This is a genomic window from Bacillus luti (genome assembly GCF_001884105.1).
Taxonomy (GTDB): domain Bacteria; phylum Bacillota; class Bacilli; order Bacillales; family Bacillaceae_G; genus Bacillus_A; species Bacillus_A luti.
In genome coordinates this window covers 1-87843 of sequence record NZ_MACI01000043.1, presented here as the reverse complement: position 1 = coordinate 87843, position 87843 = coordinate 1, and the positions used below count along the sequence as shown (strand labels likewise).

Below are 87843 nucleotides of genomic sequence, written 5' to 3'. Positions count from 1 at the left end.
CCCCCACCTAACTTCTTTGCTTTCGCTGAATTTTGAGGTGGGGGTCTTACTGCCCATTAAAGCGGGATAAATCAATTTCAAAACAAAAAACTCCCTTCAAAAGACGAAGGGAGTTTTTTACACAATTATAAAATTTCGTTTGCTAAATGATACACAAGGTGAAACATCTATTTATTTCTATATTCATTATATCAAAAAGATACATAACTAAACAGACTTGTAATAAAAACCCATAAAAATTAAAATATGGTTGTACAGTATTTTTATTGTATGATGATTTTAAGAAATTCCCCTTAAAATCAACTTACTCACATACCTTTATACAGTAATTGTTCCCCAATTTCTGTATATCAAAAAACCTTTCATTCATTTGAAAGGTTTTTTTGAACCTGCGCATATTCTTCTTTCGTATTCACATTTATAAACCAATCTGCATTCGCTTGTACATCTTCACCAGCAATATATTTCACATTGCATTGTGATAAAAGCTGGCCCATACTTCTTTTCTCTTCCTGAAGTAAAGTGTAAATCTTCTCTTTCACACGGTTATGATACGCTGCAAGTAACGGCTGTTTTCTTCCATTAATAATAGGTACAACCGCATCATACTCATCACTCGTTTGCTCTAGTAAAATGGGAAACCATTCTTGTGAAACATTTGGCGCATCGCAAGGCATAATCGCGTACCAATCTGCTTCTATATATTCCATTCCTGATACAATTCCAGCAAGTGGTCCATTCCCTTTATAATGCGGAATATCTTCTATAACAGGAACTTGTATAAGTTGCTCTACTCGCTCTTTTATATCGGAGTGACTAATGACTACAACTTCTTGCAAAGTACTTGTCATCACTTTCGCAATATGCTCAACGAAAGTAGTCCCCTTCCAAATTGCTAGTGCTTTCGGCTCACCGAATCTACTCGACATACCGCCGGCTAATACAATTCCAGCCCACTTACTCATTGGCGATGCAGCTCAAATGTAATATGACCTAATTCCGGTAAAATTAATTTATTCATCGCAAGGCGAACGGCTCCGCTAGATCCCGGCATTGAAAAGACTACTTTACGCCCAATTGTACCGCCAATTGCTCTACTTAACATTGCGCTGCTTCCGATATCTTCTAAATAACTAATCATGCGGAACAACTCACCAAATCCGACAATTTCTTTATCTAATAGAACTGATACCGCTTCAATTGTGACATCACGCTTCGTAATACCAGTACCGCCATTCGTTAATACAACATCTACATCTTCCTTATGATAGCCAGCTAACACTGCTTGCTGAATGCTTTCTTTATCATCTTTTACAATTTCATAAGAAGTCACTGTATGTCCTGCTTCTTTTAACAATTCATGTAATAGTTGTCCGCTCTTATCTGTCTCTTCTGTACGTGTATCGGAAATCGTTATGATCTTGCAGCGCACTTCTTTTGGTGCTTGTTTTTTATGCTCGTTTACACTCATTTTTCATCTTTCCTTTCTTAAAGACTTTTCTTCATTTTATCATACATATCTTTACACAATTATGTATGAAGCCAATAATGCGCCATGATACAATATAAGTATACTAACCCACAAAAAGGAAAGTGCACTTTCTTATACTCCTAGACTACACATCTTTAGCTACTCTTTATATTTTCTACATAATAGAATTCAATTTTAAAACTTGTACTAAAAAATAAATTGGAGGTCTACATAGTATGGAACTATATAAAAAATTAACAACAACATTCATCCTCTTATTTATCGCTTCCATCACCGTCGGTTTTTCTCTAAAAGGGGCAATCCCATCCGCTACATTAGTGAGCATTATATTCGCAACGCTATTTTTACTATGCAGTGCTTTTTGCGCCGGAAAAGCACGCCAACTGAAAGGTTGATTTTCTATGTTCCGTAAGAAACCAATCCTTTGTAAATCATGTCAAAAAGAAATACAAACGTATGAAAAAGCATGGATTCATATGCCCTTTCCGGCAAGCGGAATGACAAATATGAAAAAGTATATTGAACTAGAAGGAGAAGTACATTGTCATTCATGTATTCAAATAATAAGTAAAACAAAATAAAAAAAGCTTTGCGCTCACCGCGCAAAGCTTTTTTTCATATATTATAGACCAGCTTGCTCTTTTAAAGCTGCAGCTTTGTCTGTACGTTCCCATGTTAGATCTACATCAGTACGTCCGAAGTGGCCGTAAGCTGCTGTTTGTTTGTAAATTGGGCGACGTAAGTCTAGCATTTTAATAATACCAGCTGGGCGAAGATCGAAGTTGTTACGAACTAGTTCTACTAATACGTCTTCAGATACTTTACCAGTGCCGAATGTATCAACTGAAATTGATACTGGTTGTGCTACACCGATTGCGTATGCAAGTTGTACTTCTGCTTTGTCAGCAAGACCAGCTGCTACGATGTTTTTCGCAACATAACGAGCTGCATATGCTGCTGAACGGTCAACTTTCGTTGCATCTTTACCAGAGAATGCACCGCCACCGTGGCGAGCGTATCCACCGTAAGTATCAACGATGATTTTACGTCCTGTTAAACCAGCATCACCTTGTGGTCCACCAATTACGAAGCGGCCAGTTGGGTTAATGAAGAATTTCGTTTCTCCATCCATTAATTCTGCTGGAACTACAGCTTTAATTACATGCTCTTTTAAATCGCGATCGATTTCTTCCCATGTAACATCTGGATGATGCTGTGTAGAAATTACGATTGTATCTACACGTACAGGTTTACCATTTTCATCATACTCAACTGTAACTTGCGTTTTTCCATCCGGACGTAGGTATGATAATGTATCATCTTTACGTACTTCAGTTAAACGGCGAGCTAATTTGTGAGCAAGCGAGATTGGAAGTGGCATTAACTCTTGTGTCTCATTACATGCGAAACCAAACATTAAACCTTGGTCTCCTGCACCAATTGCCTCAATCTCAGCGTCAGTCATTTGACCTTCGCGTGCTTCTAGCGCTTGGTCAACACCCATAGCGATGTCAGCAGATTGCTCATCGATAGATGTTAAAACTGCACAAGTTTCTGCATCGAATCCGTATTTTGCGCGTGTGTAACCAATGCCTTGAATTGTTTCACGAACGATTTTCGGAATGTCTACGTAAGTAGAAGTCGTAATTTCCCCCGCTACCAATACTAAACCAGTTGTTACAGTTGTTTCACAAGCTACACGTGCATTTGCGTCTTTTGATAAGATCGCATCTAAAATTGAATCAGAAATTTGGTCACAAATTTTATCTGGATGTCCTTCAGTTACAGACTCAGATGTGAACAGATGACGTTTTTTTGTCATGTGGTAAACCTCCCTACAGTAATTGTATATATTGTACGGAACTCATCCTTAATTTGCCACAAACTGCGACATACATTTATTCTCCCACACAAGCATACAGAAAAACCTTTCCCACTTTACATAGAGGAAAGGTTTAATTTGCTACTTGCATACTGCTTTTTGCCCTTCGCTCTTATCGTTCGAGACCTGTAGCCTCGCACAGGTTTTAGCACCTATTCACCTGTATTTACCAATACAGATGAGGTTGCTGGGCTTCATCGGGCCTGTCCCTCCGCCAGCTCGGGATAAGAGAGTATCCGTCCCAACCTATACTAAAGAAATGATATTCATTTGTCAATTAATATTCACATTTTCCTGAAAGTTTTTCTCAATAGAGAGAGAACGGAATATTAATAAGGAATTAATACATTCACACAAACAAAAATAAAGAAATAGTATACATTATTTATATAATTGTGTTATACTCTTGATGGGGATTACGAGAAATATTTCATTAAATGAAAAGGATGGTATATAAATATGAGTACTGTGAATGTCCAAATTGGTTTACATGAATTATTGAACGGAAGCAATGCACAGATTCAACTAAGTGTTCCGCAATTAGTGGAAAAAGTATTAATGCGAAATGAAGGGAAATTAACTTCGACTGGTGCCGTTTCTGCTTCAACTGGAAAATATACAGGACGTTCTCCTAAAGATAAATTTATTGTGAAAGAAGCATCGGTTGCTGACAAAATTGCTTGGGGAGCTGTGAACCAACCGATTTCTGAAGAACATTTTAATAAATTATATACAAAAGTATTAGAATACTTAAAAGAAAAAGAAGAGTTATTCATCTTCAAAGGATTTGCAGGCGCTGATCGCAACTATCGCCTACCAATTCAAGTTGTTAACGAATACGCATGGCATAATTTGTTCGTACACCAATTATTTATTCGTCCAACTGAAGAAGAATTAACAACTCATGAATCAGAATTTACAATTGTTTCTGCGCCGAACTTCAAAGCAGACCCAGCAATTGACGGCACAAATTCTGAAGCATTCATTATGGTTTCATTCGAAAAACGTATCGTACTGATCGGTGGTACAGAATACGCTGGAGAAATGAAAAAATCAATTTTCTCTATTATGAACTTCTTACTACCTGAACAAGATATCCTTTCTATGCATTGCTCTGCAAACGTAGGTGAAGAAGGCGACGTGGCACTATTCTTCGGATTATCTGGAACAGGTAAAACAACATTGTCTGCTGATCCAAACCGTAAATTAATCGGTGACGACGAGCATGGATGGTCTGATAACGGTGTATTCAATATTGAAGGCGGTTGCTATGCGAAATGCGTAAACCTTTCTCACGAGAAAGAGCCACAAATTTTCGATGCAATCAAATTTGGATCTGTTTTAGAAAACGTTATCATTAATGACCAAACGCGTATCGCAGACTACAACGATACTACTTTAACAGAAAATACACGTGCTGCATACCCTATGCATGCGATTGACAATATCGTACTGCCAAGTGTTGCAGGACATCCAAATACAATTATTTTCTTAACTGCTGATGCATCTGGCGTATTGCCTCCAATCAGTAAGTTATCAAAAGAACAAGCTATGTACCATTTCTTAAGTGGTTACACTAGTAAACTAGCAGGCACAGAGCGCGGCGTTACATCTCCGCAAGCTACATTCTCAACTTGCTTCGGTTCACCATTCTTACCACTTGATGCATCTCGCTATGCTGAAATGCTTGGTGAAAAAATCGAGAAACATGACGCAAAAGTATTCTTAGTAAACACTGGCTGGACTGGTGGCGAATACGGCGTTGGTAAGCGTATGAACTTAGGTTACACTCGTGCAATGATTCAAGCAGCATTAAGCGGCGAACTTGCGAAAACTGAAACAGCTAAACATGACATCTTCGGTCTTGAAGTTCCACTTCACGTACCAGGTGTACCTGACGAAGTGTTAATGCCTGAACAAACTTGGGCTGATAAAGCTGCTTACAAAGCAAAAGCAATCGAGCTTGCAAATGAATTCAAAGAGAACTTCAAAAAGTTCGAAAGCGTTTCTGAAGACATTATTAACTTAGGCGGTCCAATCGCTTAAGTACAAATTTTCTGTTGGAATAACCCTTTACTCATATGAATAAGTGTCGTGTAACCGTAAAGTTCCGCGTACTCACCGACAAAACCCAATGCGGCTTAACGGTTACACACACTTACATAAAAAAGAAGCTTACGTTTTTTACGTAAGCTTCTTTCTATATCTTAAAACTTTAATCTCTTCATCTGTAACTTAACTCATAAAATCACTTACCAACATCAAAAAATCACTTACCAACATCAAAAAATACAGAAAATTCATTTTATAATCATTCGTTTTAATTTTCTTATGATATAATTTACATATATAGGAAGGGGTGGAACCTATGAAAATTTTTTCTCGTACAGGAAAAATTTTATTCAGTTATGGAGCAATCCAAATGTTTTGGGGACTTGTGATGCTTAACGTTAATTTATTTGAGCATACAAGTGAAACGATAAAATACATTATTCTAATTACCGGAATAATTTGTTGTATTATATCCAACTTTTTTAAAGAACCTAAGGGTCATACTAATAAGTGATTTCATGTTAACTTATTGGAAGCTGAAACCTGTATTTTATGCAAAGTTTCGCTTCCTGTTGTACATCCATCGCCGGATCCTCTATTTCATCTAAAAAGAGGCTTTTTAACTCTTCGTTAATTCCTTCTCATCTTTCATACTATAGTATCCTAAATTAACAACAATTAAGAAATAACCGCCCATAATCCCTACTGCAAACGCCCACATCACCATATGGTGCTCAATTTCATACATAATAATGGCACCCAAAATAGCAGCTGCAAAACGATTAAACATACCGAGCGTCGGTGCTTTCGTCTTCTTTACAATACAATCTCCAAGTTTTTCAATCCGTCTTCCTAAAAGCCAAACACAATACATACTTACAATAAGTCCAATTCCTGCACCTAAAAAATGTGCTGAAAACGGTGTTACCATCCAGCCTAGCAACAAAATACCTAGTAGATAATACGATTGAATTTTAAACGACCTTAATGACATACTAATCATGCTGTTCTCCTCTTCTTCTGTAATGTTTATCTATCCAACAAAAATTTCTTTCAAATCTATACTGCTTACATCCATTTCACTCAAATTAAAAACAACATAAACACAATGTTTATGTTGTTTGAATGTTTTTAGGAAATAATATTATACAAGATTTCAAACATCATATTCTCATAATTTGTGACGTTTTTCCAAACATTTTTCGTCCATTTATGAAAAAATTGATATCAATCTATGAACATACGGATATGATGTAATGAGTACACAAATAAAGGGGGCGTCTAATGATTTATTTTTTAATGGCTCTCATCCACCTCATTGTCCCTGCACTTATTGGACTTTCATTGTATTGGTACACGAAAAATCATAGTATTTTCTATGCTGTCCTCGGTGTTCTTCTTCCAGGTATTATTCTTATTACACTCTTCCGCATTCCGTTTTTAAACTTAATTCCACTTATTACTGCGATCTTATTTCTCATCTTCTTACCAAAAATAAAAAAATAGGAAAGCAGATCATAGGTGATCTGTTTTCCTATTTTGATATAGGTTCCCCCGCAGTAGAATGTACTTTTACTTTCTCTGATTTCACAAACCATAGACCGAAGAAAATGACCATTCCACCAATTATTTGTTGTAATGAAATATATTCCTTTGCCCATACTGCTGCAAATAAAACAGCTACAAGTGGCGTTATATACATATATACCATCGTATGTGACGCTCCAATTTTTTGAACTCCAACATACCACATAACTAAACCGAACACTGTTACAAAGAAAATAGAATATAGTAAAGCAAATAGTGTCATTCCATGTGTAATGTGAAATGGCATTATAAATACGTATGGTCCACTTAAAAGCAAAAGCGGAATCGCGCCAACTAGTGCTGACCATGCGGTAACACGTAGTGCTGAATATTTTTTAATTAATGGACTTGCTAAAACAGGATAAAGCCCCCAGCATATTGATGTAATTAATCCAATGCCATTCCCGTAAAAAGAACTAGCAAGTGAGTTCCCTGCTACTAAAACTAAAGCTGCACCACAAAATGCAATGATAGAACCGATAAGCTTTCGAGAAGAAAACTTTTCTTGTTTCAAGAAAATCGCAAATACAGTTGTAAAAATTGGTGAAATAGAAATAAGTAAAGAGGCATTTGTAGCGGATGTATATTTGACAGTTTCCATAAATAACGTTTGATACAGTACAATACCTACAACGCTAACGATAATTAATCTAGGTATATCCTTTCGCTCCATATAAACCGACTTTTCAATAAAAAATGTAAGGAGTAACATAAGCGGTGCCGCCGATATCATCCGAAGTGCAGTAAACTCAATTGCTGTAAATTCTAAAAGTCCATATTTCGCAATCGTAAAGTTAATCCCCCAAATAATAACGACACTTAAAAGTAATAACTCCATTCCCCATTTTCTCATGCGTATCCCCTCCGCAAATACGATTATACAGAAAATTCAATCACATGTACATTTCATTGTATTAAGTAGCTCATTTTGTAAACGAAGTCATATCGGCAATTCAACAAGGGGTATTAATTTATCAACAAAAACGCCAATAATAACATCTTATATAATTAAAGAAGACCGCTTCAAAAATATTTTTGGGCGGCCTTTTCTTTGTTACACTCGAACATGTAACTTCATATTTGGATTATAAAACTGGCTCGGGCTTTTTAGCTGAAAAGTCCCTCCACCTTCATGCCAATCGACTGTTAACTTGTCATCCATAAATACAAGCTTTGTACGATCTGCGATAAAGCTAAATTGGTTTGATTCAATATCTACATCACGCTCATCTTTTTCTGCTATAGCTACTAAATCGATAATTCCGCTCATTACACAACCGCAACCTTCATTATCGTAGAATAATTTTATATATTTCGCTTCACTTGGAATCGTATCCATAATCTTTTTATATGCTGCTTCTGTTACAGTAACGTACATACTCTAATCTTCATCCTCTCTTCTCGTATCCTTCATATATTGTACCACTATTTTTCTAAATCATTGTATACAAAAAATTAAGACTAACATATGTGATAAAAGAGGCTGTATCACACTCTGTCTCTAAATATTTAGTGAAAGAAAAATTGATATATGATTGGTTTAATGCGAATTTTGATATAAATATTGCTTTGCTTCCGCAAGAAAAATGGTTCCTCTAAAAAAATTCAATTCTCCCCCCTATTTTTGAAATCTATATACACAATACAATCAACCACACAAAAACATAGAATTTCTAATATATATATAGTAGTTCTATTTTTAAAACTAGATTTCCAAAATGTAGAAAGGAGAACGTACATGTATCAACGTAATTGCTTTAGTTGCGACGGCAGACGAAACGGCAGTTCTATTGGTAGTACCGGTGCTACCGGAAGCACCGGGCCTACAGGGGCTACAGGACCGACTGGGGCTATAGGACCTTCCGGTGCCGGTTTACAAAGTACTACCACCTTTAGTCTAGCAGCCGCTCCCAACTATAAAAAAGGACAAGTTGTCACTTATACGGGCAGCGGCTATGTTGTTAAAAAAGATGCACCTCAAGGTTTTCCAAATATATCTCTAGATTATATCGTATTAGTGGAAAGTGGACCTACGGGGAGCACTGGACCTTCCGGAAACACTGGATCTACCGGGAGCACTGGACCCACTGGCATCACTGGACCTTCCGGAAACACTGGATCTACCGGGAGTACTGGGCCCACTGGCATCACCGGACCTTCCGGAAACACTGGATCTACCGGGAGTACTGGACCCACTGGCTCTGCGGGTAGTGCTTCAGCTAAAAGTATTGTTTTTCAAGGAACAAATGCTGGGTTCCAACGTATAGCGGGCTCTCCTGGAATTGACTCTAATGTTATTCCATATGTCACTGCTGGATCCGGTAGTATAGTTGGCTTTGCTGCGTCAATAAATGTAAATAACTTACCTGCTTCTGTTTATACGATTGATATTTGCAGGAATGTCCCCACAAACCTCACTGCCCCTACCTCTAGTTACATTCTATCTACTATTACCTTAACTACTACTGACAAAATTACCGGAACTATGGTATTTTCAATTAAACCGACGGATACTGGATCGGGACAAATTCAAGTATTTAATCCTACTCCAGCAGTAGGTCCAGCTACTGTAACCTGGACTAGCATTACAGCTGGAAACCCCGTTTCGAGAGGAGATGCTCTATCCCTTTATATTGCCCCTGGAATTACTGCCAGTGCTGTATATTCTGTTTTTCTAATCACTAATATTTAGTTCCCTCTTTAAAGTAATTTATTTAACAAAAAAGAGATCACTCTCAAATAGGTGATCTCCCTTTTTAAAACTCCACTACTATATCGGCAACATAATATTAACCGTCGTTCCAACCCCAACTTCACTTTCAAAACTCATCTTACCGTTGTGGTCTTTAATAATTTTTTCTGTAACTACTAATCCTAATCCTGTTCCCGTTTCTTTCGTTGTATAAAAAGCTTCATTTAACTTCGGAATTTTCTCTTTTGGAATTCCGCAACCTTCATCTTTCACTTGAACAATGATTCCATCTTCTACAATTACTTTAATCGTAATCGTTCCGCCAATTGACATTGCTTCAATTGCATTTTTAATTAAGTTAAAAAACACTTGTTTTAATCGTTTTTCATCACATGTGATTAACGGTATGTCTTTACTGTAAATACCTTGTATGTGTACCCCTTGTTCTAAAGCAGGCTTGCCCATAACTTGAATAACATAAGAGATAATTTCTTGTATATTATGAGTTTCTGATTCTATCGAATTAGATTTCTCAAGCCCGCTAAGTTCTGTAGCAATTGTATGAATTCGATCTACCTCTTGTTTCATAATATCACTATAAATCTTGTCTTCTGGATATTTGTTTGCTTGCTTATTCACAAGTTTTTTCAAATTTGCTAGAGGTCTTCTAATTTTATAGCCAATAGCTGTCGCCATTTTCCCAACTGTTGCTAATTTTTCTGTTTGTTTTATTTCTTTATCCATCATCTCAAGCGTACGAACATAAGACTGCAGTCTCAAAAATATAATCCAACATATAATAGCAAATACGCTACATAATGCCATTGGGATTAATACGAGAGAAGATTGAATAATGATTCCTATAAGAGCGTACTTTCCAACCAGTATCCCTACGACTAACCAAAAATATCTTTTACTTACAAAGATTGGTGCGAATAAAATAAAGAATCCTTCTACTATATTCCCACCATCAAACTCAGCATCGCTACCATAGTAAATCATAATATTATGAATAAAATCTAACAGATTATAGCCAATTAGAATCATATACTTTACCATAAATGGATTCTTCCATTTCATGAAGTATATTCCAGTGCAAAATAAGATTATCATCAAAACATAAAGCCATAAACCTAAACCATCTTCAAATACGCCTACCCCTTCTTGCTCTGCACCTATTAAAGGTACGATAAATTCATAGGCAAGGTCATATACAAAAAATATAATAAAAAATAAGCTTAAAAACGCTTTGAGCGCCTTTATTTCTTCATTTTCAAATATATAGTCTTTATTCATATGGTAACTCCTAGCTTTTCCTCTACCTGTATTTCATTATTTTCATACTTTTTTGGGAGAGAAATGTCTATTCTCGTTCCAATATTTCTTTCACTTAAAATATGTAATTCACCAAGATGCTCAGTAACAATTCGATCTGCTACCGTAAGTCCCAGACCAATTTTATCGTGTTTCGTTGTATAGAAAGGCTCTTTAACAAGCGTTATATATTCATCCTTAATTCCATAGCCATTATCAATTATACTGATCATTACATAATCTTGATCTTTATTTTCTATTCGTAACTCTAATATTCCACCTTGCTCCATTGCCTCCAGAGCATTTTTTATAATATATATACATACGCCCTTTATTTTTCGTTCATCACATTCAATCTCTATCTTTTTTCCTTCCACATTAGAAATAAGCTGAACATTTGACTCACACATTTTTTCACGAAGAGTTGCTGCTGCTTGTAATACAATCTCTCCTACATCATGTTGCTTATAAACAGAGGGTTTGCATGTAGCAACTTCCATCAATTCACTAATCATATTATTCATATTCTCTATTTCAAGAATCATCCGTTTATAAATTGGATCTTCCTCATGCTTCTCTCGCTGTAATTGTGTAAATCCTTTTAATGAAGCAAGTGGATTTTTAATTTCATGTCCAACTGTCGCTGCCATTTTTCCGATTACTGCTAACTGTTGTGATTCACTAGCAATCTTAATACTTTCCTTTACCGCTGAAAGATATTGCAAGAATCGATTTAAAATGATGTATGTAGCTATTAATACAAGTGTGTACATAATAAGGAACATGAATGCTTTTACTTCCTCTAATACAAATAAATAAATCAAATATTTCCCTATAATAGCCGCCAGTAAACACACAAAATATTTTTTATTTAAAAATATAGGTACAAAGAAAATGAGAATAATTTCTATTACATTCGTGCCATCAAATGCCGCCTTATTATAAAGCATATACAAAAGTATATTAGCGATTTCTATCCCTATGTATACGAGGATCCCAGCGTATTTAATAAGATTTGCTTTTTCTTTTTTTATTAAATATATATTCACGCACAATATTGCTACTCCGCATATAACTTGCCACATTCCTCTATGCAAATTTTCCATTGGTGCTTTATTTTCTAATAGGGTTGTATAAAGAACTTGGTATACAACAACAATGACAGATAGCAGCCATAAAAAGATTTTGGCATTCCTTTCTTCTTCTTTATATGATAGAAAACTTTCTTTCACTTCAACACCCCTTCAAAATAATATCTCGAAGAATACCATTTATTATAATAAATGATTTTCATAGACAAACAAAGATAAATCGAACATTTGAGGAAAATCATCCCAAAATAGCAATGTCTTCAGGCTATATGTAAGCATAAAAACTTTAAACAATAATACGTATATTATGGGAGGTGTTTTATATGGACGGCAAAGAAAATAAAAAGACAGAACAGCTCGAATCCTTTACACGTAATAATGAAGGAAAGGAAATGACAACAAATACAGGTGTTAAAATTTCAAATGATGAAAACTCTTTAACCGTCGGCGATCGTGGTCCTACCCTTCTAGAAGATTTCCTTATGCGAGAAAAGCTTTCTCATTTTGATCGTGAACGAATTCCTGAACGAGTCGTTCATGCACGAGGATACGGTGCACATGGTGTTTTCGAGCTATATGAATCTTTAGAAGAACTAACAATGGCAAACTTTCTACAAGACCCTTCAAAAAAAACGCCGCTTTTCGTTCGTTTCTCTGAAGTAGCCGGATCAAAAGGTGCAAATGAAACGAATCGAGATGTAAGAGGGTTCGCTGTTAAATTTTATACAGAAGAAGGTAATTTTGATTTAGTCGGTAACAACATCCCGATATTTTTCATTCAAGATGGTATTAAATTTCCCGATCTCATTCATGCTCTTAAACCAGAGCCTCATAATGAAATTCCACAAGGACAAACAGCGCACGATACGTTTTGGGATTTCATCGCCAATAATCAGGAGTCCGCTGCAATGATGATGTGGATTATGTCCGATCGTACGATTCCGCGAAGTTTTCGAATGATGCAAGGCTTCGGCGTTCATACATTCCGTTTAGTTAATAAAAATGGAAAATCCCGTTTTGTAAAATTTCACTGGAAACCAAAGCTTGGTGTCCATTCATTAATTTGGGATGAAGCTCAAAAGTTAGGCGGTGCTGATCCAGATTACCATCGCCGTGATTTGTGGGAAAATATTAATGCTGGAAACTATCCGGAATATGAACTTGGCATTCAAATTTTAGAAGAAGAGGATGAATTTAAATATGATTTCGACATATTAGATGCAACGAAAATTTGGCCTGAAGAAGATTTCCCGGTTAAAATCATCGGAAAAATGACGTTAAACAGGAACGTCGATAATGTATTTGCTGAAACAGAACAAGTCGCACTGCATCCCGGAAGCATCGTCCGCGGTATTGATTTTACCAATGATCCTCTCTTACAAGGCAGGCTCTTTTCTTACACTGATACACAATTAGCACGCGTCGGTACAAATTATCAAGAGTTACCGATTAATCGTCCAGTATGTCCTTTTCATAATAACCAGAGAGATGGCGCTTCTAAATATATAATCGATAAAGGAAAAGTTGCTTACCATAATAACTCCTTAGCAAATAATTCTCCTTACACTGTGCCTGGGACAAAAGGCGGCTTCGTTACATATCCTTCTACTGTATCTGGACATAAAACGAGAGAAACAGCCGCTAGTTTCAAAGACCATTTCTCTCAAGCTCGTTTATTTTGGAATAGTATGAGTAACGTCGAAAAAGTTCATATTATGCAAGCCTTCTCCTTTGAATTAGGAAAGGTTAAAAGTAAATCCGTCCGCCAACAAGTCGTAGATATGGTCGGGCATATTAGTACAGAATTAGCCACATTAGTAGCCGAAGCAGTCGGAGCAAAAGTCCCTAATGTTCAAGAGTCCAACGTTACAACGGTCTCTCCAGCACTGAGCATGGCAAATACGACATTTAGTCCAAATACATTACGGGTAGGTGTCATCGTTGCAAACGGATATGATGGACAAAATGCACAATATATAATAAATCAGTTGAAGCAAGTTGGCCTTCAACCAGTCATTATTTCTGAAAAACTAGGCACAGTGCAAGGAACACAAAATGTACAGTGGGAAGTAAATGATACTTTCCTAACTGGATCTCCGCTTCTTTACGATGGTCTCCTTCTTATTGGTGGAAATATGGATAAACATTTTCTTAATAAAGCAAATTCATTTGTCGTAGAATCATATAATCACTTTAAGCCAATTGGTTCCTACCAAAATGGTTCTACTATTATTCAATCTTTAAATATCGAAGGAAAGCCTGGTGTCTTAATAGAACAAAACCCTCCGCTCCTAGCAAATGAATTTATTCAAGCGATGACAAAACAACGTTTTTGGAATAGGGCCTACTAATACACATAAGGGGGATACTGCATGTTTATTACGGTCGAGAAAGATGTGCATATTTTTGTGCAAGACGTTAATCCCGGTCCTGGTAGTAAAACGGTTTTTTTCGTCCATGGCTGGCCTTTAAATCATCAAATGTATCAATATCAACTCAATGTTTTACCACAGCATGGTTTTCGCTGCATCGCCATGGATATACGCGGAAATGGGCAATCTGATAAACCGTGGACTGGTTACACATATGATCGATTAGCCGATGATATCGCAATTGTTCTAGAAGCACTCCAAGTAGAAAATGCTACGTTAGTCGGTTTTTCAGTCGGTGGTGCTCTTTCTATTCGCTATATGTCCCGCTATAACGGTCACCGCATTTCTAAGCTCGCATTAATTGATGCGGTCTCTCCTTCATTCGTTAAAAATCAAGAATCCCCTTACGGTGTACCAAAAGAACAAGCAGATGCGCTCATTAATCAAATGTATGTAAATTTACCAAAGTTTTTAAGTGACGTATCTTTATCATTTTTTAATAGAAACTTAGGGGCTGCTACGTTAGAATGGTTTTCTTATCTCGGTATGCAGTCCGCTTCCTATGCTCTCATCAAAATTTTGCAAGCAGCTGCAAACGAAGACGTAACGAAAGATTTAAGCAAGATTAACGTTCCGACAAAAATATTCCACGGCGTTCACGACCAACTTATCCCGTATAAAAGCGCTGAGCTTACGCAAAAGCGGATTAAAAATGCGCAACTACATGCTCTGACAAATAGTGGCCACGGTTCCCCAATCGATCAAGCAGATGAATTAAATACGGAACTTATAAAATTTTTAAATTCATAGTCCCGCTGCAATAAAAAAAGAATTTGCCCTTACAGCAAATTCTTTTTTCTTAACTACCTTTTTCTATCGATTTAGACGATACCTGAATGAACAAAGCTTTATCTATTTCTTTCTTTTCCTTTCCTTGTTCATATGGCTCATTCTTTTTCTTTTTATCCATAGAATATAAGCCTCTACCTCGCTCTTTCTTTATTCCTTTAATCATTAAATGTAAAACGAATATCGAAACCGTAAAGAATAATAGTGGTGCAATGACAATCCATGGTGCCGCTAAAAATTCATTTTTGTATAGACCAATTAACCCCGCCCATTCATTCGTAAGTGAGTATGGCTTCCTCGTATCATAATCTATACCTCGTCCCCCTATTAAAATCCCAAAAAACGCTAAATGAATTAATAACGTAAATAATTGAACAAACTGCTGTAAAAAAAGAACAACAAGAATTTCTTTTAAATACAACCATATATGCTTTCTAATAATCCGAAACCTTGAAGCACCTAATATTTTCGAAGTAGTAACAAACTCATTTTTCATAAATAAATTGATTTCTTGATTCACATAAAGAATAACAGCTGGCAGTAGCGCAAAACAAAGAACAGTAAATTGCTTTATAATAATCTCCATATTAAATCCAGTTAATTCACTGTGCAACATGATTGGAAATATCCACAAAATCGCCCATAGCACTGTCGGAATGAAGAAATACACTTTACATATTTTTTGAAATAAATTTTGTACGATAGATGGTGTATGAGCTAATATTACACCTAATACCGTACCGAGAAACACTTGTACAACACATATGCCAAATACGAATAAAATGGTAAACTTTGCCCCTACTAATAATTGAAAAAATAAATTCAAACCGTTACGATCTGTACCGAGCGGTGGTACTGTAAGTGGATTGAACGGAGCTGCCCCAACAACATTCCCACTCTCATCTCTTATCCATATCGTCTTACTCGTATATAAATCCTTACCAAACCACGTAATAAGATAACTAATTACAACAATCCCTACAAAATACAGGACACCAAACAAAAAACGTTTGGAGCGAAAGTTTCTATATATCATGAGAAGCCCCTCCTGTAATACGATTTACTCGGTAATGTATAATAGCAAATAGAATATAGAATGGAACAAATAATAAAAGAATCCACCATGCCATCGTTAAAGGATTTAAAGTACCTGCCCTTACTAAGAAAGACATATACCCTGTAATATTAAAGGCACCTTCTACCATTAAGAGGCTTGAAATCATGAACAAGAACAGTGGCTGTAAGTGATTTAACAGATGATACATTATATTACGTAATAAATGCACATACAGTATATATTTATTACTAAACCCTTTTGCACGAGCAAATTCCACATAAGGCTTATTCTTCTCTTCCATTAAAAATAAAACGATAATACGGAAAAAATGCAGAGTTGGAACGATAGTCATACAAAGAATAGGTAAGAAATAGGCACGTTCATCATTAAACGCATAAATAGTAACGAAGCGATACCCTGTCTGTTTATACAGCCATACAGCAAATAATTGTAAACTAAAAATTAATAATAAATCTGGAACTGATTCTATTAAAATTAAACAACTCTCAATCCCCTTTTTAATTTTAGAAGAAACTAATAAGTATACGGATGAAAGACCAATTGAAAGTATAATTGTTAAACAAGTAGCAATTAAAAGAATGGTCATAGAATACGTATACGGTTCCATAATTCGTTCAAAAAAAGGAATTGACTGCATAGTGTTTGTATCAATATGTGCAATATCCTTTGGCGAAGCTAACCTCTCTAAATATGTAGTAAAACTAAGGCTATTCCCTAAAAACAAAGAAAATGGCAAATAACTTACAGTCAGAATAACTGCGATACTAATAAAAAACTCTACTATTTTCCCACCCCAAAAACTTTTCAATATTCCACCTCTTTTTACATTTTTTTCAGTTCTCTCTTATTTTAATTGATTTTTCTGATAATTAAAACTATATATATAAAAGTACTTTCCTAAAATCAAACTTTTAACTAGAAATTATTTTCTTTATGGTTAAGATTATAAAGTGAAACTTTAATCAGTGGGGGTTTTCTTCATCCCCCACTGATTATTAGTTGAACCAATCGGACTTTTATGGGCAGTTGATCCCCCACCTAACTTCTTTGCTTTCGCTGAATTTTGAGGTGGGGGTCTTACTGCCCATTAAAGCGGGATAAATTGAACTCGTACACAAACTGCATTATATCGGCTTAGCAACCAATTAAAAAGAGGAGTTCGCCCTAAAGAACGAACTCCTCTTAAACATATTAAACAAACTGTCCAATGATATATAACATCCAAATGTGTGCTGGATAAAATACGTAAAACATATACTTTGCCCACGTCTTATTATAGCCTCTTTCTCCGTTATAAAGTAGCAAGAACGGCAGGGCGAAAATCATCATCCATTGATAATTTTCAAGTAGAGCATGTATTGTAAAGATCGCTCCCCCTTCTGCAATCCACCCCATAGCTATTGTAGCAACAACGCTACTTACAACATACGCTATCGACAGTTTCAACTTATCATGTCTAAAGAAATAAAAAGCATATACAGACATAGCACCAAAAATGCTCATCTCTGGCAATAAAGCAATAGCAGTTCCTAACACAACATATATGAAATGCATTATCGTTTTTTTCTTCATAAATTGTTCTAACGTAATTAATAATATAAATGCAAAAACAAAGTATAGAAAAATGTTATTTTGTATGCCCTCTCCTTTTGGAGGAACAAGTAGCATAATAAGAATACTTCCCGTCTTCATAATAACTGCCCACATAAACATTCTTGCTATGTATTTTTTCCGGCTTCGCGTATAAAAGAATCCTTCTACAACAAAATATAGAAAAATTGGTGCAACAATACGTCCTACGTATGTTAACCAAATTGGGCTATTCGGTATGTATTGATACACATGATCACAGACCATTAATATCATTGCTAACATTTTTAATTGAAATCCAGTTAATCTCATTTTCTCCCTCCAATTACGATTTTACAAATTTAGAGGGATTTATTATAACTCTTTAGTCCGTAATTTTGAAAGGGATAATAATTCACATATTTCTCACAAATCAATTAATAAAACGATTACATTTTCATATATACTAAAAGCACAGGTAATACTCCCTAAACCCAGCTTGTCTGGTTACCCCGTTAAATATTAAAAAGAACTTGTACCCATGATACAAGTTCTTTTTGTTTCCTTTATTTAAAGAGTGTTTCTTTACTATACTGCTTTCCAGCGAGTAAATCATATTGGATCATTTTATACTGCTCCAACATGTCTTTTTGTTTCTTTGTTAAATCTATCTCTTCCCCATCTTTATTAACCTTTAATTCATCTCTAAGCACTGGTATTTCTTTATGCATTTCTGATAAAAATTGGTAGTACGGTGATTTATTTAATCCTGCATAATCAAACACAAGATTAGAGAAATAAATTGGACTTACTAAACCTAAATTATCATTTGGCAAATCAAAATTTGCATACATTAACAATGGTGTTTCTGCCATAGCTAATCTTTCACTTACAGTTTCTTCATTCTCTATATATCCTGCTTCTTTATAAATAGACTTATTAGTCCCTAATAAAGGCAAATGGTCTCCGAAGAAAACTACTAAAGTAGGTCTTTCTAAATCGTCAAGCTGCTCTATTAAATACTGCAGCGCTTCATCCGAGAGTCTTACGCCTTCCGTATATGCTTCTAATTCCGCCTTCGATTCCTCTTCTGTTAATCCACTAATCTCTATTTTGTTTTCACCAAACATATTTTCCTTATATGGAAAATGATTTTGCATCGTCACCGCGTGGATAAACGTCGGTTGTTTTCTCTTATTCAATTCATCTATTATTTCTTTACTCATAGATAAATCACCGATATTGTCTCCCACTACTTCAGTGTTTTTCATCGTGTCTTCTGCATTAAAATGATCGAATCCCAACGTTTTATATACATCGTCCCTTTTATAAAACGATCTATTAAAAGCATGAATTGCACTTGCATAGTACCCTTGTTTTTTCAATTCGCTTGCAATAGACGGAATTTCTTTCTGACTTGGAATGGCTTGTTGATATGGTATAGAACCAGGCATTAAGAGACTCATCGAGTAACCTGTTAATGCTTCAAATTCTGTATTCGCTGTATTTCCGCCAAATGTAGGGGCTATCGTTTGTCCCCCAGGAAAATTCTCTATATAATGATGTAAATTCGGCACTGGATCTTCGCTAAACGAAAGATTCGTTAATTTTGTCGGATCCCAAAAAGCTTCACTCATAATAAATATAATATTCGGCTTCTCTACCTTTTTTTGTCCACCTATATTGCCACCATATGTTTTCTCTATATCCTTAGCAATACGCTGCATATTTTCCTTTGAATATCCCTCTGGTTCTTCGATGACCGTCGTATCTAAGTTACTTAAAAATCCTATAACAAAACCATTTACCTGATAATTTGTAGTTTGATTCCACGCACGAATGTCTACTCCACCTTTTTGGAATAAATTATTCATAAAGGTATTAGAAAAATTACTATATGCATACACCATAAACGCAGATCCACATACTAAAATAATCCTTATAATAATATGAGATTTTATAACTGGAATATGCTTTCGTATATACATAACTACACATATAAGCAACCCAATACAAACTATTACGAGAAACATCTTCCAAAAACTAAAGGCTTCCATAACCATCGGTATAACAGAATCCATATGAGCGATTTGTGTGAAATCAGACGGATAGAATGGATCTCCTCTAAACATGATTTTAAAATAGTTCACCAGCACAAAAACAAGTAAGACTACACTAGTTATCGTTGTACTTAAGAAAATTCTTCCAAGCAAACTATACACAAAAATATATACCATATAAATAAACAATAGACTTAACATATACTGTCCATGTTGTAAATAAACCCACGTATTTACTAAAAGAAGGTTCATATCTTCCTGTATCATGATATACATCCAGTTCATTGTATGTGCGATCAAAAATAATACGATGTACACTCGAATGGCTGGCCTAAGCTTATGACTAATGCCTTTATTTAAATGAATGACGTATAAGAGTACGCCCCACAAAATAATAATGAGTATACTGAGTTGCATTTTCCCGTCAAAAAATTCTTTAGTTTTCTCGAATTCGAAAGAACTTAGTATTACAAAAAACAATGTCTCTAAACAAATTGCCCACATTCCACTAAGAATGATTGAAATTAATAGGTTCTTTTTCGGCTGCTGAGCCGAAAAGCTAAAATGAAATTCATCTCTTCTTCGTCGCTGTGTTAAAACATTAAAACGCAATTTATTCCCTCTTTCCTTTACCCCTTCGCCTCGCATCAGCAAACATATTGTCCTATACAAAATACCATATTTATATGCAGTTAGTCTCCCGTTGTGTTTGTATTATACACATGTATCCTTAATTTCCCCTTAAAAATAACACTTTTTCTTCTCTATATTCTACCAACATAAATAAACTATACTCCATAAAAATATTACTATAAAAAAAGAACCCATCAACACTGACAGGTTCTTTTTCATTCTAACAGACATTCGTCTATTCATTATATAAAAGAATATATCCATACTTTCCATATAATACATACGATTATTAGAAATACAAAATCAAAAAAATCTAGTCTTGGCCCCTTTTTCATCGTCATATCTAACCACATACGAACCCATTTTACTTCCTTGTATTTATGAATATTTTTCTTTGCAAATTGGTAACTAAGAAATTGCATAATGAAGAATCCAACTACTAAAATGAACAATAGTATGAGAAAATCAATCACTAAGTTCCTCCCTATTTTTGTAGCGCTTTTTCAACGATATGATTCTTCAAAACCCACTCCTCAAACTGAGCACTTCCAAATTCCCAGCTTAAATCACGAGCATGTACAGAAAAAACGTAATAACCAGCATATTCGTCCATAAACCTACCTATCTCTACCTCATTTTTCTGAATACCATATACCCCAAAATTAAAATACACATCCCATACGTCTTCATGCTTTCTCTTGTAAGCAATCGATTCCATATCACATTCTGCTCCGAAATAGTCAAGATGTAAATGTACGCTATCATCGTATTCGTACTCCATTTTATCACCCCTTATATTTGTACTTCTTTATCCTCCAAAAAATTCCTGCTATCTATACTCACATATGGGCACTTACCTACATATCCTGCTTGTAGATTGACTTCTAGGAGGTGTCATTTAATGAAAAAATTAATAGCTGTTTTTTGCATCCTGTTACTGGCTGTTTTCACATTCGCTGCTTGTAGTAGCAAAAAAGAAGGTACGAAAGATCAAACTCAAAACATCCGCATCGGTGAAGTTACCCATTCTCTCTTCTATGCCCCATTATACGTTGGAATTGAAAAAGGATTTTTTAAAGATGAAGGATTAAATATTGATTTACAAACAACAGCTGGCGGAGATAAAACGATGACTGCCCTTTTATCTGGCGGAATTGATATTGCTCTCGTCGGTTCCGAAACGTCCATTTACGTTCATCAACAAGGAGCAAAAGATCCTGTCATCAACTTTGCGCAACTCACACAAACAGATGGAACATTTTTAGTATCGCGTAAAAAATTAGATTCTTTTAATTGGAATGACGTGAAAGGTGTTACGTTTTTAGGACAACGTAAAGGCGGCATGCCGCAAATGGTTGGAGAATATGTTTTAAAGAAAAATGGCATTGACCCCCACAAAGATACAAACTTAATTCAAAATATCGAGTTTGCTAACATTGCAAATGCCTTCTCATCTGGCACTGGAGAGTTCGTACAGCTCTTTGAACCGACTGCAAGTATACTCGAAAAAGAAGGAAAAGGTTATATCGTCGCTTCGTTCGGAAGTGAATCCGGTACTGTTCCTTATACATCGTTCATGGCAAAGGAAAGTTTCTTAAAAAAGGATAAAGTTGCTGCTGAAAAGTTCACACGTGCTCTCTATAAAGCACAACAATGGGTTGATACTCATAGTCCAGAAGAGATTGCTGATGCCGTTTCTCCTTTATTTAAAGACACTTCAAAAGACATTACAGTAAAAGTAATTGAACGGTATAAAAAGCAACATTCCTATGCGACAAATCCGCTATTAGATGCTGAAGAATGGAAACAACTCCAAACGATTATGAAAAATGCTGGCGAATTGCAAAAAGAAGTCCCACATGAAGCGCTCGTCAATACAAAAATTGCCGAAAGCGTTATTAAGAAATAGAGGCGAAGTGTATGAGTTTTTTACAAATACGTAACGTTTCTCACTGCTTTTTCGCAAAAGAGAATGCCAAACTGATTCTCGAAGATATGAGCTTACAAGTGGAAGAAGGCGAATTTATTTCTATACTCGGTCCAAGTGGTTGCGGCAAAACGACTCTCCTCTCCATTATCGCTGGGCTACTTGATCCAATTGAAGGTATCGTCTTTTTAGATGGTGAACCGATTACAACGAAAACTTCATCTATGGGATATATGCTTCAGCAAGACTACTTGTTTCCTTGGAAAACAATTGAAGAAAATATTATGCTCGGACTTCACACCCGAAAAATTTACGATGAACAGACGAAAAAACATACTTTACAGCTTTTAAAACAAGTCGGTCTACATGATGTAGAAGAACTATATCCCCGCGAATTATCGGGTGGTATGCGTCAACGTGCCGCTCTCGTTCGAACGTTAGCGACCGATCCGAAAATTTTATTGCTAGATGAACCATTCTCGGCGCTCGATTATCAAACGAAGCTGAAACTAGAAGAGCTCGTCTTCAACTTGCTACGCAAATATAAAAAAACGTCACTCCTTGTAACACATGATATCGAAGAAGCAATTGCGATGAGTGACCGTATTTATTTACTACAAGCGAACCCTGGAAAAATTGCAAAAACATTCATCGTCCCGGAAAGTATCCGTTCCTTATCACCGTTAGAATCACGCCACCACCATGACTTCCCATCCCTCTTCCAAAATATATGGAAGGAGCTGGAGCGCCTTGGATAATATAAAGCAACTACATGAACAGTTTCGAAAGAAAGAACGCAGGCGCGCATGGTTAGCCAGGTCGTTACAACTTTTACTACTTATTCTTTTCTTTGCACTATGGGAAATAGCTAGTAAAAAAGAGTGGATTGATCCTTTACTCTTTAGCTCTCCTTCAAGCATTTGGGATCTCTTCCTTAGTAAATGGATTGACGGTTCTCTTTTGGTTCACATATGGACGACATTGCTTGAAACGGGAATAGGTTTCATTCTTGGAACAGTACTTGGAGCAATCATCGCTACTTTCCTTTGGTGGATGCCACTTTTAGCGCGCGTACTTGATCCATATCTGGTCGTCCTAAACGCCATGCCAAAAGTCGCACTTGGTCCGATTATCATTGTAATCTTCGGTCCAAATATTTCATCGTCTATTGCAATGGGCGTAATCATTTCCATCATCATTACCATCCTCGTTATTTACAGTGCATTTCAAGAAGTCGATTCTAACTATATAAAAGTGATGGACACATTTGGCGCAAATAAATGGCAATGTTATAAGCAAGTTATACTCCCCTCATCGTTCCCAGCCATTATTTCAACGCTAAAAGTAAATGTTGGCTTGTCATGGGTCGGTGTTATTTTCGGTGAGCTTCTCGTGTCTAAACAAGGACTTGGCTATTTAATTAGCTACGGATTCCAAGTCTTTAACTTCACGCTCGTCTTACTTAGCGTACTCCTCACATGTGTCCTTGCAACTCTTATGTATGTGTTTGTTGAGGCATTCGAGAAACTTCTAATTGGAAAACAAAAAAGAAGCTGACCCTACACATTATAGTCAGCTTCTTTCTTTTACTTTTTATCACACAACTTTGTTTCATTTGTAACGTTTCCATCCGCAACCGTAACTGTATGGAAACAATCTTTCACACGTACTGTAACGACATTATCTTTTCGATCTATCACATGATAATCATTGAACTTTTTATTTAATGCACTACGAATTTGCTCCCCTTCAAAGATCGGAAAACTATGAGACATTACCCAAATGAGACCAGCAACAGCAAGAATCGTTTTCATACGTTTCATTACCTCCTCGAGAGTAAACTTATATCCCCTACAACACGCGCATTATAATTGTGTCTAAATTGTGACGTTTTTATACTAATTCTATTTTATAACGCCAGTTCCTTCTTCTTTTTGATAAAAAGACAGAATTTTCAATTTTATTAACGAAGAAAAAACGCAAAGATTTGAACGTCTTTGCGTTTTCGTTTCACCACTCCTACATATCGAGCATATAACTCACATTAGTATCTACTTTATTGTTCTATCGTTTTTGAAACATCGTATAATCCCGATAATACTTCTGCTCTCATTTTTACAAGTTCAGGGAATTGATAGAAGAAAGCAATCTTCTTATACTTTAGCGCTGTCCCTTCTTTCACTTCTTTTGAATCTTGTAAAATAAACGCTGTAAATGTATCTGCGATATCTTCCGCTACATTGGTTGTTCCGTATTCAGATACAAACTCATCTTGTCTCTCCTTGAAAAATTGCATTTGAGCTTCTTCACTTTCTTCCACTTTCTTCTCTGTCCACTCTTGCTCAATTTGTTTCCAGAAAGAATTATGGAATTGATTAATATAAGAACTCTCCTTCGCACACCCTTCTTGTAAGAAAAGCGATTTACATTTATTTTGATATGATGCAATATCTTTATCTTCTTCAAAAGCCTTTAAGTACTGTTCATTTACTGGTATTTGTTTATGACCTAGCGTTAACACGTGAGCAGTCTCATGAATTAATGTTTTCATCACTTCATCGATATTTACTGCAGAATCAAGCGTATCTAAACTAAGAACCCATTCTTTCGGATATTCCATACTTGGCATAACATGGGCCACAATTCCATCGTAACCGTCTGTCATCATATCGAATTCTTTTATGTCGCTGCGATATTTAGCTGGAATAAGAGTGCTGTACATGTCCCATAATGATTCATGGTACCCTCTATCTTGACGTTGTTGTAGCACCTCTTCTTTCGCTTCTTTATCTTCAGCGAATACTTTATTTAAACGTTTCCGTTCTATTTTTTCAAAATAAGGATCTACAATTTCATCACCATCAATATAATAGGAAGCTAAAAAGAAATAATTTTCATCATCGTCTTTTTTCTGCTCTGCTTTTTTCATCTCATTACTTGCAGTATGTTGCTCCGTTACATCCTCTTCTGGTACTTCAAGTTCTGAAAGTCCATCTATCTTTCCATATACTTTTTGGAGCGTTTTATCGCCTATTTCTGTACATTCTTCTGTCGTTTCGCACACATCTTTCTTCTCTCTTTTCAAAGTTTGCTCCGCCATATCACATCCGGCGACTAAACCAATTGAAATTATAAAACATGTTAACTTTCCATACAATTTTTTCATTTAAACCTCCGTCGTTACAGCCTACAAAAATATGATAATCATTTTCTAACGAATATGCGATAATTATTTATAAAAGCTTTGAGGAGGTTACATATGATTCACGCTGTGCTATTTGATTTAGATGGGACACTATTAGATCGACGACAATCTTTAGAGCGATTTATTCATGACCAATACAATCGCTTTTCTCTTCATTTTATGAACATTGAACAATCCGAGTATTGTTCTCGTTTTCTCGAACTCGACAACAATGGCTACACCTGGAAGGATAAAGTATATGCTACTCTCATTGGCGAATATAACATTACCACTTTAACACCAGAGCAACTGCTGCACGACTACATTACAAATTTTCAACATCATTGTATCCCTTTCCCAAACATGCATGAATTACTTCAACAATTAACACAACAAAATATTAAAATCGGCATTATTACAAACGGCTTTACTAACTTTCAAATGAGCAATCTCCGTGCTCTGAACTTACATACGTATACAAACACCATTCTCATTTCAGAAGCGGAAGGAATGAAAAAACCTCATCCTGACATTTTCAAACGAGCTTTACAAAAGTTAGGTGTTAAGGCAGAAGAATGTCTTTACGTTGGGGATCATCCTGAAAATGATGTACTTGGTTCTGAACAAATAGGGATGCTTGGCGTTTGGAAGAAAGATTCATTTTGGAGTGACTTTGAGCATTCACGTATGGTGGATGATTTACTGGAGGTCCTCTCGTTTTTAAAGGCAGAGATCAAAACAATTCAATAGTAAAAGGAGGCTTCGTTTCCCGAACGCCTCCTCTTCCTTTATTATTCATATACTGTAAACTGTGGTTTACTCGGATGATCTTTAACTAGCGCATCATCTGGAAACTTTGAAACTTTTTGATATAAGGCAATATCACCGATACAACCTGCTGTTAATAGTATTCCTAAAAATGAGAGTGGCTCCAGATTCATAGCTAATCCCAACACAATTGGCAAAATTCCAGTCGGTAAAAACGGTAACATTAATACTTTCTTCATTTGCTTTACTGTAATTTCTTTTTTAGAATGAGCGTATGCTACACCTAATTTCCAATTGACGCCCCATGTTAGTTCACTCCACGGAACACCGCCGATATAACGAAATCCAATTAAATGTATTGCCTCATGAATACAAACGAAAACAATCATTCCAATAATCAAAAGAAACATAATGGGCAATGTAAATTCAAATTGAACACCGCCTGAAAGAAATATATGCAAATAACCAATTCCAAACGCCAACGCAAATATTATAAGTAATGAATAGATATTTAACTTAACCATCGAAACAGCAACAGTCGTTTCTTTTCTCTTCTCCATCTTCCCCTCCTAAAACGTAAGTATTCCTTTACAAAATTGTATAATACATCTAAAACAATATAAAGATATATTTACATTTATTCTTAAACACAAAAAAAGAAACCGGCTACTTTACTTCGTAAAACAGCCGATTTCTTCTATATGTTTCATCGTACGCGCTAATACATCGTCGCGCATTATAAAGCTAAATTTTCTATCCGTTTTAATGTTATCAGGAATGTCTGTTAATAAAACAGATCCCTTCGTTTCTTCGTAATGCGTATGTGCTTCTACCGCACTAATTGTTGCAAAATAAATGTTTTTAATGATTATTTTGTCTTTTCCAGATACTTTATATTGTCCTAAGTAAGTTAAATCAGAAACTATGCCGCCGGTTTCTTCATGAACTTCTCGAACCGCCGCTTCTTCCGGTGTTTCCCCGAGTTCCACCTTACCACCTGGAAATTCAAGACCGCGACGTAAATGATGCGTTAATAACCATTGATCCCCGTACCGGCATACAACCCAAACATGCTTTGGCTCAGGAGAAAATGGATAACGTTCGAACGATAATTGTACAGTGTTGTGGTAATAATCTTTAAATTTGTACATGCCATTACTCCCCTATTGATGGTTACAAGTTTTTCCTACCACAAATTGTAGCATATTCTCGCTTTTCTGCATAATATTATCCAATTATAATCCATTGATTATTCCCATTTGCGCGACTAATTCTTTCGTCTCATGATTTCCTAAATCGTAAATCATTTTATATGCTTTTTGTAGTTGTTCATCATATCGGTCATTATTTGAATCGTGATGATACTCAACAAATGGAACGTGGGAGCGTACAAATGAACCTAAATCCTCTACATATGCTTGATCGAAGTACTCTCTCAACTCCGTAATCTCCTCATCACTCGCGGAAATCTCAAAATTATACGTATCCGCTGTCTTCACTTGTGAAATTTGACCATTTGCTATTGATATATAATATGTTTTTTTCTGCTCCATGTAACACCCTTCTTTCATCCTTTTTATTTCTATTGTTTTCATCAATTACAAAATTATGTAAAATAAAGAAAAGGAGGGATTCCATGTTCAAAATATTAATTATCGGTATTATAATCGTCCTAGTCATACTAGTACTCTCCGTCATGACGATTAATAAAGGGTATGCTTATAAACATTCTATTGATAAGCCAGAAGATAACCCGTATACAAAAAACAGCAAGAAGAATTCATAATACGCTTCCTATACTACTTATTTTAGCCCACATCATATCCAGTATTCGTTTACTGGCAGGTCAGCATAATTCCCTACCACTTTCACAATTTCTATTAGGTGCTTTACTATTCCTCATTGCCCTTGAACAAATAAAGAAAAAGGATTCAAGAATCGGATTTATTTAGATTTTCCTCATCATTAGCTATATAAAATAACAGGGGGGATATATATGCTAAAAGGATTACAGATTACTTTTGCACTCATTGCATTATGTATAGTAATCTATGGATATTTTACTGGTAATGGAGAAATGATGCCTTATATGTTTATTTTCTTAGGATTAATGGCTTTCACTATAGGACTAGGAGAAATAAAACAAGACAGAAAATCTAGTGGTATATTTGCTTTCATAGCTGGTGCTGGTGCTTTATTTCTTAGCTTCTCAGAACTATTCCGATAAATAGTCTATTTAAAAGGGGGATTTTCATGCAAACTGGATTACGGATTGTTTTAGGACTTCTTACTCTTCTCACCATATCGCTTTGCACTTATTCCCTTATTACTGATAATTTCATATTTACCCCATACATACAATTTGCTCTCAGCTGTTCCTTTATTCTTCTAGGGATTAACGAACTGAAATCCGGACGAAAATCAATGAGCATTCCGTTTTTTTTCATCTCTATTCTTACGCTCTTCGTTCTCATATAGAATGAAATCTTGAGCAATTTAGCATTTACAAGCACGTAGTAAAATAGAGGATCATTTTTTGCCAACTTTTGTCGGCAAGTCGATAGCCCTTGTCGAAACGTCGATATATTTAAAAAATCGTTGATATATTTCAAGTTGTATTCGATATATTTGAAAAATCGTCGATATAATTTTATTTATCATCATGCTACAAAAAAAAACTGCCCTTTTACAGGCAGTTTTTCCTTTTTATCCAAACACTTTCTCAAGTTCATCTTTATCTTGGCTTAACCAGAAGTTCATTAAGCGTTTTGCTCCTTCTAAGTCATGAAGCTTCGCTTGGCCACATTGTGTTTCATTTGCAGCTGGAATTTCTGTAATTTGAACCGCATCTTTTAATGTTAGTTCTAATAAATCAATGATTTCTCGAACTGTCGGTGTTCCGCTTACTACAAGATAGTATCCTGTTTGGCAGCCCATCGGTGAAATATCGATAATATCAAAATGCGGATAACGATCAATATATTTACGTAAATTAAATGCTAATAAATGTTCTAACGTATGAATAACATCTGGCTTCATTGCTTGTTTATTCGGTTGGCAAAAACGAATATCGAATTTATTTACAATACCGTCACTACCTACATTGTGAACTCCGCAATGTCTTACATAAGGTGCCTTTACAATCGTATGATCTAATTCAAAGCTTTCTACTGATGGCATACAACATCTCTCCCGCTTTTAATTTAATTCCGTTATATCCAATATGATATAACGGAAATGCACATTAGTAAAGTATTATGTACAGTCGTGCTATAATACTTTAAGACTATGCTGAAAAGGAGACCGTTATGAAACAGATTTTTATTGGGATTATACGCTTTTATCAAAAGTTCATTTCTCCGATGACACCACCAACGTGCCGCTTTTATCCAACTTGTTCTCATTACGGGTTAGAGGCGTTTCAAAAACACGGTGCCCTCAAAGGATTTTGGCTTACTTGCAAGCGTATATTAAAATGTCACCCTTTCCATCCAGGAGGATTTGATCCTGTCCCAGATAAAAAGGATGACAAAGTGAATTCTTAATTGTCGTAACCATTCACAACTAAATCTAATTTTCCTGTGTCAGGATCGATAACAAGACCGTGAACAGGTACTTCTTCTGGAAGTAATGGATGGTTGCGAAGTATTGATACGCTATGTTCTACACTTTCTTCTACACTAGAGAATCCTTGTAGGAATCTTTCTAAATCGATTCCAGAATAACGAAGTGTATCTAATTTCTCATTTGTTATACCGCGCTCTTTCATCTTCTCAATCGTACTGCTTGCTTGAATTTTTGCCATACCACAATCGTGGTGACCAACTACACAAACTTCATCAGCACCCAGCTCATATACAGCAACTAAAATACTACGCATAATACTTCCAAATGGATGTGAAATAACAGCGCCTGCTACTTTAATAATTTTCACATCACCGTTACGCATATTCATCGCTTTCGGTAATAATTCAACAAGGCGAGTATCCATACAAGAGATTATTACCATTTTTTTATTTGGGAATTTTCCCGTTTCGTACTCTTCGTATTTTTTTTCTTCAACGAATTTTTCATTGTATTGTAAAATCTCTTCTAATGACTTCATAGTAAAGGACCCTCTTTTCTCTCATTTACATTACTTATATAGTGTACCAAAATATGAAAAACACAAAAAGCATATTGTATTATTATAAAAGCAATATATTTTCAGATAACCGACATAATTCTTTCAAAATATACACACAGCTTTGTAACATGTATCACATACTATACTCCTATTTTCACTATAAACTAATTGTAGATAATGTAAAAAAGGAGTGAATATTTATTATGTCCGACGTTCTGTTACTGAGTCGTTTTCAATTTGCAATTACTATTTTTTATCACTTTTTATTTGTACCTTTGACAATCGGACTTGTTATTTTAGTAGCATGTATGGAAACTCAATACGCCCGCACATTGAATCCAACATACCGCAAAATGGCAAATTTCTGGGGTAAATTATTTACAATTAACTTCGTAATGGGGATTATAACCGGGATTACGATGGAATTCCAATTTGGAACAAACTGGTCTGAGTACTCCAAATATATGGGAGATATTTTCGGATCACCTCTCGCAATCGAAGCACTTGTTGCCTTCTTCTTAGAATCTACCTTCATGGGGATATGGTTATTCGGTAAAGACAAAATTTCACCAAAGTTCCGCGCCTTCTGTATGTGGATGGTTGCACTTGGAACAAATATTTCTGCCCTTTGGATTATTACAGCGAACGGTTTCATGCAAAATCCTGTTGGCTACGTAGTACGTAATGGCCGCGCTGAATTAAACGACTTCTGGGCACTTGTTACAAATCCATATGCTTGGAATATGTTCTTCCATACTGTAATTGGTTGTTATATCGTTGGTGCTTTCTTCGTTATGGCAATTAGTGCCTATCACTTACTACGTAAAAATGAAGTTGAATTCTTCAAAAAATCATTTAAGTTTGGTTTAATGTTAGGATTATTCGCTGCAACTGTTACACCATTTATGGGACATCAATCCGGTGTATCCGCAGCTAAATATCAACCAGCTAAAGGAGCTGCAATGGAAGCAGTTTGGGAAACTGGTAAAGGACAAGGCTTCTCAATTGTGCAAATTCCTGATGTGAAAAACGAAAAGAACTTTGAATTCCTTACGATTCCGAAACTAGGAAGCTTCTTCTATACAAACTCATTTGATGGCGAAATTGTTGGTTTAAAAGATATTCCGAAAGATGAACGCCCAAATGTTAACCTCGTGTATTATAGCTTCCGCTTAATGGTTGCACTTGGTATGTTCTTTATGGCATTAACTTGGTACGGCTTCTATTTAAACCGAAAAGGAAAACTAGAAAACTCAAAACGTTATTTAAAAATTACAATGTGGTCCGTCTTACTTCCATACATTGCGATTAATGCTGGTTGGGTTGTCGCTGAAGTAGGTCGCCAACCATGGACAGTATATAAACTCATGCGTACAGCAGAATCTGTGTCACCTATATCCGTTCCACAAATTTGGTTCTCTTTAATTAGTTTAATCTTGTTCTACACTTTACTTTTAATCGCAGACGTATACTTAATGCTAAAGTTCGCGAAAAAAGGACCTGCTGCATTAGAAGAACCTGCTACTGAAGGAGGTACAGCTCATGTCTCATGATATGCTTGCAGTCATCTGGTTCGGTTTATGGGGCGTAATTTGGACAGTTTACTTCATTCTTGATGGATACGCACTCGGTAACGGGATGATTTTCCCATTCGTTGCGAAAGACCGACAAGAACGAAATCAATTACAAGAAGCAATTGGCCCGTTCTGGGGCGGTAATGAAGTATGGTTAATTACAGCTGGTGGCGCAACATTTGCTGCCTTCCCAATCACATATGCCAATATGTTTAGTTATCTATATACACCGTTATTTTTAGTATTACTTGCACTATTTGCTCGAGCCGCTGGACTTGAATTCATGCATAAAGACGATTCACCAATTTGGCAAAAAACTTGTAAATGGGCATTTACAATCGGTAGTTTCCTAATCGCATTCTTATTCGGTGTTACATTCGCTAATCTATATTACGGACTACAAATCGGGAAAAACGGTTATGAAGGAAATTTACTTAGTTTATTAAACCATTATGGTATTTTAGGTGGCCTTTTCTTCACTGCTATATTCGTCGTATCTGGTGCCCTTTGGGTTATGATTAAGACGACTGGTGAAGTATCTGATCGCGCTTATAAAATCGCACGACCATTTTCAATGGCAGCTGCTATCATTTTAGCTATTTTCTACGTAGCAACTGCCAATCGTACAAACCTATTCCAAAACTTTACGGAATATCCTGTACTATTCATTCTTCCGGTACTTGCCATGTTAATGAGTGTACTCGCACTTATTATGGTGTACAAACATAAAATCGGTCTTGCATTCACATTCGTTTGCTTAACGATTGCAATGTTTATGACAACTGGCTTTGCAGGTATGTTCCCAAGAATGTTACCATCTCGTATTAACGATGCGTATAGTACAACGTTATACAACGCAGCTGGTAGTCAATTGAATTTAAAAATTATGTTCTTCGTTGCAATGGTCATGGTACCAATCGTTATTGGATATCAACTTTGGAGCTACAGTATCTTTAAAAATAAAATTCATAAAGACTCTGCTAAAGGATATCACTAAGATAAAAAAAGACACTTCGTTTGAAGTGTCTTTTTTATACGTATGATTTTCGATAAGATGTTATATTTCTAATCTAACAACTATGATATAGAAGAATCACTAACAGCTCACAGCTACATTGTAGCACAGGGAAAATTCATCATTTTATGAAATTTTGCATATTACACTATAAAGTAAATTGTATCCCTTGGTCATTCACATCATTATCCCCTACATCCGCTGTACTAACACCACTAAATGTTTGAACTTTTAGTCCTGTATTCGATGACCCCGATCCATTATAAGCTTTCGTCTTTTCAATAGGCTGCACGTTATATTTATCACCCAAATTAATCGTCCCATTGCAGTTTTCAATAATAACACCTTCCACAACTGCCGGCATTTTGTCACCTACTTTCATTTCGTTACTTTTATTTTATGAAAATCGCCTACAAAAATAGCATGTTTCAATAAGAAAAAGCACTCAGATTGAGTGCTTTTTCTTATTTACCGCTCTTCTCTCTCTCACAAGCAATTCCATCGCCATCACGATCTAAATGCTTTCCGTAGTATGGACTATCTCTTGTAATATCATAAAATCCAGCATCGTTTGCTTCTTTACAATTAGCAAAGCGCTTTGGCTCTTGATTTGCTCCTGGTCTTTCCTCATATGGTAATGTCGCATTATATAAGAACTGTACATATTGTTCACGAGTTACATTCATCTTAGGTGAAAACATATTATCGCCTGTTCCAGCAGCAATTTTATTAGACTGTACAGCGCTAATCGCTTTATTCGACCATGATTTTCTATCTACATCTACAAATGTATGCTCTGATTTTGCCACTAATTTATATGCATTTGTTAACACTTGAGCCATTTCTTCACGAGTCAAAGAAGCTTTTGGTCTAAAGTTCCCTTTTTCATCTCCTGCAAAAATCCCCATTTCTGTTAATGCTAAAATTTCCTTTTTAAAACTTGTTGAATGCTCATTAATATCATTATACGGATTATTGTAATTCTCTTTCGATCCCGGCTTTAGTTGAAGATACATAAGTCTAGCAACTTGCTCACGAGTCACGTCATCGCCGAATCCAAAAATTCCATTTCCGTACCCACTAACAATATTTTTACTTGTTAAATCTAAAATTGCTTTATAAGACCAATGCCCTGTTGGAACATCTTTGAAGATAGTACTTGCTTGTGCCGTCCCAATTGATGTAAATGCAGTTGTTGCGACAAGCGCACCTGCTAAAAGTATTTTCTTTAAATTCATTCTAAAATCCCCTTTTACTATTCTTAATAACCATTTAACATAATAACAAATTATTAAAATGTAATTTGTCATATCATGTCGAACACAAAAAAGAATCCAGCAGGATTCTTTTTTGCTAAGCATGAATGGCAATTTTGGAGACAGTTGACTTCTTCAAAAATTTATTAGGGGTAATATTTTGAAAAAGATAGCCTTTCATACGTAGGTTACCACCACTGGAATATATAGTAAATTGATAATATTTATACGGAAGATTGCTAATGTTTAGTATAGATACTTTCCACTATATCAACAGTGAAAAGCATCTACATTAAACAACAAAAAGGTGCCTTCACCGAAGACACCTTTTACGCTTTTCATAAACAGACACTATAAAACAGAATTTTTTATTGTTATACGATTGTTAGATACAAAAAAGTAGAGGGAAATGTTTGTATTAAATTCTGCTTTATATAGTCTGCCTATCACCTATATTTTAATCCTATTCACTTGAAAATAAATATAATATGCATAATTACATACAAAAGAAAAGACACTCTACCGAGTGCCTTTTCAACCATTTTACTTTTAATATAGCGCCTTGAATATACTTTATCAAGAAAATTCAAAATCCTTTTTCTTTCATTTTCAATTATAAAATCATGTAATATAAAAGGTATGTCAAATTCTTATACAAATTGAGGTGTACTATATTTATGTCTTTCGGAATTATTCCTCTTATATTGTTTATTATTTTTCTTATCTCCTATTTAAAAGATCCGCGAAAAATAATAAACGGCTTTTTATTTAATGCCTTTTTCTGTTCATTTTTATTATTTTGCGCAATAGCCTCCTATGAGTCTGGTAGTAACTCTTTACATTTTATCGTTATTATTCCTATGATAGCGCTAGTTGTAATGATACCTTTTGCAATAATCGCTTTAATGTTTGGACTATTTCTTAATGCGAGAATTTTGATGCGACGCGAAGGACGACGCTTCACAAATTCTTTAACTTTAATTGCTGCTTTAGGGATTTTATTCTGTATGCTAATCCCTATCATAAATCCAGCAAGTTTATTCTCAGCGCATTTTCAATTTATTTTTGCTGCTATTTCTCTTATAACTATATATTTCTTTGTACATTTGTCTAACTTCTTAAGCGCATATTTTTTATACCAATTCAATAGACCGAGACGTAACCAAGATTTCATCATCGTTCTTGGCAGTGGCTTAATTAATGACAAAGTGCCCCCTTTACTTGCAAGTCGCATTAATAAAGCAATCGACTTTTACTGGAAACAAGCAGCCGTGAATACACCACCAACAATTATATTCTCTGGTGGACAAGGTCCGGATGAAGGTCTTCCAGAAGCGGAAGCAATGCAAAATTACGCTATTGAAAAGGGGATTCCAATTGAACATACAGTGCAAGAAAATCGCTCTGTAAACACATATCAAAATATGTTGTTCTCCAAAGAAATTATGGATTCTTTAAAACCAGACGGTAAATATAGAAGTATTTTTACAACGAATAATTTCCATCTTTTCCGTGCTGGCATATATGCAAAACAAGCTGGTCTGAATAGCCAAGGAATCGGGTCAAAAACAGCCTTTTATTATTGGCCTAATGCAATGATTCGCGAATATGTCGCAATCGTCGTTATGGGACGTAAGCGCCATATGAAAGTATGTGGACCGATTTTAGGATTCGCTTTATTCCTAACAGTGATTAGTTTTATATTTTCTTAACAACATCCCATCCTTTTTAAGGATGGGATTTCTTATACTCATTTCAAATTTTTTTAAGACGATACGGTGATACTATTCCCTGCATACATCCATTAAAGGAGAATTTTTTCAAATAAAATGTTAAAATGGAATTTAGGTGTGAATTACGTAACAAATAAGAAACTAGTTTGAAACGAGGAAATTACATGGAGAAAATTATCAAAAACAAGCCCAATAAGCTAAAAATTGCTTCAAAAGCTTTGATGATTATTATTGGGGCATTCATCACAGCGTACGGATTAGAAGCAGTATTAATTCCAAATAACGTATCAGACGGTGGTGTAACTGGTTTAAGTATCGTTAGTTCAAGATTATTTGGATTGCCATTAGGAGCTCTAATCGCAGTTATTAACATTCCTTTCGTTTGGTTAGGATATAAGCAGATCGGTAAAAGCTTTGCAATTTATTCTATTATCGGGATTGCTTCATTAGCAATCGGTACCGTTGTCATGCACGGTATACCAACTATTATTGAAGGCGATACATTATTAGTTACAGTTGTCGGTGGTATTATTATCGGTTTTGGTATGGGACTAGCATTACGTAACGGCGGCGCATTAGATGGAATCGATATGCTAGCTGTATTACTTTCTCGTAAATTACCATTTGGAACGAGTGACCTTATTTTATTCTTAAACATGTTCGTATTTATTTTCGTATCAACAGTATTCGGTCTTCAAGGCGCTATCCTTTCGGCAATTGCTTACTTTATTGCTTCGAAAGTGATTCATATCGTTGAAGTTGGTTTAAGTGGTTCGAAAACATTCAAGATTATCACAAAAGAGCCTGAATTAATGGTAGAAACCATTCGCGATCGTTTAGGCCGAAGCGCAACATACAATGAAGTTTATGGTGGTTATTCAAGAGAGAAATTCAAAGAAATTTCTTGTGTAATTAACCGTTTAGAAGAAAGTAAAATGAAAGACCTGATTAATGAAATCGATCCTAATGCCTTTATTACAGTTTATGACGTAGCAGAAGTAAAAGGCGGTAATTTCAAGAAACGCGATATTCATTAATCGTTATGCAAAAAAAGAGGCAGTCCCAAAATGTTGGGACCGCCTCTTTTTATTATAAAATCGATACTGCCTGTCGAATCGTTGATATATTTTATTCCCCCCACCTTCCTCCGCTCTTAATCCATGCTACGTATTTTTGAAAGGCGGACACTTCATGTTGAAAGCGAAGTGGAACATATAGAAAGAGAGTACATGTACATAATATCCATAGAATACCTACTACAAAGTGAAATCTCATCGTTGTACTTATAAACAAACTCACGAATAATACGAGGAACATAATTACACTAAATCTTTTATACATAGTCATAACAATCTCCTCCTTATAACTTAATTGTACCAGCTACAAGGAATTAATCCCCATAAAAAAACCGAAAAGTAAATTCCACTTTTCGGTCTCTATAACTATCTTCTCTTCGTAATCTTTCCTGAACCACCGACCCTTGTTTTTGGGGGAGATGTATTCTTTGGTGGGGTTTTAATAGAAGATTTCGGCTTCACATCTGATCCGCTCGAACCACCTGGTGTTTTTGTAATTTTCCCTTTGCTTCCAGTAGAAGGCGGAGGCGTATTATTTCCTTTTTTCGTAATACTTCCTGTATCTCCTACAGAAGATTTCGAATCTACATTATCGCCTCGCTTAATGATAGACCCTTTCCCTTCCTTCGTAATTGGAGGTGGGTTTTTCTTTTCTTCTTTCGTAGGCGGTCTTTCTGGCGTAACGGGTTTATGATTTTGTCTGTCATTATACCCTCGGTAATCACCAGATGATGATTTTTTCGAACCGAATATATCGTTTAATATACTCCCCATAATATATCCTTGCAGGAAGGACGGTTGATAATTTTGACGGACAAACTCTTCATTACTGACTTCAATTAACGTATCAGATGGTTTCTCTTTATCCTTTTGAAGGTTATACATTTTATCAGAATAAACGAGAAACATTTGATTTTCGTCTTCTTTAGATGCTTGCTTTGGTTTCCTTTCGGCTATAAGTTCCTTCGCGACTTCAGGAACTGACCGATTGGCGGCCCTATACACGTAAGATTCTTGTTTACCTTCTTTTGCGACAGACTCAAGTGGATAGCGGTCTTGAATCGACTTTGTCTGCCCGCCTTGACAACCTGATAAGGCATAACCAGCAACAACAAGTAATGTAACGATAGCAAGTATAGGGATCACAAATGATTTAATCATGGTAAACAATCGGTTTGACATGATTACGCCCCCTTACGTTGCTCTTATAATTTGTACATCAGCAGGAATGATTGCTTCTCCCTCATACATCATTGTGCGACCATTTTGCCATTCAATACGTAATAACTTTCGATTATCAGATTGGAATTCCCATACGTACTGTTCCTCTGAAGCTGAAAATGGTGTTTTTCCCATCACAACAACACGTCCATTATATTGCTCTTCCATATGGTACTCTGTATCATCCATTTCAATCGTCGTCGGAATTTCGTCAATTGAATCTAAACGACCATCAATTGGTGTATATAATTTGTAATACGTATTTTCACGATCTTCAATTTTTAAATAACGAATATCTTTCCCGTCTTGCAGCGTTAAAACAATTTCCTTGCGAGAATGCATACTCGTTTTCCCAGTTAATTCGTACATGACTAATGAAACTTCAATCATATCACCAGGTGCTAACGTTAAAAGACTCTTTTCTGGCTTCGGCGGCTCTGGACTTTTCATTATATTTTTAATACGTTTAAATAAACTCATGATCTACCCCTCCTTTTCTCTTTATAAACAAGCACCTAAAATAAGTGCCCCAACAATATGTAATGATCCAGCTAACATTGCATGCGCAACACTGCCTTCTTTCGTACCTTCTTCTAAATCAAGACCAGACATTTTCTTTAATACGAATTCAATGAACATTTCTACCACTAATAAAATAACGAAAGAAACTGCTGAAGCAAGAAGTGCTTGCCATAAATCATTTGCTTTCGTTATCGATTGGGATAAAATGTATCCTTGTGCGAATAATTTCATAACAAAACGAGTCGCTACAGCCGTATTCCCATTTTTTATTTCTTTTAAATCATTGTATTTTGTAAAAATTGAATCAACCCACATAATTGCAAATAAAAGTACTGCACTCGCTCCAGTCCATACAAGCATGGCTACTACATTCATCCACGACATTGCAAAACCTCCTCTAAAAAGTAATAGAAAACCGACATGAATGTATTTAGACATGTCGGTTCATTTGTCTCTATTCTATATTATTTCTCATACTGCTTCATAATACGAGCTAATTCATCGTCAACAGCAGAATTTTTGTTTAAGCTTGCGAATTCATCATCTAATGATTTTTCTTTTTTGTATACTTCACCACTTGCTTCTGCTTCAGCCTCTAATTGAAGAGCTTTCTCTTCCATACGGCTTAAACCAGCTTTTGCTGAATTCGAATCAAATCCAGACATCGCCTGATTAATATTCTTTTGTGCTTTCGCTGCATTTACACGCGCTACAAGTGTTTCACGTTTATTTTTCAGCTCAGTTAATTGCTTACGCATTTCTTCTAACTTCGCACGAAGATTATCAGCAGCTGCTTTGTTTTGCTCATAGCTTGCTTTATACTCATTCATCTTTTGCTCTGCATTTTGTTTTTCTTCTAGTGCACGGCGCGCAAGATCTAAGTTGCTAGCTTGAACAGCCATATGAGCTTGTTCTTCACGTTTTTTCACAAGTGCTTCTTGCTCTTCAAATAATAATTTGAATTTCTTCTCAAGCGCGATTTGAGCTGCTACACTTTTCTCAGCTTCTTGTACATCCGCTTGCATATCACGTAAATATTGATCCGTCATCTTAACTGGATCTTCCGCTTTTTCAATTAATGAATACACATTTGACATTGTTAAATCTCGTAATCGTTTAAATACAGACATCCGAATTCCTCCTATGATATACCTCATATTTCAAATTCACTACTTGGAAAACTTAAAAATCTCCCTTTACAGTAAAGAATATTCATTTTTACAGCCTATGTGTTTATTATAACAAAACAAAGATGCCCTTACATGTTATTTCCAAAATACATCCAATATAATATGACATTCCAAATACAATATTGTTTTCCTAATATATTCTCATTATTTATCCTTAGAATTAACTTATTTTTACGTACTTTCACTAAATTACATTATTGTAATGTTACTGTAAGCTAACTCGATAGTTACGTCTCCATGTTTCTTATACACTAATACCAGAAGCAACAAACAAGCTTCTTCACATGTAAGCAATAATACAAAAATTGTATTTACTATAAAACATATAAAAGGAGAAATCATCATGAAAAAATTAGTAGGGATCGGATTAGCAGCAGCAATTTCACTTGGAGCATTATCAGGTTGTTCTTTATTAGGAGATAAAGCGAACGGTTTTGTACTGTACGGATCAGAAGAACAAGTTCAGCAAATTACAGATAAAAATAAAAAAGAAGTGAAAGAAAAAGACTTCTATAAAATGAAAATGACAACATTAGATGGCAAAAAAGTGCTTGTAATGAATAAGAAAACTGGTGAAGAACTCGTAAAAAAAGAGTTACTTAGCAAAGTGGATGAAAAAGACAACACGAAACCACTTGATAAATTACCGGCTGTAACGACTGAACAAGGTGTATTATTCGCAAAAGAGAAAGTTGAAAATACTACACTTGATGGTGCGAAATTAAAATATGAAGGCAACACAATTATCGGAAGTGGCCGCGCATATACAGATATGTATGCAATTGTTGATGACGCAACTTACAGCAATGTAAAAGGTGATGAAAAATCTGTAGGTGTATTAAAATTCGATAAAGACCCAAGTAAAGAATTCCCTGGTTATAACGGAGTAGAAGCTTCTCAACTTGTAAAAATTAAAAAATAACACAAAAAAAGCTTTGCGAATTTCGCAAAGCTTTTTTCTATTTATGAGCAACTTGCTCCATATCCGGGCTACACGTTTGCGACTGACATGACTTATTTAAAGAACATGCTGCGCATTTTCCTTTTTTACTTCTCTTTACAAAATTAACTAACGTATATGCTGCATAACCAAAAATGATAGCTCCAATTATAATATTGACCATCACCACAATACATCTCCTTCTAGAATCCGAGTAAGGATCCAACTTGGTATATAATGAGCGTTAATACATAAGCAACTACGAGTGGATAAACGACTGAGAAAATCGTCCACTTCGCTGATCCTGTTTCACGTTTAATAACAGCCACCGTCGCTAAACACGGCACATATAATAAAATAAAGAACATAAATGCATAAGCTGATAATGCTGTATAATGTGCTCCCATTACATTTCCAAGCACATCTTCTTTAACCGCATAAATGATTGCCATTGTTGAAACAACAACTTCCTTCGCTAAAAATCCTGTTAAAAGGGATGCTGCAGCTTGCCATGTTCCAAAACCAAGTGGGGCAAACAGTGGTGCAATAAATCCACCAATCATTGCTAAATAACTGTCTCCCATATCAACACCAAATCCTGATGGACCTGCATAATTTAATAACCAAATGACAACCGATCCACCGAAGATGAATGTACCAGCTTTACGAACAAATCCTTTCCCTTTCTCCCATGTGCTCAGCCATAATGTTTTTGCTTGTGGCACACGGTAAGGTGGTAATTCAATTACGAAAATAGATTTTTCCGCTTTCAAAATCGTAAGAGACATAATTTTTGTAACGAGTAATGCCAGAACAATACCTGCAACATATAAAGAAAATACAACAGTCGCCTGACTATTAGGGAAGAATACTCCCGCAAATAATGCATATACAGGTAAACGTGCTGAACAAGACATAAATGGTGTTACTAAAACTGTAAGTAAACGCTCTTTCTCTTGTTCAATCGTTCTCGCCGCCATAATTCCTGGAACGTTACATCCAAAACCGATAATCATCGGAATAAAAGCTTTACCGTTTAAGCCAAAGAACTCCATAATCCTATCCATAACAACTGCAATTCGCGCCATATATCCTGAGTCTTCTAATAATGAAATGAAAAAGAATAGTGCAAAGATTTGTGGCACGAATACTAATACAGCACCAACACCAGCAATAATACCTTCTGTAACGAGTGCTTGAATAAAATCAGAAGCACCAACACTTGTAAGTCCAGCCGTTACCCAATCCGTAAGCTGTCCACCAAAAAATCCATCTAACATATCAGATAACGGTGTCCCAATCCACGTAAACGTAACCTGAAAAATAAAAAACATAACTGCTAAAAAGATTGGAAGTCCTAAAATTTTATGCGTAATTAACCTATCAATTTTTTCCGAAAAAGGAATTTTTCCTTCTTTCTCATGCTTCATAACATTTGTTTTTAACTTTTCAATATACGCTTCACGAGTCTTGTAAATATGCTCCTCTAACGTACAATCAAGTTTTTCTTCTAAGCGAGATCGAACGGCTGCAAGTTCCTTATAAATTGGTAGTGCTTTCATTTCTTTTTCTACTACTTCGTTATTGCTTAGAAATTGAAGGGCTAACCATCTTGGATGCTCATAATTTGCTGTCTCTAAAAGAGCAATTATCTCTCCAATCCCTTCATCCACTTGTACACCATATGAAATAATGAATGGTTTTTTCTCTTTTTTGTCATTTTCTTTAAGAGTCGTAAGTAATTCTTCACAGCCTTTTCCACTTCTTGCAACGACAGGAACGACTGTTACTCCTAGTAATTCTGATAACCGCTTTACATCAATGACAATTCCTCTTTGCTTCGCCACATCAACCATATTTAGACCAATTGAAACGGGCTTACCAAATTCAAGTAATTGCAACGTTAAATGCATATTTCGTTCAAACTGCGAAGAATCCACGATATTTAACATATGATTAAATTCTTCTGTTAGTAGAAAGTTTGTTACAACACCTTCATCACGTGAAACTGGATTTAAATCATAGACGCCTGGTAAATCAATTAATGTTCCTTGCTTATCTTTTAATTTACCAACCTTCTTTTCTACTGTTACACCGCTCCAGTTTCCTACATATTCATAAGAACCAGTAAGTGCATTAAATAATGATGTTTTCCCTGTATTCGGATTCCCTAGCAAAGCTACCTTATTCACGCTAATTCCACCTTTATCATTTTCGCGTCACAATGACGAATACTAATTAACTGTCCACGACACTCCAATGTACAAGGACCTTTGAACATCGCTTTCTGTTTCATACGAAGTTCGCTTCCTTCAGAAAGACCGAAAGCAGCCAGTCTTCTCTTTAGTAACTGATCTAACGACTGAATACTTTTTACTAACACTTTCTCGCCAATTTTAATATCTACTAAGCTCATAAACTTCCCCCTCAGAAGAGAATGATAATTATTTTCAAAAGAATTATAGCACACTCTATTTCTCTTGTACTATACCCTTTTGCTTCATATTTATTAACATTTCGCTACAATTCTATTTCAATAATTGTCATAACAGATTCGTTTGCCATTCTCATCCATTTCGCTTACAATAAACAATAGCAAATAAAGAATCTCGTTATCACAGGGGGAGCCATGTCGCTGAGAGGGAACAATTCGTTCCGACCCTTCGAACCTGTTAGTTAATGCTAACGCAGGGATTGTGCAAACGTCCGAAATACACACCTCTTTTTATTTACGTATTTCGTATCCTCCTATGATAATGTTCTTTTTTGTACAACTTGGATTTAGGGGGAGACAACATGCGTAACACCAATTTACAAGCGATGATCGAATCTGCTATTCTTGCAGCCTTCGCCATGATTATCGACATTTTACCATTATCACTTAAACTTCCAACAGGTGGTTCCATTTCATTTGCAATGATTCCTATTTTTATTATCGCATACCGCTGGGGCTTCAAAATGGCTTTCTTAGGAGGCTTAATTTGGGGACTATTACAAATTGTCGTAGGAGATGCTTACATCTTAACACCTATTCAAGCATTCATTGAGTACTTCATTGCCTTTGCTTTTATCGGATTTGCTGGTTTATTCTATCGTCCAATTCAAAATGCTCTTCTTTCATCTAATGAAGACCAATCCAACTTAGGTAGCCGTAAAGATAAACCTGCATCAAAACAAAACAAAAAAAAGAAAGCACTTGTTTACATGATCCTTGCAACATTTGTCGGTAGCTTTGCACGCTACTTCTGTCACTTTATCGCCGGTATTATTTTCTGGGGACAATATGCACCGAAAGGTCAATCTGCTGTGCTATATTCATTAATTGTAAACGGTAGTACAATGCTTGGTTCTTTCGCCTTATGCACAGTATTACTATTCCTTTTATTTAGAACTTCACCACGCTTATTCAAAAGCATCGGTGCTTCTCAAATAAATGCAAACAAAAAAAGCGCTTAATAAGCGCTTTTTTTTCATATCGTAATATCAATTAAAAATACAATAAATGCACAAAAGAAAATGAATACCATTATACTTAGCCAATTGCTATGCACGGTTCATCGACTCCTTACATAACCTCATATTCTAACCAGATTATATCGCTTAAAAATAAAGATTAGGTAAAGATAATATGAAAATAAATTAAAAAAAGCGTAGCATGCATCATCTACGCTTTTTTCTGTAAATAGAAGTAAAATAACACACCATCTTCTGTATTTTCTGCCCCATATTCAGCATCGTGCAGTTCCAAAATATTTTTTGAGATCGCAAGACCAAGCCCTGTTCCCCCCTGTGAACGCTGGCGAGCTGCATCCACGCGATAAAAACGATCCCAAATTTTATCTAACTGCTCTTCTTCAATGTGAGTACCCTTATTTTCAATACATACTTTTATACGACCTTTTTCATCTATTGTAGAAACAATAATATCTTCCTTATTTGGTGTATAACGTATCGCATTCGTAATGAAGTTCACAATGACTTGTTCAATCCGGCCTTGATTTGCCATCACTTCAAATGGACCTATATTTTTCTGAACACGAAGTTCTTTTTTCTCTATTTCCACAGAAAGATGTTCACATATATCTTCAATTACTGTATCAATATAAAATAAATCCTTTTTCATTTTATACGTGCCTGACTCAAATTTAGCTAACTCAAGCATATCCAAAATTAACGTATCCATTTTGTCTACTTCTCGTTCCATCGCTTGAAAATAGTATTCTTTTTTATGTTCAGCTACCCCATCTTTTAAAATAGAAATACAGCTTTTCATAATACTCAGTGGTGTTTTTAATTCATGTGAAACACCTGATATGAATTCTTTTCGTGTCTTTTCTAGCTTTCTTTCCTTTTCAATATCTTGTTCTAGCTGTCCAATATGCGAATGGAGTTTATTCGATAGCACATTAATATTTTTCGATAAATCCCCAATTTCATCTTTTGAAGTAATCGGTATTTTTTCTGTAAAATCTAAATGCGCTATTTTCTTCGTTGTATCATTTATTTTTAATAACGGTTTTGCAATTTGTTTTGAGTAATAGAACGAAGCTAGAAAAATGAGAACGACCACAAATGCAATAATGTAGATGTAATAATCTTGCACCATTTGTACAGCTTCATCTACTGGTTGTAAGGAAGCCATCGCATATATATATGTGACCGATCCGTCTTTTTCTTTTATCGGTTTCATTAATAATTTATATTTAATATCATTTTTTTCATAGTCCATTGTCTTTGTTGAATACTCTATTTGATTACTCTCTTTTAGTAATAAATCCGTTTGAAACTCTTTTATACTATCGAAGAATAAATTATTCTTATAAATTGGATTTACAAAACCTTTTACATCGGGTAACTGTACTTTCGTAACACGGCCCGCTATGTAAACATCTGGTTCTGGGGCAGCTTGCTCCTGAACGGCTGGCTTCTTTTCCTTACCAACTTGTTCCCCAGCTACTTTCTTCTTCTCCTCATTTAATTTACTCATTTTCTCATTAAATGCTTTTTCTAACGGTTTATTCGAGCCGCTTAAATTCTGCTTAGATAACGAGAAAGAGAATGGAATAAAATTATCTTCTTTTTTCACTCCAGAAAAATAAATTTCTTGGCCTAAAAACTGCTCTGATGATTTATTATCAATTTCCTCTATATTGACGAGATTGTATAAGGGCATTTTGAATAGTTGTCGTCCAAAGCTCTTTTGTTGTCTACGATCTATCGTTACCTCAAAATAAAAATCATCCACATGCTTTAAATTCCCGTTCTGATCTAATGTCGTAATCCATGTATTATTTTCTCTTAAAAAGTCTTGCTCCAGCTTTTGAATTCCTTCTGCATTTCCGGCTTCCTTCAAATAATTCTGTTCAAAGGAATTTAAATTTACTTTAATATCTTCCACTTTTCGATTCGCATAATATTGCTTAAAAAATATCGTCTGTCCAATAAATATCGTCGCTAAAATTAACATGCATAATGCTGTTGTGAGAGTAAATAATTTCAGTACAATCCCTTTTCTCATACAGTCCCCTCAAATTTATAACCAGTTCGCACTACAGTTGTAATGTACTTTGCTTTTTCTCCTAATTTATTTCGCAAATTACGAATATGGCTATTAACCGTTCGATCATCGCCAGCAAATTCATATCCCCAAATTCTTGAAATGAGTTGCTCTCGTGTTAAAACAATCCCTTGGTTTTTCATGAAATACGCTAATATTTCAAACTCAGTATGTGTTAAATTAATATCTGTTCTATCTACAGTAACAGTACGTGACGGTAGATGAACGTGAATACCATGAATTGATAACGTATTATCTTCACTCTCTAAAAGTTGTTTTGTCACTTTTCTGCTTTCTAACAACCTTTTCGCTCTTGCTAATAAAATTGGTGGGCTATACGGCTTCGTCACATAATCATCCGCCCCAAGTTCAAATCCAAGTAACGTATCATCCTCATCAACACGTGCCGTCAGCATAATAATTGGAACCTCGGACGTCTTACGGATTCTTCGGCAAACAGACCACCCATCAAGTTCTGGTAACATAATATCTAGAATAACTAAATCTACTTCTTCTTCCTCAAACACAACTAAAGCTTCTTTCCCATCTCTTGCTTCAAACACTACATATTGCTCACTCAAAAAATAATCTTTTAATATTTCACGTAATATATCTTCATCTTCAACAATTAAAATATTCTTTGACATAACTTATGTACCCCCTCCCGCTTTCAGAAACTACAATTTCATTTTGAATAACTAGCAGTTAATTTCGCCTCGATAATATATCTATCTGGTGCATCCCCTATATAATCAAATGGATAGCAAGTTGTCAGTGTTAATATTGGCTCTTCTTTTTTTATAATAACAGTACGATCATCAGCATGGGTAATCCATATTTTTTGAATTTCATATGTGTAAGTTTTTTTATCATACTCTAAAATAAGGGTATCCTTTTCTTTTAACTCTCCCAACTCTGTAAATACCGTATCCCGGTGCCCACTCAGTACAGTATGTCCCCCTCCAGATGGCGTTGTCGTTAAATCACTAACGAACATTCCAACTCCCTTCTTCAACGTTGCATCACCAGCTCCCCAATATATAGAAAACTTCTTTTTTATTTTCGGTATATTTAACATCGCTACCTTTTCTCCTTCTTTATGTTCTGTTTGAGAAGAAGGTACTTGAGAAGTTACAGGTGTTTCATAAGGAAGTTGATTATGTTCTATATTGTTAAAGTTCTTTATTTCTTCTTTCGTTAATTGTTGAGCAGAGCTTTTTCCTTTATACCATTCCATAGCGTAATATGATCCCATGAATAGCCCTATAGCCATCAATAGGATTCCGATATAATTAAGCAACTTCACATTTCATCCCTCCATGCAAAAAATGGTAGGAATAACCTACCATTTTTAATATGTGAAATTATCCCATTCTTTATAGGACAATATTTTATTTACCCCTTAACTTTATTGCGACGATTCAAACCAAATAATGTACCTATTGCTACAAGAGAGGCACTTAAGCCCATCATTGCGACATTATTTGATGCTGTGTTTGGTAATTTTTCACCTTGTACAACTGGCTTCGCTACTTCTTTTTTCGCTGTAGCATTTTTTTGCTGTTCCTTAATTGCGGCTTCTTTTTTTGCCATATCACTTTTTTCTTGTACTTGCGCGGCTTGCTTTTTCGCTACATCATTTTTTTGTTGTTCCTTAATCGCAGCTTCTTTTTTTGCTTTATCTTGCTGTATTTGCGCCTGTTCTTCCTTTGTTACTGTTCCAGTATCCGCACTTACTACTGAAGAATATCCTACTGTTAAAAAAGCCATTGCACAGATTGGTAATAGTTTCTTTTTCATTTTTATTCTCTCCCTATATTTTATTTACATCAACTCGCACCGGATGTATCACTAGAATAAATAATTGATGTAAATATAAGGTGCAGATGAAATATATTTCATTTAAAGATTTCATTGTAAAAAAAGGTTATCCGAAATAATCTTCGGATAACCTTTTAAAGTTAATCTACACTTAAAGCTTTCTTGCCCATTTGATTATAAATACTTGCAAATCGGCTCTTACTTACTTTTACATTTTTCGTCCCATAAAACGGATCATTATAGTATACGTAATTATCATCCACACCTGTTAAAACAACTGCATGCGTATTCATTCTTGCAGAAATTGTTTTTCCACCTGGTGTTTTCCACGTTGTAATTGGTCTTGGGTTATTTAAAGCGACAGTTACCCATGTTACTACTGGTTTCCCATTTCTTACATAGTCTTCTAAAACAGAAAGATCATTTCCGGTTAAGTTCGTTCCTCTTGCATATTTATCTAACAATCGTTTTAGTGGTTCTGGATTAATAGAATACCCTGGTGTATTCCCTGTTACATCACCTACAAATCCTACATCTGGATCTCCCCAAATTTGTGATGACGTTTTATAATTTTTTAACTTCGTTTGATCAAACGGCATTTCAAACGCAAACATCACTTTATTGAACGAACGACCAATTTGATGTTCCACAAGCATTTGTAAAGAAACAACTTCACATCCATTATTCAATTCTGGGAATTGATACAGCGACGGTACATTCAGTATGACCTGACTACGATTAACATTTCCTTCATTAACCCACTTTAATCCGTTACTAGTTTGAATTTGAATCCAGCCACCATCTCTTTCACCATAAACTTCTACTGTCTGTGGTGCATACTTTCCGGATACACGAGATACAAAACTCGGACTATCATAAGCAAAGAATACTTTAGATAAATACTTCGCTTCTTTTTTCGTATCTAACCATTGATAGCCTGCATATGTACGTATACGAAGCCACGTACCTCTTTCCTCTACAACAGTTACTACTTGAGGCCCATAATAACCTAATATATTTGCAGATCGGACAGGGGCATCATAAGTAGTAAAGTCTCTATCAATCTGTACTTTCTTGTCTATTAAACATACCCACTTATAACCTAAACCAGTATAAATTTTAATCCAATTTCCTTCTCGCTCTTCAACAACTGTTACTATTTGCGGAGTATACTCACTTGAAATACCAGAAGATAAGGATGCCTCATTGTATGTCAAAAAGTTATTATTCATATTTATTTTCTTTTCAACTAAACAAACCCACTTAAAACCTTCTTCCGTATGAATTCTAATCCATCCATCTTCTCGTTCTTCATACACTGTTACTTCCCTAGGTCCATATTCCTTTGAAATTCCAGATGATAAAGATGGTCCATTATACGTAAAGAATTTTTTCGAAATGTTTATCTTTTTTACCTTCACTTCATTGTCTTTAGACTTATCTGTAACTGCGACGAGCTGCGCTGCCTCTGCACGCGTAATGGATCTATCCGGTTGCCAATGCTCTCCATCAACACCACTGGATATACCCATGCCTACTAAAATATTAATGAATTTCTCACCCCAATGATCTTTTACATCAGCAAATAATGTTGGTAATTCTTCATTAACCTTTTTGTCTAATTGATAAGCTTGGACCAACATCGCTGCCATAGCAGCTCTTGTCATTTGTCCATTCGGATTAAATTTCCCATTTCCTTCACCTTTAATGACACCTGCTTTTTCCACCGCAGCAATATAAGAAGTTGCCCAATGGTCTTGAGAGTCTGTAAAAGTTGGCTTTTCTCCTTCTTTAACTTCTAATCCTAAAATTTTCGCCATAATCGTAGCTGCTTCAGCTCTACTTAATACTTTGTTTGATGCAAACGTTCCATCCGGCATCCCAGAAATCACCTGTTTATGAACTAAATAATAAACAGACTCTTCCGCCCACTTTGGCACATCAGGAAACGATTGCGGCGCTGCTTGCATTGTAATAGCAGCTCGTTTTAATTCTGCTTCTCTCTTTTCCTGTTCTTCTTTTTGTTTCAATTCAAATTCTTGTTTTGTTTGTTCCTCTTTTTGTTTTAGCTCAAGTTCTTGTTTTGCCTGTTCTTCTTTTTGTTTTAATTCAAGTTCTTGTTTTGCCTGTTCTTCTTTTTGTTTTAATTCAAGTTCTTGTTTTGCTTGTTCCTCTTTTTGTTTTAATTCAAGCTCTTGTTTTATTTGCTGCTCCATTTCTAGTTGTTGCTTTTTCAATTCTTCCTGCTGTTTTCGTAATTCATCTTGTTGCTTCTTTAGCTCGTCCTTCTTTTTTTGTTCTTCTAATTCTTCAAGAGTTTTTTCTTCTTGGCTATTGTTTTCTTTTATTTCTAATGCATTCTTCTCTTCAAGTTCTTCTTGTTTTTTTAATTCAGCAGCTTTTTTCTCTTCATTGTTATCCTTCACTTGTAACGGGTTCTTCCCTTCAAGTTCTGCTTGCTGCTTTTTCAACTCATCTAATTCCTGCTGTACTTCTTCCAGTTGTACTTTATGTTCACCATCTTGTTTCAGTAACTCGTCTTTTTTCTGGTTTAATTCATCTACCTTAACAAATAATTCTTCCTGCTGTTTTAAAATTTCTTCTCTTTTTTCTAATTCTATTTGTCGTTCTTTGACAGCTTCTAATTGTTTGTGCAGTTCGCTTTTCTCATTGCTCTGTATGTGTGGTAAAGCTTCTATACTATTTCTCGTTTTATTTTCAATTTCCGCTAGTGAACTAGAAGGAAATGTTAATAGATTTGTCGCTAACAGACTCGCTACTGCAATTACACTATACTTTTTCATCATACACACACCTCTTCGAATTTTATTACGTTCATATTTCCTAACAATATGTAAAATGTAAGATTCCTCCATAATCATAACAAATTTTTCCTCAGACAAAAGGATTTTTACAAAAAAGAAAAAGAGCACTGTATGATACAGTGCTCTTTTCGGGTGTGTGTCTCAATATTTACATGTTACTTTCGCGTGATTTAGAAGTAGAGCGGGCCGGAGCGATAACTAATTGTCTCGGCTCAGTTTTCTTGAAGTGATTTTTGACGTTACACTTGCGACGTTGAACAACCCACGCTTTAATAGGATTTGTTAAAATAATTTTTTGCTCTTCTTTAGGGGCCTCTTCTTCCAATCTACAATTTTCGCTCCACTTACACCATTTCATTGTAAATTTAGAAGAAGAATGATCGTCTTCTCGATCAAACAAGTGCAAAAAATCCATTTCACCAGCTAGCATTACGGTGTTACTAGTTGCTAAAAAAGAAAAGGTTGTCCAACGTTTCTCCATGCCCTCCTACTCCTTCTTCACATATAGAGTGCCTAAAACTTAGTTTACCTAAATATGCTTGCCTTTTACCTTACACCCATAGTGTATCCAAAATGCTATTATGCAACTATCGATTTGTCTTACAACTACCTTACATTTTTGTAAGAAAAGAAAAAACCTTCATTATATATACATGAAGGTTTCTCACTTTTTATCTATATGATCATTCATATTATCAAGTCCAGCTTCTTGCAGCTGCGACATCATACCGTGGGAAATTGCGCCTAATACTAACGTCATTCCAATTAGTGAAATGCGAATTACAGGTACGTCAATTATGTAAGCCAACAGGCCAAGAACAATGGTTAATAGTAATGCTTTTATAAATGTTACACTTGTGTACTGTTTCTTCTTCATTATAATCACCCTTTATGGAAGCGTTTTCTTATCATGATTAGTATATCATATCATCAGATGATTTTGTTGTTGTCTTTGTAAAAAATTACTATCTTCTTTGACTTTTTCCTTTCTATCCTTTACAGTCGAAATGTTCACAAGTTTTACACTGTAGGAGGACTCCAATGAATATTGAAATAAAAGACACTTTAATTTCTGAAGAACAATTACAAGCAAAAGTAAAAGAACTAGCACTTCAAATCGAACGTGACTTTGAAGGAGAAGAAATCGTAGTCATCGCAGTATTAAAAGGTTCATTCGTATTTGCTGCTGATTTAATTCGTCACATTAAAAACGATGTAACAATTGATTTCATCTCTGCATCTAGCTATGGAAATCAAACAGAAACAACAGGAAAAGTGAAACTACTAAAAGATATCGACGTAAACATTACTGGAAAAAACGTAATTGTCGTAGAAGATATTATCGATTCAGGTTTAACACTGCACTTCTTAAAAGATCACTTCTTTATGCATAAACCGAAGGCACTCAAATTCTGTACGTTACTTGATAAGCCAGAGCGCCGTAAAGTGGACTTAAAAGCTGAATATGTTGGCTTCCAAATTCCAGACGAATTTATCGTTGGATACGGTATCGACTGTGCGGAAAAATATCGTAACTTACCATTTATCGCTTCAGTTGTAACGGACTAATATAACAAAATAAACTTTCATCAATTACTGATGAAAGTTTATTTTCTATCACGATTCGTACAAGACAAAGGGAGAGAATAAAAATGCCAAAGACAAAATTTGAAAAAGTACTCCTCATCGTAAATCCGAAAGCCGGTCAAGGCGACTTACATACAAATTTAGCGAAAATCGTACCACCTCTTGCCACAGCTTTTCCTGATTTACATATCCTTCATACGAAAAAGCAAGGTGATGCAACAAAATATTGCCAAGAGTTTGCTAGTAAAGTAGATTTAATTATCGTCTTTGGTGGTGACGGAACTGTATTTGAATGCACAAACGGATTAGCCCCTCTTGAAACTAGACCTACACTTGCAATCATTCCAGGCGGAACTTGCAACGACTTCTCTCGTACACTTGGTGTTCCGCAAAATATTGCAGACGCAGCAAAACTGATCACAAAGGAACACGTAAAACCAGTTGACGTCGCAAAAGCAAACGGACAACACTTCTTAAACTTCTGGGGTATTGGACTCGTTTCTGAAGTATCAAACAATATTGACGCAGAAGAGAAAGCAAAGCTTGGTAAAATTGGTTACTACTTAAGCACCATTCGAACTGTCAAAAACGCTGAAACATTCCCAGTCAAAATCACTTACGACGGACAAGTATATGAAGACGAAGCTGTCCTTGTTATGGTAGGAAACGGTGAATATCTTGGTGGTATTCCTTCCTTTATTCCAAATGTAAAATGCGATGATGGAACACTTGATATTTTCGTAGTCAAATCAACGGGGATTCAAGCATTTAAAGATTATATCGGCAAGAAACTATTCGAAGACACAAATGAAAATGACATCTTCCACGTAAAAGCGAAATCCATTCATATTGAAACAGAAGAAGAAAAAGAAGTAGATACAGATGGCGAAAGTTCGCTTCATACACCATGTCATATAGAATTGTTACAAGGGCACTTTACGATGATTTATAATCCTGCGGTTGTGTAATACAAAAAGACGAACTAAAGTTTCAACACTTTAGCTCGTCTTTTTTATTAGAAAGGTATTTTAACCTGTTTTTTCATTTTTAATATAAGTTTTCGTAATCAAACTCCACCCAATTTTTCCAGTGCGTATTACAATCCTTATTCACAATAACGCCTGTATCTTGCGTCTCTATTGCAGCGGCTACTGATTGGAAAAATTCATTTTCACTTACTTTCTCTTCTTCAACGTGTTTCCATTCTTCCGTTTCATACGCTACTTCCCAATCGCCTTCTAAACCGAACTCTTCTAAAATCTCTTCTTTATCCCACCATAATAATTTTCTAGCTTCGTCATGAGTAGCAAGCATACGCATGAAATCTCTTGGATAAGATTCTGTCGTTTGTACATCTATTCCATTATCTCCATACTCTTCTTCTGTAAATTTATATTCAAAATGATGCTCACGTATTTTTAAACTGCCAGTATACATATCCGGTATAAAATTACCTTCATCATCAAATAATTCATAATCTCCATCATTTAATTGCAAAATACCATCATCACCCATTGAATGAGTAATTCTATCGCCATATACTTGAATATCATTAAATACCCCTAATGAACCTACACCAACAATTTGAAACACCATTAACCAATCCTTATTATCTTTAAAGAAAAGAGAGAATTTCACTTGTGAAATATCCATATCTTCATTATCAAAAGCAGGAAATTCATAGTTACTTTGTTTTTTATCTAATAGTTTCAAAATATCTTTTTGCATATGTATCATCTTCACCTCTATATAAACTTTTCAATTTCACCAAAGTATAACATAGCCATACTTGCCTGTGACATTCTAATAATACTACTTAAAAATAGCAGAATGGTCTATTTGCATGCTCTAGTGATTTTTATATACAACGAAGGAAAGAAGCACCTTGATATAAGGGAGAGGACAAACTTTGTTCAGGCAACAGACTTCAGTACAGATACATTTTCTTAATAAATAGTGCTTTGGTTTCTTAATATTTCCTTAAAAAGAAATGCAATAAAAAGTACGCACTTTAAAGTGTTATAGATACTAATAAGTAACAATTTTATGTTTCAACGTCTGTAGCTCCAAAATAAAATTATTAAAAATGATTTTATTTAACAAAATCCACTATTCTTGTGGAGATAACTGTAGAAATTATAAGTGGAACATAGAAAGTTGTTATTATTCTTCATTCAAAAAAGGCCACAACGAACTGAAATATGTTCGTTGCGGCCTTTTTATCTTCTTTAAAATATTAAATTACACTTCGAACAAAAAGGAGCAGAGTTTCCTCTTCTAATTTTCGCATCACATTTTGGGCAATATACATATCGCTCTTCTATTATTTGCCGTTCTATCATATGTAAGGATACTATTCTCATACTACACATAATTCCAATTAATATAAGGCTAACAATAAGTAGCATACTTCCCGCCTCCTCCTTCTATATTTTACCATGTAATAACAACTCGATTATTTCAACTAATAATAATTAGGAAGGGGTTTTGGATATAAATAACTCTTCTGTATTTATTTATTTGGTATAATAGATATAAAAGAAAACTTTTATGGAAACCACCATCAATACGTCTTTTGCTATACAACACCTAAGTAAATGAATCCGTAAATATATGCAATCTTTTTATAAAAAGTAAGAATAAAGTGAAACTTTAATCAGTGGGGGTTTTCTTCATCCCCCACTGATTATTAGCCTTCACCAATCGGACTTTTATGGGCAGTTGATCCCCCACCTAACTTCTTTGCTTTCGCTGAATTTTGAGGTGGGGTTCTTACTGCCCATTAAAGCGGGATAAATGAATATTAAGAAATTCACATCTTATGGAAATGGATGTAGATTTAATACTATTTAAAAGGAGAAAATAATGAATAAATCCATTGATCTACAATACTTATGTGATCTTGTGCATAGAACTTTTCATGTACCTATTCAGTTTTTATCTACTGACAAAAAAATTTTATATGAAGCTACTTCTCATACGATTTGTAGTCCTTTTTATTCTTCTAAAGAAGAACATCTTAGTGAGATGTATCAAGAAAATGCTCCTTGTAATTTCCCACTTTTCAAAGGGAATGAGTATCTTGAAAATTTCATTATCATCCATATAACAAACCATGAACATATAAAAGGCACAATTATAATCGGTCCTACTACCTATCCAAAAGTATCTGATGAAATGGCGATTAAACTTATGAAATATTTTAACTGTACGAATAACATGCAACAAGGAGTAGACTACTATCAATTTCTACCTGAGGTAAAAAAAAGTACACTCATCGATATAAGTATTTGGTTACATTACGTAATCTTCAATGAAAAATTAGATCGAGATATTGTTTGGGAGAAAAATAAATTACTCGAAGACGTTTCTTATAAAATCGTAAATCCTGATCTATACATTTCAAAACGTCGCCGGCATGATCCGCAAAATTATGACATATCATTGGAACGTAAATTTTTTTCAGCAATTAAAGAAGGCAATAAAGAAAAGGTCATACAATATGCATATTCATTCCCTCAGGAAGACGCGGCAATTTCATCCAAAGGCGATCAACTTAGAAACCAAAAAAACAATGGAATTATCGCAATTACGCTAGCCATTCGGTATGCGATAGACGGTAATCTTCCGTCAGATATTGCTTTTTCACTCGGTACTTTATATATACAAACCATTGAAAAACTAGATAACATGTATTCCGTAAATAGATTAATTGAAGATGCGTTATGTACTTTTGCAGAACGTGTTAAAGAATATAATAATCAAGTATATTCTAATTCCATTACTACATGCCTTAATCATATTCACAAGCAAATTTACGATGAAATATCTCTCAATGACCTTGCTAATCTTTTACATATTTCTCCTACTTATTTATCAAAACTGTTTAAAAAAGAAGTGGGCATTCCTTTAAGTGAATACATTCAAAGAGAACGGGTAGAAGAAGCTAAAAAATTATTAACATTAACGACCTATCCATTATCAGATATTTGTACATGGCTTAATTTTAATGACCAAAGTTATTTCACACGAGTTTTCAAAAAAATCACGAATATGACACCTAGACAATATCGTGAAAATCATACTGTTATATAAAGATGTTTTCTTACTATGAGGTGAGATAAGTATAATACTTTTCTCACCTCATATTCATTTTATTCTCCTTCCTCCCAAATAAAATTTTAACCGCATTCAAAAAAGTACAAAAATGACAAATAAATTACTATAAATATGGTAATTTATTTGTTAATTTTCTAGTATCAAGCAAATTCGTTTTCCAATATCGTCCTATAAACAAAATGCTTATAAATTATCTGTAATAACTACTTCCATAGTCATTAACCTTCCTATATAGAAAATATATTGTTAGGAGAATAGAAAGCATGAGCAGTGCAAACATATTTAAATCGATTTCAATGAATATTATGTCTAAACAATCTGCCGACACGAAAGACACACGAAAAGTATCACCATACGATGATAGAGAAAGAATTGAAGACACCTTATTACGCTCATTCATTTCAGAAGTAGAAATATTGATCACGTATTATAAAAATGGTTATTTTCCTACAATGTACATGACCGTAATGGAAATACATCCTTTAAAACGTACTGTAATATGCATAGATATCTTTGGTCATAAACATACTTTTAGTCTTATAGACATAATTGATGCTCGTTAATTGTGTCTCCCTCTTAGTCGCACTTATATACAAAAACAAAAAGCCATTCACCTCATAAAAAATTAAGTGAATGGCTTTTTAGCTTCTTATAATTATCTCCTATTACTTCGCGCTCACAATCTTATAATAAGAACGAACTGTGATGAAGTAATATCCGATATAAATGACGCCATATACTCCAATACTAATTAGGAGCGGAATCATAATTTCAAATGGTAGTATGTTCCCTAAACCTTTTAATGCAAACAAGCTGTGCAGGATTCCGATTACTAACGGGATCGCAAAGATAAAGCTTACTTGTTTTGCAATAGCTTTTTTCATTTCTTGTTTTGTGACCCCTATTTTGTGAAGTACAACATAACGCTCACGATCAGCATTTGCTTCTGTTAATTGTTTAAAGTAAATGATAGAACCTGTTGCTAGTAAGAATACAAGACCTAAGAACATTCCAATAAACATCATTAATCCTGTTCCTTCAAGCCCCATATGGAAACCAGTGTAGAAATCTCTAAATGATGGCACCATTTCTGATTCACCAGCTGGCATCACTTTTGTTAATTTTTCTGTTAACACTTTACTATCTTTTTCATCTTTTACATCAATATTTTTTACAACGCGTGTTCCAAATGCTTGCTTCGCTTGCTCATACATTTCATCTGAAACGACAACAACTAATTCACCTAAATTTGTAATCGCGACGTCATTGGCACCTTGAATTTTTAATTGCTTCGTTTCGTTTCCGATTTGGAATACTGCTTTGTTTCCTTTATATTGTGGACTAAACTCATGCCCTTCAATATACGAACTATCATATATAAATGCTTCACCAGCAGCTACATTCACTGTTTCTGCATCAATTTTTTTAGCAAGCTTGTTAAATTCAGACTGTGACATAAACTGATACTTCTCTGAAATCGTATAGTTCATATTCAGAATGAAATCAACTTTATCTCCTTCAAACTTCCCTTTTACAGGAACTGTCTCAATTTCAAATTGATCTTTAATCGGATGATTTTTCTTCTCTTCTGCAAAAATCGCATTTACTTTCTTATCAAGCGCTGCATCTTTTTTCTCATAAGAATAGCTATATGGTGCAACTACTTTTGATTGCGTAAATGTGTTGTAATACATCGTAACTGACGTACCAACCGCTGTTAATGTTACCGCGCTTAAAATAGAAATTGTCGCAAGTGACTTTGCATTTCCTTTAATACGATATAGTAGCTGTGACGTCGTTACCATATTCATACCGTTATAAAACGATGATTTATTCGTTCTTGCACGTTTCAATACGAATACTGTAAAGAACATAAATAGTAAGTACGTACCTAATACTGTTGCCAGTAAAATATAAAGTGCAACTGCCATAAAGTCTGCATATTGAACTGCCTTCATGAACATTAATGCTAAGAAATAACCTGAACCGATTAAGACAACTGAAATTAATGCCATAATGACAGATCCTTTTGGCATTGCTTCTCCTTCACGTTCTGCACGGAAAAGTTCAATTAGCTTAAATCGATAAATTAAACGATATCCTTGAAGTGATGTATACAAAATAATCACAAGGAAAATAAGTGCCGTATCAACAATTGCAGCCATCGGTACTTCAAAATGAACATTTAAGTTTAATCCCATCATGCTTACTAGCAGTTCAAGGAATAGCTTCGAAAGGACACTACCAATCGCAATTCCGATAATTAAAGACATTAATCCCATTAACATATTTTCATAAAAGAGCATTTTACCGATTTGTCTTTTTCGAATACCTAATAAGGAATATAGTCCAACTTCTTTTTTACGTTTACGTGTAAAGAAACCGTTCGAATATATAATGAACACTGCCACGAAAATGATAAGCATGACACTCGAAACTTGGAATGCCCCGCTAATTTTTTTAGAAGCTTCCGCTGCTTTTTCCATTTGTGAATTGTATTGCAGCGCTTTAAAGGTAAAATAAATGACAATACTAAAAATCATAGATGCAAAATACACAAAGTAGTCTTTAAAATTCCGCTGTATGTTGCGGAGGGCAATGCTAGATAAGGTCATCAGCCATACCTCCGGAAATAGAAGACATTACGTCAACGACTTGTTGGAAGAATTGTTTACGCGTTAATTCGCCGCGGTGTAATTCTTTATATAACTCACCATCTTTAATGAAAATAACTCGTTTACAGTAACTCGCCGCAAACGCATCGTGCGTTACCATTAAAATTGTAGAGTTATCATATTCATTTAACGACTTCATACTTTCTAATAAATCTGTCGCTGATTTAGAATCAAGTGCTCCAGTTGGCTCGTCCCCGAAAATCATACTTGGATTTGTAACAATTGCACGCGATGCCGCGCATCTTTGCTTCTGTCCACCAGATACTTGATATGGGAACTGGCTTAAAATGTGATCAATGCCAAATTTCTTTGAGATTTCAAGAACGCGGCGATCAATCTCACTCGCTTTCACTTTCGATAACGCAAGTGGTAAAGCAATATTCTCTTTCACCGTTAACGTATCTAATAAGTTATAATCTTGGAAAATGAACCCTAAATGATCGCGGCGGAATAACGCTAACTTATCATCATTCATTTTCACGATATCTTTTCCATCAATTAAAATTTCACCATTCGTCGCATTATCAATTGTAGAAAGAACATTTAGTAGTGTCGTCTTACCAGAACCAGAAGGACCCATAATTCCAACAAACTCACCTTCTTTTACTTGTAAGTTAATACCCTTTAACGCTGCAAATTTATTACCACCCGTGTCATATACTTTTTTAATATTTTTTGCTTCTAACACTGTTTTCATCTCGACATCCCTCATTTCATCTATTCTCTATCTTCAACTATATACATTCTCTACTCTTGCCACTATCGATGTTTCTTACACAAACATGACAGTTATGTAAGGCACGTAAGTAAAGACATCAAAATTTAACCTACTGAATCAAAGTACTTTGTTACTATAACATTGGGATATCATGCCATCCATTCATTCTCCTTACAGGAACATTACATTTTTGTAAGGTGAAAAAACTACCTACAAAGTTGTGCACAAAATGTCGGATGGAGCTATTTCGTTCTTGCTATTCTATGTACAGAGGAGGTCATCATATGGATTCACTTAAACATATGAATACTGCAATGCGCTATATTGAAAACAACCTAACAAATGAAATTAATTTTAAAGAAGTTGCAAGGCTAGCTTACTGCTCGGAATATCATTTCAAAAGAATGTTTTCATTTCTAGCTGGCATATCACTATCAGAATATATTCGTTGTAGACGTCTTACTCTTGCTGCCTTTGAACTACAAAACAGCAATGTAAAAGTCATTGATGTCGCTATAAAATATGGATACAACTCACCAGATTCATTCTCTCGTGCCTTTCAAAATTTGCACGGCATAACACCTTCAGAGGCCCGAAATAGTAGTCATTCTTTGAAAGCTTATTCACCAATGACCTTCCAGTTATCGATTCAAGGAGGAAATGAAATGAACTATCGAATTGAAGAAAAAGAACCATTTCGAATTATAGGTATTACAAAACGCGTACCGATTGTATTTAACGGTGTAAATGAAGAAATTGCTTCTATGTGGAAAAGTTTAAACCCAGAGTCTATTCAAACATTAAAGATGCTTTCAAATGTGGAACCTAATGGAATCATTAGTGCCTCTACTAACTTTTCTGAAGGAAGAATGGAAGAAAAAGGCGAACTCGATCACTACATTGGAGTAGCCACAGCGAAAGATTGTCCAGAGCAATTCGCCCAACTGGAAGTTGCAGCTTCAACTTGGGCTATATTTGAAGCTGTCGGTCCATTTCCTGAAACATTGCAAAATGTATGGGGACGTATTTATTCCGAATGGTTCCCTTCTTCGAACTATGAACTAGCAGAAGGACCGGAAATATTGTGGAATGAAAGTAAAGACGTATCCTCGCCGAATTTCAGGAGCGAGATATGGGTACCTGTTTTGAAAAAGTAATATAAGGGTCTAAAGTGTTTCAAAATAAAGAAGCTGCTCTCCCTCTTTAAAGGAAAAGCAGCTTCTTATTTTATACTTCTTCTCGACTCGTTCTTATACAAGAAAATAGTAATAATCGTAAGCACTATAACAACTAAAAAAGTAAATACTCTATAGTTCGAGATAGTAGCGGTACCAATTAATAAGGCAGGTATAACAGCCACAATTAAGCCACCAAACATGCCAATAAATGATCCTACACTTTGTTTTACTACTTGCGTTTCTGATACCCAATCATAATAACCAAATCGATTATTAATAAAAATCCCCCATACTGCCGAAAATAATGAATATGTTAGCGGTGTTATTATGATGAAAAGAGAACTCCAAGCATCTAGTTTTAATCCTATTATCAGTAATACGGCACTAATAAATGACGCAGGTATGCTCAATGAAAGATTCATAAGAATTTTACTGTCATAAATCATCTTTGGCGCTATAGGCAATGACTTAATAATCCATACATTTTTTCCTTCTAAAGACAATGACACACATGTTGTACATGTCATCGAAATCGCTGCTGCAATAGTAAATGGCGCAATCTTTTGCAAAATCGACTCAATTCCAGGATACGCTATTAATTGACTTGGCCCTACTACAACTATAGCCAGCGAGAAAGCTATCGCCATCACGACTCCCATTCCACTATTTATGACATACACTGTAGAAGAGAAGAAACGCTTCAGTTCTTTTTTATACAATGCGACCAATACACTTTCTTTTCTCATACTATTAATCTTATAATTTGAAAGCATATGATAAGTGGAAATCCCTGTGTTTATCTGCTTATATTTAAACGAAAGTATTTTTATAAAAAGATAATACCAAATAACTGATATCCCAACGAATAGAATGAAAGCTACAATATCAGCGTGAACAATTGCTTTTTGAAACATGTTAGCTAATGGATACACTTTTGTTAATTGCTCCGAAACAATCGCACCAATTCCGTTCATATCAGTAAGGCTATATTGAGCATTTCCGTTTTTTAGCATAAAGAAGCCGAATGTCATAATTACTATAAAACTTAAAATCGTAGTTATTTTATTCGTATTTTTAAATTTAGAAGCGATTGCCGTAATCACAGCTCCAAAAATCGCTGCTATTGTTGTTGGAATTAAAGATGCTATAAACATACTGATGAACCACATAAAGTAAAAAGAAAATGATGGATTCTCATAGATGCCATACACAACTCCCATTGGTAGCATGATTATGATTGAGAAGAGTGTATTCAGCAAGTATAAATACAAAAATCTACTTGCGATAACCGTACTTACACGAATCGGTAATGACATTAAAAGATCGTAATCCTTAAAAGCAAAAATTTCTCCATTTGCCTTAAATATAGTGAAAAACAACGTTAATACACTGCTAATAACTAGTGCATAGACTGGAATAATTTCACTCATTCCTAGTTTCACCAATCCATATGCCGAGGCTCCGCAATATAACATGAACAGGACACCAACTAAGGCAATAGATGCTGTCAGCAAAATCTTATTCTGCCTCTTTTTCTTATCTTTTTCGTATTTAAAAGTGTTTAAACCGAGCTGCGTTATCAACCGGATTTTCAAAAGACCTAAACTATTAGTATTCATTAGCAAGCTCCTTCATAAAGAGCTCTTCCAATGAGCCTTCCTTTATTAAAGAATTCACTTCCCCTGAAAGTGCTAATTTCCCTCTATTAATCATCGCTATTTTATTACATAACTTCTCAGCTACATCTAAAACGTGCGTAGAAAAGAAAATCGCACTTCCTTTTTCACAAAGCTCTTTCATAATACCTTTCAATACTACGGCTGCCTTTGGATCAAGACCAACGAAAGGTTCATCTAAAACTAATAATTTCGGTTTATGCAAAACCGCCGATATAATCGCTACTTTTTGTTTCATACCGTGTGAATAAGAAGATATTAAGTCTCCTAAGTAAGGTGTAATCTCAAAAGCATCCCCATATTTCTGTATCTGTTCTTCCCGATCCTTCGCAGACACTTTAAATACATCCGCAACAAAGTTCAAATATTGAATTCCTGTTAATTGCTCATACAAATCTGGATTATCAGGAATATACGCCATTACTCTCTTACATGCAATTGGATCCTTTTTTACTGAATGGCCATCAACAAAAATTTCACCCTCTTCAAAATCGATAACTCCTACTAATGACTTAATTGTTGTACTTTTCCCCGCACCGTTATGTCCGATAAATCCAAAGATATCTCCTGCTTGCACAGTAATATTTAAATGATCTACTGCTTTCTTACCACCTTTGTATGTCTTGCTAAAATTCACAATTTCTAACATGTGATTTCCCCCAAATCATCTGTTTTTTCACTGAATTTTCAGACCTTAAGGCGAAAAATTTACTCAGTGACCTTTGTTATCTCCACTGAGTATTTAAATCTCTTAAAACCTAGAAACTATAACTATAAAATTTGACTAATATAGCTCACAGTTGTACTTCTTTTTTATATAAAACGTAAGAATATAAATTCGTTATAATGACAGCAACTACTATAATCCCAAGCATCATATAAGATCTCCAATCAGCCGGAGCGAAAACACTTATAATCATAATAAGTCCTAAAGCCACAAATACTTTCCCGCTAAATCGATGTGTCTTTCTCCATACTTCTTCATTACTTAATGTCCAAGGATTACGCATCCCGACGAAAAAGTTAGGCTTGCATTGTGGTAAATAATTACCCATTACTATAAACAAAACACCCACTAATAATTCCGGTACACGATTAATGAATAAGTTATATCCGAGTCCATTTGTAATAATATCTATATTCCCTACAAATAGTAGTAGCAGTATCCCGTTATTCATCATCATAAAAGCTTTAGAAAATTTCTCGTAATTTGCTTTCCTTGGATCAATCTTTGGTATCACATTTAGAAATACATATAACGCAATCATAATTCCAACCATAGAAATCATTCCGTAAAGTTTAGATGAATAACCATCTACCTTACCACCACTCCAATGTGTCGCGATTGTATCCGGCAAATGTGGCCAAGCAAACGCCCATGCGATACAAGTTATAAGAATTAATATAATTGCAAAAAGATGTTTTTTCATTTCCCCTCTTCCCCCTTATTCGTAAATGTAAACACCCAAGTCAACAAATCTTGAAAGACCGTTGTGTTTAAAGAGTACATAACGAATTGTCCTTTTTTTTCATCTTGAATAAGTTCCGCATTTTTAAGTGCGTTTAAGTGGTGTGAAATACTTGGTTTTGTCATATTGAACTGTTCAGCAATCTCACCAGCGGTTAGATCGCCTTCTTTTAATAAATCTAAAATTTTTCGCCTTGTTGGGTCTGCTAATGCTTTGAATGCTTGATTCAATGTCTTTCTTCCTTTCGATAATTAGACATTTAGATATTTATCTAAATATTAAATTAAAAACCACGAATTGTCAATTATATCCATAGCCCTTTTTACTTTTCACACTTTTAACCTATACTGTTTACTAGCTTATCTTTCAACATAATGAAAAGACTTGAAACACATGATACACTATAGCTACAATTGTTTTTTTAGGAGGAATATACATATGTATAAAATTTTAATCGTTGAAGACGATCCAAATATTTCATCATTACTACAATCTCACATCCAAAAATATGGCTATGAAGCTGTTGTTGCAGAGAACTTCGATGATATTATGGAATCGTTTAACGCTGTAAAGCCACATCTTGTTTTACTTGATGTAAACTTACCGAAATTCGATGGGTTCTACTGGTGCCGCCAAATTCGTCATGAATCTACTTGTCCTATTATTTTCATTTCAGCTCGTGCTGGTGAGATGGAACAAATTATGGCGATTGAAAGCGGCGCGGATGATTATATTACAAAACCGTTCCACTATGACGTTGTAATGGCGAAAATTAAAGGACAATTACGCCGTATTTACGGTGATTATGCACCAAATATTTCTGAACGTATCGTTGAAGTAGAAGGTTTAAAACTATTCCCAGAACGTCCAGAAATTCATTTTGGATCTGAGCAAGTTCTTTTAACGAAGAAAGAAGCAATTTTAGCAGAAATGTTATTATCTAAATTCCCTCGTACGGCGAGCCGTGAAGATTTATTAGCTGCTCTATGGGATGACGAAAGTTTCGTTGAGGAAAATACATTAAACGTAAACATTACGCGTCTTCGCAAAAAGTTCAATGAGCTTGGTATTGAGAACTCTATTGAAACAGTACGTGGACTTGGATATCGTTTTAACGCAACTTGGAGTGAATAAGCATGAAGCTATTTTTACGTGATCATTTTGCATTTTTTCTACTGTACGTATTAAACTTCGGTATCATTTTCGTTCTCTATGATGCAGTAGATGGATTTCAAAATAATAAATTTTACTTCGTCGTTTTAAGCTTATATTTATTCATCTGTTTCCTCGCTTACCGTTACGTTCGCAATCGTAGAATGTATCATAGATTAAGTGAGCAACCAGAAAAAATGGAAGATGCATTTATTGAAAGAGCGACCGCTCCAATGCCTCACGGTGTAAATGAACTCGTGCGCACGCAGTATCGTCTCTTCCAAAAAGAACTACAATCGTATGAAGTGAAACAACAAGAACATCAATTATTCATTAACCACTGGGTGCATCAAATGAAGACACCCGTTTCTGTTATGCAGCTTATGGTGCTAGAAATGGAAGACGAGCATTTAATTCCGAAATTTAAAAAGGAATTAGAACGTCTAAACCAAGGGCTTGATATGGCTTTATATATGGCAAGATTAAATAACTTCCATGAAGACTTCCATGTCGAGACGATTTCATTAAAAGATACTGTAACAAAAAACATTAACGGTCTAAAAGAACTATTTATTCGAAACGGGGTCTTCCCTGTTTTAGAAGTTCATTCTGATTTAAAGGTTGCTTCTGATGCGAAATGGCTAAAGTTTATCATCTATCAGTTAATGACAAATGCTGTTCGTTACTCTGGTGAGCGAGGAAAGAAAGTGTTCTTATCTGCTTATCGAAACGGAAAAGATATTATTTTAGAAGTTCGTGATGAAGGCGTAGGTATTCCGCAAGAAGATATTCGAAGAGTATTTGAACCATTTTACACTGGAAAAAATGGTCGTACATTCGGAGAGTCTACTGGTATGGGACTTTATATTGTAAGTAAAATTTGTGATTATTTAGGTCACTCTGTCAAACTAGATTCTGAAGTCGGTAAAGGAACGACGATTAAAATCATCTTCCACAACGCTGCAAATAATCAAGCAGAACATGCGGAGAAGGTGACCGAGGCATGATCGTAACATATGCTAGCAAAATGTATGAGAACTTACTCTCATACATTTTTTGCAATAAAACTACATATTTTCCTTCTAGCAGGAGGTACGTATTATGACATTTTGGCAGTTTGCCTTTAAAAATGTAACACGTAATTCCAGAGCTTATTTTGCTTATTTCGTAAGCAGCTCCTTTTCCATTGCTGTTTTCTTTTCGTTTGCTGTTTACTTATTTCATCCGAAATTACAAAGCTTTGGCATGTTCTCTGAAATTTCAGGATTAATGATATTTTCAGAAGTAGTAATTGTATTTTTCTCTTTCTTCTTTTTACTATATTCCATTGGTACCTTTTTAAAAGTTCGAAAAAAACAATTCGGCGTTTTGACCGTTTTAGGAATATCGAGAAAACAATTACATCATCTCGTTTTTATGGAAAATATGTTAATCGGTATTTTATCTATCTTTTTTGGCATGCAGTTTGGACTTGTCTTTTCGCAATTTTTCTTATTAGTCACAGCAAAAATTACGCACGTACCAGGCATATATTTATACTTGCCTATTAACGCGTTTATTTTAACAACCATTGTCTTCCTTAGTCTTTTTATCATTGTATCTACATTCACACCAATGCTTATCCGTACAAAAAAAGCGGTACGCCTTTTAAAAACAAATGTGGGAAAACAAAAAGAAAAAAAACCATCCATACTCGTTTCTTTATTTGGTGCGATTTGTTTATTAGGTGGTTATGCTTTAGCTGGAAACCCTAAATATTTCGTCTCAATAAACCCGCAGGTAGGCGTTATATACATGGTTTCAAGTATTTTTGTAATTCCAACACTTGTTACAATTGGGACATATTTTTTCTTTTCGCAAATTAGTTTCTTACTTATTTACATTTTAAAAACGAGAAGAAAATTTTATATGAAACGAATTAATATGCTTTGGATTTCTGATTTAGCAAGCCGGATTCGAACGAATATTAATATGCTTTTTATTGTGGCGATGCTATCTACTGTCGCTTTTACGATGATTACGTTTTTATATGGGCTCGGTAAATTTACGAAATTAGAAGTTACGAGAAGCTCTCCCTTCCCAATTTCTTATTTTTCTTATGATGCGAACCCTTTTGTTAACGAGCATTTAGCTTGGCTTGAACAACAATTACAAAAGGAAAACTTCTCTTATAAGAAAATAAAAGCCGATTTATATGAAACACCATTAAAAGAAGACGAAGATATAGCCATTTATAATGACGTATACGCCATTAAGCAAAGTGACTATAACAAACTTGCAAATTCTTTACGTATGAAAGAACTATTCATGAATGATAACGAAGCATACATCTTAACAGGAACATCCTATTTCACTATATTCAATGAGTTTGAACAAAGCTACAACAGAGACTACGTTACACTCTCAAACACAAATACAAAATTGCGGGTAAAAGGCTATGAATATGTAAACGCCATTCCATCTACCTTCTCTTATCAAACGGTAGTTTTACCTGACGTTGTTGTAAACAACTTCCCAAATACAACAAAACATGTATCAGCGTACAATTATAAAGTACAAAACTGGGAAAAGACGTATAAAATCACTGATGCTTTTATAGAAAAAATACAAAAAGATCGTGAAAAATTCCAATATGAAGGGCCTCTCATCCGCTCCTTTGAATCAGCAAGTGCATTATATAAAATAACGTCCGGTAGTGCCGCGTACTTCCTAATCGGGACATTTTTAGGGGTTATTTTCTTCATTGGAGCAGGTAGCGTACTTTACTTCAGAATGTATACAGATTTGACGAACGAACAAGAGAAATATATAACGATTTCTAAAATCGGTGTGACAGATAAAGAGATGAAACGTTCTGCAACCATTCAACTTAGTATTTTATTTTTCATTCCATACATTATGGCATCCATTCATACGATGTTTGCTACAAAAATGCTACAAGATGTAATTGGTTTATCACTGTTCAAAGAAATTGCAGCTGTTCTTATTATTTTTGGAGTCGTCGAAATCGTATTTTTCTTATTCATTCGTTCGCTTTATATGCAAAAATTATCACAGTATACGAGTGGATAAAACACTTAAAATAAACTTAGTGAAAAGAGTATCTCTCATACTCTTTTCATCTTCAATCTATTAGGGGGCCTAGGTGAATGACATTTTGGCAGTTTGCATTTAAAAACGTCACACGGAACGCCAGAGCTTATTTCGCCTATTTTGTAAGCAGTGCGTTCTCCATCGCTATTTTTTTCTCATTTGCAGTTTATTTATTTCATCCGAAATTGCACATGACAGACGTAAATTATGCTTTGAACATATTAATGACAATTTCAGAAGTTGTCATTGTGTTCTTTTCATTTTTCTTTTTACTCTATTCAATTGGTACGTTTTTAAAAGTAAGAAAAAAACAATTCGGGATATTAACAGTACTTGGCATATCCCAAAAACAATTAAAAAGACTCGTCTTTTTAGAAAACATGTTAATCGGTATTCTTTCTATATTTTTTGGAATACAACTCGGACTTGTTTTTTCACAGTTCTTTTTATTAGTTACCGCAAAAATTACACATGTACCTGGTCTATATTTATATTGGCCTACAGGTGCTATTATTTTAACAACTGTAATCTTTCTCGGTCTCTTTATTCTCGTATCTTCTTTTACACCAATGCTGATCCGTACAAGAAAAGCTGTACGACTTTTAAAAGAAGGGAAACAACATAAAGAGCGAAAAGCATCCGTGCTTATTTCTTTATTTGGTGCGCTATGTTTAATATCTGGATACGTATTAGCAGCAAATCCATTATATTTCATGTCACTTGGCACTGTAATTGGACTTTTGTACGCCGTCTCTAGTATATTTGTCATTCCATCACTCATTGCAGCTGGAACATATTTTTTCTTTTCACAGATTAGTTTTTTACTTATTCGTATATTAAAAACGCGAAGAAAGTTTTATATGAAACGAATTAATATGCTTTGGATTTCTGATTTAGCAACGCGCATTCGAACAAATATTAATATGTTGTTTATAGTCGCGATGCTATCAACGCTCGCTTTTACAATGATTACATTCTTATATGGATTCGGGAAATTTACAAAGTTTGATGAAATTAGGCAAAACCCTTTCCCGTTTACATATTTATCACATACTGAAAATACGTTGGCAAATGAACATTTAAACTGGTTAGAACAAAAATTTAATGAAGAGGACTTTACTTATACAAAATTTAAAACGGATATATATGAAGTATCTTCAGCTGAAGATAACACGCAGCTCTATTATGCCATTAAACAAAGTGACTATCATACACTTGCTAAGGCATTAAATTGGGAAACTCTCACGGTGAACAAGAATGAATCTTACATTCTTATGAAAGACTTAGATGATCAAGTCTTTGGAACACTTCAAAATAACGAAAAGAAAAATACTCTTACACTTACTCAAAACAATTTACAACTACAGGTGAAAGAATATAAAAGTTATAACCCATTCCCAAACAGCTTAATATACCAATTACTCATACTATCTGATGAAAATGTAGAAGCATTATCCACTGTTTCAAAACAGATGAGTGTATACAGCTTTAAAGTTTACGATTGGGAAAAAGCACATAATATCGGTTCAGCATTTATAACAAAAATCGATAACGACAATGCAGCGATTCAAGCAGAGCACCCACCGTTCCATGCCAGTGAAGCAAGTGACTCTCTATACAAAACCAAACAAAATGTCGCTTCATTCTTCTTAATCGGTACTTTCCTTGGTGTTATTTTCTTTATCGGTGCGGGCAGTGTTCTTTATTTCCGCATGTATACAGATTTAACAACTGAGCAAGAAAAGTATATAACGATTACGAAAATCGGCTTAACAGAAGATGAGATGAAACAATCTGCTACTATTCAACTTGCTATTTTATTCTTCGTCCCTTACATTATGGCATCGATCCATACGATGTTTGCGACAAAGATGCTACAAGAAATATTACATCTCTCATTCTTCGCTGAAATTACAGTCGTACTTATGATTTTTGGAACAGTTGAAATTTTATTTTTCCTTTTAATTCGTTCCTTTTATATGCAAAAATTATCACAACACATTAAGTTTTAAAAGATAGAAAGGTGATTACTATGGAAGAAGTATTACACATTAAAAACGTCTCAAAAGTGTATGAGGGGAAGGTCCCTCATACCGCTTTAAAAAATATAAATTTACATGTAGATAAAGGTGAATTCGTTGCGATCATGGGGCCATCTGGAAGTGGTAAATCTACGTTTTTAAACGTTATTTCTACAATTGATTCTCCTACTTCTGGTGATGTCGTTATTAACGGAAAAAAACCGCACACATTTCGTCGAGAGAAGTTAGCTATTTTCCGCCGACAAGAGTTAGGGTTTGTTTTCCAAAACTTTAACCTACTAGATACACTAACAATCGGCGAAAATATCGTACTACCTTTAACATTAGATAATGTTCCATTAAAAGAAATGGACGAAAAGCTTGATAACATTTCAAAAAAACTTGGAATTGATCATATTTTGGACAAACGTATTTTTGAAGTTTCTGGAGGACAAGCACAGCGTACCGCAGTAGCACGTGCTGTTATTCATCATCCGTCTCTTTTACTAGCTGATGAACCGACAGGAAACTTGGACTCAAAAGCAGCAATTGATGTTATGGAGCTATTTACGAAGTTAAACAAAGAAGAAGATGCAACGATTTTAATGGTTACGCACGATCCATTTGCAGCAAGTTATTGTAACCGTGTTATTTTCATTAAAGATGGCGAGCTTTACAATGAACTGCACCGCGGATTGTACCGTGAGAAATTTTATCAAGAAATATTAGATGTCCTAGCATTACTAGGAGGAAGACGTGGATGACATTTTGGCAATTTGCATTTAAAAATGTCTCGCGTAATTCGAAAGCATATTTCGCTTATTTTGTAAGTAGTGCGTTTTCTATCATGGTTTTCTTTTCATTCACTGTATACGCGTATCATCCACGACTACAAATTATGAATAAATTACAAGAACAAGATCCGCTCATGAACTTAGCCGGAATGGCACAGTTTGTTATCGTTTTGTTCTCGTTCTTCTTTCTCTTATATTCTATCGGGACATTTTTAAATGTACGGAAACAACAATTTGGCATTTTAACTGTTCTCGGTATATCTCAAAAACAATTAAAACGTCTTTTGTTTACTGAGAATATGATTATTGGAATACTAGCTATCTTTGCTGGTATTCAAGGTGGGCTTGTATTTTCTAACTTTTTCTTACTCGTTACTTCTAAATTAACAAATGCTAAAGGCCTCTATTTATATTGGCCAACAGAAGCAATTATCGTTACAACAGTAACGTTTATCATTTTATTTTTCATCGTTTCTACGTTTACACCGCTGTTCATTCGTACTCGGAAAACAACACAGCTCATTAAAAGGACAAAAAAAGGCGACAAAGAAAAAAAACCATCTATACTCATTTCGATATTCGCATTAATTTGCTTAGCATTATGTTATTATATAGCCGGTTATCCGCAGGGCTACGTAACGGAAAAAAATGTACAGAATGGCTCGGTAGCCTTTATTATATTATCTATTTTACCGCTCGTAGTAGTCGGGACATATTTATTCTTTTCGCAAACATTTCTCCTCTTTATCTTTATCTTAAAAAAGCGGAGAAAGTTTTATATGAAACAAATAAACATGTTATGGATTTCAGATTTAGCTAGCCGTACGCGTAGTAATATTAATGTGCTCTTTATCGTTTCTATGTTGTCGGCACTTGCATTTACAATTATTATCGGTTTATTTGCTGCTAATAATAATACGAAAGCATCGACATTAGAACGGTATCCGTTTCCCTTCACCTATACGTTCAAAGGGGAAAATCCATTTGAACAAAAGCACCTTGCTACAATCGAAACGGAGCTTACAAATGCTAATTTTCAATACAATAAGCATAAAGTTACAATGTTAAAAGATACAGCTTTAAAAGAAGACATTACTCTTATGAAGATGAGTGATTATAATACACTTGCGAAACAATTAAAAAGGCCGGAAATAACCCTCGATTCTACACAAGTTTATGTTATTTCTCGGTACTCACCAGAGCTCTTAAATCTTGTATCAAATCCATTCGCAAAACAAAATACAATTACAATCGGATCAAATAAAAAAGAATTTCATATTAAGGGATTTATTAATAAAGGAATCGGACCAGTCTTTCTTTTCCGACATATAATTGTTGTACAAGATTACGTATTTGATAATATGATTCCTCATATTGAAACGGCTATAGTGTATAACTACTTCGTTGAGAATTGGGAAAATACAATTGTTCCGACAAAAAATATGTTAAAACATATTTGGAAAGATGCGGATAGCTTCCGTGAGGCACATAAAAATACAGATGTCCCATTTGCTCTTTATACAGCAGCTGATGATCTATACTACAGTAAAGGTAATTCAATTGCCACTTTCTTTATTTGGGCATTTCTCGGCTTTATTTTCTTTATCGGGGCAGCTAGTGTTTTATACTTCCGTATGTATAATGACTTAACGACCGAAAAACAAAAGTACATTACAATTACAAAACTCGGCTTAACAGAATCGGAAATGTTTCGTTCTGCAACGATTCAATTAGGAATATTATTTTTCATTCCTTATATCGTTGCTGGTATTCATACAATATTCGCGATTCAGTTTTTACAAAGCATGTTTGCTTTTTCTTTATTAAAAGAATTAATTATTATACTTACGTTGTTCGGGATTATCGAGATCATTTTCTTCTTCTTAATCCGTTCTCTGTACATCAATAAATTATCACAGCATATAAAAATATGAATAAAATGGCCTTGTGCGTAGTATTGCACAAGGCCACTTTCAATAGTTTTTAATTAGCAGCAATATCCACCATAGCCGCCTGCGTAACCGCCATAACCACCATAGCCACAACCGCCGCCTCCGCCGAAGCAGCTAGCACCGATGATAATTAATAAAATAAACAATACGATTAGAAGCGCAAAACCGCCTCCGCAACCATGTCTACGGTTACAATCATCATGTCTGTGTTCACACTTTTCGCTCATTACTCTATTCCTCCTTTAGTATCATTCATAACAAGTTCCTCTTGTTCTAAATGAGGGGATTCCATTTATATTATGTTTTCAGGGCGAATAGGAAGCTTGGCTTACCTAAAAACGGGCTTGTTTTAAGAATTGGGCTTGCTCAAAAAAAAGATACCTATTATAAGGTATCCTTTAAAGAAACATATTCAATACAAGGGCAAAACCGAATGCAATAAATGATAATAACGTCTCCAGTACCGTCCACGTTTTAAACGTTTCTTTTACTGTCAAACCTAAATACTCTTTTACAAGCCAGAACCCAGCATCATTTACGTGAGAAAACATTAATGAACCTGCTCCGGTTGCAATAACGAGTAGCTCTAAATTCACGCCAGACATATGCTGAATAACCGGTGAAACAATTCCTGCCGCTGTCGTTAATGCTACTGTCGCTGATCCAGTCGCGATTCGAATTAAACCAGCTACCATGAAAGCGAGTACGATTGGTGATAACGATATATGTTCTGCCATTTGCGCAATCGCCGTTCCAACGCCGCTTTCAATTAATATTTGTTTAAACCCACCACCTGCACCAATTATTAAAATAATAGAACCTACAGGTAATAAACTTTCATCTGTTAATTTTTTAATCATCTTTTTATTAATACCTTGTCTCATTCCAAGTAAATAGAATGCCGCGAAACATGAAATGAGTAAAGCGATTACTGGACTTCCTACAAAAATTAAAAATTCTGTCATTTTAACTGGTAATGAAATATACGGTGCAACTACTGATAAAATCATTAAAACGACCGGCAGTAAAATAATAAAAAACGAAACTTTACGGCTCGGTAAATCAGTTGATACAGTCGTAACTCGAATAAGCTCCGGCTCATTTTCAGGTATAACCCTCTTATGTACCCACTTTGCAAATAATGGTCCTGCAATAATAGCGGTTGGTAATGCAATTATTAATGAATACAATAATACCTTCCCTAAATTCGCATTATAAATACCAATTGCAGTCATCGCACCTGGATGCGGAGGCACTAGCCCATGTACAATAGATAATCCAGCAATAACAGGTAACGCAATTAATAATATGTTTTGTTTCGTCGTTTTTCGAATTGAAATAACAAGTGGTAATAAAATGACGATCCCTACTTCAAAAAAGACTGGAATCCCTATAACAAACCCTGCAAATAACATTGCCCAAGGTAGTTTCTTCACACCGAAAAATCGAATAAAGAAATCTGCAACTTGCATGCCTGCGCCTGAATCCGACATCATTTTCCCTAAAATCGTACCGAGAGCTAAAATACCAACTAAATGCCCTAGTACACTACCAACACCAGTTTCATAGGCAGCCACTATTTTCGTTAAATTCAGCCCAGACATAATAGCTAAAAACAAACTAGCAACTGTTAAACTAATAAATGCATGCCATTTCCACCAAGATACCCCTAAAATGACAATTGCAATTGCAAGTAACGTGACGATTAATAAGTATATATCCATCTCTCATTCCCCTTACTTTTATAATAAAAAAGAGGGAAAAACCCCTCTTTTTTATACGTCATAATTCACTACATAATGCTGCATTTCTGTATTGTAGTAGCCTTCGCTATATTCAATTACTTCGCCAACTTCATCGTAGGAGTAGCGCATACGTTTTAATAACGCCATTCCTTCTTTTTCACCTAACGATTCTGCAACGAAACTAGGCGCAAGTCCAACTGCAAATTCATCTCTGAAGTTTTCTAAATGTATACCTCGGTCCTCAACTAAATCGTAAAGCGATTGCAAGTCAAAGTCCGATAAATCTGTACTTGCCATTTTCGCTGAGAAATAGTGCGTATAATGAATGTACGGCGCATCATTTAACGTATATAAACGCTCAATACGAAAACTCTCTTTCCCAAATAATCGAAATGGCACTGTTCCTTCTTCATTCTGAACGATTTCTGCCTTTAGCAATTTCTTTTGTACTTTATATCCTTCTTCCACTAACACTTCAGTAAATTTCTTACCCTTTGACAGTTTTGTCGCCGAAGTATTACGGATCACTTTCGTTCCTTTACCGCTTTTCTTTTCCAAATATCCTTCTTGAGCAAGTTCTTTAATCGCATTACGCACTGTAATTTTGCTCACTTTGAACTCTTCCTCTAATTGCGGCTCGGAAGGAATATTCGTATGAATGGCATATATACCATGCAATATTCGATCACGAATAATGTTTTTTATTTGTAAATATAATGGTCCTTTTTTCCTCGTTACGTTCACCGTTACACCCACTACCTTTCTACATCACCTACTGATGCCGTCATTGCCCGAAGTATATCCTTCTCTGATGACATTGGCGTATCACCGACGATTGTATGTGCAAGCATTCCAGCTGCTGACGCAAATGAAACAGCTTTCTCTGGTGCAAACTCTTCTATCTCGCCATGAATAATCCCGCTCGTATAAGCATCTCCAGCACCTATTCTATCATATACAGAAAACGTAAGTGTTTTTGCAAAAGTGAACGCACCATCTTTACATATAAATCCGCGAAGTGAATGTGTATTATCGCTATTAATAGAGCGATGTGTACCAGCAATTGTAGTGATATGATATGCTTCAGCCACTTGTGGAATAAGGTCAACAAGTTGAGCTTCTCGCTCTGTCTCTTCTGTTTTCATTCCAAGAACGAACATTGCATCTTTTTCGTTCATCATAACGATATCAGCAAGACTAAGCATTTCTTCATAATGCGGTTTCGCCTGTTCATACCCATTTTCTCCCCAAAGTGAGGGACGATAATTGCAATCAAAAACGACAGTGCCTCCGTTTTCTTTAACTGCTTTCGCTAAAGATTTCATATGATGACGCACAGTATCATTCATCGCAAGTGTAATCCCGCAAAAATGAACGATATCAATTTCCTTAGCGATTTCTTCAAATTGATACATTTCTTCAGACGCCGTATTAAAGCTACTTTCTAATCGATTTGAATATGTAACGCGGCTTGCACGTGCTCCAAATCCATTTTCTAAAAAGTACATACCGACATATTTTCCGCCTCGTGAAATGAACGAAGGGCGAATACCTAATTTCTGAATGTGCGATACCGCAGCATCTCCAACCGAGTTTTCCGGTAAAGTTGAAATAAGAAACCCTTCATGCCCTAGATGAGAAAGTGCTGCTGCAACGTTCACACCTGTACCAGAAAAGGAATAATTTAATGTGTTAGCTTGCGATAACAATTCATATCCCGGTACTTGCAGGCGCATCATTACTTCGCCAAATGCTGCAATTTTCTTACGCATATTGATCAACTAACTTCTTCACTACTGCTAGTAATTCACGGACATCTTCTGTTTTCGTATTGCCAGTTTCTTTATCAATAATAGAAGAGTACACGTGCGGGATAACTTGCTCTACGTTTGCTTCAAGCGCAATGCGTACAATTGTTTCGAAGTTTTCTTTATCAATTCCGCCTGTTGGCTCTAATGCGAATCCTTCTTCTGCACAAGCTTTCGCAACTGCACGATATTCTTCTTCATGAGCTAAACCTTTCATTGGGAAGTATTTCAATGAATTTCCGCCCATATCACGTACAAGTGCGATCGCTGTTTTAATTGGAACGATTGCTTTTTCTTCTCCAGCCGCACTAATTGGACCAGTAGAAATGTTTACGTACCCTACTTTTCCTGTTGGCGATACTAAACTATTAATCCAACTATCTTTTCCATCAAGATTTGCACGTGTCGCTCCAACTGAAGGGAATACTTGGTTAATATGGCTACCAGGGTAATGCTTCGCAATTTCAGCTACAACTGCCGCTTGGCGATTATCTCCTGCTCCTAGTCCGATTGATACAGCGTCATCAATTTCTTTTCCGTATGCTTTCATCGCTGTAACAGCTTCTTCTACTGTTGGATAGTCTTTTGATAACACTCCTACTACTACATAACCTTCTGCTGCTTCAAAAATGTCTTTCGCATTTCGGATATTGTTCGCTAATACATTTAATGCTACGCGGCCTTTATAAAAACGTTTTTGAATGTTTGTCATTTTAGTTTCCCCCTACAATTTCTCTCATTTTTTCTTCAATCACATGTATATCATCGCCTTGAAGTGGACGTGGATCAATATCAAAGAATCCTTGTCTTACTCCGTAATCACGTGTGTAAATTGCGATTTCCCCTTCACGTAATGCAGTTACAACGTCTTTTGCTGATTTATTTAACTCTTTCTCGTTAATATGAATGCGTGCTCTAAAGATTGCTCTTCCCGCTTCATCTTGAACGATCGTTACATTTACACCGTTTAATTCTTTTAGCGGCATAAGTACTTGTAATAGCTCTTTTTCTTGCTCGCTCTTATCTTCTTTTACTCCGTACTCATCAAGCGCTTGAAGTAAACCGAAAGTCGTCTCTTTCCCAACTTTCATACTTCTTCCGATGCAATGTAATTGTACTTTCAGCCACTCGATGTATTTTCGTTTCCCGCCAACAATACCAGAAGTAGGCCCTTCAATCGCCTTTGAACCACTATAAATCGCAAGATCTGAATACTTCACATATTTTTGAATATCTTCTTCAGCTGCCGCATCGACGATAAGTGGTACATTATTTCGCTGCGCGACTTCCCATGCTTCTTCAACAGAAATCATATTTTTTTGCACAGCATGATGTGATTTTACATATAGAATTGCTGCTGTATTTTCACCAATCGCATCTTCAATATGCTCTGCTTTCCCTTCATTGGCATAACCAACTTCTACGAGTTTTCCTCCGCCTAAATAAATCATCGTTTCAACAGGAGCACCGTATTGCACGTTATGACCTTTTAACATGATCACTTCGTTTTTCGCGATGACCTCTTGATGAAGTCTTTCACTTTTGCGGCGATTTCCTTCTGTAACGATACCAGCGATAGAAAGCGCAATTCCGCTCGATGCTGAATTCACAACGACCGCTGCCTCTGAATCTAGAATTCTCGCAATATGGTCTCCTGCTTTATCTACTAAATCAGCAATTTCCACATAATTTTGTCCACCATGTTTCATCGCATCCATAACTGTATCTGTCGGAGCGGATACACCTAAAATACTCATTCTACCGCTCGCATTAATCACTCTTTTTAATCCGTACTTAGCATTCAATGAATGAACCATTGATTACAACCCCTTTCGTATCAATTCTTCTTTCAGCAATACGCTGATCCCCTTCTGAATCAATTAACGTAACCTTCTCATCTTTCACCGTAAATAAAGTCAAGTTTGCAATATCGCCTTCTTGAATACGACCAAGCTCTGGTTTTTTCAGCCACTCTGCCGCATTTTTCGTAACCGCATCAATTACTTCTTCTAGCGGATACCCTAAGTAAAGGAATTTCGAAAGAACGTGAGCCATACTATACACTGGACCATGTATACGATTCTTCCGGTAAATATCTGTACTAATTGTATTAAAAGCAATATCATGACGCTTCGCTGCTTCTGCTACTTTAAAAGAAAAACTAGCATTACCGTGACCAACATCTAAATGAACACCACGTTTCACTGCATCTAGTAACACAGGTAGCGGTTTGCCTTCTTCATCAAATAAATTATTTTCTTTCCCGTTTAAGTAATGTGTAATGACATCATCTTTTTCTAAAAGCGGTACAACTTCCTCAATGCGAGGAGGTGCTGAACCGATATGTACCATAATTGGCAATGATGTTTCACGGGATAAAGAGCGCGCTACATGCAGCGGTTCAATTCCACTATCACAAACGACACTTTTACTCATTCTCGCCTTTAACCCAACGATTACATCTTTATATTTTTCTACTGCTTCTATTACTTTCTCTTTATCTATCCATTCCATATTGGATAATTCATCAATTCGTTTCAAACCGATGCGAGAAATATTTAAAAAGGAAAATAAATTCGTTTTTGCCTGCTCTCTACTTTTTACTAAATCTGCAATGCGATCAGCACCGCAACTACCCGCATCAACAATTGTCGTTACCCCTTGCTTAACGCCAATTTCATCCACCTCATCGCCATACGGATCAAACTCTGGAAAAGCATGAACGTGCAAATCAATCCAGCCACTCGATACGTAAGTACCTGAGTAATCAAGAACTGTTCCACCCTCGCCAACACCAGCTTTCGTCACCTGTGCGATTTTATTATTTTCAATTACAATGTCAATCTCTTCCCCGTTCACACGTTTCACATTACGTAGTACGAATCGTTCTGTCATTGTATTTCCACCCTTTTCTATAAGAAGCCATAAGAATACGCTTACATTAAAGTTTCATTTTTATTTATCTCTTTCACATATTTAGAGTAGCACAAAAAAAGAGAGAAGTAAATATAACGTTATAATGTTTAAAAGTAAATCACTTCGTTCTGTAAAAAAGATTATAAATTAAAAAAGGAAAATAAATACTTGAAGTTGACGTTAGGTCATTTTATATACTATTTAGTAACTACTTAGTGTTCTCGAAATTACAAAATAAGGAGGTTCATAAATGAAAAAAAGAGATATTATTATTTATGGATGTGTCATTATAGGTGCAGGTATTGGGCTTACAATGGATCATGCATTTCCAGGAGTACTGATTGGTTTGGGAATAGGTTACTTACTTCAGACTTTTTTTCGTAAAGAAGAATAAAGATTTGTGGTAAGAACAAGTGAGAAATAAAAATGATAAGATAGAATGAATATAACAGTTGTTAATGATAGGGTCTGAATGTATAGGAAGGTAGGTTTATCAGTTGATACACATTAATAGAGTTGGAGAGTTGACAGGTGTTACAGTAAGAACACTGCGTTACTACGATAAAATCGGCTTATTAAAACCAGCATCCAAAACAGAGGGCGGACATCGTTTATATACAAATGAAGAAATAAAAAAACTACAGCAGGTTCAATTTTTAAAAAAGATTGGATTTTCGTTACATGAGATTAAGAATATGCTCGCTTCCAATGAGTGGAATTGGTCGGATAGTTTAAAGAATCAATTATCTTTTGTAATACAAGAACAAGAAAACTTAAAGAAAATAGAGTTATCCATACGGGAATTGATTCTTGGAATTGCGATAGAAGGGGAAGAAAACCGGATTGCGATTCAGAAAATTATGAAATTATCCCATAAAGATAAAGAAATGAAACAGTATTATCGTGAATCTGTATTTAAAGATAGGGAGATACAATTATGGGGAAATCTTCCCAATATGACGAGTGACAATCCTGATTCACTCGAGTGGATTGCTCTAATAGGTCAGTTAAAGCGTTATATGGAGGACGGCCCAAAAGCACCCAAAGTCCAAAATATCATTAGAAGAATGGATGAAAAGCGCTTAGAAGAGTTTGAAGGTGAAGATGAATTTTTAGATAAGCTGTGGGAAATAAGGATGTCGCCAAAGCAATCAGAGCAACTGAGATTATATCCAATTGACCAGGATGTACTTGAATTTATGGATCAGGCATATACCATTTTTATGTACGAAAAAAATAATCCCCAACCGGAATAAGGGGGAAAGAGTGATGAGTACAGAACTACTTCTCCTAATAGGAGGATTGGCCCTATTAGACACGCTAAGCCCTTCCACATTAGGGGTAACAATATATTTGCTTTTAACAGATAAAGAGAGCCTTACCAAACGTTTATTGGTTTATTTATTAACGATAGTAGGATGTTATTTTACTGTTGGAGTTTCGCTTATGTTAGGATTAGATTTCTTACTTGAGATTATTTCTGACGTATTTCAAAATCGAATCGTAAGCTGGATATCCTTTAGTATTGGGGGGATATTGTTCGTAGCAAGTTTTTATGTTCCAACAAAGAAAAGTTCCGAGCTACCTGCACCAAAATCAAAAGGCATTCTTTCAGTGGTTGCGCTTGGATTCACTACTTCATTAATTGAAGTGGGAGCTGCATTTCCTTATTTTGCAGCAATCGGCATAATGACTACTTCTAATCTATCATGGGTAGAATGGTCTTCTATTTTAGCTGGATACAACTTTATCATGGTGTTACCTTCCCTCGTACTGTTTCTCTTCTATCTCCTGTTTGGTCATTGGATGCAAAAACCTCTCGAGAGGCTTCGAGTAAAAATCGCTAATAATACAGGATCAGCTCTGTCATGGATTATGTGTATAGTCGGACTCATCCTGATTTTTAATAGCCTGGATTATTTGTAGGGTGTTTAATCAGAGTATTAAATACACCTTAGTTTTTCAAACAACTATATTTTAACCCCGTTCTACATTTAGAATGGGGTTATACTTCTTTTAAGTTTTAAAATTAAACAACAAAAGCTAGAAGAATTGTACCCATTCCTCTAGTTTAAAGAAACCCCTATTCCTGAACCGTCACAATAACCCCGTCCATATTGTTCCCCGAAATTTCATACTGCTTATTCGCTGGAACACTCACTTTCATGTTGCCAGAAACTTTATAATAAGAAACCGTATATTTCTTGCCTTCCACATCGGTTGTGATTTCTTTTTTCTCTTTTAAGAAGTGTAAGTATTCTTCTAATGTAATTTTCTTTTTTTGCATAATTGCGCTATGAGGTAGACCTACATAACGGATGTGCCACGGCTCATATTGAATGCCTGTAATGTTACTTTTATTTTTCGGGTAGCGTAACACAAATCCGTGCTTCCATACGTTCTCTTCAATCCATTTTCCTTCAGGCGCTTTCTCCATTTTCTTTTGCGTTGATCCAACGTCCAGTGATAACCCTAAATTATGCTCACTGTATCCTGCTGGAAGTGCATAATCAGATCCCATGTCTTTATATAATTTACTTTGCTCTTTAAAATCTCTATACCCGCTATTCATTAAGAAGTGTTGTACGCCATCTTTTCCAGCCGCATCGACAACGTTCAAAAACTTTTTTACAACATCTTTTGATAAACGAAGATTTCTATCAAATATTACGTAACCTCTTACTAATTCACTGCTGTGATTTACATTTATAATGTCAGACCTAATACTATCTTTTTTTACTGGGTAATCTTTGTTAACTAATAATAGATCCCCTTTATAGATTTGTTCTTTTGTAACCTCTACCTGCTCCATATTTGCATTCTTTACTGTACTATTTTCCCCACCGATTTTCACATCAATTTCTTTTTGAAATAACGGTGATATATAAAAACCTACACAGATTGTGCATGCTATAAAAAGAGAAATAAATACCCACTTTTTCATTTCTAGTTCCTCCTTAACGTAACTTACGTATAGAATAGAAAAAACTATTAAAATAAAAAGTGGGGTAAAGTTTAAATTTTTATTAAATTGTTACATTCTCTTCTTTTGGCAATCTCACTTCAAACATCGTTCTAATCACATTACTTTCAGCAGAAATCTTCCCATCATGCTGTTCAACAATATTTTTCGCAATAAATAGCCCAAGGCCTGTCCCACCTTGCTGCTCTGATCTTGCCTTATCACCTGTATAAAACATATCAAAAAGATAAGGTAAATCCTCTTCTGGAATGCTATCTCCGTAATTAATAATTTGTACGACTACCTCTTCGCTTTCAATATATCCATTCACATCAACAAACTTTCCATCATACCCGTAGCGAACGGCATTTGTTAACAAGTTTTCAAATACTCTAGCTAACAATTTTCCATCACCGTTAATCGGCAAATGCGGATCAATATTCAATCTAGCTTCTAAATGATGTTTCTCTAATAGCGGATATAATTCCTCATCTAGCTGTATAAGCAGCTCACTTATATCAATCTGCTTTTTATTTAGTTGTAACATGCCATAATTCATACGTGTAATTTCAAATAATTCATCAATTAAACTTTCCAGCCTTTCAGATTTCGTAAAAGCAATTGTGGAAAAGTGTTTAATTTGTTCCTTCGTCAAATTCTCATCTTTAAGAATTAAATCTAAATAACCTAAAACAGATGTTAACGGCGTTCTTAAATCGTGAGCTAAGTTAACAATAAGCTGGTCCTTACTACTTTCCGCAAAGTCTCCTCGTTCTACTGCTTCCTTTAATTTTTCACTCGCTACATTAATTTCACTTGCAATATATCCAAACTCATCATTTGATGAAACGCGAACTTGATTTGTAAAATCTCCGTTCGCCAAATGATGAATTCCGTTTGAAATCTCATCAAAATATTTTAAATACGGCCTAGTAAGGAAGAAGAAAAACATAATGGACAGAGGGATGAAAATAATTAAAAAGAAATTAACATCCCCAATTTGTCTTATCATGGAACGAAATTGAGCTAACGGATCCTCATAGCGAACGACTAATTTATAATAAATCCTTAATCCTTCATAAATGAAATATGTTATGCCAGCAGCTAATATCATACTTAACGAAAATAGCATAACCATCTTCGAGCGAAAACTTCTCATCTTTTTAGCCATTGAAAGTATACCCTACTCCCCACACTGTTTTTATCAACTTATTCTTTCTTTTATCTTCCCCAAGTTTTTTACGCAATGTGCGGATATGTACCATTACTGTATTTCCGCCTTCATAATAATCATCTGCCCATACGTGTTGAAAAATATTTTCCACATTGTATACTTTCTTCGGATGACTCGCTAATAAATATAAAATATCAAACTCTTTCGGTGTTAATTCAACTTGTTCTCCGTACACATTTACTGTTCTTCGCTCCGGATCAATAACGACTCCACCTACCTCTAAAGCTGATTTATTCTCCGCTACTTTCGGCTGATTTAACGTAAGAAATCGGCGTAATTGTGCATTTACGCGCGCGACTAATTCAATCGGCGTGAACGGCTTCGTCATATAATCATCTGCACCTAATACAAGACCTGTCACCTTATCAAAATCAGACGTTTTTGCACTTAAGAAAATGATTGGCATATGATGCTTCGCGCGAATTTGGCGCGTCACTTCATACCCATCCATTTTTGGCATCATAATATCTAAAACCACTAAGTCGATTGGCTGCGTTTCAATAATATGAATTGCCGCTTCCCCGTCCGCTGCTTTCACGACGTGGTACCCTTCTTTTTCTAAATGTATCTCAATTAAATCAGCAATTTCTGCCTCATCATCCGCTATTAAAATTGAAATGCGCTTCATTTTACTCCCCCTTTATACGCTCGATTTTAAACTAGTCTATCCAATTTGTACAATACGAAAAGGCTACTCATAAGAGTAACCTTTGTTATTTCATCTTTCAAACAAAATCCGCTGCTTCGTGATTTCCGCCAGTCTCCCGCGATCTACCTCATACTCAGCATCAACACTTTGCGGCACCATCACTTTCCCGCCCTCAAGCGTCACTTCCGGCGAAATAATATCCTTCTCCCAATGTCTACTAGAAGCTGATATATCTCCAGGAATCGTAAAGTTCGGCAAAGAAGCGAGGGCGACATTTTGTGCGCGTGAAATTCCCATTTCCACCATACCACCGCACCAAACTGGTATATTATGCTCCATGCAATAGTTATGGATTTGGATTGATTCTGTTAATCCACCCACTCGGCCTGGTTTAATGTTAACGATTTGGCAGCTGCCAAGTGTAATCGCAACGCGCGCATCTTCTAAACTATGAATACTTTCGTCTAAACAGATGGGCGTTTCAATTTTCTTTTGCAACTGCGCATGATCAAGAAAATCGTAATCCGCTAACGGTTGCTCAATCATCATTAATTGAAATTCATCTAACCGTTTTAACTTCTCTACATCAGCTAACGTGTACGCTGAATTCGCATCGGCCATTAACGGGATATTCGGAAACTCTTTACGAATTTCTTTCAATAACTCGTAATCATGCTCTGGCTTTATTTTCACTTTAAAACGCTCGTACCCTTCTTCCGCATACTTCTCGATTTGCTTTAACATAACTGGAATCGGATTAAGCCCAATCACAACCCCGACTTCAATTTCAGACTTCGTTCCGCCAAGCAGTGTCGCAAGTGATCTCTTTTGACGCTTCGCATATAAATCCCAAATAGCCCCTTCAATTCCCGCCTTTGCCATTCGGTTTCTTTTTATATGTTGAAATAGACCTGGTACCTCATTCGGATGAGAAATTTCTGCCTTTAATAAATCAGGTAATAAAAAGTCTTGTAGTACATGCAGCGCTGTCTTCACTGTTTCTTCCGTATACCACGGTTCAGAGAATGCAACGACTTCGCCAAAACCAATGCACCCGTCCGTATCTTCTAATTCAATGACGATACTCTCACGCTTTTCATAAGTTCCGTAGCTTGCAGCAAACGGGATGACGAGTGGCATTTCCGTTATATGAAGTGTCGCTTTTTTTATTTCCACTTACATCTCCTCCACTAATTGTCTTAACTCTCGTCTTAACAATTTTTTCGAAGCATTTCGTGGTAATTCCTCTAAGAAACACGCTTTTTTCGGCACTTTATATTTCGCTAATTTCTCCTCACAAAAGTGAAGAATTTCTTCTTCTGTTACCTCTCCGCTTTTTACAACAAAAGCAGCAGGTACTTGTCCCCATTTATCATCAGTCATACCGACAACACCTGCTTCCACTACCATCGGATGAGAAAGCAACACTTCTTCAATTTGAGCTGGATATATATTCTCTCCGCCAGAAATAATTAAATCACTGCGGCGATCTAATACGTATAAAAATCCTTCTTCATCTAAATAACCGAGGTCGCCAGTATGAAGCCATCCGTTTTGAATTGTTTCACGCGTCGCATCTTCACGGTTAAAATAACCACCTGTTACGTTTGGTCCTTTTACTACAATCTCGCCTTCCGCAAATGGCGGTACTACTACGCCATCTTTTTCAATACGAAGTTGGCACTGAAATAGTGGTTTTCCAGCTGATCCTACTTTCGTTAACATGTAATCTGCGGATAACGTACAAATTTGTGAAGACGTTTCTGTCATGCCGTACGTTTGATATACAGGAATTCCTTTTTCTACACACGTTTCTAATAGTGGTTTCGGCGCTGGTCCTCCGCCAAGTAACATGCATCGTAAAGAAGATGGATAGGTCTCTTCTCCAAGTCTCTCTAATAAATCAGTTAACATTTTAGAAACGACAGAAATAATTGTTACGCCTCTCGTTTGAAGTGCTTTATGAATAAAATCAGCATCATATTTCGGAACGAGTAAAATGCGCATACCATACATAATATTTTTCATTAAAAGAGATAGCCCGCCAACATGGAACATAGGCATACAAGCTAACCAGCAATCATCATCACGAAGGCCTAAATTAAGCGAAGAACCAACTGCACTTGCCCAGTGATTGCCGTACGTTAAAATAACGCCTTTCGGTTTTCCTGTCGTCCCAGACGTATAAATAATTGTCATCGCTTCTTCTAAAGAGAATTCTTCTTGTATAGTTGCTTCCGCCTTCGGTCCATTCATCACTTCAGCGAATGAATATACGGGAACAGCCTTAGCATCAAAATCTTGATCCGTCACTAAACAAACAACTTCAGCATCATCCATTTGCCAAAGTAGCTCTTCTCTTGAAAGACGCGTATTTAAAAGCACAGCTACTGCCCCTATGTACGATAGGGCGTGAATTACTGTAATCATCTCCATACCATTTTTCATCAGAACAGCCACCTTTTGCCCCTGCCTCACTCCAACATGTGAAAGCTGTTCACAAACAAATACTACTTTCTCATGCAGCTGCATAAAAGTAACTTTCTCTTCCTCTATTTCAATTGCAGTGCGATCTGGTGTTAAAAATGCACGCTGCTTTAACCAATTTGGCATCGTCTCCATCATTCATTCTCCTTTCATGAAAGAAAGAGACTTGATATGACATCAAGTCTCTTAGTTGTTTTGTTTC

General features: G+C 35.4%; 93 protein-coding genes, 1 pseudogene and 2 riboswitches. Of the genes and pseudogenes, 36 read left to right on the top strand and 58 right to left on the bottom strand.

Annotated features, from left to right (window positions below; translation table 11 throughout):
• Nucleotides 1–362 precede the first annotated feature (362 nt).
• Nucleotides 363–965 (bottom strand): molybdenum cofactor guanylyltransferase, encoded by a 603-nt coding sequence (locus BAQ48_RS10175; RefSeq protein WP_071710983.1) that lies wholly within the window; start codon nt 963–965, stop codon nt 363–365.
• Nucleotides 962–1471, bottom strand: a complete 510-nt coding sequence (locus BAQ48_RS10170) for a MogA/MoaB family molybdenum cofactor biosynthesis protein (RefSeq protein WP_071710982.1) — start codon at nt 1469–1471, stop codon at nt 962–964. Before BAQ48_RS10170 ends, BAQ48_RS10175 begins: the two co-directional genes overlap by 4 nt.
• Before the next feature lie 236 nt (nt 1472–1707).
• Here BAQ48_RS10170 and BAQ48_RS10165 point away from each other — a divergent pair, with 236 nt between their 5' ends.
• Both BAQ48_RS10165 and BAQ48_RS10160 read left to right on the top strand, forming a co-directional pair.
• On the top strand, nt 1708–1887 hold the full coding sequence (locus BAQ48_RS10165; RefSeq protein WP_071710981.1) for a hypothetical protein: 180 nt from the start codon (nt 1708–1710) through the stop codon (nt 1885–1887).
• A gap of 6 nt (nt 1888–1893) precedes the next feature.
• Nucleotides 1894–2073 carry a hypothetical protein gene (locus tag BAQ48_RS10160; RefSeq protein WP_071710980.1) on the top strand — a complete coding sequence of 60 codons (180 nt, stop codon included), beginning with the start codon at nt 1894–1896 and terminating at the stop codon, nt 2071–2073.
• Nucleotides 2074–2114: 41 nt separating this feature from the next.
• On the opposite strand, the gene metK is transcribed toward BAQ48_RS10160, so the two are convergent.
• Nucleotides 2115–3314: a methionine adenosyltransferase gene (gene metK / locus BAQ48_RS10155; RefSeq protein ID WP_000163118.1), complete on the bottom strand. Its 1200-nt coding sequence runs from the start codon at nt 3312–3314 to the stop codon at nt 2115–2117.
• Nucleotides 3315–3483: 169 nt separating this feature from the next.
• Nucleotides 3484–3605, bottom strand: a riboswitch (SAM riboswitch).
• A gap of 228 nt (nt 3606–3833) precedes the next feature.
• Between metK and pckA the strand changes: the two genes are divergently transcribed.
• Nucleotides 3834–5420, top strand: a complete 1587-nt coding sequence (pckA, locus tag BAQ48_RS10150) for a phosphoenolpyruvate carboxykinase (ATP) (RefSeq protein ID WP_071710979.1) — start codon at nt 3834–3836, stop codon at nt 5418–5420.
• A 322-nt stretch (nt 5421–5742) separates the two neighbouring features.
• A complete protein-coding gene (locus tag BAQ48_RS10145; RefSeq protein ID WP_071710978.1) occupies nt 5743–5940 on the top strand; it encodes a hypothetical protein in 198 nt (65 codons plus the stop codon).
• A 105-nt stretch (nt 5941–6045) separates the two neighbouring features.
• Here BAQ48_RS10145 and BAQ48_RS10140 read toward each other — a convergent pair whose 3' ends face one another.
• Nucleotides 6046–6429: an ATP synthase subunit I gene (locus BAQ48_RS10140; protein WP_071710977.1), complete on the bottom strand. Its 384-nt coding sequence runs from the start codon at nt 6427–6429 to the stop codon at nt 6046–6048.
• A 281-nt stretch (nt 6430–6710) separates the two neighbouring features.
• On the opposite strand from BAQ48_RS10140, the gene BAQ48_RS10135 reads away from it, so the two are divergent.
• Nucleotides 6711–6932, top strand: coding sequence for a hypothetical protein (locus BAQ48_RS10135; protein WP_000639047.1), 222 nt, complete (start codon nt 6711–6713; stop codon nt 6930–6932).
• A 28-nt stretch (nt 6933–6960) separates the two neighbouring features.
• Here the strand turns inward: BAQ48_RS10135 and BAQ48_RS10130 are convergent, their stop codons facing one another.
• Both BAQ48_RS10130 and BAQ48_RS10125 read right to left on the bottom strand, forming a co-directional pair.
• The gene (locus tag BAQ48_RS10130) at nt 6961–7866 is read right to left on the bottom strand and encodes a DMT family transporter (RefSeq protein WP_071710976.1); all 906 of its coding nucleotides are present in this window, start codon (nt 7864–7866) and stop codon (nt 6961–6963) included.
• A gap of 201 nt (nt 7867–8067) precedes the next feature.
• Complete coding sequence (locus tag BAQ48_RS10125) at nt 8068–8391, bottom strand: iron-sulfur cluster biosynthesis family protein (protein WP_071710975.1); 324 nt, start codon at nt 8389–8391, stop codon at nt 8068–8070.
• 107 nt (nt 8392–8498) lie between these two features.
• On the opposite strand from BAQ48_RS10125, the pseudogene BAQ48_RS28610 reads away from it, so the two are divergent.
• Both BAQ48_RS28610 and BAQ48_RS10120 read left to right on the top strand, forming a co-directional pair.
• Nucleotides 8499–8612: pseudogene (locus BAQ48_RS28610) on the top strand (Nif3-like dinuclear metal center hexameric protein); the annotation flags it as partial.
• A 139-nt stretch (nt 8613–8751) separates the two neighbouring features.
• On the top strand, nt 8752–9705 hold the full coding sequence (locus BAQ48_RS10120; protein WP_071710974.1) for a collagen-like domain-containing protein: 954 nt from the start codon (nt 8752–8754) through the stop codon (nt 9703–9705).
• A 78-nt stretch (nt 9706–9783) separates the two neighbouring features.
• Here BAQ48_RS10120 and BAQ48_RS10115 read toward each other — a convergent pair whose 3' ends face one another.
• Nucleotides 9784–11001 carry an ATP-binding protein gene (locus tag BAQ48_RS10115; protein WP_071710973.1) on the bottom strand — a complete coding sequence of 406 codons (1218 nt, stop codon included), beginning with the start codon at nt 10999–11001 and terminating at the stop codon, nt 9784–9786.
• Entirely contained in the window at nt 10998–12251 is a 1254-nt protein-coding gene (locus BAQ48_RS10110; protein WP_071710972.1) for an ATP-binding protein, read from the bottom strand. Before BAQ48_RS10110 ends, BAQ48_RS10115 begins: the two co-directional genes overlap by 4 nt.
• Before the next feature lie 182 nt (nt 12252–12433).
• Between BAQ48_RS10110 and BAQ48_RS10105 the strand changes: the two genes are divergently transcribed.
• Together BAQ48_RS10105 and BAQ48_RS10100 are read left to right on the top strand one after the other, a co-directional pair.
• The gene (locus BAQ48_RS10105; RefSeq protein ID WP_071710971.1) at nt 12434–14461 is read left to right on the top strand and encodes a catalase; all 2028 of its coding nucleotides are present in this window, start codon (nt 12434–12436) and stop codon (nt 14459–14461) included.
• Nucleotides 14462–14482: 21 nt separating this feature from the next.
• On the top strand, nt 14483–15292 hold the full coding sequence (locus BAQ48_RS10100) for an alpha/beta fold hydrolase (RefSeq protein WP_071710970.1): 810 nt from the start codon (nt 14483–14485) through the stop codon (nt 15290–15292).
• Nucleotides 15293–15341: 49 nt separating this feature from the next.
• Here BAQ48_RS10100 and BAQ48_RS10095 read toward each other — a convergent pair whose 3' ends face one another.
• The 6 genes from BAQ48_RS10095 to BAQ48_RS10070 all read right to left on the bottom strand — a co-directional run bounded on the left by BAQ48_RS10095 (nt 15342) and on the right by BAQ48_RS10070 (nt 21452).
• Complete coding sequence (locus tag BAQ48_RS10095; protein WP_071710969.1) at nt 15342–16367, bottom strand: ABC transporter permease subunit; 1026 nt, start codon at nt 16365–16367, stop codon at nt 15342–15344.
• A complete protein-coding gene (locus tag BAQ48_RS10090) occupies nt 16357–17217 on the bottom strand; it encodes an ABC transporter permease subunit (RefSeq protein WP_071710968.1) in 861 nt (286 codons plus the stop codon). Before BAQ48_RS10090 ends, BAQ48_RS10095 begins: the two co-directional genes overlap by 11 nt.
• Before the next feature lie 383 nt (nt 17218–17600).
• Nucleotides 17601–18311: a TraX family protein gene (locus BAQ48_RS10085; RefSeq protein WP_071710967.1), complete on the bottom strand. Its 711-nt coding sequence runs from the start codon at nt 18309–18311 to the stop codon at nt 17601–17603.
• A 233-nt stretch (nt 18312–18544) separates the two neighbouring features.
• Nucleotides 18545–20686 carry an LTA synthase family protein gene (locus BAQ48_RS10080; RefSeq protein ID WP_071710966.1) on the bottom strand — a complete coding sequence of 714 codons (2142 nt, stop codon included), beginning with the start codon at nt 20684–20686 and terminating at the stop codon, nt 18545–18547.
• 227 nt (nt 20687–20913) lie between these two features.
• Complete coding sequence (locus tag BAQ48_RS10075) at nt 20914–21144, bottom strand: hypothetical protein (RefSeq protein WP_071710965.1); 231 nt, start codon at nt 21142–21144, stop codon at nt 20914–20916.
• Nucleotides 21145–21155: 11 nt separating this feature from the next.
• The gene (locus BAQ48_RS10070; protein ID WP_071710964.1) at nt 21156–21452 is read right to left on the bottom strand and encodes a DUF3986 family protein; all 297 of its coding nucleotides are present in this window, start codon (nt 21450–21452) and stop codon (nt 21156–21158) included.
• A 120-nt stretch (nt 21453–21572) separates the two neighbouring features.
• Between BAQ48_RS10070 and BAQ48_RS10065 the strand changes: the two genes are divergently transcribed.
• The 3 genes from BAQ48_RS10065 to BAQ48_RS10055 are packed head-to-tail and all read left to right on the top strand — an operon-like array spanning nt 21573 to nt 24155.
• Nucleotides 21573–22580: an ABC transporter substrate-binding protein gene (locus tag BAQ48_RS10065; protein WP_071710963.1), complete on the top strand. Its 1008-nt coding sequence runs from the start codon at nt 21573–21575 to the stop codon at nt 22578–22580.
• A gap of 11 nt (nt 22581–22591) precedes the next feature.
• Nucleotides 22592–23356, top strand: a complete 765-nt coding sequence (locus BAQ48_RS10060) for an ABC transporter ATP-binding protein (protein ID WP_000009052.1) — start codon at nt 22592–22594, stop codon at nt 23354–23356.
• Nucleotides 23349–24155: an ABC transporter permease gene (locus BAQ48_RS10055; protein ID WP_071710962.1), complete on the top strand. Its 807-nt coding sequence runs from the start codon at nt 23349–23351 to the stop codon at nt 24153–24155. The genes BAQ48_RS10060 and BAQ48_RS10055 overlap by 8 nt, the downstream gene beginning before the upstream one ends.
• 29 nt (nt 24156–24184) lie before the next feature.
• On the opposite strand, the gene BAQ48_RS10050 is transcribed toward BAQ48_RS10055, so the two are convergent.
• Both BAQ48_RS10050 and BAQ48_RS10045 read right to left on the bottom strand, forming a co-directional pair.
• Nucleotides 24185–24412 (bottom strand): hypothetical protein, encoded by a 228-nt coding sequence (locus BAQ48_RS10050; RefSeq protein WP_000849121.1) that lies wholly within the window; start codon nt 24410–24412, stop codon nt 24185–24187.
• A 242-nt stretch (nt 24413–24654) separates the two neighbouring features.
• Nucleotides 24655–25764: a hypothetical protein gene (locus BAQ48_RS10045; protein WP_071710961.1), complete on the bottom strand. Its 1110-nt coding sequence runs from the start codon at nt 25762–25764 to the stop codon at nt 24655–24657.
• Between the two features lie 93 nt (nt 25765–25857).
• Between BAQ48_RS10045 and BAQ48_RS10040 the strand changes: the two genes are divergently transcribed.
• Nucleotides 25858–26532 (top strand): HAD family hydrolase, encoded by a 675-nt coding sequence (locus tag BAQ48_RS10040; RefSeq protein WP_071710960.1) that lies wholly within the window; start codon nt 25858–25860, stop codon nt 26530–26532.
• Between the two features lie 41 nt (nt 26533–26573).
• On the opposite strand, the gene BAQ48_RS10035 is transcribed toward BAQ48_RS10040, so the two are convergent.
• The 3 genes from BAQ48_RS10035 to BAQ48_RS10025 form a co-directional block, all read right to left on the bottom strand.
• Nucleotides 26574–27110, bottom strand: a complete 537-nt coding sequence (locus BAQ48_RS10035) for a DUF3267 domain-containing protein (protein WP_071710959.1) — start codon at nt 27108–27110, stop codon at nt 26574–26576.
• A 111-nt stretch (nt 27111–27221) separates the two neighbouring features.
• Entirely contained in the window at nt 27222–27701 is a 480-nt protein-coding gene (mutTA, locus tag BAQ48_RS10030; RefSeq protein ID WP_000276383.1) for an antimutator 8-oxo-(dGTP/GTP)ase, read from the bottom strand.
• 84 nt (nt 27702–27785) lie between these two features.
• Complete coding sequence (locus BAQ48_RS10025; RefSeq protein ID WP_071710958.1) at nt 27786–28103, bottom strand: hydrolase; 318 nt, start codon at nt 28101–28103, stop codon at nt 27786–27788.
• A gap of 83 nt (nt 28104–28186) precedes the next feature.
• Here BAQ48_RS10025 and ytzI point away from each other — a divergent pair, with 83 nt between their 5' ends.
• Complete coding sequence (ytzI, locus tag BAQ48_RS10020; RefSeq protein ID WP_071710957.1) at nt 28187–28336, top strand: YtzI protein; 150 nt, start codon at nt 28187–28189, stop codon at nt 28334–28336.
• A gap of 210 nt (nt 28337–28546) precedes the next feature.
• Nucleotides 28547–28777 (top strand): YczI family protein, encoded by a 231-nt coding sequence (locus tag BAQ48_RS10010; protein WP_071710955.1) that lies wholly within the window; start codon nt 28547–28549, stop codon nt 28775–28777.
• 479 nt (nt 28778–29256) lie between these two features.
• On the opposite strand, the gene luxS is transcribed toward BAQ48_RS10010, so the two are convergent.
• The gene (gene luxS, locus BAQ48_RS10000) at nt 29257–29730 is read right to left on the bottom strand and encodes an S-ribosylhomocysteine lyase LuxS (RefSeq protein ID WP_001141369.1); all 474 of its coding nucleotides are present in this window, start codon (nt 29728–29730) and stop codon (nt 29257–29259) included.
• A gap of 128 nt (nt 29731–29858) precedes the next feature.
• Between luxS and yidD the strand changes: the two genes are divergently transcribed.
• Nucleotides 29859–30095 carry a membrane protein insertion efficiency factor YidD gene (gene yidD, locus BAQ48_RS09995; protein ID WP_000809334.1) on the top strand — a complete coding sequence of 79 codons (237 nt, stop codon included), beginning with the start codon at nt 29859–29861 and terminating at the stop codon, nt 30093–30095.
• Here the strand turns inward: yidD and BAQ48_RS09990 are convergent.
• Nucleotides 30092–30655 carry a beta-class carbonic anhydrase gene (locus tag BAQ48_RS09990; protein ID WP_000838168.1) on the bottom strand — a complete coding sequence of 188 codons (564 nt, stop codon included), beginning with the start codon at nt 30653–30655 and terminating at the stop codon, nt 30092–30094. The two genes, yidD and BAQ48_RS09990, sit on opposite strands and share 4 nt — an antisense overlap.
• A gap of 224 nt (nt 30656–30879) precedes the next feature.
• Between BAQ48_RS09990 and cydA the strand changes: the two genes are divergently transcribed.
• On the top strand, nt 30880–32229 hold the full coding sequence (gene cydA, locus BAQ48_RS09985) for a cytochrome ubiquinol oxidase subunit I (RefSeq protein WP_001286173.1): 1350 nt from the start codon (nt 30880–30882) through the stop codon (nt 32227–32229).
• Nucleotides 32219–33247, top strand: coding sequence for a cytochrome d ubiquinol oxidase subunit II (cydB, locus tag BAQ48_RS09980; protein ID WP_071710953.1), 1029 nt, complete (start codon nt 32219–32221; stop codon nt 33245–33247). Before cydA ends, cydB begins: the two co-directional genes overlap by 11 nt.
• A 166-nt stretch (nt 33248–33413) precedes the next feature.
• On the opposite strand, the gene BAQ48_RS09975 is transcribed toward cydB, so the two are convergent.
• Nucleotides 33414–33647: a spore germination protein gene (locus tag BAQ48_RS09975; RefSeq protein WP_071710952.1), complete on the bottom strand. Its 234-nt coding sequence runs from the start codon at nt 33645–33647 to the stop codon at nt 33414–33416.
• A gap of 82 nt (nt 33648–33729) precedes the next feature.
• On the bottom strand, nt 33730–34503 hold the full coding sequence (locus BAQ48_RS09970; RefSeq protein WP_071710951.1) for an S-layer homology domain-containing protein: 774 nt from the start codon (nt 34501–34503) through the stop codon (nt 33730–33732).
• Between the two features lie 695 nt (nt 34504–35198).
• Here BAQ48_RS09970 and BAQ48_RS09965 point away from each other — a divergent pair.
• Entirely contained in the window at nt 35199–36233 is a 1035-nt protein-coding gene (locus tag BAQ48_RS09965) for a YdcF family protein (RefSeq protein WP_071710950.1), read from the top strand.
• A gap of 185 nt (nt 36234–36418) precedes the next feature.
• Nucleotides 36419–37291, top strand: coding sequence for a YitT family protein (locus tag BAQ48_RS09960; RefSeq protein ID WP_000411242.1), 873 nt, complete (start codon nt 36419–36421; stop codon nt 37289–37291).
• A 91-nt stretch (nt 37292–37382) separates the two neighbouring features.
• On the opposite strand, the gene BAQ48_RS09955 is transcribed toward BAQ48_RS09960, so the two are convergent.
• The 5 genes from BAQ48_RS09955 to BAQ48_RS09935 all read right to left on the bottom strand — a co-directional run bounded on the left by BAQ48_RS09955 (nt 37383) and on the right by BAQ48_RS09935 (nt 40203).
• Nucleotides 37383–37601, bottom strand: coding sequence for a hypothetical protein (locus BAQ48_RS09955; RefSeq protein ID WP_071710949.1), 219 nt, complete (start codon nt 37599–37601; stop codon nt 37383–37385).
• Between the two features lie 95 nt (nt 37602–37696).
• Entirely contained in the window at nt 37697–38512 is an 816-nt protein-coding gene (locus BAQ48_RS09950; RefSeq protein WP_071710948.1) for a DUF4247 domain-containing protein, read from the bottom strand.
• Between the two features lie 12 nt (nt 38513–38524).
• The gene (locus BAQ48_RS09945) at nt 38525–39031 is read right to left on the bottom strand and encodes a DUF4178 domain-containing protein (protein ID WP_000051750.1); all 507 of its coding nucleotides are present in this window, start codon (nt 39029–39031) and stop codon (nt 38525–38527) included.
• Between the two features lie 21 nt (nt 39032–39052).
• Entirely contained in the window at nt 39053–39457 is a 405-nt protein-coding gene (locus BAQ48_RS09940; RefSeq protein WP_071710947.1) for a DUF350 domain-containing protein, read from the bottom strand.
• A gap of 80 nt (nt 39458–39537) precedes the next feature.
• A complete protein-coding gene (locus BAQ48_RS09935) occupies nt 39538–40203 on the bottom strand; it encodes a PspA/IM30 family protein (protein ID WP_071710946.1) in 666 nt (221 codons plus the stop codon).
• A gap of 403 nt (nt 40204–40606) precedes the next feature.
• On the opposite strand from BAQ48_RS09935, the gene BAQ48_RS09930 reads away from it, so the two are divergent.
• Nucleotides 40607–41185, top strand: coding sequence for a lipoprotein BA_5634 family protein (locus BAQ48_RS09930; RefSeq protein WP_071710945.1), 579 nt, complete (start codon nt 40607–40609; stop codon nt 41183–41185).
• A 37-nt stretch (nt 41186–41222) separates the two neighbouring features.
• On the opposite strand, the gene BAQ48_RS09925 is transcribed toward BAQ48_RS09930, so the two are convergent.
• From BAQ48_RS09925 to BAQ48_RS09915, 3 genes are read right to left on the bottom strand one after another with little or no spacing between them, the layout of a single operon-like run.
• Nucleotides 41223–41390 carry a FeoB-associated Cys-rich membrane protein gene (locus BAQ48_RS09925; protein WP_000989599.1) on the bottom strand — a complete coding sequence of 56 codons (168 nt, stop codon included), beginning with the start codon at nt 41388–41390 and terminating at the stop codon, nt 41223–41225.
• A gap of 16 nt (nt 41391–41406) precedes the next feature.
• Nucleotides 41407–43395 (bottom strand): ferrous iron transport protein B, encoded by a 1989-nt coding sequence (feoB, locus tag BAQ48_RS09920; protein WP_071710944.1) that lies wholly within the window; start codon nt 43393–43395, stop codon nt 41407–41409.
• Nucleotides 43392–43619: a FeoA family protein gene (locus tag BAQ48_RS09915; RefSeq protein WP_000060514.1), complete on the bottom strand. Its 228-nt coding sequence runs from the start codon at nt 43617–43619 to the stop codon at nt 43392–43394. Before BAQ48_RS09915 ends, feoB begins: the two co-directional genes overlap by 4 nt.
• Nucleotides 43620–43813: 194 nt before the next feature.
• Nucleotides 43814–43915, top strand: a riboswitch (TPP riboswitch).
• Between the two features lie 84 nt (nt 43916–43999).
• Between BAQ48_RS09915 and thiT the strand changes: the two genes are divergently transcribed.
• Nucleotides 44000–44659, top strand: a complete 660-nt coding sequence (thiT, locus tag BAQ48_RS09910; RefSeq protein ID WP_071710943.1) for an energy-coupled thiamine transporter ThiT — start codon at nt 44000–44002, stop codon at nt 44657–44659.
• A 208-nt stretch (nt 44660–44867) separates the two neighbouring features.
• On the opposite strand, the gene BAQ48_RS09905 is transcribed toward thiT, so the two are convergent.
• From BAQ48_RS09905 to BAQ48_RS09875, 7 genes are all read right to left on the bottom strand, one after another.
• Nucleotides 44868–46721 (bottom strand): sensor histidine kinase, encoded by a 1854-nt coding sequence (locus BAQ48_RS09905; RefSeq protein ID WP_071710942.1) that lies wholly within the window; start codon nt 46719–46721, stop codon nt 44868–44870.
• Complete coding sequence (locus tag BAQ48_RS09900) at nt 46718–47407, bottom strand: response regulator transcription factor (RefSeq protein WP_071710941.1); 690 nt, start codon at nt 47405–47407, stop codon at nt 46718–46720. The genes BAQ48_RS09905 and BAQ48_RS09900 overlap by 4 nt, the downstream gene beginning before the upstream one ends.
• Nucleotides 47408–47445: 38 nt before the next feature.
• Nucleotides 47446–48066 (bottom strand): class D sortase, encoded by a 621-nt coding sequence (locus BAQ48_RS09895; protein WP_071710940.1) that lies wholly within the window; start codon nt 48064–48066, stop codon nt 47446–47448.
• An 89-nt stretch (nt 48067–48155) separates the two neighbouring features.
• Nucleotides 48156–48560, bottom strand: a complete 405-nt coding sequence (locus BAQ48_RS09890) for an LPXTG cell wall anchor domain-containing protein (RefSeq protein ID WP_071710939.1) — start codon at nt 48558–48560, stop codon at nt 48156–48158.
• 161 nt (nt 48561–48721) lie between these two features.
• Nucleotides 48722–51388, bottom strand: coding sequence for an S-layer homology domain-containing protein (locus tag BAQ48_RS09885; protein WP_071710938.1), 2667 nt, complete (start codon nt 51386–51388; stop codon nt 48722–48724).
• Nucleotides 51389–51554: 166 nt separating this feature from the next.
• On the bottom strand, nt 51555–51887 hold the full coding sequence (locus BAQ48_RS09880) for a hypothetical protein (protein ID WP_071710937.1): 333 nt from the start codon (nt 51885–51887) through the stop codon (nt 51555–51557).
• Nucleotides 51888–52070: 183 nt separating this feature from the next.
• Nucleotides 52071–52286, bottom strand: coding sequence for a hypothetical protein (locus BAQ48_RS09875; protein WP_116758500.1), 216 nt, complete (start codon nt 52284–52286; stop codon nt 52071–52073).
• 161 nt (nt 52287–52447) lie between these two features.
• Here BAQ48_RS09875 and hpt point away from each other — a divergent pair, with 161 nt between their 5' ends.
• Entirely contained in the window at nt 52448–52975 is a 528-nt protein-coding gene (gene hpt, locus BAQ48_RS09870) for a hypoxanthine phosphoribosyltransferase (protein WP_071710935.1), read from the top strand.
• Nucleotides 52976–53058: 83 nt separating this feature from the next.
• Nucleotides 53059–53961, top strand: a complete 903-nt coding sequence (locus tag BAQ48_RS09865; protein ID WP_071710934.1) for a diacylglycerol/lipid kinase family protein — start codon at nt 53059–53061, stop codon at nt 53959–53961.
• A gap of 79 nt (nt 53962–54040) precedes the next feature.
• On the opposite strand, the gene BAQ48_RS09860 is transcribed toward BAQ48_RS09865, so the two are convergent.
• A complete protein-coding gene (locus tag BAQ48_RS09860) occupies nt 54041–54730 on the bottom strand; it encodes a DUF7003 family protein (protein WP_071710933.1) in 690 nt (229 codons plus the stop codon).
• A gap of 491 nt (nt 54731–55221) precedes the next feature.
• Nucleotides 55222–55401 (bottom strand): hypothetical protein, encoded by a 180-nt coding sequence (locus tag BAQ48_RS09855; RefSeq protein WP_071710932.1) that lies wholly within the window; start codon nt 55399–55401, stop codon nt 55222–55224.
• A gap of 457 nt (nt 55402–55858) precedes the next feature.
• On the opposite strand from BAQ48_RS09855, the gene BAQ48_RS09850 reads away from it, so the two are divergent.
• The gene (locus tag BAQ48_RS09850) at nt 55859–57088 is read left to right on the top strand and encodes a helix-turn-helix domain-containing protein (RefSeq protein ID WP_071710931.1); all 1230 of its coding nucleotides are present in this window, start codon (nt 55859–55861) and stop codon (nt 57086–57088) included.
• 287 nt (nt 57089–57375) lie between these two features.
• Complete coding sequence (locus BAQ48_RS09845) at nt 57376–57675, top strand: YolD-like family protein (protein ID WP_071710930.1); 300 nt, start codon at nt 57376–57378, stop codon at nt 57673–57675.
• Nucleotides 57676–57777: 102 nt separating this feature from the next.
• Here the strand turns inward: BAQ48_RS09845 and BAQ48_RS09840 are convergent, their stop codons facing one another.
• Nucleotides 57778–59727 (bottom strand): ABC transporter permease, encoded by a 1950-nt coding sequence (locus BAQ48_RS09840; protein WP_071710929.1) that lies wholly within the window; start codon nt 59725–59727, stop codon nt 57778–57780.
• Nucleotides 59714–60484 carry an ABC transporter ATP-binding protein gene (locus BAQ48_RS09835; protein ID WP_071710928.1) on the bottom strand — a complete coding sequence of 257 codons (771 nt, stop codon included), beginning with the start codon at nt 60482–60484 and terminating at the stop codon, nt 59714–59716. The genes BAQ48_RS09840 and BAQ48_RS09835 overlap by 14 nt, the downstream gene beginning before the upstream one ends.
• Before the next feature lie 305 nt (nt 60485–60789).
• Here BAQ48_RS09835 and BAQ48_RS09830 point away from each other — a divergent pair, with 305 nt between their 5' ends.
• Nucleotides 60790–61662: an AraC family transcriptional regulator gene (locus tag BAQ48_RS09830; protein ID WP_071710927.1), complete on the top strand. Its 873-nt coding sequence runs from the start codon at nt 60790–60792 to the stop codon at nt 61660–61662.
• A 65-nt stretch (nt 61663–61727) separates the two neighbouring features.
• Here the strand turns inward: BAQ48_RS09830 and BAQ48_RS09825 are convergent, their stop codons facing one another.
• The 4 genes from BAQ48_RS09825 to BAQ48_RS09810 form a co-directional block, all read right to left on the bottom strand.
• The gene (locus BAQ48_RS09825; RefSeq protein WP_071710926.1) at nt 61728–63302 is read right to left on the bottom strand and encodes a putative ABC transporter permease subunit; all 1575 of its coding nucleotides are present in this window, start codon (nt 63300–63302) and stop codon (nt 61728–61730) included.
• Nucleotides 63292–64008: an ABC transporter ATP-binding protein gene (locus BAQ48_RS09820; RefSeq protein WP_071710925.1), complete on the bottom strand. Its 717-nt coding sequence runs from the start codon at nt 64006–64008 to the stop codon at nt 63292–63294. Before BAQ48_RS09820 ends, BAQ48_RS09825 begins: the two co-directional genes overlap by 11 nt.
• A 145-nt stretch (nt 64009–64153) precedes the next feature.
• Nucleotides 64154–64789: an SdpI family protein gene (locus BAQ48_RS09815; RefSeq protein ID WP_071710924.1), complete on the bottom strand. Its 636-nt coding sequence runs from the start codon at nt 64787–64789 to the stop codon at nt 64154–64156.
• Nucleotides 64786–65058: an autorepressor SdpR family transcription factor gene (locus BAQ48_RS09810; RefSeq protein WP_002129626.1), complete on the bottom strand. Its 273-nt coding sequence runs from the start codon at nt 65056–65058 to the stop codon at nt 64786–64788. The genes BAQ48_RS09815 and BAQ48_RS09810 overlap by 4 nt, the downstream gene beginning before the upstream one ends.
• A 208-nt stretch (nt 65059–65266) precedes the next feature.
• Here BAQ48_RS09810 and BAQ48_RS09805 point away from each other — a divergent pair, with 208 nt between their 5' ends.
• From BAQ48_RS09805 to BAQ48_RS09780, 6 genes are all read left to right on the top strand, one after another.
• The gene (locus BAQ48_RS09805) at nt 65267–65962 is read left to right on the top strand and encodes a response regulator transcription factor (RefSeq protein WP_000276738.1); all 696 of its coding nucleotides are present in this window, start codon (nt 65267–65269) and stop codon (nt 65960–65962) included.
• 2 nt (nt 65963–65964) lie between these two features.
• On the top strand, nt 65965–66987 hold the full coding sequence (locus tag BAQ48_RS09800; RefSeq protein ID WP_071710923.1) for a sensor histidine kinase: 1023 nt from the start codon (nt 65965–65967) through the stop codon (nt 66985–66987).
• 94 nt (nt 66988–67081) lie between these two features.
• Nucleotides 67082–69052 carry an FtsX-like permease family protein gene (locus BAQ48_RS09795; protein WP_071710922.1) on the top strand — a complete coding sequence of 657 codons (1971 nt, stop codon included), beginning with the start codon at nt 67082–67084 and terminating at the stop codon, nt 69050–69052.
• A gap of 77 nt (nt 69053–69129) precedes the next feature.
• On the top strand, nt 69130–71085 hold the full coding sequence (locus BAQ48_RS09790; RefSeq protein WP_071710921.1) for an FtsX-like permease family protein: 1956 nt from the start codon (nt 69130–69132) through the stop codon (nt 71083–71085).
• 20 nt (nt 71086–71105) lie between these two features.
• Complete coding sequence (locus tag BAQ48_RS09785; protein ID WP_000393250.1) at nt 71106–71858, top strand: ABC transporter ATP-binding protein; 753 nt, start codon at nt 71106–71108, stop codon at nt 71856–71858.
• A complete protein-coding gene (locus BAQ48_RS09780; protein WP_071710920.1) occupies nt 71855–73822 on the top strand; it encodes an FtsX-like permease family protein in 1968 nt (655 codons plus the stop codon). Before BAQ48_RS09785 ends, BAQ48_RS09780 begins: the two co-directional genes overlap by 4 nt.
• Nucleotides 73823–73875: 53 nt before the next feature.
• Here BAQ48_RS09780 and BAQ48_RS09775 read toward each other — a convergent pair whose 3' ends face one another.
• From BAQ48_RS09775 to BAQ48_RS09745, 7 genes are all read right to left on the bottom strand, one after another.
• Nucleotides 73876–74067 (bottom strand): YjcZ family sporulation protein, encoded by a 192-nt coding sequence (locus tag BAQ48_RS09775; protein WP_001290392.1) that lies wholly within the window; start codon nt 74065–74067, stop codon nt 73876–73878.
• A gap of 171 nt (nt 74068–74238) precedes the next feature.
• On the bottom strand, nt 74239–75564 hold the full coding sequence (gene gntP / locus BAQ48_RS09770) for a gluconate permease GntP (RefSeq protein ID WP_071710919.1): 1326 nt from the start codon (nt 75562–75564) through the stop codon (nt 74239–74241).
• Nucleotides 75565–75615: 51 nt separating this feature from the next.
• On the bottom strand, nt 75616–76341 hold the full coding sequence (locus BAQ48_RS09765) for a GntR family transcriptional regulator (protein WP_071710918.1): 726 nt from the start codon (nt 76339–76341) through the stop codon (nt 75616–75618).
• Complete coding sequence (locus BAQ48_RS09760; protein WP_071710917.1) at nt 76341–77357, bottom strand: sugar kinase; 1017 nt, start codon at nt 77355–77357, stop codon at nt 76341–76343. The genes BAQ48_RS09765 and BAQ48_RS09760 overlap by 1 nt, the downstream gene beginning before the upstream one ends.
• Nucleotides 77350–78105: a 2-dehydro-3-deoxy-phosphogluconate aldolase gene (gene dagF, locus BAQ48_RS09755; protein WP_071710916.1), complete on the bottom strand. Its 756-nt coding sequence runs from the start codon at nt 78103–78105 to the stop codon at nt 77350–77352. Before dagF ends, BAQ48_RS09760 begins: the two co-directional genes overlap by 8 nt.
• Nucleotide 78106: 1 nt before the next feature.
• Entirely contained in the window at nt 78107–79210 is a 1104-nt protein-coding gene (locus BAQ48_RS09750; protein WP_071710915.1) for a DgaE family pyridoxal phosphate-dependent ammonia lyase, read from the bottom strand.
• Complete coding sequence (locus tag BAQ48_RS09745) at nt 79188–80288, bottom strand: amidohydrolase/deacetylase family metallohydrolase (protein ID WP_071710914.1); 1101 nt, start codon at nt 80286–80288, stop codon at nt 79188–79190. The genes BAQ48_RS09750 and BAQ48_RS09745 overlap by 23 nt, the downstream gene beginning before the upstream one ends.
• 271 nt (nt 80289–80559) lie before the next feature.
• Here BAQ48_RS09745 and BAQ48_RS27920 point away from each other — a divergent pair, with 271 nt between their 5' ends.
• The 3 genes from BAQ48_RS27920 (at nt 80560) to BAQ48_RS09735 (ending at nt 82235) form a co-directional block, all read left to right on the top strand.
• The gene (locus BAQ48_RS27920) at nt 80560–80703 is read left to right on the top strand and encodes a hypothetical protein (protein WP_165613790.1); all 144 of its coding nucleotides are present in this window, start codon (nt 80560–80562) and stop codon (nt 80701–80703) included.
• A gap of 103 nt (nt 80704–80806) precedes the next feature.
• Nucleotides 80807–81565: a MerR family transcriptional regulator gene (locus BAQ48_RS09740; RefSeq protein WP_071710913.1), complete on the top strand. Its 759-nt coding sequence runs from the start codon at nt 80807–80809 to the stop codon at nt 81563–81565.
• A 13-nt stretch (nt 81566–81578) separates the two neighbouring features.
• Nucleotides 81579–82235 (top strand): GAP family protein, encoded by a 657-nt coding sequence (locus BAQ48_RS09735; RefSeq protein WP_071710912.1) that lies wholly within the window; start codon nt 81579–81581, stop codon nt 82233–82235.
• 157 nt (nt 82236–82392) lie between these two features.
• Here BAQ48_RS09735 and BAQ48_RS09730 read toward each other — a convergent pair whose 3' ends face one another.
• The 5 genes from BAQ48_RS09730 to BAQ48_RS09710 all read right to left on the bottom strand — a co-directional run bounded on the left by BAQ48_RS09730 (nt 82393) and on the right by BAQ48_RS09710 (nt 87776).
• Nucleotides 82393–83253 (bottom strand): M15 family metallopeptidase, encoded by an 861-nt coding sequence (locus BAQ48_RS09730; protein WP_071710911.1) that lies wholly within the window; start codon nt 83251–83253, stop codon nt 82393–82395.
• Nucleotides 83254–83335: 82 nt separating this feature from the next.
• A complete protein-coding gene (locus BAQ48_RS09725) occupies nt 83336–84442 on the bottom strand; it encodes a HAMP domain-containing sensor histidine kinase (RefSeq protein WP_071710910.1) in 1107 nt (368 codons plus the stop codon).
• Nucleotides 84435–85133 carry a response regulator transcription factor gene (locus tag BAQ48_RS09720; RefSeq protein WP_071710909.1) on the bottom strand — a complete coding sequence of 233 codons (699 nt, stop codon included), beginning with the start codon at nt 85131–85133 and terminating at the stop codon, nt 84435–84437. Before BAQ48_RS09720 ends, BAQ48_RS09725 begins: the two co-directional genes overlap by 8 nt.
• Before the next feature lie 90 nt (nt 85134–85223).
• Nucleotides 85224–86330: an o-succinylbenzoate synthase gene (menC, locus tag BAQ48_RS09715; RefSeq protein ID WP_071710908.1), complete on the bottom strand. Its 1107-nt coding sequence runs from the start codon at nt 86328–86330 to the stop codon at nt 85224–85226.
• Entirely contained in the window at nt 86331–87776 is a 1446-nt protein-coding gene (locus BAQ48_RS09710; RefSeq protein WP_071710907.1) for an o-succinylbenzoate--CoA ligase, read from the bottom strand.
• Between the last annotated feature and the right edge of the window lie 67 nt (nt 87777–87843).

Coding starts and splice junctions, on each gene's coding strand:
- BAQ48_RS10065 (WP_071710963.1), top strand. CDS start 21,573: ATGAAAAAATTAATAGCTGTTTTTTGCATCCTGTTACTGGCTGTTTTC.
- gntP (WP_071710919.1), bottom strand. CDS start 75,564: ATGGATATATACTTATTAATCGTCACGTTACTTGCAATTGCAATTGTC.
- BAQ48_RS09855 (WP_071710932.1), bottom strand. CDS start 55,401: ATGCTACTTATTGTTAGCCTTATATTAATTGGAATTATGTGTAGTATG.
- BAQ48_RS09950 (WP_071710948.1), bottom strand. CDS start 38,512: ATGTCAAACCGATTGTTTACCATGATTAAATCATTTGTGATCCCTATA.
- BAQ48_RS09955 (WP_071710949.1), bottom strand. CDS start 37,601: ATGACTATGTATAAAAGATTTAGTGTAATTATGTTCCTCGTATTATTC.
- thiT (WP_071710943.1), top strand. CDS start 44,000: ATGCGTAACACCAATTTACAAGCGATGATCGAATCTGCTATTCTTGCA.
- luxS (WP_001141369.1), bottom strand. CDS start 29,730: ATGCCATCAGTAGAAAGCTTTGAATTAGATCATACGATTGTAAAGGCA.
- BAQ48_RS10045 (WP_071710961.1), bottom strand. CDS start 25,764: ATGAAAAAATTGTATGGAAAGTTAACATGTTTTATAATTTCAATTGGT.
- BAQ48_RS09970 (WP_071710951.1), bottom strand. CDS start 34,503: ATGAATTTAAAGAAAATACTTTTAGCAGGTGCGCTTGTCGCAACAACT.
- BAQ48_RS09900 (WP_071710941.1), bottom strand. CDS start 47,407: ATGTCAAAGAATATTTTAATTGTTGAAGATGAAGATATATTACGTGAA.
- BAQ48_RS09815 (WP_071710924.1), bottom strand. CDS start 64,789: ATGAAAAAACATCTTTTTGCAATTATATTAATTCTTATAACTTGTATC.
- BAQ48_RS09940 (WP_071710947.1), bottom strand. CDS start 39,457: ATGTCGTGGATGAATGTAGTAGCCATGCTTGTATGGACTGGAGCGAGT.
- BAQ48_RS10100 (WP_071710970.1), top strand. CDS start 14,483: ATGTTTATTACGGTCGAGAAAGATGTGCATATTTTTGTGCAAGACGTT.
- BAQ48_RS09850 (WP_071710931.1), top strand. CDS start 55,859: ATGAATAAATCCATTGATCTACAATACTTATGTGATCTTGTGCATAGA.
- BAQ48_RS09885 (WP_071710938.1), bottom strand. CDS start 51,388: ATGATGAAAAAGTATAGTGTAATTGCAGTAGCGAGTCTGTTAGCGACA.
- BAQ48_RS09710 (WP_071710907.1), bottom strand. CDS start 87,776: ATGGAGACGATGCCAAATTGGTTAAAGCAGCGTGCATTTTTAACACCA.
- BAQ48_RS09890 (WP_071710939.1), bottom strand. CDS start 48,560: ATGAAAAAGAAACTATTACCAATCTGTGCAATGGCTTTTTTAACAGTA.
- BAQ48_RS09930 (WP_071710945.1), top strand. CDS start 40,607: ATGAAAAAATTAGTAGGGATCGGATTAGCAGCAGCAATTTCACTTGGA.
- BAQ48_RS10060 (WP_000009052.1), top strand. CDS start 22,592: ATGAGTTTTTTACAAATACGTAACGTTTCTCACTGCTTTTTCGCAAAA.
- BAQ48_RS10080 (WP_071710966.1), bottom strand. CDS start 20,686: ATGCGAGGCGAAGGGGTAAAGGAAAGAGGGAATAAATTGCGTTTTAAT.
- BAQ48_RS09835 (WP_071710928.1), bottom strand. CDS start 60,484: ATGAAAACAGTGTTAGAAGCAAAAAATATTAAAAAAGTATATGACACG.
- BAQ48_RS09975 (WP_071710952.1), bottom strand. CDS start 33,647: ATGAAAGTAGGTGACAAAATGCCGGCAGTTGTGGAAGGTGTTATTATT.
- BAQ48_RS09830 (WP_071710927.1), top strand. CDS start 60,790: ATGGATTCACTTAAACATATGAATACTGCAATGCGCTATATTGAAAAC.
- BAQ48_RS09990 (WP_000838168.1), bottom strand. CDS start 30,655: ATGAAGTCATTAGAAGAGATTTTACAATACAATGAAAAATTCGTTGAA.
- BAQ48_RS09845 (WP_071710930.1), top strand. CDS start 57,376: ATGAGCAGTGCAAACATATTTAAATCGATTTCAATGAATATTATGTCT.
- BAQ48_RS09860 (WP_071710933.1), bottom strand. CDS start 54,730: ATGATACATATGCAAAAAGATATTTTGAAACTATTAGATAAAAAACAA.
- BAQ48_RS10115 (WP_071710973.1), bottom strand. CDS start 11,001: ATGAATAAAGACTATATATTTGAAAATGAAGAAATAAAGGCGCTCAAA.
- BAQ48_RS09720 (WP_071710909.1), bottom strand. CDS start 85,133: ATGAAGCGCATTTCAATTTTAATAGCGGATGATGAGGCAGAAATTGCT.
- BAQ48_RS09725 (WP_071710910.1), bottom strand. CDS start 84,442: ATGGCTAAAAAGATGAGAAGTTTTCGCTCGAAGATGGTTATGCTATTT.
- BAQ48_RS09735 (WP_071710912.1), top strand. CDS start 81,579: ATGAGTACAGAACTACTTCTCCTAATAGGAGGATTGGCCCTATTAGAC.
- cydB (WP_071710953.1), top strand. CDS start 32,219: ATGTCTCATGATATGCTTGCAGTCATCTGGTTCGGTTTATGGGGCGTA.
- BAQ48_RS09790 (WP_071710921.1), top strand. CDS start 69,130: ATGACATTTTGGCAGTTTGCATTTAAAAACGTCACACGGAACGCCAGA.
- BAQ48_RS10010 (WP_071710955.1), top strand. CDS start 28,547: ATGCTAAAAGGATTACAGATTACTTTTGCACTCATTGCATTATGTATA.
- BAQ48_RS10125 (WP_071710975.1), bottom strand. CDS start 8,391: ATGTACGTTACTGTAACAGAAGCAGCATATAAAAAGATTATGGATACG.
- BAQ48_RS09780 (WP_071710920.1), top strand. CDS start 71,855: ATGACATTTTGGCAATTTGCATTTAAAAATGTCTCGCGTAATTCGAAA.
- hpt (WP_071710935.1), top strand. CDS start 52,448: ATGAATATTGAAATAAAAGACACTTTAATTTCTGAAGAACAATTACAA.
- BAQ48_RS10140 (WP_071710977.1), bottom strand. CDS start 6,429: ATGATTAGTATGTCATTAAGGTCGTTTAAAATTCAATCGTATTATCTA.
- BAQ48_RS10095 (WP_071710969.1), bottom strand. CDS start 16,367: ATGATATATAGAAACTTTCGCTCCAAACGTTTTTTGTTTGGTGTCCTG.
- BAQ48_RS09760 (WP_071710917.1), bottom strand. CDS start 77,357: ATGCGTAAGAAAATTGCAGCATTTGGCGAAGTAATGATGCGCCTGCAA.
- BAQ48_RS09730 (WP_071710911.1), bottom strand. CDS start 83,253: ATGAAAAAGTGGGTATTTATTTCTCTTTTTATAGCATGCACAATCTGT.
- BAQ48_RS09745 (WP_071710914.1), bottom strand. CDS start 80,288: ATGACAGAACGATTCGTACTACGTAATGTGAAACGTGTGAACGGGGAA.
- BAQ48_RS09800 (WP_071710923.1), top strand. CDS start 65,965: ATGAAGCTATTTTTACGTGATCATTTTGCATTTTTTCTACTGTACGTA.
- BAQ48_RS09905 (WP_071710942.1), bottom strand. CDS start 46,721: ATGAGAAAAGGGATTGTACTGAAATTATTTACTCTCACAACAGCATTA.
- cydA (WP_001286173.1), top strand. CDS start 30,880: ATGTCCGACGTTCTGTTACTGAGTCGTTTTCAATTTGCAATTACTATT.
- BAQ48_RS10085 (WP_071710967.1), bottom strand. CDS start 18,311: ATGAGATTAACTGGATTTCAATTAAAAATGTTAGCAATGATATTAATG.
- BAQ48_RS10135 (WP_000639047.1), top strand. CDS start 6,711: ATGATTTATTTTTTAATGGCTCTCATCCACCTCATTGTCCCTGCACTT.
- BAQ48_RS09865 (WP_071710934.1), top strand. CDS start 53,059: ATGCCAAAGACAAAATTTGAAAAAGTACTCCTCATCGTAAATCCGAAA.
- BAQ48_RS10160 (WP_071710980.1), top strand. CDS start 1,894: ATGTTCCGTAAGAAACCAATCCTTTGTAAATCATGTCAAAAAGAAATA.
- BAQ48_RS09960 (WP_000411242.1), top strand. CDS start 36,419: ATGGAGAAAATTATCAAAAACAAGCCCAATAAGCTAAAAATTGCTTCA.
- BAQ48_RS09915 (WP_000060514.1), bottom strand. CDS start 43,619: ATGAGCTTAGTAGATATTAAAATTGGCGAGAAAGTGTTAGTAAAAAGT.
- BAQ48_RS09775 (WP_001290392.1), bottom strand. CDS start 74,067: ATGAGCGAAAAGTGTGAACACAGACATGATGATTGTAACCGTAGACAT.
- BAQ48_RS10070 (WP_071710964.1), bottom strand. CDS start 21,452: ATGGAGTACGAATACGATGATAGCGTACATTTACATCTTGACTATTTC.
- BAQ48_RS09840 (WP_071710929.1), bottom strand. CDS start 59,727: ATGACCTTATCTAGCATTGCCCTCCGCAACATACAGCGGAATTTTAAA.
- BAQ48_RS09820 (WP_071710925.1), bottom strand. CDS start 64,008: ATGTTAGAAATTGTGAATTTTAGCAAGACATACAAAGGTGGTAAGAAA.
- BAQ48_RS10175 (WP_071710983.1), bottom strand. CDS start 965: ATGAGTAAGTGGGCTGGAATTGTATTAGCCGGCGGTATGTCGAGTAGA.
- BAQ48_RS09945 (WP_000051750.1), bottom strand. CDS start 39,031: ATGAGTTTATTTAAACGTATTAAAAATATAATGAAAAGTCCAGAGCCG.
- BAQ48_RS09795 (WP_071710922.1), top strand. CDS start 67,082: ATGACATTTTGGCAGTTTGCCTTTAAAAATGTAACACGTAATTCCAGA.
- BAQ48_RS10145 (WP_071710978.1), top strand. CDS start 5,743: ATGAAAATTTTTTCTCGTACAGGAAAAATTTTATTCAGTTATGGAGCA.
- BAQ48_RS09825 (WP_071710926.1), bottom strand. CDS start 63,302: ATGAATACTAATAGTTTAGGTCTTTTGAAAATCCGGTTGATAACGCAG.
- yidD (WP_000809334.1), top strand. CDS start 29,859: ATGAAACAGATTTTTATTGGGATTATACGCTTTTATCAAAAGTTCATT.
- BAQ48_RS10050 (WP_000849121.1), bottom strand. CDS start 24,412: ATGAAAACGATTCTTGCTGTTGCTGGTCTCATTTGGGTAATGTCTCAT.
- BAQ48_RS10035 (WP_071710959.1), bottom strand. CDS start 27,110: ATGGAGAAGAGAAAAGAAACGACTGTTGCTGTTTCGATGGTTAAGTTA.
- mutTA (WP_000276383.1), bottom strand. CDS start 27,701: ATGTACAAATTTAAAGATTATTACCACAACACTGTACAATTATCGTTC.
- ytzI (WP_071710957.1), top strand. CDS start 28,187: ATGTTCAAAATATTAATTATCGGTATTATAATCGTCCTAGTCATACTA.
- BAQ48_RS09785 (WP_000393250.1), top strand. CDS start 71,106: ATGGAAGAAGTATTACACATTAAAAACGTCTCAAAAGTGTATGAGGGG.
- metK (WP_000163118.1), bottom strand. CDS start 3,314: ATGACAAAAAAACGTCATCTGTTCACATCTGAGTCTGTAACTGAAGGA.
- BAQ48_RS10165 (WP_071710981.1), top strand. CDS start 1,708: ATGGAACTATATAAAAAATTAACAACAACATTCATCCTCTTATTTATC.
- dagF (WP_071710916.1), bottom strand. CDS start 78,105: ATGACAAACATTCAAAAACGTTTTTATAAAGGCCGCGTAGCATTAAAT.
- BAQ48_RS09965 (WP_071710950.1), top strand. CDS start 35,199: ATGTCTTTCGGAATTATTCCTCTTATATTGTTTATTATTTTTCTTATC.
- BAQ48_RS09880 (WP_071710937.1), bottom strand. CDS start 51,887: ATGGAGAAACGTTGGACAACCTTTTCTTTTTTAGCAACTAGTAACACC.
- BAQ48_RS10120 (WP_071710974.1), top strand. CDS start 8,752: ATGTATCAACGTAATTGCTTTAGTTGCGACGGCAGACGAAACGGCAGT.
- BAQ48_RS10130 (WP_071710976.1), bottom strand. CDS start 7,866: ATGAGAAAATGGGGAATGGAGTTATTACTTTTAAGTGTCGTTATTATT.
- BAQ48_RS09935 (WP_071710946.1), bottom strand. CDS start 40,203: ATGTCTGTATTTAAACGATTACGAGATTTAACAATGTCAAATGTGTAT.
- BAQ48_RS09805 (WP_000276738.1), top strand. CDS start 65,267: ATGTATAAAATTTTAATCGTTGAAGACGATCCAAATATTTCATCATTA.
- BAQ48_RS10025 (WP_071710958.1), bottom strand. CDS start 28,103: ATGGAGCAGAAAAAAACATATTATATATCAATAGCAAATGGTCAAATT.
- BAQ48_RS09750 (WP_071710915.1), bottom strand. CDS start 79,210: ATGGTTCATTCATTGAATGCTAAGTACGGATTAAAAAGAGTGATTAAT.
- BAQ48_RS10170 (WP_071710982.1), bottom strand. CDS start 1,471: ATGAGTGTAAACGAGCATAAAAAACAAGCACCAAAAGAAGTGCGCTGC.
- BAQ48_RS10040 (WP_071710960.1), top strand. CDS start 25,858: ATGATTCACGCTGTGCTATTTGATTTAGATGGGACACTATTAGATCGA.
- pckA (WP_071710979.1), top strand. CDS start 3,834: ATGAGTACTGTGAATGTCCAAATTGGTTTACATGAATTATTGAACGGA.
- BAQ48_RS10105 (WP_071710971.1), top strand. CDS start 12,434: ATGGACGGCAAAGAAAATAAAAAGACAGAACAGCTCGAATCCTTTACA.
- BAQ48_RS27920 (WP_165613790.1), top strand. CDS start 80,560: ATGAAAAAAAGAGATATTATTATTTATGGATGTGTCATTATAGGTGCA.